At 70.3% G+C, this 84914-nt stretch carries 68 protein-coding genes and 1 pseudogene; 28 read left to right on the top strand and 41 right to left on the bottom strand.

All coding sequences use genetic code 11. The annotated features are described in order from the left end of the window. The 6 genes from KDL01_RS02600 to KDL01_RS02575 form a co-directional block, all read right to left on the bottom strand. Nucleotides 1-1516 (bottom strand): pyruvate, phosphate dikinase (locus tag KDL01_RS02600; RefSeq protein ID WP_212526664.1); only part of this gene is annotated, 1516 nt, incomplete at its 3' end. Nucleotides 1517-1572: 56 nt separating this feature from the next. Continuing rightward, a complete protein-coding gene (locus KDL01_RS02595) occupies nt 1573-1884 on the bottom strand; it encodes an L-rhamnose mutarotase (protein ID WP_212526663.1) in 312 nt (103 codons plus the stop codon). Beyond that, complete coding sequence (locus KDL01_RS02590) at nt 1881-3254, bottom strand: alpha-L-fucosidase (RefSeq protein ID WP_212526662.1); 1374 nt, start codon at nt 3252-3254, stop codon at nt 1881-1883. Before KDL01_RS02590 ends, KDL01_RS02595 begins: the two co-directional genes overlap by 4 nt. Continuing rightward, nucleotides 3251-4087: a carbohydrate ABC transporter permease gene (locus KDL01_RS02585; RefSeq protein ID WP_212526661.1), complete on the bottom strand. Its 837-nt coding sequence runs from the start codon at nt 4085-4087 to the stop codon at nt 3251-3253. Before KDL01_RS02585 ends, KDL01_RS02590 begins: the two co-directional genes overlap by 4 nt. Beyond that, nucleotides 4084-5067: a carbohydrate ABC transporter permease gene (locus KDL01_RS02580; protein WP_212526660.1), complete on the bottom strand. Its 984-nt coding sequence runs from the start codon at nt 5065-5067 to the stop codon at nt 4084-4086. Before KDL01_RS02580 ends, KDL01_RS02585 begins: the two co-directional genes overlap by 4 nt. Continuing rightward, nucleotides 5064-6431: an ABC transporter substrate-binding protein gene (locus tag KDL01_RS02575; RefSeq protein ID WP_212526659.1), complete on the bottom strand. Its 1368-nt coding sequence runs from the start codon at nt 6429-6431 to the stop codon at nt 5064-5066. The genes KDL01_RS02580 and KDL01_RS02575 overlap by 4 nt, the downstream gene beginning before the upstream one ends. Nucleotides 6432-6597: 166 nt before the next feature. Here KDL01_RS02575 and KDL01_RS02570 point away from each other — a divergent pair, with 166 nt between their 5' ends. The 4 genes from KDL01_RS02570 to KDL01_RS02555 all read left to right on the top strand — a co-directional run bounded on the left by KDL01_RS02570 (nt 6598) and on the right by KDL01_RS02555 (nt 14026). Continuing rightward, nucleotides 6598-7803, top strand: a complete 1206-nt coding sequence (locus tag KDL01_RS02570; protein WP_212526658.1) for an ROK family transcriptional regulator — start codon at nt 6598-6600, stop codon at nt 7801-7803. 225 nt (nt 7804-8028) lie between these two features. Beyond that, a complete protein-coding gene (locus KDL01_RS02565; RefSeq protein ID WP_212526657.1) occupies nt 8029-10398 on the top strand; it encodes an alpha-L-fucosidase in 2370 nt (789 codons plus the stop codon). Nucleotides 10399-10508: 110 nt separating this feature from the next. Then, the gene (locus tag KDL01_RS02560; RefSeq protein ID WP_212526656.1) at nt 10509-11204 is read left to right on the top strand and encodes a hypothetical protein; all 696 of its coding nucleotides are present in this window, start codon (nt 10509-10511) and stop codon (nt 11202-11204) included. Between the two features lie 95 nt (nt 11205-11299). Then, entirely contained in the window at nt 11300-14026 is a 2727-nt protein-coding gene (locus KDL01_RS02555; RefSeq protein WP_212526655.1) for a putative bifunctional diguanylate cyclase/phosphodiesterase, read from the top strand. Between the two features lie 15 nt (nt 14027-14041). Here KDL01_RS02555 and KDL01_RS02550 read toward each other — a convergent pair whose 3' ends face one another. Together KDL01_RS02550 and KDL01_RS02545 are read right to left on the bottom strand one after the other, a co-directional pair. Beyond that, the gene (locus tag KDL01_RS02550) at nt 14042-14362 is read right to left on the bottom strand and encodes a divalent cation tolerance protein CutA (RefSeq protein WP_212526654.1); all 321 of its coding nucleotides are present in this window, start codon (nt 14360-14362) and stop codon (nt 14042-14044) included. 94 nt (nt 14363-14456) lie between these two features. Beyond that, a complete protein-coding gene (locus KDL01_RS02545; protein ID WP_212526653.1) occupies nt 14457-15227 on the bottom strand; it encodes a metallophosphoesterase family protein in 771 nt (256 codons plus the stop codon). 187 nt (nt 15228-15414) lie between these two features. Here KDL01_RS02545 and KDL01_RS02540 point away from each other — a divergent pair, with 187 nt between their 5' ends. Continuing rightward, nucleotides 15415-16554, top strand: coding sequence for a TDT family transporter (locus KDL01_RS02540; RefSeq protein ID WP_212526652.1), 1140 nt, complete (start codon nt 15415-15417; stop codon nt 16552-16554). 60 nt (nt 16555-16614) lie between these two features. Here the strand turns inward: KDL01_RS02540 and KDL01_RS44360 are convergent, their stop codons facing one another. Next, nucleotides 16615-19947, bottom strand: coding sequence for a DUF4132 domain-containing protein (locus KDL01_RS44360; RefSeq protein WP_212526651.1), 3333 nt, complete (start codon nt 19945-19947; stop codon nt 16615-16617). A gap of 145 nt (nt 19948-20092) precedes the next feature. Between KDL01_RS44360 and KDL01_RS02530 the strand changes: the two genes are divergently transcribed. From KDL01_RS02530 to KDL01_RS02495, 8 genes are all read left to right on the top strand, one after another. Continuing rightward, complete coding sequence (locus KDL01_RS02530) at nt 20093-20674, top strand: hypothetical protein (RefSeq protein WP_212526650.1); 582 nt, start codon at nt 20093-20095, stop codon at nt 20672-20674. A gap of 79 nt (nt 20675-20753) precedes the next feature. Continuing rightward, on the top strand, nt 20754-21680 hold the full coding sequence (locus KDL01_RS02525) for an alpha/beta fold hydrolase (protein ID WP_212526649.1): 927 nt from the start codon (nt 20754-20756) through the stop codon (nt 21678-21680). 78 nt (nt 21681-21758) lie between these two features. Beyond that, nucleotides 21759-22655 carry a helix-turn-helix domain-containing protein gene (locus KDL01_RS02520; protein WP_212526648.1) on the top strand — a complete coding sequence of 299 codons (897 nt, stop codon included), beginning with the start codon at nt 21759-21761 and terminating at the stop codon, nt 22653-22655. 164 nt (nt 22656-22819) lie between these two features. Continuing rightward, a complete protein-coding gene (locus KDL01_RS02515) occupies nt 22820-23782 on the top strand; it encodes an SMP-30/gluconolactonase/LRE family protein (RefSeq protein WP_212526647.1) in 963 nt (320 codons plus the stop codon). 69 nt (nt 23783-23851) lie between these two features. Then, the gene (locus KDL01_RS02510) at nt 23852-24748 is read left to right on the top strand and encodes an MBL fold metallo-hydrolase (RefSeq protein ID WP_212526668.1); all 897 of its coding nucleotides are present in this window, start codon (nt 23852-23854) and stop codon (nt 24746-24748) included. Nucleotides 24749-24922: 174 nt separating this feature from the next. Then, on the top strand, nt 24923-25882 hold the full coding sequence (locus KDL01_RS02505) for an alpha/beta fold hydrolase (protein WP_212526646.1): 960 nt from the start codon (nt 24923-24925) through the stop codon (nt 25880-25882). 107 nt (nt 25883-25989) lie between these two features. Further along, nucleotides 25990-26634 carry an SIMPL domain-containing protein gene (locus tag KDL01_RS02500; RefSeq protein WP_212526645.1) on the top strand — a complete coding sequence of 215 codons (645 nt, stop codon included), beginning with the start codon at nt 25990-25992 and terminating at the stop codon, nt 26632-26634. Between the two features lie 138 nt (nt 26635-26772). Further along, nucleotides 26773-27810 (top strand): FKBP-type peptidyl-prolyl cis-trans isomerase, encoded by a 1038-nt coding sequence (locus KDL01_RS02495; protein WP_212526644.1) that lies wholly within the window; start codon nt 26773-26775, stop codon nt 27808-27810. Between the two features lie 85 nt (nt 27811-27895). Here the strand turns inward: KDL01_RS02495 and KDL01_RS02490 are convergent, their stop codons facing one another. Then, complete coding sequence (locus tag KDL01_RS02490) at nt 27896-28600, bottom strand: response regulator (RefSeq protein WP_212526643.1); 705 nt, start codon at nt 28598-28600, stop codon at nt 27896-27898. Continuing rightward, the gene (locus KDL01_RS02485) at nt 28597-30201 is read right to left on the bottom strand and encodes an ATP-binding protein (RefSeq protein WP_212526642.1); all 1605 of its coding nucleotides are present in this window, start codon (nt 30199-30201) and stop codon (nt 28597-28599) included. The genes KDL01_RS02490 and KDL01_RS02485 overlap by 4 nt, the downstream gene beginning before the upstream one ends. Nucleotides 30202-30407: 206 nt before the next feature. On the opposite strand from KDL01_RS02485, the gene KDL01_RS02480 reads away from it, so the two are divergent. The 6 genes from KDL01_RS02480 to KDL01_RS02455 all read left to right on the top strand — a co-directional run bounded on the left by KDL01_RS02480 (nt 30408) and on the right by KDL01_RS02455 (nt 36687). Beyond that, a complete protein-coding gene (locus KDL01_RS02480; RefSeq protein ID WP_212526641.1) occupies nt 30408-31244 on the top strand; it encodes an ABC transporter ATP-binding protein in 837 nt (278 codons plus the stop codon). A 5-nt stretch (nt 31245-31249) separates the two neighbouring features. Next, complete coding sequence (locus tag KDL01_RS02475) at nt 31250-32137, top strand: ABC transporter permease (protein ID WP_212526667.1); 888 nt, start codon at nt 31250-31252, stop codon at nt 32135-32137. 71 nt (nt 32138-32208) lie between these two features. Beyond that, complete coding sequence (locus KDL01_RS02470; RefSeq protein ID WP_212526640.1) at nt 32209-33291, top strand: ABC transporter substrate-binding protein; 1083 nt, start codon at nt 32209-32211, stop codon at nt 33289-33291. Nucleotides 33292-33534: 243 nt separating this feature from the next. After that, nucleotides 33535-33801, top strand: coding sequence for a Smr/MutS family protein (locus KDL01_RS02465; protein ID WP_212526639.1), 267 nt, complete (start codon nt 33535-33537; stop codon nt 33799-33801). 154 nt (nt 33802-33955) lie between these two features. Next, entirely contained in the window at nt 33956-35710 is a 1755-nt protein-coding gene (locus KDL01_RS02460; protein WP_212526638.1) for an alkaline phosphatase family protein, read from the top strand. 248 nt (nt 35711-35958) lie between these two features. Continuing rightward, nucleotides 35959-36687: a hypothetical protein gene (locus tag KDL01_RS02455; RefSeq protein WP_212526637.1), complete on the top strand. Its 729-nt coding sequence runs from the start codon at nt 35959-35961 to the stop codon at nt 36685-36687. 18 nt (nt 36688-36705) lie between these two features. Here KDL01_RS02455 and KDL01_RS02450 read toward each other — a convergent pair whose 3' ends face one another. The 15 genes from KDL01_RS02450 to KDL01_RS02380 form a co-directional block, all read right to left on the bottom strand. Further along, entirely contained in the window at nt 36706-37101 is a 396-nt protein-coding gene (locus KDL01_RS02450) for a nuclear transport factor 2 family protein (protein ID WP_212526636.1), read from the bottom strand. Nucleotides 37102-37303: 202 nt separating this feature from the next. Beyond that, complete coding sequence (locus KDL01_RS02445) at nt 37304-38341, bottom strand: sugar kinase (RefSeq protein WP_212526635.1); 1038 nt, start codon at nt 38339-38341, stop codon at nt 37304-37306. Next, nucleotides 38338-39168 carry an SMP-30/gluconolactonase/LRE family protein gene (locus KDL01_RS02440; protein ID WP_212526634.1) on the bottom strand — a complete coding sequence of 277 codons (831 nt, stop codon included), beginning with the start codon at nt 39166-39168 and terminating at the stop codon, nt 38338-38340. Before KDL01_RS02440 ends, KDL01_RS02445 begins: the two co-directional genes overlap by 4 nt. A gap of 75 nt (nt 39169-39243) precedes the next feature. Beyond that, complete coding sequence (locus tag KDL01_RS02435) at nt 39244-39870, bottom strand: bifunctional 4-hydroxy-2-oxoglutarate aldolase/2-dehydro-3-deoxy-phosphogluconate aldolase (RefSeq protein ID WP_212526633.1); 627 nt, start codon at nt 39868-39870, stop codon at nt 39244-39246. 4 nt (nt 39871-39874) lie between these two features. Then, nucleotides 39875-40717: a hypothetical protein gene (locus tag KDL01_RS02430; protein ID WP_212526666.1), complete on the bottom strand. Its 843-nt coding sequence runs from the start codon at nt 40715-40717 to the stop codon at nt 39875-39877. Between the two features lie 104 nt (nt 40718-40821). Further along, entirely contained in the window at nt 40822-41970 is a 1149-nt protein-coding gene (gene dgoD / locus KDL01_RS02425; RefSeq protein ID WP_212526632.1) for a galactonate dehydratase, read from the bottom strand. Continuing rightward, a complete protein-coding gene (locus KDL01_RS02420) occupies nt 41967-42677 on the bottom strand; it encodes a FadR/GntR family transcriptional regulator (protein WP_212526631.1) in 711 nt (236 codons plus the stop codon). Before KDL01_RS02420 ends, dgoD begins: the two co-directional genes overlap by 4 nt. Nucleotides 42678-42719: 42 nt before the next feature. After that, nucleotides 42720-43508 (bottom strand): SDR family NAD(P)-dependent oxidoreductase, encoded by a 789-nt coding sequence (locus KDL01_RS02415; RefSeq protein WP_212526630.1) that lies wholly within the window; start codon nt 43506-43508, stop codon nt 42720-42722. A gap of 94 nt (nt 43509-43602) precedes the next feature. Beyond that, complete coding sequence (locus KDL01_RS02410) at nt 43603-45696, bottom strand: alpha-galactosidase (protein ID WP_212526629.1); 2094 nt, start codon at nt 45694-45696, stop codon at nt 43603-43605. Further along, nucleotides 45693-46577 (bottom strand): carbohydrate ABC transporter permease, encoded by an 885-nt coding sequence (locus tag KDL01_RS02405; protein WP_212526628.1) that lies wholly within the window; start codon nt 46575-46577, stop codon nt 45693-45695. The genes KDL01_RS02410 and KDL01_RS02405 overlap by 4 nt, the downstream gene beginning before the upstream one ends. After that, nucleotides 46577-47524, bottom strand: a complete 948-nt coding sequence (locus tag KDL01_RS02400; protein WP_212526627.1) for a carbohydrate ABC transporter permease — start codon at nt 47522-47524, stop codon at nt 46577-46579. The genes KDL01_RS02405 and KDL01_RS02400 overlap by 1 nt, the downstream gene beginning before the upstream one ends. Further along, nucleotides 47521-48807 carry an ABC transporter substrate-binding protein gene (locus KDL01_RS02395; protein ID WP_212526626.1) on the bottom strand — a complete coding sequence of 429 codons (1287 nt, stop codon included), beginning with the start codon at nt 48805-48807 and terminating at the stop codon, nt 47521-47523. The genes KDL01_RS02400 and KDL01_RS02395 overlap by 4 nt, the downstream gene beginning before the upstream one ends. Before the next feature lie 108 nt (nt 48808-48915). Further along, nucleotides 48916-51144: a DUF8189 domain-containing protein gene (locus KDL01_RS02390; RefSeq protein WP_212526625.1), complete on the bottom strand. Its 2229-nt coding sequence runs from the start codon at nt 51142-51144 to the stop codon at nt 48916-48918. 339 nt (nt 51145-51483) lie between these two features. Continuing rightward, nucleotides 51484-52965 carry a sensor histidine kinase gene (locus KDL01_RS02385; RefSeq protein WP_212526624.1) on the bottom strand — a complete coding sequence of 494 codons (1482 nt, stop codon included), beginning with the start codon at nt 52963-52965 and terminating at the stop codon, nt 51484-51486. 102 nt (nt 52966-53067) lie between these two features. After that, nucleotides 53068-53892: a heavy metal-binding domain-containing protein gene (locus KDL01_RS02380; RefSeq protein ID WP_212526623.1), complete on the bottom strand. Its 825-nt coding sequence runs from the start codon at nt 53890-53892 to the stop codon at nt 53068-53070. A gap of 238 nt (nt 53893-54130) precedes the next feature. On the opposite strand from KDL01_RS02380, the gene KDL01_RS02375 reads away from it, so the two are divergent. Further along, complete coding sequence (locus tag KDL01_RS02375) at nt 54131-54799, top strand: NAD(P)-dependent oxidoreductase (RefSeq protein ID WP_246575844.1); 669 nt, start codon at nt 54131-54133, stop codon at nt 54797-54799. A gap of 76 nt (nt 54800-54875) precedes the next feature. Here KDL01_RS02375 and KDL01_RS02370 read toward each other — a convergent pair whose 3' ends face one another. The 6 genes from KDL01_RS02370 to KDL01_RS02345 all read right to left on the bottom strand — a co-directional run bounded on the left by KDL01_RS02370 (nt 54876) and on the right by KDL01_RS02345 (nt 64839). Next, nucleotides 54876-57134: a glycosyl hydrolase family 95 catalytic domain-containing protein gene (locus KDL01_RS02370; RefSeq protein ID WP_212526621.1), complete on the bottom strand. Its 2259-nt coding sequence runs from the start codon at nt 57132-57134 to the stop codon at nt 54876-54878. 102 nt (nt 57135-57236) lie between these two features. After that, nucleotides 57237-59693: an RICIN domain-containing protein gene (locus tag KDL01_RS02365; RefSeq protein ID WP_307846030.1), complete on the bottom strand. Its 2457-nt coding sequence runs from the start codon at nt 59691-59693 to the stop codon at nt 57237-57239. 99 nt (nt 59694-59792) lie between these two features. Then, complete coding sequence (locus KDL01_RS02360) at nt 59793-61682, bottom strand: DUF5107 domain-containing protein (RefSeq protein ID WP_212526620.1); 1890 nt, start codon at nt 61680-61682, stop codon at nt 59793-59795. Next, complete coding sequence (locus KDL01_RS42975; RefSeq protein ID WP_212526619.1) at nt 61679-62551, bottom strand: carbohydrate ABC transporter permease; 873 nt, start codon at nt 62549-62551, stop codon at nt 61679-61681. Before KDL01_RS42975 ends, KDL01_RS02360 begins: the two co-directional genes overlap by 4 nt. 10 nt (nt 62552-62561) lie before the next feature. Beyond that, nucleotides 62562-63527 (bottom strand): carbohydrate ABC transporter permease, encoded by a 966-nt coding sequence (locus tag KDL01_RS02350; protein WP_212526618.1) that lies wholly within the window; start codon nt 63525-63527, stop codon nt 62562-62564. Nucleotides 63528-63534: 7 nt separating this feature from the next. After that, complete coding sequence (locus KDL01_RS02345; protein ID WP_212526617.1) at nt 63535-64839, bottom strand: ABC transporter substrate-binding protein; 1305 nt, start codon at nt 64837-64839, stop codon at nt 63535-63537. A 324-nt stretch (nt 64840-65163) separates the two neighbouring features. Between KDL01_RS02345 and KDL01_RS02340 the strand changes: the two genes are divergently transcribed. Together KDL01_RS02340 and KDL01_RS02335 are read left to right on the top strand one after the other, a co-directional pair. Beyond that, nucleotides 65164-66165 (top strand): LacI family DNA-binding transcriptional regulator, encoded by a 1002-nt coding sequence (locus KDL01_RS02340; protein ID WP_246575849.1) that lies wholly within the window; start codon nt 65164-65166, stop codon nt 66163-66165. A 226-nt stretch (nt 66166-66391) separates the two neighbouring features. Further along, nucleotides 66392-66517, top strand: a pseudogene (locus KDL01_RS02335) (class I tRNA ligase family protein); the annotation flags it as partial. Between the two features lie 7 nt (nt 66518-66524). On the opposite strand, the gene KDL01_RS02330 reads toward KDL01_RS02335, so the two are convergent. The 4 genes from KDL01_RS02330 to KDL01_RS02315 are packed head-to-tail and all read right to left on the bottom strand — an operon-like array spanning nt 66525 to nt 69378. Beyond that, nucleotides 66525-67043 (bottom strand): hypothetical protein, encoded by a 519-nt coding sequence (locus KDL01_RS02330; protein WP_212526614.1) that lies wholly within the window; start codon nt 67041-67043, stop codon nt 66525-66527. After that, entirely contained in the window at nt 67022-67399 is a 378-nt protein-coding gene (locus tag KDL01_RS02325) for an SUKH-4 family immunity protein (protein WP_212526613.1), read from the bottom strand. Before KDL01_RS02325 ends, KDL01_RS02330 begins: the two co-directional genes overlap by 22 nt. A gap of 51 nt (nt 67400-67450) precedes the next feature. Further along, a complete protein-coding gene (locus KDL01_RS45055; protein ID WP_212526612.1) occupies nt 67451-68590 on the bottom strand; it encodes a toxin glutamine deamidase domain-containing protein in 1140 nt (379 codons plus the stop codon). Beyond that, nucleotides 68587-69378 (bottom strand): WXG100-like domain-containing protein, encoded by a 792-nt coding sequence (locus tag KDL01_RS02315; protein WP_212526611.1) that lies wholly within the window; start codon nt 69376-69378, stop codon nt 68587-68589. Before KDL01_RS02315 ends, KDL01_RS45055 begins: the two co-directional genes overlap by 4 nt. Before the next feature lie 412 nt (nt 69379-69790). Here KDL01_RS02315 and KDL01_RS02310 point away from each other — a divergent pair, with 412 nt between their 5' ends. Then, a complete protein-coding gene (locus KDL01_RS02310) occupies nt 69791-73852 on the top strand; it encodes a hypothetical protein (RefSeq protein WP_212526610.1) in 4062 nt (1353 codons plus the stop codon). Between the two features lie 98 nt (nt 73853-73950). On the opposite strand, the gene KDL01_RS02305 is transcribed toward KDL01_RS02310, so the two are convergent. After that, a complete protein-coding gene (locus tag KDL01_RS02305) occupies nt 73951-75039 on the bottom strand; it encodes a mandelate racemase/muconate lactonizing enzyme family protein (RefSeq protein ID WP_212526609.1) in 1089 nt (362 codons plus the stop codon). A 273-nt stretch (nt 75040-75312) separates the two neighbouring features. Between KDL01_RS02305 and KDL01_RS02300 the strand changes: the two genes are divergently transcribed. After that, complete coding sequence (locus tag KDL01_RS02300) at nt 75313-75960, top strand: GntR family transcriptional regulator (RefSeq protein ID WP_212526608.1); 648 nt, start codon at nt 75313-75315, stop codon at nt 75958-75960. 51 nt (nt 75961-76011) lie between these two features. On the opposite strand, the gene KDL01_RS02295 is transcribed toward KDL01_RS02300, so the two are convergent. Beyond that, nucleotides 76012-77838 carry a hypothetical protein gene (locus KDL01_RS02295; protein ID WP_212526607.1) on the bottom strand — a complete coding sequence of 609 codons (1827 nt, stop codon included), beginning with the start codon at nt 77836-77838 and terminating at the stop codon, nt 76012-76014. Nucleotides 77839-77998: 160 nt separating this feature from the next. Here KDL01_RS02295 and KDL01_RS46740 point away from each other — a divergent pair, with 160 nt between their 5' ends. The 3 genes from KDL01_RS46740 to KDL01_RS02280 all read left to right on the top strand — a co-directional run bounded on the left by KDL01_RS46740 (nt 77999) and on the right by KDL01_RS02280 (nt 79833). Further along, nucleotides 77999-78763 carry a DUF6928 family protein gene (locus KDL01_RS46740; protein ID WP_438801944.1) on the top strand — a complete coding sequence of 255 codons (765 nt, stop codon included), beginning with the start codon at nt 77999-78001 and terminating at the stop codon, nt 78761-78763. Then, nucleotides 78760-79476, top strand: coding sequence for a hypothetical protein (locus KDL01_RS02285; RefSeq protein WP_212526605.1), 717 nt, complete (start codon nt 78760-78762; stop codon nt 79474-79476). Before KDL01_RS46740 ends, KDL01_RS02285 begins: the two co-directional genes overlap by 4 nt. Nucleotides 79477-79578: 102 nt before the next feature. Beyond that, nucleotides 79579-79833, top strand: coding sequence for a protein-tyrosine phosphatase family protein (locus KDL01_RS02280; protein WP_212526604.1), 255 nt, complete (start codon nt 79579-79581; stop codon nt 79831-79833). Nucleotides 79834-80001: 168 nt separating this feature from the next. Here the strand turns inward: KDL01_RS02280 and KDL01_RS02275 are convergent, their stop codons facing one another. From KDL01_RS02275 to KDL01_RS02265, 3 genes are all read right to left on the bottom strand, one after another. Then, nucleotides 80002-81510 (bottom strand): hypothetical protein, encoded by a 1509-nt coding sequence (locus KDL01_RS02275; protein WP_212526603.1) that lies wholly within the window; start codon nt 81508-81510, stop codon nt 80002-80004. A gap of 270 nt (nt 81511-81780) precedes the next feature. Next, the gene (locus KDL01_RS02270; RefSeq protein WP_212526602.1) at nt 81781-82143 is read right to left on the bottom strand and encodes a peptidoglycan-binding domain-containing protein; all 363 of its coding nucleotides are present in this window, start codon (nt 82141-82143) and stop codon (nt 81781-81783) included. A gap of 133 nt (nt 82144-82276) precedes the next feature. Next, nucleotides 82277-82672 carry a peptidoglycan-binding domain-containing protein gene (locus tag KDL01_RS02265; RefSeq protein ID WP_212526601.1) on the bottom strand — a complete coding sequence of 132 codons (396 nt, stop codon included), beginning with the start codon at nt 82670-82672 and terminating at the stop codon, nt 82277-82279. 281 nt (nt 82673-82953) lie between these two features. Here KDL01_RS02265 and KDL01_RS02260 point away from each other — a divergent pair. Continuing rightward, on the top strand, nt 82954-84914 hold a 1961-nt coding region (locus KDL01_RS02260), incomplete at its 3' end, for an AfsR/SARP family transcriptional regulator (protein ID WP_212526600.1).

Genomic DNA, 84914 nt, shown 5'->3' with positions numbered 1-84914 from the left:
AGTATTCGACGACGGGGGAGGGTGCGACGGGGACTTCGCCGGTGTAGATCGCGCCGGTGGAGCCGTCGATGGAGATCAGGTCGCCTTCTTCCACGACCAGGCCGCCGGGGGCGGTGAAGCGGCGGGCCTTGGTGTCGACGTCGAGTTCCTCGGCGCCGCACACGCAGGTTTTGCCCATGCCGCGTGCGACCACGGCGGCGTGGGAGGTCTTGCCGCCGCGGGAGATGAGGATGCCCTGGGCGGCGATCATGCCGCCGAGGTCGTCCGGGTTGGTCTCGCGCCGGATCAGGATCACCCGCTCGCCCGAGCGGGACCATTTGATCGCGGTGTAGGAGTCGAACACCGCCTTGCCCACCGCCGCACCGGGGGAGGCGTTCATGCCTTTCGCGATCCGCTTGGGGGCGCCGGCGAGGTCGAACTGGGGGAACATCAGCTGGGCGAGCTGGTTGCCGTTGACGCGCTCGAGTGCCTCGTCGGGGCTGATCACGCCTTCGTCCACGAGGTTGACCGCGATCAGGAACGCCGCGGCCGCGGTGCGCTTGCCGACCCGGGTCTGGAGCATCCAGAGCTTGCCGCGCTCGATGGTGAACTCGATGTCGCACAGGTCCCGGTAGTGGGCCTCGAGCACGGACATGATCCGCATCAGCTCGTCGTAGGAGGCCTTGTCCAGGTCCTCGAGCTCGTGCAGCGACAGGGTGTTGCGGATGCCCGCCACCACGTCCTCGCCCTGCGCGTTCGCGAGGTAGTCCCCGTACACGCCGGTGTGCCCGGTGGCCGGATCCCGGGTGAACGCGACGCCCGTACCCGAGCCTTCGCCCAGGTTGCCGAACACCATCGCGCACACGTTCACCGCGGTGCCCAGGTCGTGCGGGATGCGTTCCTGGCGGCGGTAGAGCATCGCCCGCTCGGTGTTCCAGGACTCGAACACCGCCCGGATCGCCAGGTCCATCTGCTCACGCGGGTCCTGCGGAAACTCCCGCCCCGCCTGCTCACGCACGATCGCCTTGTACGCGTCCACCAGGACGCGCAGTTCATCAGCCGTCAGCTTCGGGTCCGGGGTCGGGAAGTGTTCCCCGTCGATTCCGAGGACGGTCCTGCCGAACATCTGGATCAGCCGCCGGTAGGAGTCCCAGGCGAACCGCTCGTCCCCGGATACGGCTGCCAGGCCGATGACGGAGGCGTCCGAGAGCCCGATGTTGAGCACCGTCTCCATCATCCCCGGCATGGAGAACTTCGCGCCCGAGCGCACCGAGACCAGCAGCGGGTCCCGCGGATCCCCGAGCTTGCGCCCCATCCGCTCCTCGAGCGCCTCGAGGTACGTGTTGATCTGCTCATCGAGCTCCTCCGGCGCCTGGCCCGCGGCCAGGTAGGCCCGGCAGGCATCCGTGCTGATGGTGAACCCCGGAGGCACCGGAAGACCCAGGTTGGTCATCTCGGCGAGGTTGGCCCCCTTCCCGCCGAGCAGGTCTTTCAGATCCTTGTGCCCTTCGCTGAAGTCGTAGACGTACTGAGGCATGGTGAAGCGCACTCCTGAGGGTGAGAGGGCTGGACATCAGGGCCCGTCGCCCGCGGTCACAGCTCCCAGACGATCGGGAGCGGGGCGTCGGCGCTGCCGGCGGAGTAGTCGTGGGCGACTTCCAGCAGTTCGCCCATGCGCGCCTGCCAGGCGGCGTTCACGGGCTGGGCGCCGACGTGGGCGATCAGGGCGTCGTAGTCCTCACAGTCGATGACATGGAACAGGTCGGTGCCGCTGCGCCAGATGGTCCAGTTCGTGGCGCCGGCGGCTCGGATGGCCTCGAGCAGTTCCGGGGGGACTTCGCGGTGCGCGGCCTCGTACTGCTCGATGCGGTCGGCGCGCACGCGGGTGTGCAGGGCGATTCTCATGGCCGGGTCCGATTCGTGCTCGACGACGGCGTGCGCGGACCATCAAGGTCCTGCATCGGTTCGCCAGGGTCGGACGGTGCCGCGAGGTCCACGGCGAGCACCGTGCACAGGGGGTCGAGCAGCTCGGAATCGACGGTGATGCGCAGCTCGCCGGAGGGGTCCGGAGTGCGTGCGTGGATGTCGCTCAGCCGCTGCTCGACGGTGAACGGCAGCGCGCGCCCGTCGCTCAGCAGGCTGACGCTCTCCACCCGCTTGACCGGGATGCCGCGCACGACGGCGCGCTCGTACGGCCGCGCGGTCAGGTGCAGGTATATCCGGGCCCCGCCGTCGGGCCGGGAGCGCGTGGTGGAGGGGCCGTGGAACTGCCACAGCTCGAGGCCGGGCTTGACTCCCTGCACGCTCTCCCCGTGCACGGCGTACCAGCGGGCGAGTGCCTCGAGCCGGTCCACGGCCTGCGGCGGCAGGCTGCCGTCGCCGCGCGGGGCCAGGTTCAGCAGCAGATTGCCGCCCATGGCGACGGACTCGATCGCCGTGTGCAGGATCGTCGCGGATGACTTCCACGTCTCGTCCCAGGGCACGTAGCCCCAGGTCGAGTTCATCGTGATGCACGCTTCCCACGGCCGGTCCGGAGCGATGACCGGCAGCTGCTGCTCGGGAGTGGCGAAGTCGCCGTGGCCGACGCAGCGGTCGTTGACCAGCGCCTGCGGCTGCCGGGCGCGGATGAACTCGCGGATCTGGTCGAAGCGCCACTCCTGTTCGCCGTGCTCGAACTCGCCGTCGAGCCAGACCAGGTCGATCAGGCCGTAGCCGGTGAGCAGTTCGCCGAGCTGCCCGAGCATGAAGGAGCGGTAGCGCTCCCACTTCTCCGGTGCCTTCGGGTAGATGCCGACGACGTACGGCTTCGAGATCGTCTCGTCCGTGAAGCGCGGGTAGTCCGGGTGGTGCCAGTCGACGATGGAGAAGTACAGGCCGATGCGGAAACCGCGGGCCCGGAACGCGTCGACGATCTCGGCGGTCACATCCCGCCCGAACGGCGCGTGCTTGACCACGGAGTAGTCGGACAGGGCGGAGGCGAACATGGCGAACCCGTCGTGGTGCTTGGCGGTGAACACCATGTACCTGGCTCCGGCCCGCCAGGCCAGTTCGGCCCAGCTCGCCGGGTCGAACGAGTCGGGGTCGAAGCCGGCGGCGTTGGCGAAGTACTCCTCGCAGCCGACCGGCTCGAGTTCCGGTTCCTGCAGCGTGACTCCCCCGGTCATCTGCCAGGACAGCTCCCACCCGCGGGTGCTGGCGTGGCCCCAGTGGATGAACACGCCGAGGCCAAGGCCGCGGAACCAGGTGGTGTCCGGCCCCTGATGATCGATCGTCATTCCTTGACCCCTCCGGCGGTCATGCCCTGCGTGATGAACCTCAGCCCCAGCACCACGATCACGATCGCGGGCACGGCCAGCAGCATCAGTGCCGCGAAGTACTGCGAGTGCTCGATCGGGGTGGGCGAGAAGGCCCCCTGAATGCTTTGTACCGCCTGCGCGGCCGTGGTCGAACTCGCGTTCGTCAGCAGCATCGAGGAGAAGATGAAGTCCTGGATCGACCACACCACGCACAGCGCGGCGAGGTTGATCAGCGCGGGGCGGGAGAGCGGCAGGAAGATGTGGCGGAAGACGACCAGGTGGCTCGCGCCGTCGATCCTGGCGGCCTCGATCAGCTCGTCGGGGATGGAGTCTGCGTTGTTGCGCAGCAGCAGGACCGCGAACGGCAGGGTGAGCACCACCTCGGGCAGCGAGACGCCGACCGGGGAGTTGAACAGGCCCAGGTTCCCGGTGATCCAGTAGACCGGGACCATGATCGCCACCGCCGGCACCGCCAGCAGCAGCAGGCAGGCGTGGTAGAGCCCTTCGCGCCCCACGAAATCGATCTTCGCGAAGGCGTAGCCGGCCAGCGCGCCGATGCCGCAGGTCAGCACGACGGTGAGGGCGGCGATCAGCAGGCTGTTGGCGAAGGCGCGGAGCAGGTTGACGCCGTTGTAGTCGGTGGTGAGCACCGTCAGGTAGTTGTGGAACCCGCCGAACTGCACCGACTGGCGGACCGTGGAGACCAGGGGGAAGAGCCACAGGGCCGCGCCGATCACCAGCACGGCGTAGAAAGCCGCGTTGTCGCGGCCGCGTTCGCGCAGGCGCCGCAGCGGATTGGCTTGGGCGGTCATGGGCGCCTCCTTTGCACCAGGACGTTGACCGCGGACACGGCGATCGCGATGAGCAGCACGATGACCGAGGCCGCGGAGGCGTAGCCGATCTCGGCGCTGCCGGTGGAGGGGAACATCTGGCCGTAGATGTAGGTGCCGGCGATCCCGGTGCCGCCGCTGGGCTGGCCGCCGGTGGAGAAGTAGATCAGCTCGAACCAGCGGAAGCTGCCGAGCAGTACGGACAGGATCACCGTCTTGTGCGTGGTGCGCAGCATCGGGAAGAGCACCAGGCGCAGCATCTGGCCGGTCCTGGCCCCGTCGATCTGCGCCGCCTCGAGCACGGCGGTGTTCACCATGGTCAGATCCGAGGTGTAGTACATGATCGGCAGGCCGATGAGGTAGGTCAGCAGCAGGAACACCGCGACGTACGCGGCGGTCGGACTGCCCGTCCAGTCCTGGGCGAGCGAGGCGAGCCCGAGGTCTGACAGGGTCTGGTTGAGCGCGCCGCCGTTGGTCTGGATCATCTGGCCGAACACGGTGGCGAACAGCGAGAGCGGGACGAGCGAGGGCAGCAGGAAGGCGATGTAGAAGAACCGCCGGAAGCGCACTCCGCTGGACAGGCTCACCGCGAGGAAGAACCCGAGGGTGAGCGCGACGGCGATCTGCACGGCGGCGAACAGCAGGTTGTTCTCGATCGACTTCCAGAACAGCGGGTCGGTCAGCACGAGCCGGAAGTTGCGCCAGCCCGCGTCCGTGGCGCCGGAGAAGGACAGGTCGACGTTCTCCCGGCTGGTCTGGCCGAGGAAGACGAAGGCGTAGAGGTAGTAGACCCCGTAGAGCGCCAGCATCGGGGCCAGGAAGCACAGGGCGGGGATCAGGGCCCGGCGTCGCAGCCGCCGGGCCGCGGCGGAGCGCCGCCGCGGGGGCTGGGTGGCCGGCCCGGCCGGGCGGCCCTCGGCGAGGGTCGCGCCCGGCCGCACCGTGGAGGTGTGCGTGCTCACTGCAGCGGGTACCGTCCGCTGGCCCAGGCCGACTGCAGCTTGGCCGCCTCTGCCTGCGGGGTGATCTGGCTGCGGGCCACCTGGAGCAGGCTGTTGTCCAGCACGTCCGAGGTGAACGTCGTCGAGTACTCCCCGCGCCCGGAGCCGCCCGCGTCGATGGTCTGCGCGATGGTCTGGTAGCCGCTCTGAGCCGCCGGGCTGGTCAGCACCGAGGACGGGACCGTGTAGCCGTTGAGCGAGGGCACCAGCACCAGGTCCGGCGCCCAGGTCGACTCACCCTGCTGACTGAGCGTCATGAACTGGATGAACTTCGCGGCCTGGGCCACGTGCTGGGAGCTCTTCGGGATCGCCAGGCCGCCCTCCGCGTAGGTGCGGGCCGCGGGCGAGCCGCCGGCGACCGAGACCGGGAGGTAGCCGGCGCCGACGTCCGCGACGCTGATCCCGTTCGCCTGGCGGTAGGCGGAGGAGAGCACCGAGCTGTCCCAGGAGCCCTCGAGCAGGAACGCGGCCTTGCCCGAGTTGAACGCGTTGTCCGCGTCCGCCTCCTTCAGGCTCAGGGTGCCGGTGCCGAGGGTGCCGGAGGAGAACAGGTTCTGATACGCCGTGAGGGCCTTGACCATCTGCGGGCTGTTCCAGGCGACCTTGCCGGTGTAGAGCTCGTCGGAGAGCTTGGGGTCGATCTGGTCCGCGACGGTGAAGAACACCTCGTCCTGCCACCAGGACTCACCGGAGAAGGCCACCGGGGTCACGCCGGGCTCTGTCGCCTTGATCTTGGCGACGTCGGCGGCGAGCTCGGCCGAGGTGGTCGGTTCGGCGGTGATCCCGGCCTTGGCCAGCAGCGCCTGGTTCGAGTAGACGAAGGCGCTGCCGATCGAGCCCATCGGGATCGAGTAGAGCGTGTCGTCCTGCGCGATCTTCTGCGTCTGGTCGAGCATGGTGGAGTTGATCTGGCTCTGCCAGTTCGAGGGCAGGTCGCTCGCCCAGTCGCTCACCGGCCTGAGGTTCTTGCGCACGGAGTTGGTCATCGCGGAGACCTGCACCCCGACGATGTCGAGTGACTGGCCGCCGCCGAGCGCGAGCGGAAGCTCCGTCTGGTAGTTCGTGTTGGTGAACTCACGCAGGTTGATCTTGATGCCCGGGTTCGCCTTCTCGAACGCGTCGATCGACTTCTGCAGCGTGGTCTGCGCCGGGAACCAGGTCCAGTAGTTCAATGTGACGCTCTGTCCGGCGGCGACGCTCGCCTGGGCGGCGTTCGACGAACCGCCGACGCCGCCGCTGTTGCCGCATGCCGCCGCGGTGAGGATCAGGGCCACGGCGGCGCCGGCGGTGCCGAGCAGACGGCCGAGTTGCGCTTCCTTGCGCATGCTCTCCTCCGAAGGGTTGAGGGGGTGCCGCCTATTAACGTCTAGGATGAAGACATAAACAAGTCCCGTTACGCATTCGTGAGAATCGGCGGACGCCGACCCGAAGCGCCGGACGCGCCGCCCGGCCGTGTGCGAAGATCTGCTGACCGAAGCCGAAGGAGTGTCCGTGTCCGGCGAGACCGACAAGACGGTGCTGGGGGCCCTGCGCCACCTGATCCACCACGGCCCGCTCTCCCGGCCGGAGCTCGGCACCGCCCTCGGCCTCTCCCGCGCCACCACCTCGCCGATCATCAATGACCTGATGCGCCGCGGCCTGGTCTCCGAGCTGTCCACGACGCCGCAGGGCCAGCGCGGCCGGCCGGTGGCACTGCTCGACCTCGACGACGAGCGCTATGCCGTGACCGGCCTGGAGATCGGCTCGGACCGGGTTCTGGCCGGCGTCTACAGCCTGCGCGGGCGCCAGCTGCTGCGGATAGAGCGCTCCGCCACCCCCGACGCGGTCAACCCGCGCGGCCTGCTGCGGCACGCGGCCGCCGTCCTGCACGAGGCCCTCGACGTGCTCGACCAGGAGGGGCGCGAGCTGCTCGGGGTCGGGGTGAGCGTCGCCGGGCTCGTCGACGCCACCAGCGGCACGATCAAGTACGCGCCCACCCTGGGCTGGCGCGACGTGGCCCTGCAGGCGGGCGTCGCCGAGGCGCTCGGCGGCCGGGCGCCGGTGCTGCTGGACAACGACGCGAACCTCGCCGCCCTCGCCGAACTGCGCCGGCGCCGCCGCGACGGCCTGCCCACCACCAGCCTGGTGTACCTGACCGGCACCTACGGCATCTCGGCCGGAATCATCGCCGGCGGCCAGCTCTGGCGCGGGGAGCGCGGACTGGCCGGCGAGGTCGGGCATCTGATCGTCGAGGCCGAGGGCCGCAAGTGCGTGTGCGGGCGGCGCGGCTGCCTCGACACCCGCGCCGGCCTGTCCGCGATCATCGCCACCTGCCTGGAGAACGCCAGCACGCCGCGCCGCGCCGGACGCACCCCGATCGGGATCAGCGCCGGAGTCGAGGAGATCGCCTCGCGCGCGCAGAGCGGCGACGCCGGGGTCCTCGAGGCGCTGGCCGACGCAGGGGCCTGGCTCGGCCGCGGCGCCGCGCTGGTGTGCGCGATGCTCGATCCGCGCACCGTCATCCTCGGCGGCCACTACGCCCGCCTGGCGCCCTGGCTGCTCGCCCCCGCACGCGAGTCCTTCCGCCGCGCGCTGCTCATGCCCGCGCCCGAGTACGAGCAGCTCGAGGTCTCCGGCCTCGACGCCTGGGCCGCGGCCGAGGGCTCCGCGCTGGCGGCGCTGCTCGCGTTGGCCGACGGCATCAGCCCACTGCCGTGACGGTCGCACACCCGGCTCGCACTTAAATCTGTCTGGCTTTCAGACAGAAAGGCTTGACCGCCGTCACCGTTTCGGCGTAGTTTCACGGCGCGTACCCCAGCCGAGGCGGCGCCCGCCCCGTACGGCGTCCTCGACGCCCGACGCGCCGTCCGCCTCTCTTCCCCCCATCCCCCGGCTTGCCACCGGCAGGTGTGCCACCGCGCCTGCCGAGACACAGGAGTCTCCATGCCTGGATCCCCCCGCGCCCTCCCGTCCGCCGCCGAAGCAACGGCCGTGCCGAACGGATTCACCCGCCGCTCGGCCTTCCGCCTGCTCGGGGGCGCCGCCGCCGGCGCCGTCCTGCTGAACGCCGGCTCCGATCTGCTCGCCCCGGTCGCAGCGTACGCCGCGACCGTGGTGCCGCAGGCCGGCGCCGTGCCCTTCCCGATCACCCAGGGCGTGACCACCGACGTCACCACCGTGCTGCTGGCCGCCAGTGCCGCGCACACCTCGGACATGCAGATGCTCGACCCCACCGAAGGGCGGAAGAACTTCTACATGGAGGACTTCCTGACCACCTCGGACTACCTCTCCTGGCAGGTGTCCGTCACCAGCACGGAGTCCTTCGAGATCTACGCGTGCGTCGACGCCCAGCCGAGCCAGCAGCTGACCGTCACCGCGACCGGAGCCTCCAGCGGCACGGTGACCGCCGCCACCGCGAGCACCACCACCTGGCAGCGCCTGCCGATCGGCCAGCTCACCCTCGACGCGGGCACCAGCACCCTCACTCTCACCCGCACCGGGACGTTGAGCGACGACCTCTACGTCAAGTCGCTCGAGCTCATACCGGCTTCGCAGCTGACGAGCTACCAGAGCGCCGTCGCCGCCGCCCGCGCCGACACGTCCTGGTTCGGCCAGTCCCCCTACGGCCTGATGTTCCAGTACGGTTCGTGGGGCTTCCCGAACAACGCCGGCCCCGCCAAGTCCCTCACCCAGCAGGCGAACGACTTCAACGTCGATGCCTTCATGAGCCTGGTCACCGAGTCCGGGGCCTCCTATGTCGTCTGGTCCTTCAGCTGGTGGGGCTACCACGTCGACGCGCCCGTCACCCAGATCGACACCATCGTCACCGCGGCGGGCGGGCCGGCCTCCCCCGGGCTCACCGCGAGCCGCGACCTGATCGGCGAGATCGCCACCGCCTGCCAGAACGCCGGCGTCAGGTTCCTGCTGTACTACCACACCGGCGACGAGGACTCGGCCTGGTGGCCCTATCAGGACTTCCCCACCGAGTTCTCGGCCGACGGCTCCGGCGACCGCTCCACCTTCCTGAACAACTGGGTGACGGTCCTCACCGCCCTGGGCAACCGGTACGGCACCAAGCTCGACGGGTACTTCTTCGACGACGGTGTCATCTACTACCCGGCTCCGTTCCAGGCCCTGGAGCAGGCCGCCCGCACCGGCAATCCGAACCGGCTGATCTCCTGGAGCGGCAGCCCCATCGGCGGGCTGAACGTCACCGACTTCCAGGACGTGTACTTCGGCGAGTCCAGCCAGGGCCAGTCCCAGCTCGGCAGCGCCCCGGTGGGCGCGAACGGCGTCTTCACCGGCGGGCCGGCCACCGGACTGCTGCAGCACGGCATGTTCATCCTCGACGCCGACTGGGGCGTGCACACCCAGGGCCAGAAGATCACCCCCGACACCTCGCTCGCGCCCACCAGCAACAAGCTGATCGGCTGGATCGCCGACGCCTCCTCCCGCAGCGTGCCGGTCAGCATCGACCTGATGATGTACGAGGACGGCACCGTCGCGGACGTCGACCGGCGCATGCTGGTCGACCTGCGCCAGGCCGTCCACGGCACGGTCCCGGCCGTGCCCACCGGCGCCGTCGTCGTGAACAACACGGACCCGGGCATCACTTACACCGGCAGCTGGAGCCTGTCGTCAGGCCGTGGATACGGCGACTACGACGCCGACGTCCAATACACCACGACCAACGGCGACTCGTTCAGCTACACCTTCACCGGCACCGGAATCGACTACATCAGCGAGAAGAACTCGGACGAAGGCCAGATCGAGATCTACGTCGACGGCGTCCTCATCACCACGGTCAACGCGTCGAGCAGCTCGCGCCAGGCCCAGCAGGTCCTCTACGGCGCACGCCACCTGACGCCGGGCCAGCACACGTTCAAGGCCGTCAAGACGAGCGGCACCTACATGCTGCTCGACGCCCTGCGCGTCGTGCCGAACCCGACCATGGTCAACGACACCGACGCGTCGATCAGCTACGACGGCACCTGGACGTACACGGGCAACCGCGGCGCCGGGGACTACGACAACGACGTCCACTACACCGCCGCCAACGGCGGAACCGCGACGATCACCTTCACCGGTACCGGAATCGACTACATCGGCCCGATGGAGTCCCAGGACGGCACGGCGAACGTCATCCTGGACGGCGTGCAGGTCGGCACGACCTCGGCGTCGTACTCCGGCGCGTACACGGCGCAGCAGTTCCTCTACCAGGTCAGGGACCTCACACCGGCCACGCACACCCTGCAGCTGGTGAAGACCGGTGGCACGTACGTGCAGATCGACGCCTTCCAGATCTGGCCCTGAGCGAGCCCGCCGAGCCCGCCGAGCCCCGGAACCCAGAGTTGCGATACTCTCCACTGCGCATCCACAGGGGAGGTTGAGTGCGAGCTGGGTTTCGGGGCGCGGTCCCCTGGATGATCGGGCTTCTCGTCATCCTCGGGTACGCCTACCATCAGCGGCTTTTCGGACTGAACCAGCCCGCGGCGGCGGGGTCCACCCAGGACATGCCGCTGGTCGGCGGCGGTGTCTCGGACGGAAGCAAGTGCGGGACCAAGGGATACCAATACTTCGCCGTGAGCACGGTGACGGACATCGGCGGGATGCTGCCGGGAACGCCGGCCGGCCCGGCGATGGTCCTCGGGTCCTACGGAGCCGAGGTCTCAGGGCAAGGCGACCCCGGAGAGTTCACCATCAGCTTCTCGCTGGCCACGGGCTCGAGCGCACACTCTCTCGACCTGACCGCCCCCTTCGGCGCCTTGGGCGTCGCCGTGGAGATCGAAGGACCGAACGGCCTCGTCGGCGGGGCGCACAACCTGCCGGTCACGCTCGACGATCCCTCCGCCCGGTTGCCGAACGGCAAGATCCGCGTCGGCAACGCGTACGGTCTGAGCGCTGAGCTGAAGCTACCCGCGGCAGCCCTGTGCCCCGGATACGACGTCATGGACGTCAACAACGAACTCTCGCCGCCGTCCGACTCGCACGACACGATCACCGGCCAGCCGCCGTACACCCTCACCGTCTCGATCTCGGATCCGGCGGTCACCGTCTCGCGCGCCGAACTGCACTCGACGGCCGGCGGACCGGTCCTCGCCGCCGACAACCACGTCTAGCGCGGAAATCCGCGCGCGGTCGGCATCGTCCCTGGCCGCGCCTCGTTCGGCTGCGTCGAGGGGTCCGGGCGGGCGAGAGTTGGTAAACCGGTCATGTGGGAATCCGCGCCGGCCTGCCCCTGCGAAGCACCTCGGCCACCGTCGGGGCGCTGCTCGGGTGCGCCGCCGTTCTCATCGGCTGCTACTTCGCGGCGCCGCAGTGGCGAGCGCTGTGGTGGGCGCTGCTCGGGGCGGTCGCGGTCGCGGCCGTGCTCGTCGGCGTACGAAGACATCGGCCGCGGGCGCGGGCACCGTGGCTGCTGCTGGCCGGGGCACTCGCCGCGGAGGCAGCCGGGGACCTGGCCTACCACTTCTCCGGAGGCCACGTCGGCGGCAGGGTGCCCTTCCCCAGCTGGGCGGACGCGTTCTACCTCGGGGTGTATCCGCTGGCCGTCACGGGCCTGGTCGGCTTCGCCCGGCGCGATCCGCCGGAGTACTCCACCGGCACGCTGCTCGACGTGCTGATCGTCTCGACCGGGCTCGCCGCGGCGACCTGGAGCATCTTCGTGCTGCCCTACGCCCGCCTGCCCCACCTCACCTCGTTCGAACGGGCCATCCTGATCGCCTACCTGGCCGCCGACGCCGTGCTGCTCGCCCTCGCGCTCCGGCTGCCGCTCGCGGGCCGGCTGCGCTCGCTCCCGGTCGCGCTGCTGCTGGTGGGCGTGCTCGGGCTGCTCTCCTCCGACGCGATCTACGGGCTGGCCCAGCTGCACCCGTCCTGGACGCCCGGGCTCGGCGCCGATCTCGGCTGGGCCGCGTTCTTCGTCTGCATCGGCGCGGCGGCGCTGTGCCCGTCGATGAAGGACGTGGGCGAACCGCCGACGCGGCGGCCGTGGGCGCTGACCGCGCCGCGCACCTGGATCGTGCTGCTGTGGTGCGCGGCCCTGATCGGCCCCGCCCTGCTGCTGCTCGACGCCGGACACGCCTCCCGGCGCGACGAGCAGTTCCTCGCCGGATACTGCGTGGTGCTGTTCGGCCTCGTGTTCGCCCGGCTGGTCAAGGCCATGAACGCCTGGCAGCAGACGCTCCGTCGGCGGGAGAGCGAGGCCTACTTCCAGGCGCTGGTGGCGGACACCTCGGACGCGATCTTCATCGCCGGGCAGGACGGGGCGCTGCGCTATGCCAGCCCCGCGGCCGTACGCCTGCTGGGTGAGGTCCCCTCCGGCACCGCGATCTCCGAGATCTTCAGCGGCGAGGACAAGCCGCGGGTCGCCGAGGAACTCGCGGAGATCCTCGGCGAGGAATCCACACCGACCGCCGAGAGCACCGGAACCGGAACCGGGACCGAGACCGGCGAGTCCGCGCTGCCCTCGTCGGTCACCGTCACCGCGGCGGACGGGCGCCCAGTCACGGCCCAATCGCGCTGGAGCGACCTGCGCGAGGACCCCTCCGTCTCGGGCATCGTGCTGACCCTGCACGACGTGACCGAGCAACAGCGCCTTCAGGACGAGCTGCGCCGCCAGGCCACCACCGATCCGCTGACCGGACTGGTCAACCGGGCCGGCCTGCGCGACCTGCCGACGAGCGCTTCGCCCGACGCCTCGGCCCCGCCGGTCGGCGGCCTGATCCTGCTCGACCTCGACGACTTCAAGGAGGTCAACGACACCCTCGGCCATCCGATCGGCGACGAGCTGCTCATCGGCGTCGCCCGGAGGCTCGCGGGCAGTGTCAGGCCCGAGGACGCGGTCGCCCGGCTCGGCGGAGACGAGTTCGCCGTGCTGCTCGGCCAGGGTTCGAACGAGGAGCACGAGGCGATCGCCCGACGGCTGATCGCCGCGTTCGATCCGACCTTCGACACCACCGCCGGCCCGCTGCGGGCCGCGGCCAGCGCCGGCCTTGCCGTGACCGACGGCGAGCCGGCCGACCTGGACCTGCTGCTGCGCAACGCGGACCTCGCGCTCTACGAGGCCAAGGAGGAGGGCAAGCACACCTGGAAGCGGTACCGCAGCACCCTGCACGACGCGGCGGTGAACCGCTCGGAGCTGCGCACGGCGCTGGACGAGGCGCTGCGCCACGGCGGGCTCGCGGTGTGGTACCAGCCGAGCGTCCGCCTCGACACGGCCCTGATATCCGGATTCGAGGCGCTGGTGCGCTGGCCGCATCCCACCCGCGGCCTGCTCGCCCCCGACACGTTCATCCCGCTCGCGGAGCAGACCGGCCAGATCCTGCAGATCGGCACGCAGGTGCTGCGCACCGCGGTCGCCCAGGGCATCGGGTGGAACGCCGAATCGGCCTCCGGCTGCTACATCGGCATCAACGTCTCCGTGCACCAGCTGCGCGACCAGGACTTCGTCGACGCCGTGCGCGACGTGCTCGCCGACACGCCCATCCCGCAAGGCCGCGTCGTGTTCGAGATCACCGAGACGGTGCTGCTCGATCAGGACGACGTCGGGATCGCGGCCTCCCTGCACGCCTTCCGCGACCTCGGCGCGTCCATCGCCCTCGACGACTTCGGCACCGGCTACGCCGCCCTGAGCTCGCTGCACACGCTGCCGGTCGACTTCATCAAGATCGACAAGTCCTTCACCAACGAGCTCCGGCGCTCCGCGCGCATGCGCCGAATCGTGCAGGGCCTGATCACGCTGACCGGCGAGCTCGACATCAGATGCGTGGCGGAGGGCGTCGAGACCCTCGAAGAACACGAAATCCTCCGCGACATGGGCTGCCGCGCCGCCCAGGGCTACCTCTACGCGGCCGCCATGCCGGCCGAACAGGCCACCCAGCTATGGCAGGCGGGCCGGCCCATGATCCGCGACGCGGACCGACAGGCCGGCCCGAATTGAGGCGGGCTGTCGGATCTACGTGCCGGTCGCGCTGTGCACCCAGGTTTGATAGTCCGACTCCCCGTTGCGGACGCTCGCGCACGCCGCGGTGTCCGCGTTCCCGTGAAACCGCCTGATCAGGCCGGCCACGTCTGCGCGCTTGAGGATCACGGTCTCGAACGCGGCCGTCCACTCGAACTCTTCGGTCGTCCTGCCGTCGGGGCCGCGCCAGGTGGTGAGCCGTTTGCCCAGCAGGCGGGCACGCGCGGCGGCCTCGTCCGCGACCGCCGCGTGCACGGCGGAATGCGCGTCGTCCTCGGAGGGAAATCCGGCGATGATCATCACACAGTCGTCCATGCTCGGACGCTAAGCCCGACGCGCCGCTCCGGCCCGTGCCGACGCCCGTTCGGGTTGCCCCGCCGACGCGGCGCTCGACACTCGGCACGCTGACCTAGTCGGAGTACGTCAGCCGCCTGGCATCCTCCTCGACCTCGCTCGGGGTCGGCGGCGTCGTCAGCAGGCGCTCGATCACCTCGGCCGCCGGATCGCCGAGGCGGTGGCCGACCTCGATGGCCTCGGTGACGTCGTACGAAGTCCGGCGAAGCTCGACGTCCGGGCCGAGGATCGCCCAGTACGCGGTGCCCGGCTCGCCCTCGTGGTGGGGCAGGCCCACGCTGCCCGGGTTGACGAAGCGCAGGCCGTTCACCGTGTGGTCGAACTGCACGTGTGTGTGGCCGCCGACGATGACCCGCTCGGGTACGCCCGCGCTCAGTTCGGCGAAGCGCTCCGGCGACGTGCCGGGGGTCACCAGTTCCGTGTCCGCGCGCGGCGAGCCGTGGCAGAACCGAACCGCGCCGAGGCCGGCCACCTGCAGCACCAGGCCGGCCGGGAAGCCCCGGACGAACTCCAGCGACGCGGGCGAGTGCAGTCCCATCACCCAGGTCTCGCGCGGCCGCGTGACCTCCCGCAGACCGGCGGAGAGTTCCGTGACAGCGCGATCCGCGTTGCCGCTCACGAATCGCGCACGCGCGCCGAGGCCGGCCATCAGGCGTACCGTTCGGTCCGGTTCGGCGCCCCAGGTCAGGTCGCCGCAGGAGACGACCAGGTCGACCTCGGCCGACTCGATCTGCGCCAGTACCGCGGTGAGAGCCGGAACGTTGCCGTGCACGTCCGAGACCACCGCGATCCGCCCGAACGTGTCAGTGCCCAGATCCTCAGCCATATCAGCACGCTACGCTCTCCGGCCCCGCCAGGGCGCACGCCGCTGCACCCCGCTGCATGCCGCCGCACCTCGCCGTCCTCGGCGTACGCCGTTGCACGTAGCAAGAAACCACCGGATATATGACTTTTAACTCCAACAGCGGCTGTTCGTGACGCCGGCACCATGGTCGTGAACTACTGTCTCGCCCATGGCGACAGACCCACCCGCGCAGGGCCCGGGGTCCGGCGACGGCGAGCGTTCCGGACGACGCCGCGGCGTGGTGGCGCTCATGGCCGCGAACATCGCGCCGAACTGGTACGCCTCGGTCATGGGCACCGGGATCGTCGCGGTCGCCGCGGCGACGCTGCCGCAGCAGTTCCGCGGCCTGCACACGGCCGCGACGGTCGTGTGGGCGATGGCGACCGTGATGCTGATCGTGTTGGCCGTGACCGACGGGCTGCAGTGGCGGCTACACCCCGCCGTCGCCCGCAGCCGGCTGACCGACCTGGCCAAGGGGCACTTCAACGGAGCGCCGCCGGTCGCCGTCCTCGTCGTCGGCGCGGGCACGCTGCTCTACGGCGACGCGGTGTTCTCGCAGTCCGCCGCGGTCGACATCGACTGGGCGCTGTGGTTCATCGGCACGGTCCTGGGCCTGGCGTGCACCGCCAGCGTGCTGTACCTGTTGTTCACGCGCGGCCCGGTGGATTTGGACGCGGTGCAGATCGGCTGGCTGCTGTGCGTCGTCCCACCGATGGTGTCGGCGGCGACCGGGGCGCTGCTCGTGCCGTTCGCCACCGCGGGTCAGGACCGGCTGGCCCTGCTGCTGGCCTGCTACGCCATGTTCGGTCTCAGCCTGCTGGTCTCGGCGATCGCGATCACGCTGATCTGCCAGCGGCTGGCGGTGCACAAGACGGGCCGGGCCACAACGGTGCCCACGCTCTGGATCGTGCTCGGCCCGCTCGGCCAGTCGGTCACCGCGGCCAACGCACTCGGCGCGGTCTCCGGGCTCACGCTCGACCCGATCGACACGGCCGCGCTGCGCTCCTTCGGTGTGGTGTTCGGCGTGCCGGTCTGGGGATTCGCCACCCTGTGGGCCGCGCTGGCGGCCGCCCTAACCGCGCGCACCAAGAGCTCCGGCCTGCCGTTCTCGCTCGCCTGGTGGTCGTTCACCTTCCCTCTCGGCACGTATGTGACCGCCACGACCACGCTGGCCCTGCGCACCGGCTCCGATCCGTTCCGCGTCTACGCGGCAGTGCTCTACATCGCCCTGGTGCTGATCTGGCTACGCGTGACCCTGCTCACCGCGCGCAGCGGCTTGCGCGCGTTGTCCGCACCGGCGCCCCGCTGAGGCCCGCCTCGGCTCCTCGTCTCGTGTGCCCGCCTCGGCCGCTCGTCTCGTGTGCCCGCCTCACATGCTCGTCAGCGCGGTCAGGTCGCGCAGTATCTCGGCGGCGGTGACGGCGTCGAGCGTTCCGAGCGGCACGCGCTCCTGCTCCGCCCGCCAGAGCTCGACCTCCGGCAGGCTGGTGACCCAGACCTCGGTGATCGTCTGCTCATGGCCCGCTCCGGCGAGGTTTCCCATGCTGATCCCCGGCTCGATGCCGAGGGCGACGCAGCCGCCGCCGGGCACCGGCCGCGACATCCAGGTCTGGATCCCGTGGTCGGCCGGATCGCCGCGGTGCCAGCCGAAGCGTTCCAGGCCGACGACCTTGCCCGTCGCGACGCTGAGCCCGTCGAACCGGTGAAGAACCTCAGAGCTCTTCTCCTCCTCGGTGAGTTGCAGAACGATGCGCCCGAGTTGGTCGAACGGCTGCAGGAGGGCGTAGTCCGCGAACAACTCCGACCATGCCGCGGCTTCGTCGCCGAGGTCGAGCAGGTGCACGATTCCGACCAGGGCGGTGGGTTCGAGCACGTAGACGTCATCGGCGACGTCGGCGAAGGTGCGGTCCTCGGCGATCCGGAAGGTGCTCAGCAGGCTGCCGTCCTCGGCGTAGGTACCCCAGAGCAGCGCACGGGCGACGCGGAACACCACGGGGTGACCCACGATGTACTGGCGGAACTCCTGCGCCGGCCAACGGCGCCGGGCGATCATGGCCTGCTCCAGGCGACCGATCTGGTCCGCGGCCAGCGAACGCGTCGCCTTCTTGAACTCGGAGTAGCCCGCTCGAGCTTCGGCGGCCAACGCCGGATCGTCGGCGGCGCCGGCCTTCGGCAGGTCCTTGAGCGGCTTGCCGTCCGCATCGCGCACGACGGGCTTGAGCCGCTCGTCGAGCGAGACCGTGAACGTGCGCGGACCGAAGTCGTACTCGATGACGCCCGCCGCGTCGAGCCCGAGGTCCGGGATGAGGCGGTCACCGAGTTGCTCGGCCGAGAGTTCGAGGGCGTCCGCCACGGCCTTGACCTTCTCGACGGCCCGATCCTTGAGCGCCTTGAACTTCACCTTCCGCGAGATGCCGTAGAGCCCGGCCAGTGCGGTGTTGCCGCCGATCTCGGCCAGGACGTCGAGGCCCTGCACGGCGCGCCGGTGGGCGCTCTCGCCCGGCCAGATCCGGATGACCGCGGCCAGACGCGCCGCCACCGCGTCGTCCCCGAACACGCCGAGGGCCTCGAGCGCCCAACTGTCCCCGGCCGGCATCCCGGCAAGGCGCCAGCCTTCGAATACGGCCCATACGAACGACGCGAGGGACGCCGGGTCGAGGGCCGCGCGCACCTCGTCGAGAGCGGCGAGTGGCCGCTGCGGCGTGGAGATCGCCAGCATCAGACACAGGTTCCGCACCGACTCTCGGGGCAGGGCCGCGCCACCGCCCACGAGCAGCACCTGCGGCAGAAGGCTCGGGTCCGTCCAGGACGGCAGCGTCGGCATGACCTTCGGGAACACGGGTGCGACGGCCTGCGCGAGCGTGTCGGCGACGGCTTGCTCGGCCAAGGGACCGTACGTCTCCGCGGCGGCGCGGACGTTGGCCTCGAAGCCCTCCTCGACCAGCGTGCGCAGTGCGCGTTGCGCCGAGCGCCGGGCCGGGCCCGACTTGCCGAGCGCGTCGGGAATCAGCGCACGGGCAGCCAGGTCGGGGTGCCGGGTGAACCACGCCAGGGCGTGTGGAAGCGCCCTCTTGGGCTGCGTGAGCCATTGGGCCATGAGCCCGGCGACCTCGGTGTACGCGAAGGGTGCCAGGACCCGGCCATAGGCAACCGGATCCTCGCGCACCCGCGCCATCAGCAGCGGCAGCACCTCGGCCTCGAACCGCAGCGCGAAGATCCGGTCCAGATCAGCCCCGCGCCACCAGTTCGGGTCCCACGTCGCCAGCAGCGGCCGTACGAGTTCGTCCGGGCCGTCGCGGAAGAAGGCCAGCATGTCGTGGTAGTTCGGGTGCAGCGCTCGTATGGTGGCGGCGATCTCCTTCCACGAGCCCGTCGGCCCGCGATAGGGCCCGTAGTGGCCGAACCTTCCCCACGTCTCACGCTCGACCGGCAGCCACACCATCGCCGCCTCCGCCGGTGCGACCAGATCGACGCGGGCCGCCGGCTTCTTCCGCGGCGGCGCGACCGCCCACGGCGGCGTCACCAGCGCCTCGGGCAGATCGGACAGGTCGGCCTCCGGGATCTGCGATCCCAGGGCGAGCAGCCCTTCCACCTTGCTGCGGGCCGGAGCGCTCAAGGCCTCCAGCTCGCCGGCGGCGACGTCTGTGTTCGCCAGGACGTGCGCACGCAGCAGCGGCTCCACCCGCGTGGACGCCGACTCCGCCAGCAGCCGCACGCCACGACGCGGAAAGCGCTCCGCCGCTTTGAGGATCGCCGCCGCGGCCTTCGGCTGCCGCACCCGGTCCAGCAGGGCACCGAAGGCCTCATCCGTGGGAAACGAACCGAGCGCGGTCATCAACCGCTCCGCATCGTCGGAGTTCATATATCCGCGGTCGAACTCGCCGACCACATGACGGAACACGGCCTGCCCGGCACCGTCGATCAGCGTCGCCAGGAGCTCGGTGTCATGAATCAGAATCCAGGGCTCGCGCTGGTGGAAGGCTTCGAGCTGTGCGTCGGTCGAGACCGCCGCATAGAACAGGGGCGCCTGGAGACTTGCGTACTGCAGCGGGCGCGCAACGAGCTTGTCGATCCACTCCACGTGCTCCGGCACCAGGAACGCGGCCGTGGTGCGCTGCGGCCAGGGCGCCTTCCGGTATTCCTCGAGCACCCCGACGACCTGCGCGTACTCGGCATCCTCGGCGCCACACAGGTGGTGGCGCATCCGCGCCGCCATCTGGAAGCGGGGCTTTGCCGGGCCCCACACCTGTCCCCCGCTCGCCCTGCCCATTCTGCGCGCGTGGTTCTTCGTCTCCTGGACGATCAGGTCACTGCGCTCGACCGTCGCCCGCGCCGCGAACTCCAGCCCCCGCGCCGCGACCCACGCGTCCACGGCCGCCCTGGCATCGCCCGCCTTGCGCGACCCGAGCGCCCACCGCATCGACGCGATCAGCGCCGCGCCCGTCGGCGTCGCATCCTCGATACGCCCCGACTCGCCGCGGTAGAGCGCCACCAACCGCGGATCACCGGCCCGGTCGGCCAGAACCCGGGCGACGCTGTTCGGGTCCGGCGTCGCGCTCTCATAGTCCGCGACGACGTTCGACGCCACCGCGGGCTTCGCCCCGGCCCGCCCACGCCGCCGCGGTATGACAAGCCGCTGCCACCCCGTCGGCAAGCCGAGCACGTCCTCGTCGCCCGCTGCCGTGGCCGTCATCGTCGCCATCCGTAGCCTCCCCAGCCCGAACCATCCTTCACAGCGAGTCTAGGTGAACCCACTGACAGTCTCGGAGTACCGATCTCACCCGCGCTCGTCCACTTCGCCGCACCGCAGGCCGCGCAGGTGGAGCCGACGCACTACGCTCGCCGCCGTGGACGACGCCGACAGCGCAGCACGAAACGCCTACTGGGACCCGATTCCCACGGCCCGGCAGATCGTGGCCGGCTGGCAGCGCGGCCCGAACGAGCTGTCGATCGGAACCGGCAGCTGGGAGGACCGCGGCTGGCTCAACGTCCCGGGCCCCTTCTACGCCGGGGAGACCGACACCGGCCTCAACGGGCAGGTCTACGCCCCCGGGCTGGTCTTGTGCGGCGGCGAGTGGGGCATGGAGTTCGTCTACCGCCAACCGCAGACCCCCGCGGAGGTCGAGACGCTGCTGCGGGTCGCCTGGGACGAACCCATGGGCGGGTACGCCTGGGACGGCGACGCGCACTGGAACGAGGGTTCCGTCCGCGCATGGTGGGCCGAACGTGCCCGAGTGCGCGAATGGATCGACGGCGAAGTCCGGACACGGGCGAAGAGCCCGGCCCACTACGACCGCGAGTCGGTTCCGGCACTGCGCGATTTCGCCGCACACCTGGACGGCCCGCTCGAGCGCCGCCTGCGCGGATACCTTTTCCGGCTCGCGGAAGGCCGCGCACCCGACGACGGAGCCCGCCTCCCGGAGCTGTGAGTCCCCGCACCGACATCTCCCCATGTCCAGCACTCCGCCATCTTGGATCGGTCAGTACAAGATATGTTAGCGTTCGGGCATGCCAAGCTCATTCGAAGGACTCGAAGATAATCCCGTCCGCGACCTGCCCCTGCGCGACCTGGCCGGCTTCGTCCACCGCTGGGTCGACGCGGACGGCGTGCGCCTGCATGCCGTCGAGGGGGGCCGGATCGACGGCCCGGCGGTGGTCCTGCTCGCCGGGTTCCCGCAGACCTGGTGGGCGTGGCGGAAAGTCATGCCCAGCCTCGCCGAGCGCTTCCACGTCATCGCGATCGACCTGCCGGGTCAGGGCCACTCGGAGCGTCCGGAGCGCGGCTACGACACCCACACGGTCGCCGCGTATGTGCACGCCGCCGTGCGGGCGCTGGGCGTGTCGGACTACTGGCTGGCCGCGCACGACGTCGGCGCCTGGGTCGCCTTCTCGCTGGCGCTCGACTTCGAGGACCGGCTGCACGGGGTCGCCCTGCTCGACGCCGGGATTCCCGGCATCACCCTCCCCGAGGCGATTCCCACCGACCCGGCTCGGGCGTGGAAGACCTGGCACTTCGCCTTCCACCTCGTGCCCGAGCTGCCCGAGACGCTGCTGGCCGGACGCGAGCGGGAGTACGTGGGCTGGTTCCTGAGGATGAAGGCCCTGAGTCCCGACGCGTTCGACGACGCGGAGGTCGACCACTATGCGGCGGCCGTCGCTCAGGACGGCGGCCTGCGCGCCTGCCTCGCCTACTACCGGGACGCAGCCGAGTCGGCGCGCGCGAACCACGAGGCGCTCGAGCGGCGGCGGCTGACCGTGCCCGTCCTCGGGATCTCCAGCAGCCACGGCTCCATCCCGGACATGGCGGCCTCCATCAGCCCGTGGGCCGAGAACGTCACCGGCGTCATCGTGCCCGACGCGGGACACTTCATCCCCGATGAGCAGCCGGAAGCCGTCGCCGCCGCCCTCACCGCGTTCATCCGCGACGGCGCCTGACGCCGGGCAGCCGGACCCGGCGGTGCCTACCCCTGGCTGGGGCAGGCTACCTGATCGGGTCCGGCCCATACTCGAGTCATGACCGCGAACACACCCCTCGGGGACTTCCTGCACACTCGGCGCTCCCGACTGCGTCCGGAGGATGTCGGGGTGCCCACGTACGGGGAGCGCCGGCGGGTGCCGGGGCTTCGGCGCGAGGAGTTGGCCTTGCTCGCCGGAGTGAGCTCCTCGTACTACACGCGGTTGGAGCAGGGACAGTCGCAGAGCGCTTCGCCCGAAGTGCTCGACGCGATCGCCGGAGCATTGCGGCTGGACGAGGCGGAGCGCCGGTACCTGCACGACCTGGCTCGGGCGGGCAGAGTACGCACGCGGGCCCGGCGGCCGACGCCGGAGCGGGTGTCGGAGCCGACGCGTCACCTGCTCGAGGCGCTGGGCGAGACTCCGGCGATCGTGCTGGGCAGGCGTTCCGACGTGTTGGCGTGGAACGGGCTGGGCCACGCGCTGTTCGCCGGGCACGTGGATCCCGGTGCCCCGGAAGTGCCGGGGGAACGGCCGAACATGGTGCGGCTGCTGTTCCTGGACCCGCATCTGCGGGAGCTGTACACGGACTGGCCGAGCAAGGCCGGGGCGGCGGTCGGGGCGTTGCGGCTGACTGCGGGCGAGCACCCCGAGGACGCGGCGCTGCACGCGCTGGTCGGTGAGCTCTCGGCCAAGAGCGGGGAGTTCGCCGCGATGTGGGCGGACCACCGGATCAAGCCGTGCACGGTGGCCGCCTACGAGATGCGTCATCCGCTGGTCGGATCGCTGACCGTCACACAGCAGACCCTGAGCTACGGGCCGGGCCCCGTGATCGTGGTCGGGACCGCGGAACCGGATTCGCCCTCGCGCGAGGCGTTGACCCTGCTCGCCCAAGCCACCGCCCGACCCGCCCTGCTCACCGACGCGCGGACACCGTCCCGGGTCGGCCGGGGCTGAACCGCACCGCCCTCACCACGTAACCCCTACTCCCGCGCGGCCGACGACGGCCCACCGCGGTTCGTGACGCCGCCCTTCGCGAGCACGTCACGCTCCTTCGAACCCTTATGCGTCGGCGTGTCGCCGCCGCATGCCCCACCACACCCTGAAACAGGAGCACAACCATGTCCACGAAGCTCTTCAGGTCCGCCGTGACGGCGGGCGTCCTTGCCGCGAGCGCCGCCTCGGTACTGACTCCCGCCACGGCCTCGGCCCTGTCCGCGCCGCTCAGCAACGCGCGGATCACCGAACACTTCAGCCTGACCGCCGGCCAGACGCCGGAGAACATCGCCATGGCACCGAACGGGGACGCGTACGTCACCTTCGCCGAGGCCCGCCAGATCGCAGAGATCTCCCGCAGCGGCGCCGTGCGGATCCTGGCCACCCTGCCGGCGCCCGAAGACAGCGTCGAGACCACGGTCCTCGGCTTCCCGCTGACCACCGGCATCGTCCGCGCCCAGGACGGCACCCTGTACTTCCTCTACGCCACCGGAACCGCCGACCTCACCGGCGTGTGGCGGCTGACCCCCGGCGGCCGGCCGCAGCGGATCGCCGCCCTGCCCGCGAACGGCCTGCCCAACGGCCTGGCCCTGGACCCGAGCACCAATACCCTCTACGTCGCGGACTCCGTGCTCGGCACCATCTGGAGCGTCCCCGCCACCGGCGGCGCCCCCACCGCCTGGTCCACCGCCCCCCAACTGGCCTCCGCCGGTTTCCTCGGCGCCAACGGCCTGAAGATCCACGACGGCGCGGTCTGGGTGACCAACCTCGATCAGGGCACCGTCCTGCGCATCCCCGTCCTGCCCGGCGGACACGCCGGCAGGGTGCAGACCGAGGCGACCGGACTGACCGGCATCGACGACTTCGCCTTCACCGGTCACGGCGACCAGCTGCTGGCCGCGCTCAACGGCCCGAGCGAGGTCGCGCTCGTGCAGCCCGACGGCAGCCACTCCATCGTCCTGACCGCGGCCGACGGGCTGTCGAATCCGACCTCTGTCGCGCTGCGCGGGGACACCGTCCTCGTCCTGAGCGCGGCCTACGTCACCGATCAGGACCCGAACCTGCTCACCGCCCGGCTGAACGACTGACGTCCGACACCACCGCAGACCTCTTCCATCCTTCCGAGCACCGCACCGTAGGAGAGACAGATGACGAACATCAACGAGATCGTCCTGGGCGAAGTCACCGTCACCCGCATCGAGGAGATGCACGGGCCGATCATGCCCGCGGACCAGTTCTTCCCCGACATGCCCGAGCAGGCGTGGAAGGAGCACCGCGACACGCTCGTGCCCGACCACCTCGGCGCCGAGGACGGCGTGGTGATCACGGCCATGCAGACCTGGCTGGTGCGCAGCGGGGGCCGCACGATCCTGATCGACACCGGCGTCGGCAACGACAAGACCCGCCCGGCCGTCGAGCCCTGGGACCACCTTTCCCTGGACTACCTCGGCAACCTCGCCCAGGCCGGTGTGCGGCCCGAGGACGTGGACCTGGTGATCAACACCCACCTCCACCTCGACCACATCGGCTGGAACACCCGGCTGGTCGACGGCGCATGGGTGCCCACCTTCCCGAACGCCACGTATCTGATGCCCAAGGTGGACTTCGAATACTGGAACCCGGAGAACAACCCGAACGTCGCCGGCGGCATCAACGAGAACGCGTTCGAGGACAGCATCGCCCCCGTGCTCGCCGCCGGCCGGGTCCGCCTGTGGGAGACGAGCCACGTGATCGACGCGAACCTGCGTCTGGAAGCGGCCCCCGGCCACACCCCGGGCGCCTCGGTCGTCACGCTGCGCTCGGGCGAGGACCGGGCACTGTTCGCCGGCGACATCCTGCACACTCCGCTGCAGGTCACCCACCCGGACCACAGCAGCTGCTTCGACCTCGACCCGGCCCAGTCCCGGGCCACCCGCGTCAGGCTGCTCGGCTGGGCCGCCGAGAACAATGCCCTGATGCTGCCGGCGCACCTGAGCGGACACAGCGCCCTGGAAGTCGAGGACACGGGCAACGGCTTCGCGATCAAGCAGTGGAGTCCGCTGCCCCGCTACTGATTCCGGCCCGGCCCGGCGGGCCCCGGCACTCGGTGGAGCTTCGTGCACCCCGACCCGGGTGTCCAGCACCAGTGACGGAGCCCGCCGGGCCGAGCAGGATTGAACTCGCCGGAAGACAAGGAAACATCTCCTTGTTCACAAGCACCTTATGCACACGACATCTTGGAGTACGCCATGGCCGCACACATCCCGCGCTCCACCCGTCGCCGTCGTACCGCGGCCACGGTGGGCGCGGCCGCAGCACTGGCCACTCTCCTGGCCGGCTGCGCCCAGTCCGCCGGCCCCGCCGCCTCTCCCGGCGCATCCCCCGGTGCGTCTGCCAAGGCGGCCACGCAGACGGGCGACCAGGCCGCCTCCGCCCTCCAACCCACCCTGCACATGATCACCAATCAGGGCCACAAGCTGGCCTTCCACGTCACCCCCGGCCACTCGCCGGCCATCGTCCTGGACGCCGGCGGCGGGCTCGACTCCTCCTACTGGAAGAACATCGTGCCGGCCCTGGCCAAGGCGACCGGATCGGAGATCATCACCTACGACCGGGAGGGAATGGGCGCCAGCGACCCGGTCCCCGGCCCGTGGAAGGTCCAGAACGCCGTCTCCGACCTGGAGGCCGGCCTGACCGATCTCGGCGCCACCCATGACGTGATCCTGGTGTCCCATTCCGAGGCCGGGGAGATCGCCACCTACATCACCCGCCAGTACCCGGGCCAGTTCGGCGGCGCCGTCCTCGTCGACGCCAGCCTGCCGCAGTTCAGCACCGACGCCGAGATCGCCCGGGTCGCGGCCGCCACCGAGTCGGAGGTCGAGCAGATACAGGCGCTCAAGCCCGCGGCCGTCACCCAGGCGGATCGCCAACTGCTGGCCGTGGCCGCCGACTATGTCGCGGACCAGCGCGCCTACCACCAGATCAGCTGGCCGACCAGCGTCCCCGCCACCGTCATCGTCTCCTCCGACACCCCGTTCCCGACCTCGCCCCCCGACGCCCAGGCGTGGCGCACCGCGCAAGCCCAGTTCGCCGACGCGGCGCCCAACCGGCAGCTCGTCACCGCCGCCCACAGCTCCCACGACATTCCGCTCGACCGCCCCGACCTCGTCGAGGCCCAGATCGAAGCCATGGTCAAGGCCGTCGGCTGACGGGCCGCGCCGACCGGTGCCGGCCGGTGCCGGTCGGCCTCCGGGCTCGGTCGAGGACGCCGTGATTTCGGTCGCACGGCAAGGGCCCTGCTGATTGAATGCCCATCATGAGTGAAACTCAGTCCATAGATAAGCCCTGGGGCGCGTCGGTGTTCGGTGCGGCGAGTGTCGACGCCGCTCCGGATCTGGCGAGGCTGCGGGTGGCGATCAAGCAGACCCGTCCGCAGCCCTCCGAAGCCTTCGAAGTCACCCGCAACGCGGTGAATCAGGTCCGCGAGGTGCTGCGGCGGCACGGGATCCCGGACACCGCGGTGTCCGCGTCCCGGCTGAACCTGCAGTCGTCCTGGAACTTCAGCAACAACGAGCGCAAGCTCCTCGGCTACTCGTGCACCGCGGCGTTCGTGATCGAGGTGCGTGAGCTGGAGATTCTCGAGTCGGTCCTGGTCGATGCCGTCGAGGCCGGCGCGAACCAGGTCGACGGGGTCGAGTTCGACGTGAGCGGCAAGAAGCAACTGCGCGCGCAGGCACGCGAGGCGGCGGTCGCCGCCGCACGGGAGAAGGCCGCGCTCTACGCGCAGGCAGCAGGCGTACGGCTCGGCCCGGTCATCCACATCAAGGACGTCGACTCCGAGCAGATGCAGAACACGTACCACAGTCAGTCTTCCGGGGCCGGCGGCGAGGGCGATCTGACCCCCGGAAAGATCACCGTCTCAGCCGGCGTCCTCCTGGGGTTCTCGCTCATCGGCGAGTGACGTCGGCCGGACAGCAGCGGTGCCGCGCCCGAGGGCGCGGCACCGGTGAACAGGATGGCCATTGCGAGTCGGCGCTCGGGCTCGGGCACGCACCCGGCGTGCGCGTGCGACCACACCTCCAGGACATAAGGTAGGCGGGTGTCAGAAGCAGCCAACCGAATCGCGGCGGAGACCACTCCCACCGCCCGCCCGAGCCGCGGCTCGCGCGGCAAGCTCGCCCTTTCCGTCGTGCTGCTCGCGGGTCTGATGACCGCGGGCTGCAGTTCCTCCACACCCACTCCCGCCTCCAGCACCGCCGCCGGTTCGTCCCTGCCGGTGACCTCGGGCTCGTTCGGCCAGGCGGCCGTGATCACCCCGGCCCCGGGGTCCACCCCGTCGACCACGCTCGAGACCAAGGTCCTGGTCCAGGGGACCGGCCAGGCTCTGGCGAAGGGCGATCTGGCGGTGATCAACTTCACCGCCTACAACTGGTCGCAGAAGAAGAGCCTGGGCGACAGCTACGCCTCCACCACTCAGGCCACGGCATCGCCGCAGAGTGTGCAGCTGGGTTCGAGCTCGGTGCTGCCCGCCTGGAACACGGCGCTGACCGGCGCCAAGGTGGGAAGCCGGATCGAGGTGGCCGCCCCGCCGGCCGACGCGTTCGGGACCGCGGGCAACTCGCAGGCCGGCGTCGGCGCGACCGACGTGCTGATCTTCGTGTTCGACGTGGTGGGCGGCTACCCGGCCAACGCCCAGATCACCGGCACGATGGCCGCGCAGACCGACGCCTCGCTGCCCAAGGTCGTCGGCGAGCCCGGCTCGGGCAACCCGACCGTGACCATTCCGACCGGCGTGAAGCCGCCCACCGGCCTGGTCTCGAAGGTGCTGATCCAGGGGACCGGGGCGACGGTGGCCAAGGGCCAGACCCTGCTGATGCAGTACACGGGCGTGGACTGGAACACCGGGAAGAACTTCGACTCCTCCTTCACCCGCAAGACGGCCTTCTCCACCGCCATCGGCGAAGGCGCGGTCATCGCGGGCTGGGACCAGGGCCTGGTCGGCAAGCACGTCGGCGACCGGGTGCTGCTGGTCATCCCGCCCTCGCTCGGTTACGGGCCGCAGGGTGGCCAGTCCTCGGCGGGTATCGGCAAGGACGACACACTCGTCTTCGTGGTCGACATCGTCGCCGCGTTCTAGTCAGTAGGCGTAGCGCTCTCGATCCTCGTGGCGTCGGCCGGGCACCTGTCGGGTGCTCGACCGGCGCCACGCCGTCGTACCGAGGTTATTTCGCGGCGCCGTCGGACAGCGTGTAGCGGTGCTCCGGTCTGCCCGTCGCTCCGTATTTCAACTGGAGTCGGACGACGCCGTGGCGGGCCAGGTGGCTCAGGTACCGCTGCGCGGTCGGGCGGCTGACGCCCACCTCCTCGGCCACCTCCGCCGCGGAGACGTCGCCGCGGGCGGCGCGGACGGCGTTGCGCACGAGTTCGAGCGTCGGCGCGGAGGGGCCCTTCGCTGCCTCGCCGGGTAGCGCGGCGCCGCGCAGCAGACCGAACAGCGCGTCCACCTCGGCCTGGTCCGCCTCACGGGCCGGCTCGGTCATGCGGGTGCGAAGGTCCCGGTAGGCCATGAGCTTTTCCCGCAGCGTCTGGTAGCCGAACGGCTTGACCAGGTAGTGCAGCGCGCCCGCCTGCATCGCCGCGCGGACGGTGCGCACCTCGCGCGCGGCGGTGATGATGATGAAGTCCGGGCGCTCGGCCGAGTGGGCGAGGTCGCGCACCACGCCGACTCCGTCGCCGTCGGGCAGGTGCACGTCCATCAGCACGAGGTCCGGCCGCAGTTCGTCGATCGCCTCGAACGCCTGCTCCGCGCCGTGCGTCACTCCCGCCAGCGCGAACCCTTCGGTCCTCTCGACGAACGCGGCGTGGATGCGGGCCACCCGGAAGTCGTCGTCGACCACCAGCGTCCTGATTTCCTCGTCGATCCTCATACGATCGCCGACACCTCCGCCGGAAGACTCACGGTGAACACCGCGCCAGGGCCCGTACTGGCCTCGATCGTGCCGCCGAGGCGTTGCACCAGCCGGTGTACCAGCGCGAGGCCGAGGCCTCGACGCAGCGAACCGGACGCGGGCTTCGTCGAGAATCCGTCGAGGAACACCGAGCCGAGGTCCTGCGCGGCGATCCCGGGGCCGTTGTCCGCGACCTCCACCCTGAGCCGGTCCCCCTCTTCGACCAGGAGCACCGTGACCCGGCCGGGTCCGTCCTCCCGTCGTGTGCCGCCGACCGCGTCGAGGGCGTTGTCGATCAGATTGCCGAGAATCGTCGTCAGCGCCTGCGACGTCGCCGGCACCTCCCCCGCCCACGACTCTTCCGACACCACCAGTTCGATGCCGCGTTCCGCCGCCACCGCGGCCTTGGCCAGGATCAGCCCGACGATCAGCGGGCTGGCGATGCGCGAGCGCAGTGACTCGGCGAACTCGGCCTGCGCGCCGCCGAGGTCGGTCAGATAGCACAGCGCCTCGTCGGATTCGCCCAGCTCGAGCAGCCCGGCCACGGTGTGCATGCGATTGGAGAACTCGTGCTGCTGGGCGCGCAGCGCGTCGGTCAGACCCCTGACGCTGTCGAGCTCGCGCAGCAGCCCGGCCAGCTCGGTGCGGTCGCGCAGGGTGACGACCGAGCCGTGCGGACGGCCGGCCAGCGCCACCGGCATCCGGTTGACGGTCAGGCAGTACTCGTCGGTGAGCACCACCTCGTCCTTGCCGCCGATCGTGCCGGAGAGCACGTCGCGCAGCCGGCCCGGCGCCACGACCTCCTCGATCCAGCTGCCGATCGCGGTGGACTCGATCGACAGCAGCCGCCGTGCCTCGTCGTTGACCAGGGTGATCCGTCCGGCCCGGTCGAAGGCGATCATCCCCTCGCGGATCGCGTGCAGCACGGCCTCGCGCTCGAGCAGCAGCTTGGCGATCTCGTCGAGCTCGAGGCCGAAGGTGCGCCGCTTGAGCCTGCGGGCCAGCAGCCAGGAGGCGAACGCGCCGATCACCAGCGCGACGGCGAACCAGAGCGCGTACACCGGGAGCACGCTCCACAGGGCGGTGGAGACCCGGCTCTCCAGGATCCCGACGGAGACCTCACCGACCATCGTCCCGTCCGGGGCGTAGAGCGGGGCCTTGCCGCTGGCCGAACGGCCGACGACGCCGTCGTCGATCCCGGTGCGCGGCAGGCCGTCCTTCGTCACGATCGGCTCCTCGACCTGCTTGCCGATCAACGCGGAGTCGGGGTGCGAGTGGCGCACTCGGTTCATGTCGATCACCACGACGTAGCCGGCCCCGGTGTCGCGCATGACGTGTTCGGCGATCTGCTGGACCTCGTCCCCGCACGGCCGCGCCCCGGGCTCCAGGCACAGCCCGATCTGGTCGATCGAGGCCACGGACTCGGCGATGGAAACCGCCTGCTGCTCGTACTGCTGGTCGAGTTGCGCGCGTTCCTCGTGCGCGAACAGCACGAAGCCCACCAGCACCGTCGCGACCAGGATCGCCACCTGACCGACGAAGATCTGGCTGGAGAGCTTGCGCATCCGGCCTCGTCGCACCCAAGGAATTGTGAAAGGGGCGGCTGCACTCGGGCAAGGATTGTCGAAAACCGCGTTCAAGCCGTTATGCAAACCCCCGCGTGAACTCAATGCACAAAACTCGGGGAAATGCGGAAAACGCGGGTTACGCACACAACGGTGACGCGTCGTCGCAGCCCACCTAGCGTGTGGCCTCCCCGATCAATGGAGTAAGGAGGCCCGATCCGATGACTCCGGCACATACCACGGACGACGCGCCCAACGCGCGGATCGAGATCTCCGGGGTGACCAAGCGGTTCCTGACCCCGGCCGGTGACGTCTTCACCGCGATCAAAGATGTGAGCTTCACCGTAGAACCCGGACAGTTCTGCGCAGTGGTGGGCCCGACCGGCTGTGGCAAGTCGACCACGCTGAGCCTGGTATCCGGACTCGACCGGCCGAGCGAGGGCACGGTCGCGGTGGGCGGCAGGCCGGTCGACGGCATCGCCGAGGGCGTGAGCTTCATGTTCCAGGCCGACGCGCTGCTGCCGTGGAAGACCGTGCTCGGCAACGTCGCGCTCGGCCCGACCTTCCGCGGCACGGCGAAGCGCGAGGCCGAGAGCACGGCGCGGGACTGGCTGCGCCGGGTGGGTCTGGCCGGGTTCGAGGACCGGCACCCGCACCAGCTCTCCGGCGGCATGCGCAAGCGGGTGGCGATGGCCGCCGCGCTGATCAACGAGCCGCGGATCCTGCTCATGGACGAACCCTTCGGCGCCCTCGACGTGCAGACCAAGGCGATCATGCAGACCGAGCTGCTCGGCCTGTGGGAGCAGCTGCGGCCCTCGGTGCTGTTCATCACGCACGACCTCGAGGAGGCGGTGGCGCTGGCCGACCGCGTCGTGGTGATGACCTCCGGGCCCGGCTCGGTCAAGGCGGTCTACGACATCGACCTGCCCCGCCCGCGCGGCGCGGTCCAGGACATCCGCTTCCAGCCCGAGTTCCTCGCACTGCACCGGCAGATCTGGGAGTCCCTGCGCGAAGAGGTCGAGCGGGCGTACGCGAAGACGGCGGGAGTGAGCTCGTGAGTGACATGGTCTCCGACAAGCTGGACCGGGACCTGGCCGAGGCGGGCGCGAAAGCCGCCGCCGCGGTGCCCTCCGGCAAGGGCCTCGCGCGCAGGCGCCGGCTGCGGATCTTCGCGGCGCAACTGCTGCTCGCGGTCGTGCTGGTCGGCTCCTGGCAGCTGCTGACCGCGGCGAAGGTGATCGACCCGTTCTTCTACGGCCAGCCCAGCGGCATCGCCAAGCAGCTCTACGACTACTTCGCCCAGGGCGACCAGGCGACGGAGTTCGGCTCCTACTGGACCCAGATCTTCACCACGCTGCGGGAGGCGGTGTCCGGCTTCGCGCTCGGCACCGTGACGGGCATCGTGTTCGGCGTCGTACTCGGCGCGAACCCGTTCCTGGCGCGCGTGATCGGCCCGTACATCAAGGTCTTCAACGCGATCCCGCGGATCGTGCTCGGCTCGATCTTCCTGGTCGCCTTCGGCCTCGGCCAGACCCCGAAGATCCTGCTGGCCGCCGTCCTGGTGTTCTTCGTGGTCTTCTTCAACGCCTTCCAGGGCGTGCGCGAGGTGGACCGCAACATCCTGAACAACGCCCGGGTGCTCGGCGCCTCCCCGTGGCGGGTCGTCCGCGACGTGACCGTGCCCTCCGCGCTCACCTGGATCATCGCCAGCCTGCACACCGCCTTCGGCTTCGCCATCGTCGGCGCCCTGGTCGGCGAGGTGCTCGGCGCGCAGAGCGGGCTCGGCCTGGTCATCACCACCGCGCAGAACCAGTTCAACCCCGACGGCGTGTTCGCCACGATGATCGTGATCGCGGTGATCACCCTCGCCGCCGAGTCCCTGCTCACCCGGCTCGAGCGCCGACTGCTCTCCTGGCGCCCGCCGTCCCCCTCCGAAGCCGCGCAGATCTGATCCCCGCGCGCTCCCCCGGTCCACCCGTCACCTCCTTCCCGTCAACGAAGACAAGAAAGTAGGGCTCTGCCATGCTCAGAAAGACGATCGCCGGCGCGGCCGTGGGCGCCCTCGCCCTGACCTCGCTCACCGCCTGCTCGAGTTCCGGCTCGACCGGGAGCGGCGGCGGCACCGCGCTGCCGACGGTCACCCTCATGGTCGGCGGTATCGACAAGCAGATCTACCTGCCCTACGAGCTCGCCCAGCAGCTCGGCTTCTACAAGAAGTACGGCGTCGACATGGTGCTGAGCACCGAGGTCAACGGCGGCATCGGCGCCGAGGACGCGATGGCCGGCGGCCAGGTCGACATGGCCGGCGCCTGGTACATCCACTCCATCGACTTCCAGGCCAAGGGCAAGCAGGTCGAGGACATCGTGCAGCTGTCCGGCGCCCCGGGCGAGCGCGAGATGTGCGCCACCAGCAGCGGGATCCACTCCGCCTCGCAGTGGTCGGGCAAGACCCTCGGCGTGACCGACCTCGGCTCGGGCACCGACGAGCTGACCCAGCTGCTGGCGAGCAAGGCCGGCCTGACGACGAAGCAGTACAGCCGGATCGGGGTGAGCGACGGCGCCACCGCCATCGCCGCGCTCAAGACCGGCAAGACCCAGTGCCTGATGACGACGCAGCCGACCGTGCTGCAGATCGAACAGCAGAACATCGGCTATTCGGCCATCGACCTGGCCACCTCCACCGGCGCCACCGCCGCCCTCGGCGGCACCTGGCCCTCGGCCGGCGTGCTCGCCTTGAGCAGCTGGGTCAGCGGTCACCAGCAGGAGGCCCAGGACGTGGTCGACGCGCTGGTCGCGACCATGCACTGGATCGCGACCCACTCGGCCGCCGACATCGCCGACGCACTGCCGCCGGCGTACGTGCAGAGCAACGGCTTCACCAAGGCCGAATACATCACGGCCCTGACCCAGGACAAGGCCCAGTTCCTGCCCGACGGCATCATGCCCGCCGGCGGCCCGGAGACCGTGCTGGCCACGGAGAAGGCGATCGGCACCGACGTCTCCTCGGTGAACCTCGCCACCACCTTCACCAACACCTTCGCGATCGCCGCGAACAAGGCGGAGGGCTACACCACCACCACGACGCCGGAACCCGCCAACGGCTGAGCCGCCGCAGCGCGCGTGGTGGCGACGGCCGCGGAGCCGTCGCCACCACGCGCGCCGCTCGTGCGGGGCTCGTGCGGGGCTCGTGCGGGGCTCGTGCGGGGCTCGTGCGGGCTCATGCGGGCTCATGCGGGCAACGCGGGCTCGTGCGGGCTCGTGGCCGGGCGTGTCCGGGAGTAGCTTGGACGCAGCAGGTGCGCGCCGGGCAACGCTGACGCGGTCCACCGATCGAGACGAGGCCGGACGTTGAAGCTCAAGCTCGACTTGCACGAGATCTACAACAAGGGCTCCGAGATCGACCGGGCCCTGGACGCGATCATCGCCGAGGCCATCGCCAAGAAGGCCCCCCTGGTGGAGATCATCCCCGGCAAGGGCTCTGGCCAGCTGAAGAAGCGCGTACTGCGCTACCTCGACCGCAAGGACGTCAAGGCGCTCTACCACCGGGTGGAGAAGGACTCGGACAACTTCGGTCGCGTGTTCGTACATTTCCAACACGGCAAGGCGAAGCGCTGACAGAGCATTGACTCTGCCGTCCGGCTCCGGTAGCGCGCAGTTCGCCGCACGGCCACCCCGCTGGGCCATGGTTGTCTGGACAACTTCTGGCTCTGCGAGGGGACCCACTCCCGTGAATCGCTCCTGGTCTGCGATCGTCGCCACATTCGCGCTGTTGTGCGCGGCTCTTGTGTGCGCTCCCACCGCCTTCGCGGCGACCACAAGCGCCAACCTCATCGTCGACGGCGACGCCAACGCCGGCTACTGCACCACCGACTGGACCGCCGCCACCACGATGCCCGGCTGGCAGGTCGAGTCCGGCAGCCCCGACGTCGTCTGCTCCTCGGCGGGCAGCTTCGGCTACCCCTCCGGCGCGAGCGCCGATCCGGCCTTCTTCGCGCCGGGGAACCAGGGTGACGGCTCCATCGAGCAGACGGTCGACGTCGCGTCGGCGGCCGCCGCGATCGACGCCGGGGGCGTCACCTTCAACCTCTCGGGCTGGCTCGGCGGCTGGACCACCTACTCCGGCTACACCGAGGTGACCGCCGAGTTCCTCGGCACCACCGGCGCACAGTTGGGCACCGCCGCGTCGCTGCCCACCGTCACCGAGTCCCAGCGCGGTGGTGCGACGGAGTTCCTCGCCCGCTCGGCCACCGGCGCGGTCCCGACGGGCACGCGCTCGATCCTGGTACAGCTGGCGTTCGTCGACAGCTCCAGCGAAGGCGGATACGCCGAGCACCTGTCGCTGACGCTCAACACCCCGCTCGCCGCGCCCACGCTCGCTCCGCCCGCGTCCTCGGTCCCCGGCTACAGCCACGTGTTCACGATCATGATGGAGAACACCGACTACAACGAGGTCGTGAACAACCCGACGGACACGCCGTACCTCCACACTCTGATGTCCGAGGGCGCGACGATGGCGAACTACCACGCCGTCTACCACCCCAGCGACGAGAACTACATGGCGATCGCGGGTGGCGACACCTATGCGACCGGCGCCACGTACTGGCCGAACATCAAGGACCCGAACAAGAACATCGGGGACGAGCTCGTGGCCAAGGGCGAGACCTGGAAGGCGTACGAGCAGGGCATGGGCACACCGTGCAACACCACCACGAAGTACGACTCGTACTACGAGCCCGATGACGCCCCGTTCATCAACTTCACCGACGTCTCCGGGAACTCCGCCTACTGCCAGGCGCACCTGTTCGACACCAGCCAGCTCACCACCGACCTGGCCAGCGCGTCGAGCACGCCGAACTTCGCGTGGATCGCGGCCGACGACTACTACGACGGCGAGTCCTCCGGCAACGGCTCGGCCACCAGCCTGCAGGTCCAGGACGGCTGGCTCAAGCAGACCGTCGCGCCCATCCTCGCCTCGCCGGCCTGGACCACGCAGAAGTCGCTGCTGGTCATCACGTGGGACGAGGACGAGAGCGAGCCGGACAACCACGTCGCCACGATCGTCCTCGGCTCGCAGGGCACGGTCCCGGCCGGCACGGTCAGCAACTCCCGGTACGACCACTACAGCACCGGACGCACCATCGAGCAGGCCCTCGGCATCGCGCCGATCACCGCGAACGACGAGTACGCGACCCCGCTCAACGACGCGTTCACCGGCACCGGTTCCGCGCCGGCGCCGAGCACGATCACCCCGGGCAGCACGACGGTCGCGGCCGGGCAGGCCCTGACGGTCGCGTACCAGACCACGGCGGGCAACGCGAACTCCGAGAACTGGATCGGCCTCTACCCGCTCGGCGTGACTCCGGGTTCGCAGAGCTCGAGCGCGTGGGAGTGGGCCGCGGGCACCGGCGGCACGGCCACCTTCCCGGCGAGCTCCCTGCCCGCCGCCGGAACATACGCGCTCTGGTACCTCTACGACGACGGCTACAGCGTGCTCGCCGGGCCGACCGACATCACGATTCAGTAGATCAGGCAGCCGGTAGATCAAAGTCCGCAGATCCGGGCCGCCGTTCTCGGCCGGCCCGGATCCGGCCGCGCGGCGGGGTAACGCGACGTCGCGCGGCGCCTGATACGCCGTACAGGGGAAAAGGAGACGGCCGAACCGCACCGCACGGCACGCCACGTCGCGCCCGCATGGGAAGTCTGATATCGAATGTCCTGATTAGCCCATCTTCAGCACGCCGCGAGGCGCCGACATGACAGTCGAGGAAGATCATGGCCTGGACGTTCAGCTATCGGGCGGCGGTGACGACGTCCGTCGTCGGCGCGGTCGCCCTCGTCTCCGCCGTGCTGCCGCCGGCCCAAGCGGCGGCGCGGAACACGGGAACGCAGACGACGGCGAACACCGCGACGGCGGGGGTGGGCTCCGGCCCGTCCACGCCGCTCCCGCCGCGCCTGCCGCGCGACTTCCGCGGCAAGGGCACCTGGATCGTCCGTGACCTGCGCATCACGGTGCCGTTCACCTGGGAGGGCCGGAACGGCGAGAGCCAGATGACCGCCGGGGGCCCGCAGTACCCGATCTGGTTCACCAACCTGATCTTCCACGGCTCGTTCTACACCCTGACGTACAAGTGGCCCGGCCTGACCTCGCATCCCTGCGACCGCATCCCGGGCTTCGACCTCGACCTGCTGAACAGGGCACTGCGCAGTGCGCGCTTCGTCGGCCCCGAGATCCTGCAGACGAACCCCGAACGCCGCGTCGACCATTGGCGCGTCGGCGTCGTCGTGCCGCAGCTGCCGCCCGGGAAGTTCCTGCGGTTCCCGCTCGCGCTCGGGGACGTCTACGTGGACCAGGACAACCGGGGCACGTTCCGGCAGGTCCTGCAGTTCGGCATCCAGAACCTCTTCGATCCCCAACTGGACGAGTGGCTCCAGATGCGCACGTTCGAGCACAAGCCCGGCGTGGTCACCCTCCCCCGGCGCTGCTCGGCGCCGAACGCCTGAGCGCGCACCCGGACCCGCTCAGCTCCAGAAGGCGTCGTCGGCATCCTGGTCCTCGACGCACTCGTCGAGGTCGGTGATCTTGGGGCCGACGACGCGGAAGACGATGCCGCCCATCGCGTCCAGTTCGCGTCCGCGCCGCCGACCGGTGACGTGGTGGACGGACATGACGTGCCCGCGGCCGTCGGTGAACAGGTTCTGGAGTTCGACGCGCAACGTCCCGTCGGTCTCGGCGGCGAGCTGCCCGTAGTACTCGATGACCGCGTCCAGGCCCTTGTAGTCGCCGGAGAGGCTGTGGCTGCCGGGCACATGATGGGTGCAGTCGCTGGTCATGAGCGCGGACAGCGCCGCCACGTCTCCGCGCGAGAAGGCCTCGTAACCCTTGCGGACCAGCGCTGCGTGCGGGTGCTCTGCCATGGGGATCATCCCTTCCCTCTCGGATGCACACGGTGATCGCCCCCGCTCACCACTCTAGTCACCTCGTTCCCGGCCTGCCGGTCGGGAACGTGAGAGCGTGAGACCCCAGGTCGCTGGCACATGTCACCCCTGCTCCCCCGCATCTGGCAGCTGCGCGAAATGCGAAATCCGCATCGTCAGATGACGCCGCGGACGGGGGCCGTCACGCCGCGCACCCCGCCCGGCTCCCTGCGGCCCAGCGGGTGGAGCACCAGTCCTGCTCGGAGGCTTTGAGCAGGTCCTCGATCTCCCCGGCGGCCGGGAGCGGGCCGTGGTCGCCGGGTACGGACAGGGCGCTGGCGGCGGTGATGTGTCCGAGCCGCAGGCAGCGGTGCACCGGCTCTCCGCGCAGGATGCCGGTCAGGAAGCCCGCCGCGAACGCGTCGCCCGCGCCGACCGGTTCGACGACGTCGACGGCGAGCGCGGGTACGCGGGCCTGCGCGTCGCCGAAGAACGCCGTGGCCGATCGCGCGCCGTCCTTGACGACCAGGATCCTCGGGGAGGGGAGCAGGCTTCGTACGTCGCCGGGCTCGCGCAGGGCGCTTCCCCACAGTTCCTGCGCCTCGTCGAGTCCGACGAACACGATGTCGGCGGACTGGGCCAGCGCGCGCAGCAGCGGCGCCGCGCTCTCCTGCCACACGGCCGGCCGGTAGTTCACGTCGAAGCTGACGGTCGGACGCTCGCCACCGAGCGCGGCTTCCACCAGGCGCCGGCAGGTCGGCGAGAGCGCGGGGGTGATTCCGGTGAAGTGCCACAGGCTCGCGGTGCGCAGCGCGGCTTCGTCGAGCACGTACGGTCCCATCGCCGAGGCCGCGGAACCCTTCCGGTAATAGGAGACCCGCGTGCCGCCGTTCCTCGCCGGGTCCTTCGGGCTCTTGAACAGCAGCCCGGTGGGCCGCCTCGAATCCGTCCGCACGGCCGAGACGTCGACCCCGCCTTCGCTCACCCGCCGCAGCACCCGGCGGCCGAATGCGTCGTCACCGAGCCTTGACACCCAGCGCGCGTCGATGCCGTGGTCGGCGAGGTACATCGCCACGTTGGACTCGGCGCCCGCAGTGTCGAGCGCGAGGGTGTCGGCGGTGTCCAGGGCGGCCTCGTCCGGCGGGAAGAAGGAGACCATTGTTTCGCCGACGCAGGCGACGGTGTGTCTCCCGTCGCGTGCGGGGGGCCGCCAGGTGAGATCCTGCTCCGGCGCGGTCATCGTGGCACCCCACTCTCACTGCGGAAGGCCGCGGCCGGGAAACCGGGCACGTCGACGGGCACGGTGAAGACCGCGCCGTCGTGCTCTGCGGGCGCGTTCAGTCCGTAGCGCGCCGTCGTGACGTACAGCAGCCGCCCGTCCGGACCGCCGAGGCACACGCTCGCCGGCTGCTCGGCCGGCAGTTCCACGACGCGGTCGGGCCTGCCGTCGGGCAGATACCGACGCACCGTCCCACTGCCCCAACACGCCACCCACACCCCGCCCTCGCGATCCACGGTCATCCCGTCGGGTCCGCCCGGCAGGTCGGCGAAGTCGGCGAAGAGCTCACGCTCACTCAGGCCGCCGGTCGACGCGTCGACGCGATAACGGTGAACGAGGCCGCGCCCGGTGTCGGCGAGGTACATCGTCGCGCCGTCCTCGGTGAAGGCCGGGCCGTTCGGGATCGAGATCCGGTCGAGGACCCGAGTGACGGTGCCGTCGCGGTCGACGCGATAGAGCGAGCCGGCGTCCGCGGTCGCGTCATAGGCCATGGTGCCGAACCAGAACCGGCCCGCGGCATCGGCCGTCGCGTCGTTGACGCGCAGCGCCGCCGAGGGGATCGCGGCCGGACCGGGCGCGGTGCGCACGATCCAGTCGAGGTCGACCCGGTCCGTGCCCACGCCTGTCAGCATGCACACACCCGTGCCCACGGCCGCGATCCACGCGTTCGGCCTCGCGTGGATCGGGGCCACCGCGCCGAGCGGCTCGTCGAGTTCGGCGAGCACGGCCGTCCCGGTCCCGGCCGGGTCGGGCGCGAGCAGGCGTCCGCGCAGCAGGTCGACCAGCACGAGACGCCCCGACCCAGCGAGCACCCTCGCTCAGCTCGAGCCGCTCGGTCCACGGCGAAGCAGGCCCCTGCGCCATCAGGCGATCTCGGCGGCCGCGAGGAAGGCGCGGATGCGCGCGCGCAGCGTGCCCGGGTCGCCGCCGTCCGCGGCGTCGCCGATCAGCGGACTGCCGACGCCGACGGCCAACGCGCCGAGTTCGAGGTAGCGTCGAGCGGCCGGGGCGTCCACGCCGCCGACCGGGACGAAGGGCACCTCGGGGAACGGGGCGCGCAGGGCGCGCAGATACTCCGGACCGCCCATGGCCGAGGCGGGGAAGAGCTTGACCGCGTCGGCGCCGGCGGCGCGGGCCGCGATCACCTCGGTGGGGGTGAGCGCGCCGGCGATCGTGGGCAGGCCGAGGTCGCGGGCCTGCCGCACCCCGTCGCCGAGGCCCGGGGTCACGATGAACTCGGCGCCGGCGGCCTGGGCCTCGCGCGCGTCCCGGGCGGTGACGACCGTGCCGGCGCCGAGGACGGCCTCGGCACCCAGTTCGGCGCGGGCCCGGGAGATGACCTCGAGCGCCTTGTCCGAGGTGAGGGAGACCTCGATCAGGCCGACGCCCTCGCGGGCGAGCACGAGGACGGTTTCGAGGACTGACTCGGCGTGTCCACCGCGCACGATGGCAAGCAGGCGCCGCTCGCGCAGCAGGGCGGGTAGATCCATGGTCTCAGGCTCCGTTTTCGTGACGGTGGGCGGCGATGGTCAGGCGCCAGCGGACTTCTCCGGACGCCGGGGTGAGCGCGCAGTCTCCGTCGCCGGCGTCGGCGAGGTCGAAGACCCGGCCCAGCATCGGTTCGACGCCGGTGCTGCGGTACGGCCCTTCCGGTGGGAATCCGGCGAGGTTGCGCCACAGCGCGATGCCCGTCGGCTGTCCCTCGGCCCGCACGGACATGCGCAGGCTGTCGGTGCCGTCGCGCACGACGGCGGTCGCGGACTCACCGGCCCGGCCCGGCCGGTACATCACGGCGCCGATGGCGCTGCCGTCGTCCGGGCCGAGGGTGTCCAGGCGGACACCGGCGGGTGCGGGCCAGTCCCCTTCGATCCAGCCGGCGCCGGCGGGCCAGGGCCGGTCGAGGTGCGGCGCCGCTTCAGGGTAGACGCGCGCCGTGACGCCGTCTTCGATCCGAAGCAGAGCGTTGCTGCTCAGGTCCAGCAGCGCGTGCCCGGCCCAGAGGAAGCGGAATCCGGGTTCGGCGACGAGCCGGTAGTCGGCGACGACGACTCCCCCGCGCACCTCGATGCGCCGGCTGAGCTCGAACTCGGCGCAATGCACGACGTGGTCGAGCCCTGACGCACCGGTGGGGGTCCAGGCCCTGCTCCAGGCGTCGCCGTGGTCCGGCGTCCCGCGCACGGTCGGGACGCACTCCTCGAACCCGCCGGCGTCCGCGAAGTCGTCGCCGACGCGCACGCCCGCACGCCGCGGTTCGTCGCGATGCCAGAGCCATTCCCGTCCGCCGCCGTGCAGCGAGGTCCACCGGCCGCCGTGGCCGGCATCCACCCGCACGGTCAGCGCGACGGCTTGGGCCTCGGTATCGGCGTCGACATCGGTATCGGCGTCGGCATCGGTATCGGCGTCGGCATCGGCATCGGGCTGGGGCCGGCGCGTGCTCAGGCTCACCACTCGGCCAGGGTTCCGTCGGGGTGGCGCCAGACGGGGTTGCGCCACTTGTGCGCGGCGTCGCGGTCGGCGGCGCGCACGGCGGCCTCGTCCACGGTCACCCCCAGCCCCGGCTGCTGCCCGCGCACGGCGTGTCCGTCGACGAACCGGAACGGCTCGGGATCGACGACGTAGGAGAGCAGGTCGGCGTCCTTGTTGTAGTGGATGCCGAGGCTCTGCTCCTGGATCAGCAGGTTGGGGGTCGCGAAGCCGACCTGCAGGCTGGCGGCCAGCGCGATCGGTCCGAGCGGGCAGTGCGGGGCGAAGAGCGCGCCGAAGGTGTCGGCGAGCGAGGCGATCCGGGTGACCTCGCTGATGCCGCCCGCGTGCGAGAGATCGGGCTGCACGACGGCCGTCCCGGCCTGGAGTACCGGCAGGAAGCCCGCTCTGCCGTATATTCGCTCGCCGGTCGCCAGCGGCACCGGGCTCGCCTCGACCAGCGAGGCCAGCGCGTGCTGGTGTTCGGGCAGCACCGGCTCCTCCACGAACAGCGGGCGGAACGGGGCGAGCTCCGGCAGCACGCGCCGCGCGGTGGCCGGGGTGAACCGGCCGTGGCAGTCCAGCGCGAAGTCCCGGTCCGGACCGAGGCACTCGCGCGCGGCGGCCGCGCGGGCGACCACCGCGTCGACCTCGGCGGAGCTCGCGATCGGCGACATCCGTCCGCAGGCGTTCAGCTTCACCGCGGTGAATCCGGCCTCGACCTGCGCCGCGATCCCGTCGGCGAGCTCGTCCGGCTCGTCCCCGCCGACCCAGGCGTAGACCCGGATGAGGTCGCGCACCGGACCGCCGAGCAGCGCGTGCACGGGCGCGTCGTAGGCCTTGCCCGCGATGTCCCACAGGGCCTGGTCGATCCCTGCGACGGCGCTGCTGAGCACCGGACCGTCCCGGTAGAAGCCGGCCTTGGTCAGCACCTGCCAGTGGTCCTGGATCCGCAGCGGATCCTGCCCGATCAGGTACTCGGCGAACACCTCCACCGCGGCGCGCACCACCTCGGCGCGCCCCTCGACCACGGGCTCGCCCCAACCGACGAGCCCGTCGTCGGTCTCGATGCGGCAGAACAGCCACCGCGGCGGGACGAGGAAGGTCTCGATCCTGGTGATCTTCACTTGCCGTCCGATCCAGGGCGCACCCGCTCTTCGTCGGTGACCGCCTTGTCGAGCAGGGCGCGCATGGCCGCCTCGGCCGCATCCGCGTCGCGCACCCGCACCGCGTCGAGGACCGCGCGGTGGCTGGGCACCGGGTCGTCGGACACGTCCGCGGTGCCGTGCACCAGCTGGTCGCGGGCGGCGAGCGCGGACTCGAGCACGGTCTGCATCCGGTCGAGCAGTTCGTTGTGCGTCGCGCTGAGCAGCGCGCGGTGGAAGGAGAGGTCCGCGTCGACCTCGGCGCGCGGCGTGCCCGCGCCGGACATCGCCTCCAGTGCGGCGTCGAGCCGGGCGAGGTCCTCGTCGGTGCGCCGCGCCGCGGCCAGGCGCACCGCGGCCGGCTCGATGATGCCGCGCACCTCGTCGAGGCTGCGCAGCAGCGAGGTGTCGGCCTCCGCGCTGAACTGCCAGCGCAGCACGTCCGGGTCGAGCAGATTCCAGTCCGCGCGCGGGCGCACGTAGGTGCCTCGCTTCTGGCGGGCGTCCACCAGTCCCTTGGCCGCCAGCACCTTGAGCGACTCGCGCAGGGCGGTCAGGCTGACGCCGAGCTCCTCCTGCAGCTCGCCGAGGTCGAGCGTGGCGCCCTCCGGCAGCGTGCCGCTGAGCACGCGGCGGGCGATGGTGTCCACGGTCTGGCCGTGCACCCCGCGGTTTCCATACAGCGACATGTCCTACGTGTCCTTACTTCTTTCGAGTTCCAGGACTGAGTCTCAGGCCGAGGCTTTGGCGACGGACCAGCCGCCGTCGACCACGAGGCTCGCCCCGGTGATGAACGAGGCCTCGGGTCCGGCCAGGAAGGCGACCGCGGCCGCCACCTCCGCCGCGGTGCCGAAGCGCCCGGCGGGGGTGGAGCGGATGCTCAGTTCGCGGTCGGCCTCTTCGACCCTGTCCCACGCGGCGGTCATCACCGGTCCGGGCAGGACGGCGTTGACGCGCACGCGCGGCGCGTACTCGACCGCGAGCTGACCGCACAGCGCGAGCAGCGCTCCCTTGGTGGCGGCGTAGGCCGGGTGGCCGGGCAGGCCGAAGCGGGCGTGCACCGAGGAGACCAGCACCACGCTGCCGCCGTGTTCCCGCATCTCCGGCAGGACCGCGCGCACACCCAGGAACGCGCCGGTGAGGTTGACCCCCAGCTGCCGGTCCCAGGAGTCGCGGGTGGTCTCGTGCGCGGCGGCGACGTCGACCGTGAACGCGTTGCTGACCAGGACGTCCACCGGCCCGAAGGCGTGTGCGGCCTCGATGACGCGCGCCCAGTCCGCCTCGGCCGCGACGTCGGCCCGCACGAAGGCCGCGCGGCCCCCGGCGTCGGTGATCCGCCGGGCGACCGCTTCACCCGTGGCCGAGGTGTCGGCGAGGACGACGGCGGCGCCGTCCGCCGCGAGGCGTTCGGCCGTCGCCGCCCCGATCCCGGACGCGGCGCCGGTGACCACGGCGACCCCGCCTCCGCCCGGGCCGACGGACACGCCGCTCGCCGCGCCGCCGCTTGCACGCTCACTCATCGGGCGCTGGCTCCTCACTCCCGGACACCGGGTTCTGATCAGACGTACAGTAATGAAGCATCTTTACTCGCTTCGGGCGTGGTGCGCCGCGCCCTCAGCATCGCCGCAGTACCACCGCGTCGGCGTCGAATCCGGGACGCCACGCGCAGGGAAGTCCGGCATGGGTCAGATGGATCGCGCCGTACTCGACGCCGGTGGACTCGTCCCGATAGCGCGCGGCGGGGTCGAGCCCGCGCAGCCGCAGCCGGTCCGGGCGCCCGGGCAGCAGCGGCAGCCCGCCGAGCGCGCCGCTGTTCCAGGCCAGGACGATCTCGTGCGAGCCGTCCGGGGCCGAGTACTGCACCCCGCAGGTGTCCTCGCGCGGAGCGCCGAGGAGATGGACCTCGCCCCGGTGCAGGGTCTCACGCCACCCCTTGTAGCGCGCGATCCACTGCGCGGCCTCGGCACGCTCCTCAGCCGACCAGGCCCTGATGTCGGCGCCGATGCCGAGGACGCCGGCCATCGCGGTGACGAAGCGGAAGCGCAGCGAGCGCGGCCGGGTGTCGAAGTACCCTGCGGAATCGGTGACCCAGGAGCTCATCACCTGCGGCGCGTGGGCGTGCAGGAAGCCGTACTGGATCGCCAGCCGGTCCTGCGGGCCGGTGTTGTCGCTGGGCCACACGACGTCGGTGGCGGCGACGGCGGCCGCGTCGGCGCGCCCTCCCCCGCCGGCGCAGCCCTCGACCAGCACGTGCGGATGCTCGCGGCGCAGCGTGCTCAGGATCCGGTGGTAGTTGGCCACGTGCCCGGCGTCCAGATCGAGGGCGCGCGGGAGCGGATCGCCGCGGCGGCCGCGCTCGGTCGGCGGGCGGTTCATGTCCCACTTCAGATAGCTGATCGGATAGTCGGTCAGCAGCTTGCGCAGCCAGGAGAGCACGTGCGCGCAGACCTCCTCGCGGCCGAGGTCGAGCAGGAGCTGGTTGCGGATCAGCGTGACCGGGCGGCCGTCGATCCCGTAGACCCAGTCGGGGTGCTCGGCGAGCAGGCGCGATCCGGGGCTGACCGCCTCCGGCTCCACCCAGAGGCCGAAGTCCAGTCCGAGACCGCGGACCTTCTCGACGAAGGCGCCGAAGCCGTCGGGGAACGCCGCGGGGTCCGGCTCCCAGTCGCCGAGCCCGGCCGTGTCGTCGGGGCGGTCGGTGAACCAGCCGTCGTCCACGACGAACAGTTCGGCGCCGAGCGAGGCGGCGATGCCGGCGAGCTCGAGCTGCCCGTCCTGCTCCACGTCGAATCCGGTGGCCTCCCACGAGTTGTAGAGCACCGGCCGCGGCCGCAGGCCCCGTTCCCCGCTCTCCAGCCGCTCGTGCGCGTGCCAGACCCGGGCCAGGCCGCCGAGGCCTTCCTGGCTGAACGCGAGCAGCAGGTGCGGAGTCGTCAGGGTACTGCCGGCGGGCAGCAGCACCTCGCCCTCGTGCGGCTCGCGGCCGGCCCGCACCCGCAGCAGCCGACCGGAGTCCACCTGCGCGTCGATGTGCCAGGAGCCGGACCAGGCGAGCGAGACCCCCCAGGTCGGCGTCGCCGGGCCGTCCGCGTCCGCGGAGTCCTGCACGGCCAGCCACGGCGCGTACTCGTGGCCTGACACGCCCTGGGTGCTGCCGAGGGCGAACCCGCCGCGCTCCAGCTCCACCTGCTCGAGCCTGAACTCCTGCACCCACTGCCCGACCAGGTAGGTCAGCCGGGCGCCCGCGGACACCGGGACGTTGACCGCGGCGGAGTCCAGCCGGTGCGCCAGCAGGTCGCCCTCGCCGGTGTTGGCCAGTTCGACCCAGCGCCGGATCACGTCGGTGCCGGGCACGACGCGGTAGCACAGCTCGGCTTCGAGGCCGAGCTGCTCGTCGGCGAACGCCAGCCGAAGCTCCCCCGCGTCCGCGCTCCGCTCGCCGGCGAAGGTCCACCAGCTGCCGCGCTCGCCGCCCGGCCGGCGCACATCCAGTTCCGCGCCGCCGAACGGCCGCAGCCCGAACGGGAGGTACTCGGCCGGGGCGGCGTCGGCCGCCGTGCGGAACGGGGTCCGGCCGTGCCCGGCCAGCGGGGACGGGCCGTCCTCCACGCCGATCGGTCCCCAGGCCGACAGCTCGGCCCACCGACCGTGTTCGGGCACTTCGACGGTGTAGGAGCTCGTCGCGGTGCGCAGAGTCCAACGGTTCACTTGACGGCTCCCAGGTTCAGGCCGGCGATGAAGTGGCGCTGGAAGCGCAGGAACACGGCCACGGTCGGGATCGCGGCGATGACCGAGCCGGCCGCGATCACGTTCCAGTACGACACGTACTGACCCTGCAGGCTCAGCAGCGCCGGGGTGACCGGCATCTTGGACTGGGTGATCAGCACCGTGATCGGCCACAGCAGGTCGTTGAAGACCCAGGTGAACGAGAGCGCGCCGAGCGCCGCAAGGGCCGGGCGGGTGAGCGGCAGCACGATCCGCCAGTAGATCTGGAACGCCCCCGCGCCGTCGAGCAGCGCGGCCTGCTGGATCTCGGCCGGGATCGTGCGCATGAAGCCCTGCAGCACGAACACGTAGAAGCCGAGGCCGAAGCCCACCTCCACCGCGATCAGCGTGGGCAGCGAGTCGTAGAGGCCGAACACCTGGCTCAGCTTCGCCACCGGCACCAGCAGGATCTGCGGGGGCAGCAGGTTGCCGCCGAGCATCACCAGGATCAGCGTGCGGCGCAGCGGGATCTTGTAGCGGCTGAGCGCGAAGGCCGCCATCGAGGCGAGCAGCAGCGTCAGCGCGACGGCCGGAACGCTCACGATCGCGCTGTTGATCAGCGCCTGCTGCATCCCGCCGCCGGACCAGGCCGCGCTGTAGTTGTCCGGGGCGAAGGAGTGCGGCAGGGCGTTGAGGCCGTTGCCGAGCACGTCGTCGGTCGAGCGGAAGCTGATCACCAGGATCAGCGCGATCGGCAGGAACCACAGCAGCGAGAGCGCGCTCGCGCCGGTGTGGAACCCGATCGTGCGCAGCCGCTTGCCGAGCGGCCGGCGCGCTCTGGCCGGGCGCGCGGCGAGGGAGTCCGGGGAGACGGTGGCGGCCATCAGTCGCTCTCCTTGAATGCGCGGACCAGGTAGCTGACGATGACGCCGAACGCGAGCACGAAGATCGCCACGGCCAGGGCGCAGCCGTAGCCGAAGTCGGTGTTCACGAAGGCGGTCTGGTACATGTACGTGCTGAGCAGCTGCGAGGAGTTGTAGGGCCCGCCCTGGGTCAGCGACCAGACCACGTCGAACGAACGCAGCGAGTCGATGATGATCACCGAGACCACCACGGCGTTGACGCTGCGCAGCTGAGGCAGGGTCACGTTCCGGAACTGCTGCCAGGCCGACGCGCCGTCCACCTTGGCCGCCTCGTAGAGCGCCGGGTCGATCCCCTTGAGCCCGGCCAGGTAGAGCACCATGACGTAGCCGATCTCGCGCCAGAGCGCGGGCACGATCTGCGCGTAGAGCGCGGTGCTCGGGTTCGCCAGCCACGCGTGCTGCCAGCCGCCGAGTCCGACGGCGGAGAGCACCCCGTTGAGCACGCCGTTCGGCTGGTACAGGGTCTGCCACATCAGCGCGGTGGCCGTCAGCGAGAAGACGACGGGCAGGAACAGCGCCGCCCGGTAGATCGCGATACCGCGGCGCTCGCGCTGCAGGAACAGCGCCGCGCCGAGCCCGCCGGCCGCGGACAGCCCGCCGAAGAGCACCAGCCACAGCGCGGTGTCCTCCAGCGCCTTGCGGAAGACCGGGTCGCCGGCCATCTGCCGGTAGTTGGCCAGGCCCGCGAAGGTCGGCGGGTTCACGCCGTTCCAGTGGGTCAGCGAGATGTAGAAGCCCTGGATGGCCGGCCAGAACACGCTGACCGCTTCCACCAGCAGCGGGATCAGGACGAACCCGATGATGAGCGGGGACGGGCGCGAGGGCCCGCGCCGGTGTGGACGGCGGGGCCGGACCGCCGCGCGCAGCGCGGCGGTCACGGGTCGCGCCTCGGTTGTCGCGACGGTCATGCGGTCTTCCACACCTGCTCCGCCTGGGACTGCCAGGTCGTCAGAATCGAGCTGAGCTTGCCGGGGTTCTGGATGAAGTCGATCAGCGCGGTGTTCGCCGTGTTCTGCAGCGCGTCGGTCGAGTCGCGGTTGAAGAACTGGGTCAGCTGGGCGGCCTCGGCCAGCATCGACTTGCCCTTCTGCACCAGCGCCGAGGACGGAGCGGTGGCCTGCGGGTTGGCCGGGATGACCGTGCCGGAGGAGGTCGCCGTCCACAGGTTCTGCGCCGTCGGCGTCGCCATCCAGGTCATGAAGTCGAGCACGGCCGCGGCGTTGTGCGTCTTGGAGCTCGCGAACAGGCCGTCGGTCGGCGCTTCCTCGGCGTCCGGGACGGAGGGGTCGATCACCGGGAACTTGAAGAAGTCCAGGTCGTCGATCGAGCCCTTCGGCACCGCGTCGGCGAAGAAGGTGCCGGTCAGCAGCATCCCGCACTTGCCGTTGAGCAGCTGGTTCGAGGCCTCCTGCCAGCTGACCGCGGTGCCGTTGGGGTCGAAGTAGGGCAGCACCTGCTTCCAGGTGGTGAAGACGTCGACCACCTTGGGGTCGGTGAAGCTGTGCTTGCCCTGGAGCAGATCCCGGTGGAAGTCGGCGCCGTTGAGCCGGATGTTGAGGTAGTCGAACCAGGCCGCGGCCACCCAGGCGGTGCCGGTGCCCGCGCCGAGGCCGATCGGGATCGCGCCCTTGGCCTTGATGGTCGCGCACGCGTTCACGAAGTCCGACCAGGTCTTCGGCTCGCCGAGGCCCCACTTGGCGAACTGCGACTTGCGGTAGAACACACCCCACCAGTAGTAGTCGGTGGGCACGAATATCTGCTTGCCGGCCGCGTCGGTGCTCAGGGTCTTGAGCGCGGGCTGGTAGTTGTCCATGGTCTTCCAGGCGGAGCTGACGTCGAGCAGCAGGCCCTGCGAGGAGTAGTGGTCCGCGTCGTTGCCCGCGTACCAGGTGTAGATGTCCGGCGGGTTCGCAGAGGTCAGATACGTCGGGAGCAGCGGCTGGTAGGTGGTGGCCGCGACCGTGTTGAGCTTCACGGTGTACTTGCTCTGCTTGCTGTACGCGGCGACCAGTGACTGCATCGCCTGCTCGGCCAGAGGTGAGGACAGGTCCGACTGGAGGGTGACCGCGCCGCCCTGCTGGGTCGAACCGGCCGGCGCGGTGGCCGTCGCGCAGCCGCTGAGCGCGGCGGCGGCGCCCACGGCCCCCGCTCCGGCCAACAGGCCGCGACGCGAAACGGTGTAGCTGGACATGGATGACTCCCGGTGAAAGGTGAGGTGGTGCCCGAAGAAAGCAGACGGTGGCCCTGGGCCGCGATCCCGCGCGGAGCGCGGCCCGGGGCGTTCGATGCGAAGCCCGGTTCAGAGCTCGATCAGGTGGACCTGGCCGTCGATGCCGCGGTAGGTGATCCAGGCGTGGCCGTCGTCGCCGGCCGCGGCTCCGAAGGAGCCGTTGTAGACGTCACTGGTGAACTCGGCGCGCTCGAACCAGCCGCTCCATGAGCCGGAGGTCAGGTTGTCCTCCCAGGTCGTGTAGTCCGAAGCCCGGGCGAACAGGTAGACACGGCCCTCGGTCTCGAGCAGGGTCGGGCTGTCGCTCACGGTTCCGCCCAGCCCGGTCCAGCCGGACCACTGCCCCGCGGCGCTGGACGTGTCGAGCCAGACCGAGTCGTCGTCGGTGCGCACCGCGACGTACGTGGTCGTGCCGTCCGTCACCGCCGAGGGCCGGCCGTAGACGGACAGGCCGGTCGGCGGGCTCAGCGCGCTCCAGCCGCCGGTCGCCGTCAGCGTCCAGATCTGTCCGTCGGTGCCGGTACCGACCAGGGTCCACGCGTTCGGACCGGTGTAGGCCACCGTCGGGGCGTCGGCCAGGCTGCCGCCGAGCGAACTCCACCCCTGCCATGCGCCGTCGGCGAACGTGTTCCGGTAGACCTGCGCGTCGGTGCCGAGAACGAACACGTCGAGCGATCCGTCGGCGTTCGCATAGGCCGCGGGCTGTCCGACGATCTCGCCGCCGGTCGGGCCGCCGAGCTCGGTCCAGGTGCCGGACCACGCTCCGGAGTTCGTCGTGGTCTGCTCCTCGGGCCCGCCGTCGGCGCCGCGCACGAACGCCGCGGAATCGGCGTCGTTCACGTGCACCAGGGCCGGATCGGCGCTCGCCTGGCCGCCCAGGCTGCTGCCCGGGAGCGCGTCGGTGCCGGTGAGCAGCAGCATCGCGGTGCCGTCGGCCGGAACCGTGGTCGTGTACGAGGTGGTGAACGAGCCAAGGCCTTGGCGCGCGGTGAGGTCGCGGACGGAGACGCTGCCGCTCAGGCCGGCCTGCGCGAACTGGACGCTCATGCTCTGCGCGGTGTCCGAGCGGTTGAGCAGGACGACGGCGCGCCGTCCGCTGCCCGACAGGACCTTGCTGTACACGGTGCCGGTGGAGGTCGAGTCGATCGCCACGCCCTGGATGTCGAGCGGGTCCTGGTCCACGGCCAGGATCTCCGGGTTCTCCAGCACGTCGAGCATGCTCGTCGGCAGCGTCCGCGGGTCGGAGCCGAGCACGAGCGGCGAGCCCATCTCGGCCCACATCTCGAACTGGGAGGTCGACTGGGTCTCGTCGAGCTCGTATCCCCCGCCGGAGAGCTGACGCATCGGCAGGAGGTAGTCCGGGTCGTTGTAGTGGCCCGGGCCCTCGGCCTCCGGATGCGCCTCGTTGTCGTCGATGTTGCGCAGGACGTAGGGGAACTCACCGGCCGTCGGGGTGCCGTAGGCGATGTCCGTGTCCGTGCGCCAGGAGTCGGCGAGCGTCGGCCCGAAGGTGTAGTTGTCCCAGGCGTCGTAGGAGGACGGGTTCGGCTCGCCCCAGTCCGAGGTCAGCGGGTTGCACAGGTTCAGCAGCATCTTCCGGCCGGACTGCGCGACCGCCTGGCTGAACTGCGCGTAGGCCGGACCGGGATCCATGTCCTCGGCGATGCCGCACAGGAAGTCGACCTTGATCGCGTCCACGCCCCAGGAGGCGAACTCGTCCGCGTCCTGCTGGTAGTGGCCGCCGCTGGCGAGGCCGCAGTCGGCGCTGTTGTACACGCCGGCGTCGGTGTAGATGCCGAGCTTCAGGCCGCGTGCGTGCAGCCAGCCCGCCAATGCCGCGATGCCGTCGGGGAACTCGGTCGGGTTCGCGACCAGCTCCCCCTGCGCGTTGCGCGGGGTCGAGGCCTGCCAGCCGCCGTCGAGCCAGACGTAGTCGTAGCCGGAGGAGGCCAGGCCGCTGCTGAGCAGGAAGTCCGCGACGTTCTCCACCGAGCTCTCGGTCGGAGCGCCGCCGAGGGCGTAGTAGGTGTTCCAGCCCATGTACGGGGTCGGGTCCAGGCCGCTGTCGTAGTACGTGGGCGAACCCTGGCCGGTGTCGGCCGCGAGCCCGGCAGCCGCCCTGGCCGCCGCCGAACCGTGTGTATGTGTGGACGCGGCCTGCACCTTCGCGGTGCCGGCACTCGCGGCGTCGGCCTGAGCCGCCGTCGCGATCACCATCCCGGCGGCCACCGCCGCCGTAGTCCATCGCCGCGCGCTCTGCAGGGAGCGCCGCCGCCGTGCGCGGAGCGTATCTGACATGCCCTCGACTCTCCGTCGTCGTTGACTGAGGAGCTCCCACCCGGCCGAGCAGGCGTTCGGGGAGCAGTCAAGACAGTGCCGGATCCGCGTCGCCGCGTCAAGATTAATTCCTAAATAACTATTTGATGTGGCGTCAGGCCGGAGCCGGCCGCCGCCACCTGTCACCCAGAACACGGACATAGCGGGCACGCGCAACAGCCCCGCGTCAGATCACCGCGGGGCTGTTCTGTGCCGTGTAACCGCTGCTCAGGCCGGTCGGGCCAAGGCGCGGGGCGACGCTCTGGATACTGGTGGGTAAGGAATTCCGGTGCCGGCGGTCACCCGGCGGTCACCCGGCGGTCACCCGGCGGCGACGGGCGTGGGGAGGCGGGCCGGGCTGCCGGGCAGCCAGACGCCGAGCAGTGCGCCGCCGCCCGGTGCGCGGGCCGCGGCGACCCGGCCGCCGTGGTTCTCGGCGATCTGCCGCACGATGGCGAGCCCGAGGCCGGAGCCCGGAGTGGACCTGGCCTCGGGCGAACGGTAGAAGCGCTCGAAGACGTGCGCGAGATCCGGCTCGGCGATACCCGGGCCCTGGTCCGCCACTTGCAGCTGCCCGTCGGCCAGGGTGACGGTGACGGTCCCGTCCTGCGGTGAGAACTTCGCCGCGTTGTCCAGCAGGTTGGTCACCAGGCGTTCGAGCGCCGTGGCGTCGCCGGGCAGGTACCAGGGCTCCAGGCGGAGATCGTAGGTCAGTCCCGGTGCCCGCCGATGCACGCGTTCGGCGGCACGCTCGACGACGTTGCGCAGATCGAGATCTTCGATGGCGTGCTGCTCGTCGCGGGAGAGCTCGACCAGGTCCGAGATCAGGACGGAGAGTTCTTCCATCTGCGCGCGCACGTCGTCGAGGAGCGCGGCCCGTTCCTCGGCGGGCAGGCGGTTGCCGTCCGGAACGGCCGTGGCCTGGGCGAGCAGATCGAGATTCGTGCGCATGGAGGTCAGCGGCGTGCGCAGCTCGTGCCCCGCGTCGGCGACGAGGCGCTTCTGATGTTCCCGCGAGCGGGCGAGGGCCTCCAGCATCGTGTTGAAGTTGCCGGTCAGCCGCGCGATCTCGTCGTCGCCCTTGACCGGCAGGCGCCTGAGGTCGCCGGTTCGGGCGATGTACTCGGTCGCGTGCGAGAGCCGTTCGACCGGTCGCAGAGCCGCGCGCCCGATGGCCAGCCCGGCGGCCGTGGCCAGCCCGATGCCGAGCAGGCCGACGATGATCGAGATCGTGGCGATCGTGTTCAGGCTTGATTCGGTCGGGGCCAGAGAGGTCGAGAAGACCAGCGCCGAGGGCTGCGTGTTGTCCGGTGATTGCGCGCCGTAGACGTTGGGGACGGCGTAGACGCGGTAGTCCACGCCGTCGTAGCTGAAGGTCCGCAGCGACGCGCCCTTCTGCGCGGCGGCGATCTCGACCTCGGGCCGGCTGAACGGAGCCCACACCTGATAGGTGGCCAGGACCTGCCCCGGCTGGCCCTGCGGCCCCAGCCGCTGCAGTTCGAGGTTCTGCGGCCGGTACGAGGAGCCGTCGGCGTAGACCAGCGACTCCTGGTAGCCGGAACCCGCCAGCAGCGTTCTGCCCGCGTCGAGATCGGCCGGTGCGACCATCTCCAGCGGCCACGCCGTGAACACGGTCGCGCGCTGCTCGAGCTGGTCGTCCACCCGGTGCATCACGGCCCTGCTGATCGCCAGATAGCTGATCAGCGCCCCGATCGCCACCGACAGCCCGACCGCCGCCACGACCAGCAGCGTGATCCGTGATCTGAACGAGCGCCGACCGAGCCAACCGCCATCCCTCAGCATGCGCCGAGCCTGAGCCACCGCGCTGAAAGAGGCCTGAGATCATGCCGCGAGAAGCTTAAGGAAGAATATTGATCATCTCTTCGAACGTGACTGGGTTCTCGCCTAGTTCGTCAGGGGCATGACCATGGCGGGGTTCACCGGAGTGCGGTCCGGGTGGCTGCGGCTGACGGCCGTGCCGAGGGCGAAGAACTCGATGGCGTGCTCACCCCACGCCCACGTGCTCTCCTCGACGCTGACCCCGACCACGCCGCCGGCCCCGACCTGGCGTCCCTCGTACTGCATGCGGCTCATCGCCAGTTCGCGCGCGTCGTAGATCGCCTGCGTGTACGACTTCATCTCGGCGTTCACGCCGAAGGTCTGCAGGGACTGGCGGAAGGTGAGGTGCGCGACGTGGTAGACGCAGGTACCCATCACCATCGCCCGCGGAAGCCAGCCGTGCTGCCACAGGGTCCAGAAGTCCTGGCCCGACAGGTGCGAGGTGAACGGGGCGCCGCTCGGCGTCCGGTGCGAAGCACCGTCCCCGGCCTTGATCGCGGTGCCGACCGCCATGAACTCGAGCACCTCGGCGGAGAACGCCAGACGCACCGGCCGGATCCGCACGCCGATCACACCGTCCGCGCCGAGAGCCGCGGCTTCCGCGGTCATCCGGGCCATGGCGAGTTCGCGCGCGGTATACATGGCCTGAGTCAGCACGGGCAGTTCCTGGCTCACGCCCCACCGGGTCGGCTGGATGCCCACGTGGTAGACCGAGGTCCCCATGACCAGGCCGAGCGGTTCGAAGCCGGTCTGGGTGGTCAGGACGAACTCGTTGACCGACAGGTCCGAGGTGAAGAAGCCGTCTGCCGCGCTGCCCTCGAGCCGGGCGCGGGCGGCCTCCGGCACGGCCTGGGGCTGTTGGGACACCGGCATACTCGGCTGCTGGGACATGGTACGCACCCTCCACGCTGACGCTCGCGCATCCGACCGCCGCCGAACGGGGCGGTACGTCTCGACGGTAGCGCAGTAAGCCCCTTCAACAGCGGGAATCCGTCGTGCCGCCGCGGCCTCCGCGCGGGCCCGAGCGCGGGCATCAGCATGCGCAATACGCTGCAGTACCCTTCGAAAGTCGGGGCGTCGAGGGCGCCTTCGGCCAGTAGACCTGTGCGAACCCCGTCCGAGGAGAGATATGCGGCTTACGGTCGTGGCTGCGACCGGTGGCGTCGGCAGCCAGATCCTCGCCCAGGCCGTCGCCGCGGGCCACGAGGTCACAGCCGTGGTACGCAGCCCGGCCAAACTCGCCGATCTGCCCGTGCGCGTAGTTGCGAGCGATCTCGCGGCCGCGGATCCGGCGGCGCTGCGATCGGCGGTCCTCGGGGCCGACGCGGTGCTCTCGGGACTCGGTGCGCGAACCGCCGCCGAGGCGGGCGTCGCCTCGCGGGGAACCCGGGCCCTGCTCGAGGCGATGCAGGCCGCCGGCGTGCGACGCATCGTCGTCGTCAGCGCCGCTTCGGTCGGCACCGTGCCCTCACCCGGCCGCCCGAACCCGCCGCGGCACAATCCCGGCGACGGGTTCTTCATGCGGCACCTCGCGGCTCCACTGGCCAAGGCCGCGTTCCGGCGACACTACGCAGACCTGGCGCTGATGGAGGACGCGCTTCGGGAAAGCGACCTGGACTGGACCGTCGCCCGCCCGCCCCGCCTGCTCAACACGCGCCTGACCGGGACCTACCGAACGGCCTACGAGCAGAACGTCCGCGCCGGCATGTTCATATCCCGCGCCGACGTCGCCCACCTCATGCTCGATGTGCTCGGCCGCCCGGAGACGATCCACCGCGTCATCGGGATCGCCAATTGACGCGGTGGACCCCCGTGCGGTTCGCGTGCATGCGCGCGGCACCCGGGTCGGCCGCGCCCGGCAGCGTAACCGGCTGCTATCCGACCCGCGCGGTCACGCCGGCCGGGTCATCAGGGACTTGATCCGGCCGCGGCAACCGTCCTTCCAGCACCTCGCCCTTGGCCAACCAGGCCACGAAGTCGGCGCCGTCCCTTGTCACGCCCGGATTCGCCCACTCGGGCTCGCGCCCGCCGAAGCCGTCCCGAACGCGGACGGGACCGTCCTTGCCCGCCGTGATGCCGAACCACGTCGTGGTGTTGTTCTCGCGCCGCGCGGAGATCCGGTGGCCGCCTTCGGCCCGCAGGTCGGTGAAGGCCGCGTCGTGCCAGTGCCACGGGACGGCCGGGAACAGGCGGATCACCTCGGTGTCGCGCTTTCCGGGCGTCGGGCTCCAACTCTGCAGCAGCATCTCGTGGACGGCCTGCATGGCCGCGAAATTGCCCTCCAGCGTGAAGGGCCGGTAGGTGAAGTTCGAGAAACCCTCGCCCGACTGGTCGCCGTTGAGGTGGAAGCCGTTGCGCGAGACGAACGCCCGCGTGAAGACGTCGAGGTGGCGGGCGGCTGCTTCTCCGTCGCCGATACGTGCGCGCAGGCAGCTCATCCAGGCCCAGGTATAGCCGCACCATTCCCCGGTGCCCAGCTCGTCCCAGGCCGCGAGCGAGGCGCGAATACGTTCATTGTCGCGCTCGCCGCCATCCACTGAGATCAGGTTGAACGGGTGGATCGCGATCAGGTTGGACAGGTGACGGTGGCTCTCGCGCAGCGGCGTCTCGGCGTCCAGCAGCAACTCACCGTCGGCGGCGACGTGGAAGTCGCCCAGGCCCTCGGCCAGGCGTGCCCACTCGCGCGCCGCGCTCGCGTCGCCCTGCGCTTCGGCCATCTCCGTCAGTGCGAGGAACAGCATCTTCAGGCACATCAGGTCGTAGTTGGTATTGGGCCTGAGCCAAGCCCGCGGGCCGTTGTCGAAGATCTCCGGCGAGGAGGACCTGGGCAGCACCAGGATCCCGTTCGCATCGGGCGAGAGCAGTTGCGCCAGGCATCGGCCCACCTCGGCACACCACGGGTAGGCGCGATCGCGCAGGAACTCCTGGTCTCCGGTATAGCGCCAGTGCAGATAGAACAGGTGGGCGTTCCACGCACTCATCGTCGGAGACATCGAGTACTGACCCCACCCGCCGAGGGGTCGGCCGGACAACGACATCACGCCGGGAGACGCCAGGCCGCCGGTGCCGTAGAAGTCCTTGGCGAAGCTTTGGAACACAGGGGTCAACTTCACCAGGAAGTCGAGGTAGCTCTCACCGGATTCGAAGTTGCCGGCCCCGTGATACGCCATATAGGTCAGCTGGGTGTTGAGATCGTTGTGGTAGTCGCCCTTCCACGGCGGCAGGCCTCCGTCGTCGGCGGTCCAGACGCCCTGCAGCGGCAGCGGCGGCGCGCCCCGGCGCGAGCCTGCGCCGTAGAGGTAGCGGGCGAGCCGGTAGGAACGCCGGATGCGCGGCGACGGTATCTCAAGGGACGACTGCGCCCAGAACTCCTGCCACCAGGCGGCATGCGAGGAAAGGACTTCCGCGTACCCCTCTGCCAGCGCCCGGTCGCACCGGTTGCGGGCCAGCGTCAGAAGATCCTCGCCCGGCGCGCAGTCGTTGGTGGTGGTCACAGCCACGGCGAGCAGGGTCTGCGCACCGCGGCGTCGCTTGGCAACGTAGGCGCAGTACCTGAAACCGTCCGCCGCATCCTGCACGTACCAGTGCGCATCGTCCGTCTGCCCGCGTTCGGCCGGCGGGTAGCCGAGCGCGGCCACCGCACCGCCGCTTCTGGGGCCGGCCCCTCCGCAATCCTCGACGGTGCCGGCCGGCAGCAAGCTGGTTCCCAGCACGGACACGCCGTCAAACCTCAGCAGCGCAACGGGACTGGTCGCACTCACGAGTACCTGTGCCGAAGAGCCGTCATCGAACGCCACCAGGCCTTGGGCGGTGGCGAAGTCCAGCTCGAACGTCTCGATCGTCCGCGCAGGATCGATCTCCAGCTCCAGGCGGCCGACCGGCAGCTTCGTCGGGGTGATGCCGTCGTAGTACTGGCTCCACGGATCCGCGTCGTCCTCGAGACTGTGCCAGGGACGCTCCTTCCACCATTGCGCCTGGCCGGTGGTGCGCTCGTCCCACAGATCCCCGCGGTCCAGCGACAGCCGCAGGGAACTGCCTTCGCCCCACAGCAGGACGCCCATCATCCCGTTGCCGAGCGGAATAGCGTCCTCCCACCGGTTCACGGGAGCGGCGAGGCGGAGGTTGTCCTTCATAATGGTGCTCGCTTTCCGTTCTGGTCGGACACGTCCCGACCGGCTCCCTCACAGGCCGGCCGGGACGCGTCCCGTCAGATCCGCGCCTTCACGCGGATCGGCTCAGTTGATCGTCCACTGCTGCAACGCGGAGCCGGTGTTCGTCTGCTGCGTCACCAGCGCTCCGGCTGAGGTCGAGGCGGTGGTGAGCACAAGTCCGCTGCGCTCGCTCGTGATCGAGTACGCGCCGTTCGCCAGCAGCGACAGCTTCCACAGCTGGTTGGTGCCCGCGTTGCAGGTCCACTGGTCGATCTCCTCGCCCGCGTTCGAGTCGCCGTTGTAGACGTCGACGCAGAGACCGGACTGGACACTGACGATCTCGTACGAGCCGTCGGACTGCTGCTCGAAGGTCCACTTCTGGTTCGGGTTGCCCGTCGGCGTCCAGGTGATGAGCTGGACTCCGGCCGTCGTGCTGCTACCCGGGTCGTCGAGCGCCATGCCGCTGGCGGTCAAGGAGTGAGTCGTGCCGTTGAAGTCGGCGTTGACGGTCCAGCCGAAGGTGCTCGAGCCGCTCGCCGTACCCGAGGCCGCCGTGACGGTGACCTGCCCGGTGCCGGCGCCGGTCGGGGTCCCCGAGATCAGGCCGGACGCGTTGATCGACAGGCCGGCCGGAAGACCGGTCGCCGAGTAGGTCAGGGTCTTGCCGAACGAGTCGGTGCCGGCGATCTGGAGCGAGACGGCCGTACCGACGGTCCCGACCTGCGCGCCGGGGCCGTTGACGGAGACCGTCTCGGTGGCGGCGCCGACCGCGGTGAACGTCAGCGTCTGCTCGGCGGCGGTCCGTCCGCCGCCGACCGAACTGCCGCTGGTGTCCGTCCAGTTGCGCGGCGGGGTCGTCTCGGCGAGCCGGCCGGAGGTCGCCGACAGGCCGATGACCAGGCCGCTGTAGCGGTTGACGAGGCGGTCGGTGCCGTTGCCGGGCGTGCTCGGGATGACGAACCACTCCTGGCCGACGGTCGGCCCGCCGGACCCCTGCGCGGTGACGGTCGGCGCGGTTCCCCAGGCGCGGGTGGCCGTGGAGGTCGAGCCGACGCCGAGCAGCGCGCCGGTGGACACGTCGGCGACGGTGTAGGAGCCGTCGCCCTCGCTGGTGAACTGCCACTGCGCCAGGGTGGAGCTGCCGGCCGAGCTGAGCGAGGTGGTCGCGGAGCTGCCGGAGACCTGGGTGAGGAAGCGCCCGCTCCCGCTGCCGATCGTGTACACCTTGGTCGTGTCGATCGGTGCGGCCGGGGCCGACGAGGCGATGGTCGTGTTCTCGTACAGGCCGCCGGAGCCGTTGTAGCAGGACACCGAGCAGTACGACCGGAACGTCTTGCCGACGATCGTCGAGCTGGTCGCGTTGGCACCGTCGACGAACCAGCGGTACCAGGACTGGTCGGTGTAGCTGCCGGAGTCCCCGATCAGGGTCCACTGCTGCGTCGAGAGGTCGCCGGTCGCGTAGTACTGCTGCGGACCGGTCGTGCTGACCTGCTCCGGCTCGCCGATGTAGAGGCCGAGGTACGCGTCATAGGTGATGTTCATGAGGAACAGCGGCGACTTGGACGGCAGTACGCCGACCGCGATCTGCTGGTCGACGTCGCCGGTGTTCGCCGGGTTGTAGTCGCCGGCGACGGGGGTGTAGCCGTCGGCGTCCACGGACGTCGGCTCCATGTTGCTCTCGAGGCCGCCGATACCGGGCTGCGTCCAGGTGCCGTTGTACCACTTCTGCCAGGTCCCGGTGGCCATCTTGCCGGAGATCGGCGCGCGGGCGACGTGCGCGAGTCCGCCCGTGCTGCCGGCCACGCCGCCCTTGGGCACGATGCGCGATCCGTAGTAGAGGTAGAAGTAGCCTGACGCGGTGTCCACGTACAGCCGCGGGTCGCCGTCGCCGTAGTCGTAGACCGAGTTCGGGAACGCCGTGGTGTCGCCGCGGGTGGTGCTGTACGGCGAGGTGACGGCGTGGCCGAGGATGGTCCAGACCTGGCCCTGGTCGGTGGACTCGGCGTAGTCGATGGAGTCGTAGTGCAGACCGTCGCCGAAGGGGCTGCCGGTGAACTCGTTGTGCACCAGCCCGTACCAGTTCCCGGTGTCCGGGTCGACCCAGGTGCCGACCAGGTCGCAGTAGTCCGACAGCGGGTAGCCGCCGGCCGAGTCGGCGGTGGCGTTGACGCCGGTCGGCCCGTTCTCACAGCGCACGGTGGTGTTGGCGTTGCTGTCGGAGGAGTTGGCCGGGTTCACCGCGTTGTCGAGGGTGGTGTCCGCGGTGGCGGTGTCGAAGTTCGTCCCGGTGTAGAACGACCACTGGTGCGGATCGGTGACCCCGTAGTTGGAGTAGGACTCCTGGTAGTAGAAGGTCCCGTCCTTGTCGATGAAGGGACCGGCCGGGGTGTCGTCGGGGTTGGCGAAGGACCCGGTGGAGCCGACGGTGACCGTGTAGGTGGGGCCGGCCGCCGAGGCGGGGGATGCCGCCAGTGCGCTGGCGGCCAGCGCGAGGGTGACCGCGGCGGCGACCGCGGCCAGGGATGTGGGTGGACGTGACACAGGTACTCCTTCTTGTCAGAACTGCGTGGATGTGCGGTTCAGGACTCCCCGTGGAAAGACCCGCCCCCCGGGCGCGGTGCGCGGGAGGCGGGCCTCGTCTCAGCCTTCCGTCATGCGGAAGTCGTATGCCGCCGGCACCGGTCGCCCGGGGTGTACCGCGGTCCACAGCGCGTCGAGGGAGAGCTCGCCCTCGCGCATGTTGTCCACGCGGATGCCTTCGGCCAGCAGAACTCTGACCCGATCGTCATCCCCCGAGCCGTGCGCGGCCCACGCCTCGGCCAGCCGGATCCGGCCGTGCTCCCGGTCGGCCTGCGCCAGCGCCTCGATCAGCGCCAGCGCCTCGTCGGGACGCTCGGCGCGCAGCAGGGCGTCCAGGGCCTCGATGGTCAACTCCCTGAGGTCCGGGAGCAGACGGTGCGCCTCGGCCGCCAGGTCGGCCGCCTCGCCGGCCGAGCAGGCCAGGAAGGCCAGTGCGCGCAGAGCCCACGGCGTGCGCTGCTCGCCGGCCGAGCGCTTGAACGCGTCGCGGGCGGCGCCCTCGTCCCCGTCGGCCAGCCGCATCAGGCCGAGGTGGTAGAGCGCGTGCCAGTCCTCGGCGCACTCCTCCAGCAGTTCCCGCCACCGCGGCCCGACGACGGGTGCGGCGGGCGGGTCGCAGATCGGCAGGCGGCCGGAGGCGAGCAGGTCCAGCCAGGGGCGCTGGTCTGCGTCGCAGGACCCGAACGGCAGCCCGGGCACCGCCGGCAGCGACCCGGCCTCGATCTCCAGGGCGCCCCATCCGGAACCCTGCGACAACAGCTCGTCGGAGCCGACGAACTCCGAGACCGATGCCAGCGCCGCGTCCAGTTCCCGCGAAGTGACCAGCTCGTCCAAGGCGCTCGCGACGGCGGCTCGCGCCTGATCCCAGCTCCCGTGCACCGCCTCGGAATCGGCCTGCGCCATCCCGTACGCCTCGACCCACGACCACGTCGCACCGCCCGGCATCGGCACGTGCTCCAACTGCGTGCGGGCCAGCCCGGCCTGGATCTCCAGATAGGCCGAATCCGGTCCGGAGAGCCACTCCTGCCAGTGCCGGCCGCCGGTCGCGGTCCCCCAGCAGAAGAGCTTGCGGCCGCGCAGCCGGTCGGTCGAGGCCTGAACGAGCCCTGATCCGGCCGCGTCCAGCGACGCGATCCAGCGGCGCTCGCCGTCCGGGATGTCCAGGAAGTAGTCCGCCGCGCGCGAGACCCGGCCGGGATAGCTGCGGTCGAGGCCGTCGAGGTGCGGGAACCGCACGTACTCCAGGTCGCTGACGTAGTCGAACTCGAACGCGTGCTCGGCCGGGCCGACCACGCGCACGTCCGGGGCCTGCGGCACGGCGATGTTGGTCCACCAGTAGACCGGCGTCTCCTCCGGCGACGGATTGCGCAGGCTCGCGTGGACGTACAGCACGGGCGAGCCGGCCGGGAGCCACGCGTCGATCTGCACGACCATGCGCCGCAGGCGTTCGAACTCGTACATCCGCAGCACCGGCGTGCCGTCCGGCGCGCTCGCCCGGACGGCGTGCAGGGGTTCGCAGGTCAGCGGCCAGTGGCCGGTCGTCCCGAAGTTCCACTCCACGCCTCCGGCCAGCCACGCGTCCCTCAGGGCCAGGTTCGCCGGCTGCAGGATCTCGTTGCGGTGCAATAGTTCCCGGCCGGTGGGCCGGTGGACCAGCGACCACAGGCGTCCGCCGTGGCCGGGCAGGAACGTGGCGGTCAGGATCTCGTTCTCGAGCACCACGGTCGGCAACTCGCGCTCGGTACGCACGCGGTCGTAGTCGCGCTGCCAGGTGTAGGGCGTGAGCGAGTGCGGCCGGCCGTAGACGAGGTTGTGTGACATCTCGGCGTCGACCCCGGCATCCTCGGCCGTATGGGCCGGGAGCCCTTGCAGGATCGGCAGTATTCCGGCAGCCGGATCCGCCGCGCCGGTGATCCGTAGGACGTCGGCGCGGAGTGTGCAGTCGTTCATTTTCCGATTCCCACGGTCATGCCCTGGATGATGCGGGAGCCGAGCCAGGAGAACAGCGCGAGCATCGGGGCGAGGATGATGCAGACGCCGGCGAACAGGACACCCCAGTCTTGGCCGTCGTACTGCTCGGTGGACAGGAAGTTGACCAGGGCCACCGGGAGGGTGATCTTGTCCTGGCTGTGCAGCAGCACGAGGGCGAAGAGCGTCTCGTTCCAGGCGCTGATGATCTGGAGCAGGAACGCGGTGGTGATACCGCCGCGGGCGACCGGGACGATCACGCTCAGGAAGGTGCGGACCGGTCCGGCGCCGTCGAGGACCGCGGCCTCCTCCAGAACGGCCGGGACCCCGGCGAAGAAGCCGGTGAGCAGGTAGACGGTGAAGGGCATGGCCAGGCCGACGTACACCAGGATCAGCCCGTAGAGGCTGTCGGTGAGGTTGACCTTCGACAGGCCGATGAACAGCGGGATCACCAGCACCTGGAGCGGGACGCCCAGGCCGAGGACGAACATCATCGACAGGAAGCTGCTGGTGCGCGTCCGGCGGCGCGCCAGCACGTACGCGCACGGCGAGGCCACCGCGATGACCACGGCCGAGGAGGCGACGGAGGTGAAGACGCTGTTGAGCGCGGCGCGGCCGAAGCCGCCGTCGCTCAGGGCCTTGGCGTAGTTGCCGAACTTCGGACTGCCGGGCAGGCCGAACGGGTGGTTCATGATGTCGCTGTTGCCGCGCAGCGACGAGGTGAAGGTCCACAGCAGCAGGCCGATGTCCAGGATGACGAACAGCCAGACCAGCCAGCCGCCGATCCGGACCGCCGGCCCGGTGCGCCTGCGCCGGCCGCGCCTGCCGCGCGCGGGGATTGCGATGCTCACGAAGGGCTCCTCAGTACTCGATGCGCTCGCGGCGCATCAACCGGCGCAGCAGGATCGTGATGACGGCGACCAGCAGCAGGGCCACCATGGCGGCGGCCGTGGCCAGGCCCAGTTCCGGGGCCGAGGACTGCGGGAAGGCCTCGCCGTACACGTACAGCGCGGTGTTCCAGGAGTCGGCCGGCGGCAGGTTGGAGTTGCTGCCGCCGAAGACCAGGATCAGCTGGAAGATGTTCACCGAGCTGACGGTCCACAGCACCGCGCAGACCGAGATGACCTCCCACGCCATCGGCAGCGTCACGTGCCGGAAGCGCTGCCAGGCGTTGCAGCCGTCCAGTTCCGCGGCCTCGTACAGGTACTGCGGGATCTGGTCGACGCCGGCCATGATGATGGCCGTGTAGAAGCCGGTCGAGGTCCAGATCAGCGTTCCCATGACCATCGGGAAGATGTTCTCGGTCGAGAGCCACTGGGGCGGCGTCTGCCACCCGAGCGCGTGCAGGACCTGGTCGACCGGGCCGGAGGGCGAGAACAGGAACCCGGCCGCGATGCCGAACACCATCGCGTTCACCAGCGTGGGGAAGAACAGCACGGACCGCGCGAACAGCCCGCGGTTCATCTCCCTGAGGATCATGGTCAGCCCGAGGGCGATCACGAAGGTGACCACGCCGCCGACGATCAGGATCTTCAGGGTGTTCGTCAGCGCGGTGTGGAACACCGGGTCGCGCCACAGGATCCGGTAGTTGTTCAGGCCCCGATTGCTCATCGGGCTCAGGCCGTCCCACTTGTAGAAGCTGGTGTAGGCGGCGAAGGCGATGGGGGCGATGAACAGGACGAGGTAGAAGAGCAGGGCGGGCGCGGCGAACGGCCAGAACGTCCGGCGGTGCTGGCGCTCGAGCGGGCCCTCGCTGCGTCTGGCGCGACGCAGCGAGTCCCCCCGTGCCCTGCCGATGCGCGGAGACTGCGTGACTTGCGCTGTCATGAACCGCTCAGCCCTGGGTCTGCCAGTAGGTGACCTGGGCGGACTTCATCGCGGCGATGAACTGCGCGGCGGTGGTCTTGCCGTGCCAGAAGTCCAGGAAGTTCTGGTTGTAGACCTTGTTGTAGTAGTCCGACGGGACGGTGTTGCTGAAGTCCACCCGCAGCGTCGGGGCGTTCAGGGCCTGCTGCACGCTGGCCAGCTCCGCCGGGGCCGGGATGTCGGCGCGCGGCGTGATGTTGTCGGCGACGGTGGAGATCCCGGACAGCTGGCTCTTCTGCATGAAGAACGCGATGAACTGCTCGGCCGCGCTCGCGTTCTTGGCCCGCTTGGGGATGGAGAACCCGAACGTGCCGACGTCCGCCTGGCTGACGCCCGGAGGCAGCATCATGGCCATCTTCCAGGTCGACGGGATCTCCTTGGAGACCTCCGCGGTGACGTAGCTGCCGTCCATGTAGAACCCGGCCTTGCCGTTGGCCCAGTTGGTCTCCTGCGCCGGGTACTTCGTGGCGGTGTAGGTCGGCACGATGTAGCCGCCGGAGACCAGCTGCTCCAGGTCGTTCACCGCGGCGGCGACGCCGGGCGCGTCCCAGGAGGCGCCGGTCTTGTCCGCCGCCAGGGCGGACCAGTTCACCCCGTTGGCCAGCAGCTCGTAGTCGAAGTAGAGGCCGTTGGTCCAGGAGTCCTCGCCCTCGGAGGCGATACAGGGCTCGCCCTTGGCCTTGAGCGCGGCGCACACGGAGATGAACCCGGCCCAGGTGGTCGGCGCGGTCGGCATCGCGGCCTGCATGGCCGGGTCGGCGGCGTTGTAGAAGATCCCCTCGGCCGTGACCTCGTAGGGGATGACGTAGTCGCTGGTGCCGTCGGAGTCCTTGGGCTGCGAGGCCAGGTACTTGGTCGGAATGACGCTGCCGACCGTCACGTTCTCGCCGGGAATCTTCATGGCCAGCACCGAGGACAGGTCCATCGCCTGCCCCTCGGAGCCGAGCGTGCCCAGAACGGTGCCGGCGCTGTCGTCCCACAGGTCAGGGGCCTTGTTCGCGGCGACCGCGGGGCCGATCTCCTTGGACACGTTGCGCCCCGCCCACGTGACGTTCACGGTGATGCCGGTCTTCGCGGTGAAGGCCGTGATCGCCGCCTGCAGAACCTTGGCCTGCGGCTCGTCCTTGCTCCACATCGACCAGTAGGTGAAACTCCCGCCCTTGCCGTCGGAGGAGGATGCACTGCTGGAGCAGGCGGTGACGCCTAGCGCGAGCGCCGCCGCCGTCGCTATGCCCAGGAACCGTGTCGTGGTCTTCGAAGTTCTGCCCGTCATGGGGGGGATCCTTCTTGCTCGGGGGTGGGCGGTGCGGTCGACGAGTGCCGCGCCGCGGGGAGTGGAGCAGGTCGAACGGTGGACTGTGGGTGGACTGTGGACTGCTGGGTCGGAACAGTACGACCCGTTGTACCGGTAAAGCAAGAGGTTCCCAGTAGAAACTTTTGCCCCGGCGGCCGAGACTGGGACGATCAGCCAGGTAGGGCCCAGATAAACCGATCCCAAGCGGCGGGCCGCGCTTGACGAGCCCGATGCTGGGAGCTAACTTTCGGGCAACCTCGTTTTACCGATACAACGCCGCTAAGGAACGCACCCGTGGTGACGATGCAGGACGTGGCCGACCGCGCCGGCGTCACGAAGATGACCGTCTCCAACGTCGTCTCCGGCCGAGCCCGCGTCCGCCCGGAGACGGAGGCCCGCGTCCGCGCGGCCATAGCCGAACTCGGCTACACCCCGAACCTGGTGGCCCGCTCCCTGGCGACCGGCAGCACGATGACGATCGGCCTGTTCGTGCCGACCGTGTGCAGCTGGTTCTACGCCGACATCGTCGAAGAGGTCGAAGACGTCCTCGAAGAGGCCGGCTACCACCTGCTGCTGTGCACCACCCGCCTCGACGGCGAGCGCGCCCGCCGCCACCTGGCCGGCCTCACCAGCCGCTCCGTCGACGGCCTGCTCATCGCCGGCGACCGCGACCTGATCGACCACCTGCCCCTGCTGGCCGACGCCCGCTTCCCGGTGGCCCTGTGCGCCTGGGAGACCGACGCCCCGGACACCCTCCCGGTCGTCACCATCGACTACGAGCACGGCGGCCTGCTCGTCGGCCGCCATCTGCGCGAACTGGGCCACGAGCACGTCGCCGTACTGATGAGCCCGGACCACGTCCCCCGCCTCGAAGGCTTCCGCCGCGCCTTCGCGAAGGACGGCGTGACCGTGCCCGACAGCGCCGTCCACACCGTCCCCGACCCGACCCCGGCCGCCGCCTTCGCCGCGGCAAGCGATCTACTCGCCGCCCACCCCGACCTCACCGCGATCTTCGCCACCTACGACGTCCTCGTCCACGGCGCGATGGAAGCCGTGCTGGCCCAAGGCCGCTCGATTCCGCAGGACGTCTCGGTGGTAGGCCAGGGCGACATCGTCCCCGTCTCGCGCGCGCACCCCTCGCTCACGACGGTGTCCTTCCCCAGGCGTGCGATGGCCCGTCAGGCGGTAGAACTGCTGCTGCGCGGCATCTCCAACGACGAGAGCCCGATCAGCTTCATCCAGATGCTGCGCCCGACACTGATCGTCGGCGAGAGCACCGGGCCGGCGCGCGGGGCTGGGGTCTGAGGGTTCACGGTCGGCTGCCCGCCGAAAAGTTCCGGCACACCCGCTCCGCGATCGATGACATGTCGCCGTGATCCCGTCCTCCGCGCGAATGATCCCCCCGTCACGGGGCCGCTGACGCACGGATTTCGATACTCAGGCCCCGAGCACGGGGCCTCTCGCGTTTTATCCCGGCCCCGCCTCACCTCGACGAGACGGAGCAACGGCGATGAGCCCGCGGCGCACGTACCAAGCCGACGTGCTCGCCCGCCACGCCAGACAGCGCGGCGACCGGGTACGGGCGCTGACCGGCGCCGACGACAACTCGCTCAAGAACGTCCTGGCCGCGCAGGCCGAAGGGGTCGAGGTGCAAGATATGGCCACTACGTGACCGGAGGCTCGACAAGCGAATCCAGCTCGCCGACCACGGCCACCAATTCATAGGCCAACTCCGTGTCGTGCTTCACGATGGCCAGCGCGAGCCACCGACCTGCCTCCGGCCGACACCAGACGAAGGCGTGAAGCGCATAAATGCCCAAGTACGCCAACGGCTCAGGCAGCAGGCCGTCCATCGCGGGCTGAAAGTACCGCTCCAGATCGAGCGTCTCCGGGCCACCCCAACGGACAGCGAGCTGACGCGACAGTTCCTGGCGTCCCTTCTCGACCTCCGCCTCCGCCGCCTCGAACACCTCCGCGGATCGCTCCTCCCAGAACTCCTCGCTGCACTGCAGGATCAGCTCATGATGGCTCGGAGTACTCGAACCAGCCTCATGCCGCTGCATCCGTGTGGGGAACGGCTGGATCAACGCATCCTCGATCGCATCGATCCAGTTCTCCGGACTGAGAAACGGCCAGCGGCCGTCAGATTCGGCAGGCATGTCTATGTGTTCGCCGTCGGCCACTCGACGACGTACTCGATCTCGCCCGCCGCCTTGGCCTCAGCGTATTTCTCGGCTACGAAGCTCTCCCCCCAGCTCGGCCAGAAGGAGATCGCACCCGTCTCCTTGTCGATGACGGTGACACCTCCACCCGGTTCAGCAGGGTGAAGCGGGATGCCGTCCTCGCCCACCGGCGGAGGCGCGGTGATCTTGACGACCGTGAAACAGGAGGCGAATTCGACGACGTGCAACCTGGCCCCCTCGGGCAGGAGGCCCACCTCCGGCACGAGATAGCGTTCGGCGAGCAGACTCGCTTGGGCGAGATCGGCGGGCGCAGGACCATCCGTCGCGTACGCCGACATCTTCCTGTTCTCAGGCATGCATGCTCCTCATTCGTCTATGACCTCGCCGTGGAGTCTCATCAACACGTGTCACAGCGGTTTTCCCTTCGGGTCCAGCGCAATCGACCAGACGTTGACCGGATCGGGCTGGGTGTTGATGGGGTTCTCACTGGCGGTGTTCGTCTGCATGTCCACCCAGACGATCTTCCCATTCACGTTCGCCACGTTGAAGGCATGGCCTCCGCGAATCGGGATCCTGCCGGTGTTCGGGTCCAGGACCGGTTGCCCCGTCGTCGGATCCACGTACGGCTTACCCGTCGTCCGGTCGAGGACCGGCCAGTCCACCTGGACGATCGCTGCGGATCCGGGGCCCGCGGCCTGCAACCTGCCGGCGACACTCTGGTATCCGGCCGCGCCGCCGGCACCCTCGTATCTGTGGCTGGCGCCGGCGAAGTTGACGATGTTGCCGTTTGCGCCGCGCTCTGGATCGCTCGAACCGTCCACGCCACTGGTCGGGTCGAACACGCGCGGCTGCGAACAGGTCGGCTGCCCGTACCAGGAGGCCATGAAGGAGCGCGAGCAGTCGGCACAGTTGTTGCCGCGGCCGGACACGTTGATGCCGCCGTCGTTGCCGTCGGCCACCCACCCCGTCCTCGGATCGGCGTGCACGACGAAGCCGCCGTTGGCGTCCTTGGGGAAGTTGCTCTCCATGGCCTGCTGCCACCGCGGGTCGTCATGCAGCAGACCGCCGGGGCCGTTGTAGGGCCGGAACGTGTCGTTGATCGGGCCTCCCGTCGCCGCGCCGCCCGAGTGTTTTCCGGCCGGGTCGGCCGGCCCTTGAGCTGCCGAGGTCTCCTCAGACGGCTCCGAGGAAGAACGCGCACCGGCGCCCGGCTGCTGCGGACCCTTGCGCGCGATACCGGTCAGCGTGTCGGCGATGGTCTGGTCCGCGGTGAAGGTGCGTTCGGTGTTGGTGTCGGTGCGGCTGCCCATCTCGCTCAGCACCCGACCGCCCTGGTCGAACACGTCGCCCCCGGCTTCGGCGGCGTCGGAGGCGGCGTCCTGAACGGCGGCGCCGATGCCGGACTCGTCTCCCGAGCAGTGCTCCGTGAACTGCTGATGGAGCTGCTTGAACTGGCGGCCCATCTGCTGCAGCGACGTGCCGAACTGCGACAGCGCCTGCGCCCCGGCCTTGAGCGTCTCGTAGTCGTTGACGATCTGGCCGCTCACTGCGGCCTCCCGGCGAGGATGTCGGAGATCTTCGAAGCCGTGTCCGTCGTATGCTGCTCGGTCTGCAAGCCCTCGCCGCCCAGCAGTGCGCCGACCTGCCCGGCGGGATCGCCCACGGTTTCCCGGAGCTGGCTGGTGAGTGTCGACAGGCTCTTCTCACCACCGGTCTCGGCGGCGTCGGCGACGGCGGAGAGATCCACACCCTGAGTCACGCCGAGCGCATCGCCGAGCAACTGCTCGCCCAGGTTCTCCGCCGCGGCCGTGAGGGTACTGAGGACCGGTGCCATCATCGCCTGCTTGAGCTGCTGGCCCACCTGTGCGATCGCCTGGTCGAAGATGCCCTTGACCACCGTGCGCGTCGTGTCCACCACCACCGCCTCGGCGCCCGCCCCCAGACCGAGGGTCGCCACCGACTCGGCCGCCACCGCGGCGGTCTGCGCGACGAACGCCACGAACTCCGCGATCGCCGCGACCTTCATCCCCTCGATAATGTCCGCACCGATCGATATCGCCTCGGCCAGAACCTTGATTCCCTCACCCAGGTCCTTGAGATGCTGCCCGGATACCTTGCTCCACAGGGCCTGGAAGATCTCCAGCGACTCCCCCGAGTTCACCCCCAGCATCTGCTCAACCGCCTGCATGGCCCCTGCGTGCTGGTCCTCGAGATCTCCCGCGGCCTGACGAAACTGATCCGCTATCGACCGCAGTTCGTCCTCATCGACGTTCGGCCACACCACACCGATCGCACCGAGCACCCAGACCAGCTCATTGGGCAGCACAACCGACATGAGCTCCCCCCTCAACCCTCTTCCGCCAGCGACCCTCAGGGCCCCGTCTCCGTCAGGGAGAGTAGCCGCGCAACGCCGCACAGTGCACGCTCGGCGCCCCCTTTAATCAGACTTTACGGTCCCTGCTTGATTTCTTCGGGCAGACGAACCCGCTCCAGCCCATGCCGACCAGCCCTCCCGAGCCCGTGGTCGAGCCGACCGGCAACCTGAGACGACCTCCCGACGTCTCTTGATCCGGCGTCCGCGGACGCCGCCCGGCGCGGCGAATCAGCCATCGACCTCGCGGTATTGAAATTACCGCTCTGAGTGGCGCGACCCGCGCTACTGTTGCTTCGCTCGTAGCGCATGCACGGTGTCTCTGGACCCATCGGGGGGCGAGCGCCGTGCGATTCCAGGGAGGGATCACGGAGCAGTGAAGAAGAAACCACCTCTGCCGTCCGGAACCACGACGAGACGCACGCTGAGCGTCTTCGCCGGGTTCCTGCTCGCGCTCACCACGACCGCCGGGACGATCTCCAGCGCATCCGCCGCTACCGCTCCCGCGCACACGCAGGCCACCTCGTCCTCGTCCACGACTCCGACTGAGCACAAGGCAGCGGCAGCAGCAACGGCAACGGCAACGGGCAAGCAGGCGTTCAAGCCGGTCCAGCCGGCCAAAGCCGCGCGTCCCGGCCCGCTCACCGCCGCGCAGGATGCGGCTCGGGCCGCCGCCGCGCGCAGCGTCATCGCGCACTCCACCGTGCCGGACACCTGCTCCGGCGCGATCGCCGCGGACACGGTCTACCCGTGCACCACGCCGTCGGCCACCGGGACCGACACCTTCACCGTCACCCTGACGAGCTCGCACGACCTGCTCGTGTTCGACGTGCTGAACACCAGCTCGCCCGGCGGCGGTTTGCTCCCTGTGAGCATCACGCCGCCCGGGGGCACGGCGACCACGTGTACGGCGGCGACGTACGCCCGGCTTCCGGGGTGCGCGACGAACGCCGCGGGCACCTACACGATCCAGGTCACCAACTACGGCGTCGACTACACGATCGACTACCTGCCGCTGCTCTCGGACAGCTCCTGCACGGCGGCCGACCCGACCTTCGCCACCTGGACGCCGCTGACGGGCACCATCGCGGCCGGTCAGGCCGGAGCGTGCTTCTCCTTGGACGCGCTGAGCGGCGACGTCCTCTCCGATGACGCCCTCTACGGGAACGAACTCACGGTCTACGACTCGACCGGTACCGCGATCTGCGACGACGATCAGGGTGTATGCACGCTCTCCGGTGTCGCGCCGTATCGCCTCCTCGACACGTACACCTCGGGCGGCTCGTACAGCTACGGCATGTACCTCAAGGACATCACCGACCCGACCGGATGCGTCGCCACCGCCCAAGCGGTGTACGGAACCGCGCCCGACGTGTCCTCGCCTGTGCTCTGCCGCACGCTGACCGTCACCCAGGCCGGAAGCTACCAGGTCGCGGCCGTGGCTCCGGTAGGTTACTCGGGAATCACCGGCAGCCTCTTCACGCCGGCGGGCGTGCCGGCGTGCACCAACGGCGGACCGTTATGCCAGCTCGCGGCCGGTACCTACGACTATGTATTCAACGAGTGGCCCGGGGCGACCGGTGACGACTTCGGCGTCGAGTTCACCGCCGCGACCGAGAGCCGCGGCTGCACCGCCGCCGGAGACTCCGACTTCCAGAGCGGTGACGCGACCGGCACATTCGCCGGAAACGGCGCCGAGGCCTGCCTGAACCTGCCGACCGCCTCCGGTAAGACGGATTACTTCAACGACCAGTCGAACACTGACGGAACCATCGCCCAGGTCCTGTTCATCGTGGATGCGACCGGCGCCCAGCAGTGCACGAATGCGAATTTCAGTTCCCTGGTGACGTGCACCCTGACCGGCACCGCGCCCTTCCGGGCAGTGCTCGCGTCCGGCGGTGTGAGCTCGGCGAACATCTCCGACACGGTCTACCGTCTGCTCGTGCAGCGCACCGACTCCACGGCCGGCTGCGCCGACTGGCCCCAGTCGGGCTATGGCGGTACGCCTGGCGTGAGCGTCTCGCTGACCCTTGCGAACGACTTCGGATGCGTGAGCATCCCGGCCGCGCAGCATTCCACCGGCGAGATGGTCGACTACTCGAACAACTCGAACGTCAGCGACACCGGAATCAACATCTACGACACGGCCGGCAACCAGGTCTGCTTCACAAACGGCACCGCGGTCTGCTCGTACAAGGCGGGTCAGAGCTATCTGGCGCTGATCTACTTCGTCGGCAACTCCACTCTGCAGAGCGACACGATCCACCTGGTGCGTCGTGACACCTCGCAGACGGCTTCGTGCTCGGCCCCGGTGTCCACGACCGTCGGCGCGGCTTCCACGCCGATCAACCTGACCTCTGACCTCGACGCGGCCTGCTACCGGGTCACAGCGGCGAGCACCGACCGGCTGTACTTCAACATCCGTACGCAGTCGCCGGCCCAGACCGGTGCCGTGCTCGAGGTGGCCAACGCCGCCGGCACGATCGTGTGTCGGCAATGGGGCTCGATCGGCTGCGCGGTCACCGGATCCACGGTGTACCAGGCGATCGTGATCGCCTCGGGGTACAACGGCGTCACCATCGCCGCCCACCTCGACGCGCTGCGAGTCGGGACCTCGTCCGGCTGGGCCTCGCAGTGCACCGCGCACTCCGTATCCGCGAACGGATGGCTCACCCCGCTCAGCGGCACGCTGAGCGAGTCCGCGTCGTCTTACTGCGCGGTGGTGGCGATCCAGCCGAGCCAGTGGTGGAACCTCTACGGCGCCGACACGGCCACGGCCGACGAGTCGCCGGTGGTCCGCATGTTCTCGACCTCTGACTGGACGTCCGGCAACATCCTGTGCTCCGGCGGTGTCTCGGTCGGCTGTCAGGCCTCGAGCAACGACTCCGGGCAGGCCGTGATGATCGTGACCCTGGGATCCGTACAGGGCAACACGGGCTTCAGCATCCAGGGCGTATGCAATGTCGACTGCCCGAGCCACACCGCATTCCCGACGATGACCTCGGTCTCCGCCTCGTCGCAGCCGCAGGGTGCGGCCGACGCTCTGGTGGTGCACGGCACGAACCTCAACCTCGGCACCGAGCTCGAGCTGATGAGCAACGACACGGCCCCGGCCGGCTACACGATCGCCACCCCGCGTTCGGTGAGCACCGACGGCACATCGGCAACGTACTCGCTCGACACGCTGAACGTGGCTCCGGGCAAGTACGACCTCGGACTCGGCGTCATGTACGGGTCGGCCCCGTTCTGCTCCAACGGCCAGGCCTCGGCCCAGTGCCTGTACGGCGCGTACACGGTGACCGCCGGGCGCGGCGCAGCGAGCACCTTCGTCGCCCTGCCCACGAAGCGGATCATGGACACCCGCTCCGGGCTCGGCGTGCGCAAGGGCACGGTCGCCGGGAACGGCACCGTGTCGCTGACCGTGGTCGGGGTCGGCGGAGTTCCGTCGACCGGCGTCACGGCCGTCGAGCTCGACCTCACGGCGCTCGACCAGACCCTGGGCGGCTACGTGACCGCCTACCCGTACGGCGCGGCCCGGCCCAACGCCAGCGATATGAACTTCGGCGCGGACCAGGTCCTGACCAACCTGGTCTCGGTCCCGGTCGCCCAGGGCAAGATCCAGCTCTACAACGGCGCGGCCGGCACGATCGACCTGATCGTCGACGTCGTGGGCTACTTCAGCACGAACACCTCCGGCTCGCTCTACACGGCCGTCACCCCGTCGCGGATCGTCAACACGGCCGCCGGCCTCGGCGCGGCCAAGGCCAAGGTCGCGGCACACGGATCGCTCACGGTCACCGTGGCCGGAGTGGGCGGCGTGCCCTCCACCGGGGTCACCGCCGTCGCGCTGGACGTGACGGCGAGCGGCAGCGCGGGCAACGGCTTCCTGGTCTCGTACGCACCCGGCGGGACCGTCCCGGCCGGCACGGACGTGACCTACCGGACCGGCCAGGCGCACACCGGCCTGATCGTGGTGCCGCTGGTCCAGGGCAAGTTCGTGATCGACAACGGCGGCCCGCAGTCGGTCGACCTGGCCATGGACGTCGAGGGCTACTACGAGCCCGGAACCGGCTCCGGCTTCCAGCCGGTCGGCCCGGTGCGCGTGCTCGACGACCGCAGCGGCCTCGGCGGCGCCGGGGCCACCCCGGTACCCGCCGGCGGCGTGGCGATGCTGCCGTACTCCTCGCTGACCGGGGTGCCGGGCACCGCCACCGCGGTGGTGCTCGACGTGGTGATCGTCGCCCCGCAGACCACCGGCACGCTGACCGTCACCGTCGACGGCCAGCCGCTGCCCGGCCTGCCGAACCTGTCCTACCCGGTGTCCAAGCTGACCGCGGACCAGATCGTCGTCCCGGTCGGCAGTGAGCTGGACTTCTACAACAACTCGGGAGGCACCGTGCAGGTCGTCGCCGACCTGCAGGGGTACTACACCTCCTGACCCGCGGATCCACGACCGCCCCCGCCCTGCCCGGAGTCCGCTTCGGGCAGGGCGGGGGCGGTTCCGCGCTCAACGGAGACCGCGCGAGGTGACCGCGGTCACGCCACCCTGATGCGGTCGATGGCGTCGAAGTCCCAGTCGATACCGAGGCCGGGGCCCTCCGGCGCGACGGCGTGGCCGTCCTCGATCGACATCTGACTGCGGGTGATCGCGCGCAGCTGCGGGATGTGCTCCACGTACGCGCCGTTGGGCACCGCGGCCGTCAGGCTGACGTGCAGCTCCATCAGGAAGTGCGGGCAGACGTGCACGTTGAACGCCTCGGCGAGGTGAGCGACCTTCAGCCACGGCGTGATGCCCCCGACTCGCGCGACGTCCACCTGCACGATCGACGCCGCACCGGCGGCGAGGTACTCCCGGAACTGGGCGAGGGAGTACATGGACTCCCCCACCGCGATCGGGATGCTGGTCGACCGGGCCAGCGCCACATGCCCGGCCACGTCGTCGGCGGGTAGCGGCTCCTCGAACCAGGCCAGACCGATCGGCTCGAAGGCCGCGGCCCGCCGCCGCGCCTCGGCACGCGTCATCGACTGGTTCGCGTCGACCATGATGTCAAGGCCCTCACCCACGGCCGCACGTACCGCACGCAGCCGCTCCACGTCCTGCTCGACGCGGTCCTTGCCGACCTTGAGTTTCACCCCCGACCAGCCGGCACGCTGCGAGGCCATGGCGCCGTCGACCAGCTCCTGCGTCGAGAGGTGCAGCCACCCACCCTCCGTGTCGTACAGCGGCACCTTCTGCCGGAAGCCTCCGGCCAGCCGCCACAACGGCTCCCCCGCGCGCTTGCCACGCAGATCCCACAACGCGGTGTCCACCGCCGCCAACGCCAGCGAGGTGATGGCCCCGACCGCGGTGGCGCGCGTCGAGGCGAAGAGATCGAACCAGATCCCTTCCACCAACGTGGCGTCCGCGCCGGGAAGCCGGGGCAGCAAGTGTTCCTGCAGCATCGCCAGCACCGAGCGGCCGCCCGTGCCGATCGTGTAGGAGTAGCCCACGCCGGTGTTGCCGTCGTCGGTGGTCAGTTCCACGAAGACGGTCTCCTGCTTGACGAACGACTGCACGGCGTCCGTACGCAGCGTCTCCACCTTGACATCGGCCAGCCAGGCGACGGCTTCGACGATCTTTGTCACGTTGGGCTTCCTTCGCGGAGCGGGAGTGCATCAGGATCTGGATCGTATATTATCGAGCATCCTCGCGACACGCCCCGAGAACGGTCAAGGGCGCTACCGCCCGACCGAACCCCGTCCCGCACGGGAAATCCCCAGCTCCAGCGAGAGCCACGCTCGTGCAAGTCAAGCCAGATCGTATACAATCGGCCGCGGCATCGGCGCCCAGTTGCTGCGCTCCAAGCTCAGAGAACTCACACCGGAGAACCCCACACCATGGCGTCAACACAGCGGACGATGCTGAGCGACTCCGTCTACGAGACCATCCGTCGCCGCCTGGTCAATCAGGAGGTCGCGCCGGGTGAGAAGCTCAACATCAGCACCCTCGCCGCCGATCTCGAGGTCTCCCCCACCCCCGTACGCGAGGCGCTGGCCCGGCTGGAAGTCGAGGGCCTCGCCGTCAAACGCAGCCTCGCCGGCTACACCGCGGCACCGCTCCTGAGCCGCAGGGACTTCGACGACCTCTTCGAAATGCGGCTCGTCGTGGAGTCGGCCGTCGCGGGCCGGGCTGCCACACGGATCTCCCCAGCCGACCTGGAGACCCTCGATCGGCTACTCGAGGAGATGCGCGAGGCGCGGCGCACGACGAACGCGGAGGCACTGCGCGTCTTCGTCGACCACGACTCCCTCTTCCACGAGCAGATCGCCACCTCGAGTGGCAACATCATGATGGCCGACGCGCTACGACGCCTGCATGCCCACACGCATCTGTACCGCCTGTACTTCCATGCCGGGATCGCCGAGTCGACCTGCACGGAGCACGAGCGAATCGTGGACGCGCTACGTGCGGCCGACCCCGATCTGGCGGCGGCCGCCATGCGCAGCCACCTGCGCCGCGCCCAAGAGCGTCTGGCGCCTGCCGCGGGCGGGGAGGAAACGGTGTAGGGAGCCAGGACGGTGCCGGGGGTGAGTCCGCACACGGACTCACCCCCTGGTCTACCAGCGGCCTGACTTTCTCCGGGTCAGGCCGAGTTTCTCGGCGCCGTCACTGGTGCCGCCGATGATTTCGGCGGTCGTCTTCGGGTCGGTGGTGCGAAACGACTCGATCAGCTGCGTAGCGCATGCCTGCGGACCGCCCGCGACATCGAGGACGAGGCCGAACTGCACGTACGGATCCTCGAACGACTCCCGGTGCGCCGGGTACTCGAAGGTCAGGCGGACGGTGTCGAACTCTGTCAGCCAGGACGTGCACCATTCCGGCTTGCAGCCCCAGCGGCCCAGGATGTCGGGCTCGGCGCGCAGTTGCTCGCTCACGAGGCGGGCGACGGTCCGAGCAGGCCACTCCCAGCTGTGGTCCTGCTCGGCTCGTTCGATCTCTGCGTCGTATTGCGCCGCATCGAACCTGGACTCCGGGGGCGGGTCTCCCGGCATGGAAGTGCGCCAGTCCTTCCAGACCACCTCGCCGCCCTCACGCACGATCGTGACGTACAACCCGCCGCAGCAACCCTCCGTGCAGTAGGCCTCGGCCAGCCGGACCTCCCGCGGTTCCTCCGTGGCACGCAGCAGCCCGGTCGCCAGAAGGCATTCGGGGACGGCGGCCGGGCCCCTGTCGAAGCTCGCCGCGACGATCGGGACATCGTCGATCAGGATCCTGGCCTCGACTTGGGGAAAACCATCGGGCTCCGGATCGGGCACGACGACTCGGACGGCGAAGCGCCCGGCCGGCTGCTCGCGCCGATTCGCCGTATCGACAGCCCACCGAGCTCGCCGCGCCTCGACAGGGTCCTGCGACCGTGCACTGTACTCGAGGGCCTCTCGCCATGCCGGGGAGGCAAGCAGATCCCGGATCCTCGCGACATGGCCATCGCGGTCCTCGCCCACCACCGCGGCCGCGGGCCCGGTCGCGATGTCCTGGCAAACCATCGTCAACAGCGCAGCGCGCTCCAAGGTGGCCGGCCGGCACGCCGCGGTCTCGATCCAGGCCCGGTAGACGGCACTGGCGTGCTCGTACCGGTGAATCTCGTAGCGGTAGTTGCGGGTGCTGCACATCGCCAGCAGTAGGCTCCCTGCCTGATCCCACAGGCGGTCGGATACACCTCCCTCGGCAAACGACCGCGAGATCTGACACGACTCGGCAATCCGCAGGGCAACGTCGCTGGAGAGAAGCGATCTCGGTGTCGACAGAACCCAGTCACGCACCTGCGGGTCGGCGTCCGCGATCAATGCCTGCACTGCGGTGATGCGGTGGTGACATGAACGGTCCGCGAGCCAGATCACGTCGTGCGCCGCACCCGGGATCTGCGCCAGAGTCTGAATGGCGAGCTGATCGGCGAAGCACAGCAGCCCGATCATCTTGATCAAGGTGATGTCATGGCGCTCCGCATTGCCGTAGAGCAGACCGAGGCCGACGAGCACCGCACGGCGATCCGTGCCGTGCCGTACGAGCCAACGAGCCGTATCGCGAAGCCTCGCAGACGGCTCGGGGGCGAGTTCGTGCCAGACCTTGGGTACATCCCGGCCATGGACGGCCAGGCTCATGCAACGCTCGTGAAGATCTGCGGGTGTCCACGCCGGGGTGGCGATGAACTCCCGCAATAGCGCCGCCAACGCGGCCTTGCGCTCTCGATGAGGAGGCCAGGGAGAGTCGCCGCTGTCGGGAAGGGGTTCTCCACCGTCCGGCAGCGGGCCGTCGGGTGTCAGGGCGAACAACCGCTGCGCATGGTCGAACAGGGATACCGGATGGTCGAGCGCATTGCGCTCGTGAGCCGCGCTCACCGGCTGGAGGAAGACTCGATTCTCTTCGTCATGCTCGAGACTGTACACGCGAACGCAGCTCGATGACGCCCGCCGTCAGCCGCCGACCGAGGGCTGAGGTGGAGCTCTCGCTCTGCTTGTCACCGACGCCGTGTAGCCTCCGGGGGGCAACAACATGCGTACCCCATGGTAGGAGACACATTGGGCGCGAAGACGGGGCTGTTGGCCTATGCCGCACAGGACGTCGCGCAGATCTTGCGGGCCCGGCCCGACGACACAGGTCGCGAGGCCGCTGAGGCGCTGTTACGGCGGATCCACCCAGGTTGGTGGATCGACCGGCCGGCCGGCCGGTGCCGACGCGCTCAGTGATCTGTCGGAGGCGCTCTACCCGCCGGAGGATGTCGCCTACGCCGCACACTTCCCGGGGCTCGAGATCGTGTGCGACCGACGCGTCATGGTCGACCATCCTTCGCGCCTGCCGCGGCACTACCTCGATGCGGCCGAGGGGCACACGGTGCTCCTGCACGCGATGCACAGCGTGTCCGACACGCTGGCCTTCGCCGTGTGGAAGCAGGGCGAACTCGTGCGCTCGCTCAGCCTCTCGCCGCACGGCGGGATCACCGAGAACATCGGCGAGCCTCTGCCGTTCGAGAAGCCCTTCTGGGCAGGTGAACATGCGGTCTCGCCGGTGCCAGGGAAGCTGAGCAAGGGCCCGTATCCATTGCCGTTCCATCCGCTCACGCTCGGCGAGGCGGCACTGCGCGCATTGTTCGGGTTCGTGGTCGAGGGACGGCACGCGCCCGACGACGTCGACGGATCGGCGATCACCATCCACGGCTTCGTCCTGACCGACCCCTCCGGCCCCACGATCGAGCAACGCCGCGCCGCGCGTGCGGCGGCGGCCACCCTCATGGGCCCGCGCCGCTCGCTGTACCTCCAACCGGACGGCTCATGGGCCGAAGCGTTCACATCACCGGAAGCCACCACGGCGTGACCGCGAGCGTGGAGTTGCCGCCGGTCGAGATACCCGGATACGCGGGCGGGCCGTTCATCCATCGCCCGCGACTGCTCGACGAGCACCTGTTCGTGATCGGACACCCCTACGGATGCGTGCAGAGCGAGCAGGCAGAGGAGGCCGTATTCGGCACCGACTACGAGGAGGCCGCGAACCTCAACAGTGAACTGCTGCAGGGCGGGCACTGGCCGGTGTTCACCGTGCCCCTCACCGACCGTCACCGGCTCTATGTGGTCTACCGCGCCTTTCCGGACGACCCCGGCGTCGACTACCTGCTGCACCACCCCGACTGGGAACAGGCCGAAATGCTGGCCGCCGACGACGGCCACTTCCACGGCCCGGGGCTGCGCTGGCACGAACTCGAGGCGACAGCCTTCAACGCCCTGCCCGGCGGCAGCACTCAGGACCCGCACGCCCGCCTGCTCCTGCTGCTACCCGCCCTCGGCGACGACCTGCTCGACAAAACGGCGGTCGACTCCGTCGTACAGGCCCTGGCCGCACGCACCCGAGTCGATGACCCCGAGCGGGCCGCCACACTCCTGCTCGACGAGCAAGGCCAAGCCGGCCCAGCCCACTGGCAAGCCGACGACCGAGGCACCTGGACATGCGACGGCAGCTACGCCTTTCGCGCTCCCGGCGGCCTGCCACCCGCTCGGCTCGCCCGCATCTCCGCCGCGCTCAATCCGTGGTGAGGGAACCGCAGGGCATTGAGGAACTCAGTCCTCGTACTGCCGCGTTGGGTCATGCGGGAGGCGCGGTGAAACGGACACGACAACGGGACCGTGAAGAGGCCCGTGCAACAGGTGGCGAGGGCTGCGGCGCGAGCCGTGGCCGGTGGGCGCACCACCTTCGTACGCTGCCACTCCGGTTACAACCGCTCCGGTCTTGTGGTGGTACAGGCCCTCGTCGAACTCGGCCATGACGTCGATGCAGCGATCCGCCTCGTCCAGGAGAAGCGATCTCCATGGGCCTTGAACAATGCCATCTTCCGGGACTACCTGAGCACGGGCCTCGATGTCGCCTACCGCCTGACGGGGCTCCAGAGCTGAGATCCGTCAGACCCGGCGGCGGACCGGGAAATGCTCACGTCGCCGTGGTGCGGGTCGGGGTGAGCGGCGGCGTCTGCGCGGACAGCGGCTCCGGCTGCCTGGCGGGCTCGGATGCGCAACTCCATCCAGGCACGCGCCACCGACTCGGCGATCGCGCCCTTGGTCACGTCACGGTGTCAGGCTCGTCATGACGCTTCGGGGCAGGGACGGGTTGGCCGCGGCCGCCTCGACGACCTGCCAGTCCTCGTCGTCGAGCAGCTCGACGATCACTTCGGGCGGCAGCTCGGGGTGGCGGGCGGCCAGCGGTCGCGCCTGGCTGTCGGCGAGGCACGGCAGCAGGGCCGTTGCCGTCGCGTGGGGATGGCGGGCGATTTCGCGGAAGGCCTTCTGTACCGGTGGTCGGTGCTCAGCCAGATCTTCGAGCAGCATCGCGGTGGCGTCCGGATTGGCGGCGACTTTCGCGACGACCCGCACGCCGTGGCGCGCGAGCATCGTGCGCAACTGGGCGTCAGTCAGGCCCGGGTGCGGCGCGATGGCCTTGGCCACCTTCGCGTCGCAGTCCTCGGCCAAAGCGTCACGGACCGCCGCAGGCAGGTCGCGCCGATGAGCGACGAGCATCCTCACCTCGGGGTTCCGGGAAGCAGCCAGATGCTCGACCTCGTCCCGCGAAGCGGTGGCGATGCGCGGCAGCAAGGTCGACCCGATACGGGTGGCGCCGGCCAGGTGATCCAGTACTTCGAGCGGGAGGTTCGGGTGGTGGGCGAGCTGGCGCTGGACGTCGTGGCCACGGTCCGCGGCCAGTGCGCGGATCACGTCTTCACCGATGACCGGATTACTCGCAAGCGTCGCACGTACCCAGGGAATGGCATCCTCGGCGAGACGCGCGGCCGTCTGCGGAGCGAGGTCCGCACGAGCCGCCAGCGCGACGCGCAGCAGCATGGAGGGGTGCCTGGCGAAGCCCGCTGCGGCCTCAGCCGGGGTGGCCGGATTCTGCAGCGCTATCTGCTGAAGCTGGTGCCGCGTGGACTGGTGCGAGCCGTCGCAGGCTGCGTCCGGCGGCAGGTCGCAGCCGCGTCGATCGCAGTCCGGGGCGTGGACGAAGGGGATGGTCTCGCGGTCGCACACCAGGCAGGAGCGCGCCGCCGGCAGTCCCTCGCCGGTCAGCAACGCCGTCAGCGCGGCCGGCGGCGCTTTTTCATTGGCCGCTACCGAGCGGCGGACTTCGGCGTGCGGATGAGTCGCGAGTTCGGCGGCAAGGTCCGTCGGCGCCCACAGCGCAAGCTCGGCGACGACGCCGATCTCGGGATCCGAGGCGAGCGCGCGCAGTACATCGGGCGGAAGATCAGGGCAGGCCGCGAGTTGCTCGCGATGACGGGCCACCGGGTCGCCCGCCAGCAGCCTGCCCCACTCGGGCCGGCCGACCCCGGCATCGAGTAGAGCGAGCGCGACGCGCGGCCGGGCCGCGGGATCGATGCCCTCCGCGGTCAGACGTCCGTCGTATGCGAGTCGAACAGCGGCATCGTCGAACTCTGCCAGGTCGGCCAACTGCGCCGAAGTGAGATCTGGTCGGCCCGCGAGGGTGCAGGCCAGTTCTTCATCGGCAGCCGCGATGAGCCGCTCGAGCAGATCGGGCGGGAGCGCGGGGTTCTCGGCCAGGCCATGGAGTCGATGCTGCACACCGCGATCCTGCATGAGAACGCAGCCGCTTCGCGACTCGATTTACCGGGCGCGGTGGGGCATCCGCGTCCTGCGCTCCGACCGTGCGCGACGAGCTACGACCGTACACGACGAGACACGACGAGCCACGACGAGCCACGACGCATCAGAGCACCGATTCAGCGCGAACCGCGCCGGCTCGGCCGTTCGTCGCGAGACAGCTCGGCGGTGGCCTGGTGACGTCGCCGCCAAGCCACCGCCGAGGGACGCAGGATGTGCGTCAGCTCACCGTCACGGGATCAGGCTGGAGCACTGTGTCTGCCACGTCTCCTCCGGCTGGGCGTTGCCGCTGCCGTGGTGGATCGCGATGATGTCGTCTTGGACCTCGGTCTTGATCGTGGCGCCGGTCTGCGGGCCGACGATTCCGTCGACGCTGTCGCCGAATTCGGCCTGGAACTGCTCGACGGCCTTTTCGGTGAGCGGGCCGTAGCTGCCGTCCACCGCGACGGTCGGAATCTCGAAGAAGTTCACCGCCCGCTGAACGCACTCGACCGTCGCCACGCTGCTGCCCGGTCCGATGTCGCTCGGCGCGGCGGCGGCCAGCGCGGGGCCGATCCCCAGCGCCAGCGCGCCGACGGCGATGCCTCCTACCATCAGCAGACGCCTGGTTCGGGTGATGTCGCCCATACTCAACTCACGTTCCTCACTTGCTCGCGGGGCCGGCCGAGCAGCTCGACAGGGCCCTGATTGATGAAAGTCGTGCGAGAACGGGTAGCCGCTCGGAGCGTCAGCTGATCGAACCCTCGAGCAGGGAGTCGCAGGTGGTCTCCCAGGTCGCCAGGGTCTCGTCCGTGTGGCCGTCGCGCTCCGAGGTGTAGACCATGTTGTAGATGACCGTCTTGATGCTGCCGCCGGTGTCCGGGCCGACGAGGCCGTCCACGCTCAGGCCGTGGTCCGACTGGTAGGTCTCGACGGCGGACGAGGTGAGCGGGCCGTAGCTGCCGTCGACCGAAAGCCCGGCGCTGTCGAGGTCGTTCATCGCCTCCTGGACGCACTTGACCGGCTGGCCGCTGCTGCCGGGGCCGATCTGGCTGGCCGCGAACGCGGCGGTGGCGGTCAGGGCGACCCCTGCCGCCGCGATCGCGCCGATGCTCGCCGTGCGCAGGGCGATCCTTCTCTTCATGGCTTCCCTCTTTCGGTCGGTGTGGGCCGGGTGCGCTCGCCGCGTCTGCGTTCACCCGGGCGTCTCGCGTGGTGGGACAGGCTTCTGAGACGCTGGGCCAGGGCGGGCCGATGCGGTGGGGTGCTTCGACGAGCCTGGTGGCACTTCGGCGATCATGTGAGCCCTGATGCTCTCGGCGGCGCGCGGGACTATTCTGAAATCAGAGGGCTGCAATCCGGCTGCAATCCGGCGACGGCGCGTGTCGGCCCACGATGGTCGCCGCGGGCGGGGAGGTCTTCTCGGTGAGGCTGGGGATTCTGGGGCCGGTGCTCGTGCTCGACGACGCGGGTGAGCAGATCCATCTCGCGGTGCGGCAGCGTACGCTGCTGGCGGCGTTGCTCGTACACGTGAACCGCACGGTGCCGGTGCACCAGTTGGCGGAACTGGTCTGGGACGGGGCGGCGCCGCATAACGCGCAGCGCACGATCCGCACCTATGTCGTGCGGCTGCGCCATGACCTGGGTCCGGCCGTGGCGGCACGCGTCGTCACCCACAGCCCGGGCTACCTGATCCGCCTGGAGCCCGCGGAACTCGACACCCTGGAGTTCGAGGCCTTGTGCCGGCACGCGGGTGCGGCGCTGGGAGCGGGCTCCGGGAACGAGGCGTCGAGCGCCGCCACGGAGGCGTTGGGCCTGTGGCGGGACGCGCCGCTCCTGGACGTGCCCTCTCAGCTGCTGCGCGAGCAGTGCCTGCCCCGGCTCGAACAGCTGCGCCTGCAGGCGGCCGAGGACGGCGCCGAGGCGCGGTTGCGGCTGGGGGAACACGACGGCCTGGTGCCGCAGCTGCGGGAGCTGGCCGGCGCCTTTCCGCTGCGGGAGAAGTTCCATGTGCAGTTGATGACCGCGCTGGCCCGGGCCGGGCGGCGGGCTGAGGCGCTGGCCGCCTACCAGAACGCCCGCAAGGTGCTGGTCGGGGAGCTCGGGATCGAGCCCGGCCCGGAGTTGCGTGCGGTGCACGAGTTCGTACTGGCAGGTGAGCGTGAGCTCGCGCGCGACCGGCCCGGCGACGGCGTCCCGCGGGTCGAGGTCGCGGGCACGGGCGTGGGCACGGGCGCGCAGACGTCGGCCGCGGCGGTGGTGCCCAGGCACCTGCCTTCGGCTCCGGGGCACTTCACCGGTCGGCAGGACGAGCTGCTCATACTCGCGACGCTGCCGAACCGGCCCATGCAGTCGGACACGCAGACGGTGGCGCAGGCGCAGACGGACGCGGCCGGCGCGGTGGTGATCTCGGCGATCGACGGGATGGCCGGGATCGGCAAGACCGCGCTCGCGATCCACGCCGCGCACCGGCTGGCGGAAAGCTTCCCCGACGGGCAGCTGTTCCTCGACCTGCACGGCTACACCAAGGGCCACGCCCCGCGTACTGCGGACCAGGCCCTTGACTTCCTGCTGCGGGCCCTTGGCGTGCCCACGGAGCGCATCCCGCTCGACGGCGAGCTCGCCGCGGCGCTCTACCGCCAGCGCCTGGCCGAGACCAGGACCCTGATCGTGCTGGACAACGCGGCCACCGAGGCCCAGGTACGTCCGCTGCTGCCCGGTACCGGCTCATGCCTGGTCCTGATCACCAGCCGGGTAAGGCTCAAAGGTTTGGACGACGCACAGATCATCTCGCTCGACCTGCTCGCGGAATCCGACGCGGTCGCGCTGCTGCGCGCGGTGGCCGGACCCGACCGCGTCGCGCCTGAGGACCCGCTGGCGGGCGAGATCGCCGGGCTGTGCGGGTACCTGCCGCTGGCGCTGCGCATCGCCGCGTCGCTGCTGCGCCACCGCCCGGCCTGGGGCCTGGAACAGCTGGCCGGGCAGCTGCGCGACCGACGCCGGCGCGTCAGCGCGCTCTCGGACGGGGAACGCGGGCTGCCCGCCGTGTTCGACCTGTCCTACCTGAGCCTGGACGAAGCGCACCGGCGCCTGTGGCGGCGGCTGGGATTGATTCCGGGTCCTGATCTGGACGCGTACGCCGCCGCGGCTCTGGCCGAGCTCGCCCCGGAGCGAGCCGCCGGGCTGCTGGAAGATCTGGTCGACCACAATCTGCTGATCGCCTACGCCCCGGGCCGTTACCGGCTGCACGATCTCCTGCGCGCCCACGCCCACACCCTGGCTGCCGCCGACCCCGCGCCCGAGAGTGAGGCCGCCGTGGGCCGGCTGCTGCACTACTACGCGCACACCGCGCGCAGCGCCTCGGTCCCCATCGCTCGTCACCCGAG

This window comes from Actinospica durhamensis, from assembly GCF_018139695.1.
GTDB classification, from domain to species: domain Bacteria; phylum Actinomycetota; class Actinomycetes; order Streptomycetales; family Catenulisporaceae; genus Actinospica; species Actinospica durhamensis.
Note: the sequence above shows the minus strand (reverse complement) of the source record. Positions and strands in the feature narration are given on the sequence as shown.

Bases quoted from the DNA above. Each gene is read 5' to 3' on its own strand.
- KDL01_RS02595 (WP_212526663.1), bottom strand. From the start codon at position 1,884: ATGAGAATCGCCCTGCACACCCGCGTGCGCGCCGACCGCATCGAGCAG.
- KDL01_RS02590 (WP_212526662.1), bottom strand. From the start codon at position 3,254: ATGACGATCGATCATCAGGGGCCGGACACCACCTGGTTCCGCGGCCTT.
- KDL01_RS02585 (WP_212526661.1), bottom strand. From the start codon at position 4,087: ATGACCGCCCAAGCCAATCCGCTGCGGCGCCTGCGCGAACGCGGCCGC.
- KDL01_RS02575 (WP_212526659.1), bottom strand. From the start codon at position 6,431: ATGCGCAAGGAAGCGCAACTCGGCCGTCTGCTCGGCACCGCCGGCGCC.
- KDL01_RS02565 (WP_212526657.1), top strand. From the start codon at position 8,029: ATGCCTGGATCCCCCCGCGCCCTCCCGTCCGCCGCCGAAGCAACGGCC.
- KDL01_RS02560 (WP_212526656.1), top strand. From the start codon at position 10,509: ATGATCGGGCTTCTCGTCATCCTCGGGTACGCCTACCATCAGCGGCTT.
- KDL01_RS02550 (WP_212526654.1), bottom strand. From the start codon at position 14,362: ATGGACGACTGTGTGATGATCATCGCCGGATTTCCCTCCGAGGACGAC.
- KDL01_RS02545 (WP_212526653.1), bottom strand. From the start codon at position 15,227: ATGGCTGAGGATCTGGGCACTGACACGTTCGGGCGGATCGCGGTGGTC.
- KDL01_RS02540 (WP_212526652.1), top strand. From the start codon at position 15,415: ATGGCGACAGACCCACCCGCGCAGGGCCCGGGGTCCGGCGACGGCGAG.
- KDL01_RS44360 (WP_212526651.1), bottom strand. From the start codon at position 19,947: ATGGCGACGATGACGGCCACGGCAGCGGGCGACGAGGACGTGCTCGGC.
- KDL01_RS02525 (WP_212526649.1), top strand. From the start codon at position 20,754: ATGCCAAGCTCATTCGAAGGACTCGAAGATAATCCCGTCCGCGACCTG.
- KDL01_RS02520 (WP_212526648.1), top strand. From the start codon at position 21,759: ATGACCGCGAACACACCCCTCGGGGACTTCCTGCACACTCGGCGCTCC.
- KDL01_RS02515 (WP_212526647.1), top strand. From the start codon at position 22,820: ATGTCCACGAAGCTCTTCAGGTCCGCCGTGACGGCGGGCGTCCTTGCC.
- KDL01_RS02505 (WP_212526646.1), top strand. From the start codon at position 24,923: ATGGCCGCACACATCCCGCGCTCCACCCGTCGCCGTCGTACCGCGGCC.
- KDL01_RS02500 (WP_212526645.1), top strand. From the start codon at position 25,990: ATGAGTGAAACTCAGTCCATAGATAAGCCCTGGGGCGCGTCGGTGTTC.
- KDL01_RS02490 (WP_212526643.1), bottom strand. From the start codon at position 28,600: ATGAGGATCGACGAGGAAATCAGGACGCTGGTGGTCGACGACGACTTC.
- KDL01_RS02480 (WP_212526641.1), top strand. From the start codon at position 30,408: ATGACTCCGGCACATACCACGGACGACGCGCCCAACGCGCGGATCGAG.
- KDL01_RS02475 (WP_212526667.1), top strand. From the start codon at position 31,250: ATGGTCTCCGACAAGCTGGACCGGGACCTGGCCGAGGCGGGCGCGAAA.
- KDL01_RS02470 (WP_212526640.1), top strand. From the start codon at position 32,209: ATGCTCAGAAAGACGATCGCCGGCGCGGCCGTGGGCGCCCTCGCCCTG.
- KDL01_RS02455 (WP_212526637.1), top strand. From the start codon at position 35,959: ATGGCCTGGACGTTCAGCTATCGGGCGGCGGTGACGACGTCCGTCGTC.
- KDL01_RS02450 (WP_212526636.1), bottom strand. From the start codon at position 37,101: ATGGCAGAGCACCCGCACGCAGCGCTGGTCCGCAAGGGTTACGAGGCC.
- KDL01_RS02445 (WP_212526635.1), bottom strand. From the start codon at position 38,341: ATGACCGCGCCGGAGCAGGATCTCACCTGGCGGCCCCCCGCACGCGAC.
- KDL01_RS02435 (WP_212526633.1), bottom strand. From the start codon at position 39,870: ATGGATCTACCCGCCCTGCTGCGCGAGCGGCGCCTGCTTGCCATCGTG.
- KDL01_RS02420 (WP_212526631.1), bottom strand. From the start codon at position 42,677: ATGTCGCTGTATGGAAACCGCGGGGTGCACGGCCAGACCGTGGACACC.
- KDL01_RS02415 (WP_212526630.1), bottom strand. From the start codon at position 43,508: ATGAGTGAGCGTGCAAGCGGCGGCGCGGCGAGCGGCGTGTCCGTCGGC.
- KDL01_RS02405 (WP_212526628.1), bottom strand. From the start codon at position 46,577: ATGGCCGCCACCGTCTCCCCGGACTCCCTCGCCGCGCGCCCGGCCAGA.
- KDL01_RS02400 (WP_212526627.1), bottom strand. From the start codon at position 47,524: ATGACCGTCGCGACAACCGAGGCGCGACCCGTGACCGCCGCGCTGCGC.
- KDL01_RS02395 (WP_212526626.1), bottom strand. From the start codon at position 48,807: ATGTCCAGCTACACCGTTTCGCGTCGCGGCCTGTTGGCCGGAGCGGGG.
- KDL01_RS02390 (WP_212526625.1), bottom strand. From the start codon at position 51,144: ATGTCAGATACGCTCCGCGCACGGCGGCGGCGCTCCCTGCAGAGCGCG.
- KDL01_RS02385 (WP_212526624.1), bottom strand. From the start codon at position 52,965: ATGCTGAGGGATGGCGGTTGGCTCGGTCGGCGCTCGTTCAGATCACGG.
- KDL01_RS02380 (WP_212526623.1), bottom strand. From the start codon at position 53,892: ATGTCCCAGCAGCCGAGTATGCCGGTGTCCCAACAGCCCCAGGCCGTG.
- KDL01_RS02375 (WP_246575844.1), top strand. From the start codon at position 54,131: ATGCGGCTTACGGTCGTGGCTGCGACCGGTGGCGTCGGCAGCCAGATC.
- KDL01_RS02370 (WP_212526621.1), bottom strand. From the start codon at position 57,134: ATGAAGGACAACCTCCGCCTCGCCGCTCCCGTGAACCGGTGGGAGGAC.
- KDL01_RS02360 (WP_212526620.1), bottom strand. From the start codon at position 61,682: ATGAACGACTGCACACTCCGCGCCGACGTCCTACGGATCACCGGCGCG.
- KDL01_RS02350 (WP_212526618.1), bottom strand. From the start codon at position 63,527: ATGACAGCGCAAGTCACGCAGTCTCCGCGCATCGGCAGGGCACGGGGG.
- KDL01_RS02345 (WP_212526617.1), bottom strand. From the start codon at position 64,839: ATGACGGGCAGAACTTCGAAGACCACGACACGGTTCCTGGGCATAGCG.
- KDL01_RS02340 (WP_246575849.1), top strand. From the start codon at position 65,164: ATGCAGGACGTGGCCGACCGCGCCGGCGTCACGAAGATGACCGTCTCC.
- KDL01_RS02325 (WP_212526613.1), bottom strand. From the start codon at position 67,399: ATGCCTGAGAACAGGAAGATGTCGGCGTACGCGACGGATGGTCCTGCG.
- KDL01_RS02315 (WP_212526611.1), bottom strand. From the start codon at position 69,378: ATGTCGGTTGTGCTGCCCAATGAGCTGGTCTGGGTGCTCGGTGCGATC.
- KDL01_RS02300 (WP_212526608.1), top strand. From the start codon at position 75,313: ATGCTGAGCGACTCCGTCTACGAGACCATCCGTCGCCGCCTGGTCAAT.
- KDL01_RS46740 (WP_438801944.1), top strand. From the start codon at position 77,999: ATGCCGCACAGGACGTCGCGCAGATCTTGCGGGCCCGGCCCGACGACA.
- KDL01_RS02270 (WP_212526602.1), bottom strand. From the start codon at position 82,143: ATGGTAGGAGGCATCGCCGTCGGCGCGCTGGCGCTGGGGATCGGCCCC.
- KDL01_RS02265 (WP_212526601.1), bottom strand. From the start codon at position 82,672: ATGAAGAGAAGGATCGCCCTGCGCACGGCGAGCATCGGCGCGATCGCG.